Genomic DNA, 111,736 nt, shown 5'->3' with positions numbered 1-111,736 from the left:
AGAGTCTCGAAGCGGGCAAGTAGCGCGGTCGCGCTGGGCGCGGCGTTCGCGCTCGTCGCGTCCGGCTGCTCGAGCAGCGACAGCGACGGTGGCGACGCCGGCGCCAGCAGCGACGGCGCGATCACCATCGACGGCACTCAGCCGGAGGTCGGCCTGGTCCCGTCGAACACCACCGAGACCGGTGGTGGGGCGATCATCGACTGGATCTGGACCGGTCTGGTCGAGTACCCGAACGACGGCAGCGCGCCGCGCAACGCGGTCGCCGAGTCGATCGAGACGTCGGACTCCAAGGTCTACACGATCAAGATCAAGAAGGACACGAAGTTCCACGACGGCACCGTCGTCAAGGCCAAGAACTTCGTGGACGCCTGGAACTGGGGCGCCTACTCGCCCAACGGCGCGCAGAACGGCAGCTTCTTCGCCGACATCCAGGGCTTCGACCAGGTCCACACCGAGGACCCGGACGGCGCCGAGGGCCCGAAGAAGGCCCCCGAGCCCGCCGCCAAGGAGATGTCCGGCCTGAAGGTCGTCGACGACTGGACCTTCGAGGTCACCCTGGCCGCGCCGACCGCGGTGTTCCCGACCAAGCTCGGCTACAGCACCTTCATGCCGCTGCCGGACGCGTTCTTCACCCAGGGCGCCGAGGCGTTCGGCAAGAAGCCGATCGGCAACGGCCCGATCAAGTTCGTGTCGTGGGAAGACGACGTCCAGATCAAGCTGACGCGCTTCGATGACTACTCCTTGAACGACAAGATGAAGATCAAGGACGTCAACATCAAGCTGTACCAGGACGACACGGCGGCGTACAACGACCTGCTCGCCGGCAACCTGGACTTCCAGCAGCAGGTTCCGGTCTCCGCCATCGCGGGCGACAAGTGGAAGAACGACCTGGGCGAGCGCGCCATCTCCTCCACCACTCCGTCGACCGGCATCATCGCCTTCCCGGTCTACGACAAGCGCTTCCAGAACCCGAAGCTGCGTCGCGCGATCTCGATGTCGATCAACCGCCAGGAGATCAGCGACAAGATCTTCTTCGGTTCGCGCAAGCCGGCCGACAGCTGGGCCAACCCGCTGACCCCGGGCGCCAAGGCCGGCAACTGCACCGCCTGCCAGTTCAACGTCGACGAGGCCAAGAAGCTCCTCGCCGAGGCCGGTGGCTTCACCGGTGAGCTGGTCATGTTCTACAACGCCGACGCCAGCCACAAGGAGTGGATGGAGGCCGTCGCGCAGCAGGTCAAGACGAACCTCGGCATCAACGCTCGCGCCGAGGGCGTGCCGACCTTCGCGGTGTTCCGCCAGAACATCAACGCCGGCAAGATGACCGGCATGTACCGCGCCGGCTGGCAGCAGGACTACCCGGACGTGGAGAACTGGGTCGGCCCGCTCTACGTGACCGGCGGTTCCTCGAACGACGGCAAGTACAGCAACCCGCAGGTCGACGCGCTGGCCAAGGAAGCCGCCTCCGCGCCGAGCCTGGAGGCGTCGCACGCCAAGTACGCCGAGGCGGTCGCCCTCATCGACCAGGACGTCCCCTCGATCCCGGTCTACTTCGGTGGTCAGCAGTCCGGCCACTCCGAGAAGATCAAGAAGATCGAGCTCTCCAACGTCGGTGAACTCGACCTCACCTCGGTCGAGCTCTGATCCGAACGGTCTGACCCCGGGTCGGGCTCACCTACCGGTGAGCCCGACCCGGGCCGTTCCGTGAGGTGGTGTCACCACACCGCCTCGCCACGTCTGTCATCCCCGTGTCGGCCGTCCGACGCGCGCCCCCTGTCTGGAGGACCACCCCATGGGCCGTTATCTGTTGAGACGGCTGCTCCAACTCATCCCGGTCTTCATCGGGACGACGTTCCTGATCTATTGGCTCGTGTGGTCGGTGCCCGGTGACCCGTTCGCGGGCAAGTGTGGCGAGCGTCCCTGCCCCGACAGCTTCGTCAACATGATGACCGAGAAGTTCAAGCTCGACGAGCCGCTCATCGTGCAGTACGGCAACTACATGAAGAACCTCTTCCAGGGCGACTTCGGGCAGACGTTCGGTGGCCGGGAGATCGGTGACATCATCGCCACGGCGTACCCGAACACCCTGAAGCTGGCCCTGGTGGCGCTGGCCATCGAGGCGGTCATCGGACTCACCGCGGGCGTGCTGACGGGCCTGCGCCGCAACGGCTTCCTGGACAACCTGGTCCTGGTCTCCAGCCTCTTCCTGATCGCGCTGCCGATCTTCGTCATCGGCTTCGTGGCCCAGTGGCTGCTCGGCGTGCAGTGGGGCATCGTCAAGCCGACGGTCTCCAGCGAGATGCGGCTCTCCGAGCTGATCGTGCCCGGCTTCGTGCTCGGTAGCGCCTCAATGGCGTACATCGCCCGGTTGGCCCGCACGAGCATCGCGGAGAACCGGCGGGCCGACTACGTGCGTACGGCGATCGCCAAGGGTCTGCCGATGCGCCGGGTGGTCGGGATCCACCTGCTGCGCAACTCGCTCATCCCGGTGGTGACGCTGCTCGGGACCGACCTCGGCGCCCTGATGGGCGGCGCGATCGTCACCGAGGGCATCTTCCAGATCAACGGGATCGGCCGACAGGTCTACCGCGCGATCATCACCAAGGAGAGCGCTACCGTTGTCTCCATCGTGGTGGTCCTGGTGCTCGTCTACCTGCTGATGAACCTGCTGGTCGACCTGCTCTACGCCGCCCTGGACCCGAGGATCCGCTATGAGTGAGCGCAGCGAACGAATCATCATTGCAGCGTGCGCGGGCACCAGTGCCCGCGCCGAGCGGAGTGGGGTGCGGGCATGAGTGACCCGAGTGCCGCCTCGATCGTCAGCACGCCGCCCGCGCAGGCTCCCGACGAGATCGGCGCGCCGACCAACGCGGGCCTGCCGGAGAACGCCCGCAAGGAGAAGCCGCGCGGTCTGCTCGGCGACGCCTGGCGTGACCTGCGCCGCAAGCCGCTGTTCTGGATCTCCGCAGGGTTCATCGTCCTCTTCATGCTGATGACCGCCTTCCCCTCGCTGTTCACCTCCGGCGACCCGGAGAACGGCAACCTGCAGAACAGCCTCGTCGGCCCGTCGTCGGACGCCTGGTTCGGCTACGACTTCCAGGGCCGGGACGTCTTCGCCCGGGTGATCTACGGCGCCCGCGCGTCGATCGTGGTCTCGCTGCTCTCCGTGCTCGGCGTGCTGCTCTTCGGCGGCGCGATGGGCATCGTGGCGGGCTACCGGGGCGGCTGGGTGGACGCACTGCTCTCCCGCATCGCCGATGTCTTCTTCGGGCTGCCGTTCGTGCTGGGTGCCATCGTCATCCTGACGACCTTCAACGGGTCGGGCACGAGCAACAGCAAGGCCGAGATCATGGCGCTGGTGAGCATCTCGCTGATCGTGCTGGGCTGGCCGGTCGTGATGCGGCTGATGCGTTCCTCGGTGCTGGCCACCAAGGAGGCGGACTACATCGTCGCCGCCCGCGCGCTGGGCGCCGGCACCGGCCGGATCATCCTCAAGCACCTGCTGCCGAACTGCCTCGCGCCGCTGCTGGTCTACGGGACGATCCTGGTCGGCTCGTACATCGGCGCCGAGGCGACGCTGTCCTTCCTGGGCGTCGGCCTGAAGAGCCCGGTGGTCTCCTGGGGCATCATGATCAACGAGGCGCAGAACCTCCTCCGCGTCGCGCCCTACCTGCTCTTCTTCCCCGCCGCGTTCCTCGTCGCCGCCGTACTGAGCTTCGTGATGCTCGGTGAGGCGGTCCGCGAGGCCCTCGATCCGAAACTCCGCTAGGGGAGATTCAGTTGTCCGACATTCTGGTGTCCGAGCAGTCCGCGGCCGGCGCGTCCGGCCGCCCCTCGGGCAGGTTGCTCGAGGTGGAAGACCTCCGGGTGGAGTTCCGCACCCGGGACGGCGTCGCCAAGGTCATCAACGGGGTCACGTACCACGTCGACGCGGGGGAGACCCTCGCCGTGCTCGGCGAGTCCGGCTCCGGTAAGAGCGTCACCGCGCAGACCATCATGGGCATCCTCGACACGCCGCCCGGTTTCGTCACCGGCGGTCAGGTCCGCTTCCAGGGCAAGGACATGCTCGGCATGTCCTTCGAGGAGCGGCGCCGCATCCGCGGCGAGGGCATCGCGATGATCTTCCAGGACGCGCTCTCCGCGCTGAACCCGGTCTTCACCGTCGGGTTCCAGATCGCCGAGCAGTTCCGGGTACGGCGCGGGATGAGCCGCTCCGACGCCAAGAAGCGCGCGATCGAGATGCTCGACCAGGTCAAGATTCCGAACGCCAAGGGCCGGTTCAGCAGCTACCCGCACCAGTTCTCGGGCGGTATGCGGCAGCGCGCGATGATCGCGATGTCGCTCGCCCTGGACCCGGAGGTGCTGATCGCGGACGAGCCGACCACCGCGCTCGACGTGACGGTGCAGGCGCAGATCATGGACCTGCTCGCCGAACTCCAGCGCGAGCGGCAGATGGGCATGATCCTGATCACCCACGACCTCGGCGTGGTCGCCGACGTCGCGGACCGGATCGCGGTGATGTACGCGGGCCGGATCGTCGAGGAAGCCAACGTCTACGACCTGTACGCCAAGCCGGCGCACCCGTACACGATCGGCCTGATCAACTCGATCCCGCGGCTCGACGAGAAGGGGCAGGAGCTCCGGACGATCAAGGGTCTCCCGCCGAACCTCATGAACATCCCGCCGGGCTGCCCGTTCAACCCGCGCTGCCCCATGGCGCAGCCGGTCTGCCGGGAGAAGGTCCCGCCGCTGCTGCAGGTCGGCGCCGGCCGGGCCAGCGCCTGCCACTTCGCCGAGGAGCTGGTGAACCGTGACTGAGAACATCCTCGAGGTCCGTGACCTGGTCAAGCACTATCCCGTGACCCGGGGCGTGGTGTTCAAGAAGACCATCGGTCACGTCAAGGCGGTCGACGGGGTCTCCTTCGAGCTCAAGGCCGGCGAGACCCTGGGTGTGGTCGGCGAGTCGGGCTGCGGCAAGTCGACGCTGGCCCGGGTCCTGATGAACCTGGAGAAGCCGACGGGTGGCAGCGTCCACTACAAGGGCCAGGACATCTCGAAGTTCTCCGGCCCGGCGCTGCGCCGGCTGCGTCGGCAGATCCAGCTGGTGATGCAGGACCCGTACACCTCGCTGAACCCGCGGATGACGGTCGGCGACCTGATCGGCGAGCCGTTCGAGATCCACCCGGAGGTGGCGCCGAAGGGCAGCCGCCGGGAGAAGGTCAGGGAACTGCTCGACCTGGTGGGCCTCAACCCGGAGCACATCCACCGGTACCCGCACCAGTTCTCCGGCGGTCAGCGGCAGCGCATCGGCATCGCCCGGGCGCTCGCCCTGCGGCCCGAGATCATCGTCTGCGACGAGCCGGTCAGCGCCCTGGACGTGTCGATCCAGGCCCAGGTGATGAACCTGCTGGAGAAGCTCCAGGGCGAGCTCGGCCTGTCGTACATCTTCATCGCGCACGACCTGTCGGTGGTCCGGCACCTGTCGGACCGGGTCGCGGTGATGTACCTCGGCAAGATCGCCGAGATCGGCTCCGAGGACGAGATCTACGAGCGGCCGACCCACCCGTACACCCAGGCGCTGCTCTCGGCCGTGCCGGTGCCGGACCCGACCGTGCGGGACAACAAGGCGATCATCCGCCTGACCGGTGACGTGCCGTCGCCGGTCAGCCCGCCGTCGGGCTGCCGGTTCCGGACCCGGTGCTGGAAGGCGCAGGACGTCTGCGCCGAGCAGGTCCCGCTGCTGGAGATCCGCTCGGGCTCGGACCACCCGAGCGCCTGCCACTTCGCGGAGAAGCGCGAGATCGTGCAGACGCACGAGGCGTGACCCCCACGGAACCGCCTGCCGACGTCATCGCGACGACGGCAGGCGGTTCCGTCGTTTCCGCCCCGGCCCGGCCCCGCCTGTGCAGGGGGCCGGTGCCGGGCGTGGACCGCGCGGGGGTCCGTTGCCGGCGTACGCCTCACAGGGGGCCGCGGCCGGCGCGGAGCAGCAGCAGCGCGAGTTGCGTGCCGTCGGCGCCCAGGGCGGCCCGGAAGCGCTCCAGGATCGCCCGTTCCCGGGACAGCACCAGCCGGGTGCCGCCGGAGGCCATCCGGGTCACGCCGACCTCCTGGGAGAGCCGGGCCCGTTCCTGCCACAGCTCGATCAGCGCCCGGTCGATCTCGTCGATCCGCTCGCGGATCTCGACGATCCGGGCGGCCGCGGCCGGCTCCGGGGTGCCGGTTCCCGCCGCCGGCTTCGCGTCGTCGTCACCGCCCGGCACGTCGGCCGGAGGCCCGGAGGCGCCGGGGTCGGGCCGGCCCGCCTCGGGTCGCGTCACTCTGCCGCTGGACTCCACCACGTCTGTCATCATCGGGTACCCCTTGCCGTCAGGTGCCCGGTGCCCGGATCCCGGGACGGAAGAAAGCCCCGGGCTCCAGGAGCCCGGGGCTTTCTCGTAGGTCTGATCGATCAGGCGCGACCTACGGCTGCCGGACTCCCGGTGCCGTAGTAAAAGTAGAAGCGCTGCCCGAACATGTCGTCGAGTATGCCGACCTCGGGCCGGCCGGCGCAAGGATTCGGCGCGACCCGTGCCCGGCCGGGCGGGCCCGGCGCCGTCGTGACGCCGGGACCGCCCGCGCCTCAGCCGAGGCGGGTGATCCGGTCGGCGGGTCCGGGGGCGACCGGAGCGTCGGCGCCCAGGTAGGCGATCAGCGCGTCGACGTCGAAGCCGGGGGCGGTGGCCCGGTCCGTGCCGGCCCGCAGCTCGGTGAAGCCGTCCCCGCCGTTGGCCAGGAAGTCGTTCGTGGTGACCCGGTAGCTCGCGGCCGGGTCGACCGGCGCGCCGTCGAACGCCAGGGCGCTCACCCGCGAGCCCACCGGGGCGGTGCTGTCGTAGGAGTAGGTCAGCCCGGCGGAGACCTGGAGGATGCGCTGGGTGGTCTGCCCGTTGAAGCCCACGAACTGCTGCTCCAGCACGTTGCGCAGCTGCGCGCCGGTGAGGGTCTGGGTGACCACCAGGTTGTTGAACGGCTGGACGGTGAACGCCTCGCCGTAGGTGATCTCGCCAGGGTCCTCGTCGCCGGGGGAGGCCGCGTACGACAGGGACGCCCGGACGCCGCCCGGGTTCATCAGCGCGATCTGTGCCCCGCTGGAGCGGGTGTACGCGAGCTGCGCGTCGGCGATCACGTCACCGAGCGGGCTCTCCCCGTTCGGCCGGACGTCGCGGACGATGTCGGCCGAGATCCGGCCCACCACCCGGTTGGCGATGGGTGCGACGGCCGCCCGGTACTTGTCGGCCAGTGCCTTCGCGCCCGGGTCCACCAGGTCGGGGTTGCGCACGTACGTGCCCGGCGCGCTCTCCCGCCAGGTGCCGTCCGGGTTGCGTACGCCGTTCTCGACGACGACGTTGCGGGCGGTGATCCCGGTGAACCGGCCGGTGCGCCGGTCCAGCGCGTAGTCCACGTCCGTGATCAGCTGGCCGTTGTTGCCGGCGCTGGTGACCACGCTGCGCGCGCCCGAGGAGTTCGGCAGGGAGCAGGAGTAGAAGCGGTGGGTGTGGCCGGAGACGACCAGCCCGAACTCCGGCCGCAGGCCACGCACGATGTCCACGATCGGGCCGGAGAAGTTGGCGCAGTCCGAGACGCCGGGCGTGGCCGGCGGCGGCGACTGGGCGCCGCCCTCGTGCACGAGCAGCACCATCGCCTTGACGCCGAAGAGCTTGAGCACGCCGGCCCACTTGTTGGCGGTCTGCACCTCGTCGGTGAACCGCACGGAGGCGATGCCGGCCGGGTTGACGATGCCCGGGGTGCCCTCCAGGGTCACGCCGACGAAGCCGACCGGGACGCCGCCGACGAAGCGCACGTCGACCGGAGGCAGGATCGGCAGGCCGGTCTTCCTGCTGACGGTGTTGGCGGCCAGGTAGGTGAACTTCGCGCCGGCGAAGCCGTCCCCGTCCTGGCAGCCGTCGACGGGGTGGCAGCCGCCCTTGTTGATCCGGATCAGCTCGTCGACGCCCTCGTCGAACTCGTGGTTGCCGACGGAGCTGACGTCCAGGCCGATCTCGTCCATCAGCTCGATGGTCGGCTCGTCGTGGAAGGCGGCGCTGACGAGCGGGGTGGCGCCGATCAGGTCGCCGGCCCCGACGGTGGTCGTGGCGCGCCCCTCGGCCCTGGCCTCGGCGCGCAGCTTCTTCAGCCAGGTGGCGAGGTACTCCACGCCGCCGGCGGGCGTGCCGTTGACGGCCGCGCCGCTGCCGCCGGGCGGGTCGATGGCGCCGTGGAAGTCGTTGTAGCTCAGGAAGTTGCCCTTGACCTCCCCGCCGCTGGGCGCGGCGTAGGAGACCGAGACGGGGGTGAGGCCGGCCTGCTGGTCGTCGGCGGGGGCCGGCGCGGGCCGGGAAGCGGTGGACAGCGTGGCGACGACGGCCAGCGCGAGGGTGGGCGCGGCGAGGTGGCGCAGCGCCGCCCGACCGCGCGAACGCGGCTGAGTCATGGTCGTTCTCCCAGTCGTGTACGGGGGAGGAGCCGGATTTTCACCGTCATCGTTCTGTACGGGGGACGGCGGCACCAGACACGACAGGGTGACATCTTCGTCTCGACCGGACGAGTCGGGGCACGATTCCCTCCACCACGCGCTGCGGCGGGCGGCCGGCGGCGGCCCGGACCGGCTGGATCGACCGGCCCGGGGAACGGCTCGGGCGAGCCGGGGCACGCGCGGCGGGGGAAGTGTCCGCCCGGCGGCATAGACTCGCCGTGCGATGCATCCTCTCTTCGACATCCCCGCGTCCCCACCCGCGCCGGCGTCCGCCCCGACCTCGCCGCACCGGCCCAGGCCGGCGGCCGTCCATCTCGATCCGCAGGCCCTGGTCGAGGGCCTGAACGGGCCGCAGCGCGACGCCGTCACCCACGCCGGCTCGCCGCTGCTGATCGTGGCCGGTGCCGGCTCGGGCAAGACCCGGGTGCTCACCCACCGGATCGCCTACCTGCTGGCCGCCCGGGACGTGCACCCCGGCGAGATCATCGCGATCACCTTCACCAACAAGGCCGCCGGCGAGATGAAGGAGCGGGTGGCCCACCTGGTAGGTCCCCGGGCCCGCCTGATGTGGGTGTCGACGTTCCACTCCGCGTGCGTGCGCATCCTGCGCGCCGAGCACGAGCACGCCGGGCTGAAGTCGACCTTCTCGATCTACGACGCGGACGACTCCCGCCGGCTGATGCAGATGGTCGCCAGGGAGCTGGACCTCGACCCGAAGCGCTACCCGGCGCGCGGGCTGGCCGCCCAGGTCTCCAACCTGAAGAACGAGCTGGTCGACCCCGAGGCGTTCGCGGGCCGCGCCAAGGGCCCCAACGAGCGGGCGCTGGCGGAGGCCTACACGCTCTACCAGCGACGGCTGCGCGAGGCGCACGCGCTGGACTTCGACGACCTGATCATGACGACGGTGCACCTGCTCCAGTCCCACCCGCACGTCGCGGAGAGCTACCGCCGGCGGTTCCGGCACGTGCTGGTCGACGAATACCAGGACACCAACCACGCCCAGTACACGCTGATCAAGGAGCTGGTCTCCGGCACGGAGGGGATCGAGCCGGCGGAGCTCTGCGTGGTCGGTGACGCCGACCAGTCGATCTACGCGTTCCGGGGCGCCACGATCCGCAACATCCTGGAGTTCGAGCGCGACTTCAGCGACGCCCGGACGATCCTGCTGGAGCAGAACTACCGCTCCACCCAGACCATCCTCAACGCCGCCAACGCGGTGATCGACCGGAACACGTCGCGCAAGCCGAAGCGGCTGTGGAGCGAGGCGGGCGCCGGTGAGCCGATCGTCGGCTACGTGGCCGACACCGAGCACGCCGAGGCCGACTGGGTGGCCCGCGAGATCGACCGGCTGGTCGACGCCGACGAGACCCGCCCCGGCGACGTGGCCGTCTTCTACCGCACCAACGCCCAGTCCCGGGTCTTCGAGGAGGTGTTCATCCGGGTCGGCCTGCCCTACAAGGTGGTCGGCGGGGTGCGCTTCTACGAGCGCAAGGAGGTCCGCGACGCGCTGGCCTACCTGCGCGCGGTGGTCAACGACGACGACACGGTCAGCCTGCGCCGGATCCTCAACACCCCGCGCCGGGGCATCGGTGACCGGGCCGAGGCGTGCGTGGAGGCGCTGTCCAGCCGGGACCGGATCTCCTTCGGGGCGGCGCTGCGGCGGGCGAAGGACGCCCCGGGCATCTCCAGCCGGGCGGCCAACGGCATCGCCGACTTCGTGGCCCTGCTCGACGGCGCCCGCAAGATTGCCGAGACGGGCACCCCGGAGGAGGTGCTGGAGGCGCTGCTGACCCGCTCGGGCTACCTCACCGAGCTGGAGGAGAGCCTCGACCCGCAGGACGCGGGGCGGGTCGACAACCTCCAGGAACTGGTCAGCGTCGCCCGGGAGTACACCGAGCGGATCGAGGCGGTCGGCGAGGAGGGCGAGCGGGCCACCCTGGCCGGCTTCCTGGAGCAGGTCGCGCTGGTCGCCGACGCCGACCAGGTGCCCACGGACGACCCCGACCACCAGGGCGTGGTCACCCTGATGACGCTGCACACCGCGAAGGGCCTGGAGTTCCCGGTGGTCTTCCTGACCGGCCTGGAGGACGGCGTCTTCCCGCACCTGCGCTCCCTGGGCGACACCCGGGAGCTGGAGGAGGAACGTCGGCTGGCGTACGTCGGCATCACCCGGGCCCGCCAGCGCCTCCACCTCTCCCGGGCGGTCACCCGCTCGGCGTGGGGGCAACCGGCCTACAACCCGCCGTCGCGGTTCCTGGAGGAGCTGCCCCCGGAGCTGGTCCGCTGGGAGCGCACCGAGGGGTCGTACACCTCGTGGGCCGGCGGGGGCGGCGGCGTGGGTGGCCGCGCGGACCGGGTGTCCGGCGGGCGTGGGGGCTTCAACGGCGGCACGCCCAAGGCGGCGCAGTTGGCGAAGCGGCTGGGGGTCGACGCGAGCCGCCTGACCACGGCGAGCGAGCTGCCGCAGGGGCCGAAGGTGTCCGCGGGCGACCGGGTCAACCACCAGCGCTACGGCCTGGGCCGGGTGCTCGCCGTCGAGGGGCACGGCCCGGGAGCGCGGGCGCAGATCGACTTCGGCGACCAGACGATGTGGCTGGTGCTCCGGCACGCCCCGATCGACAAGCTCTGAGCGGCGGCGCGGCCCGGCCCGGCAGCACGCCGGACCGGGCCGCGCCGGTCGCTGCGGGTCAGCAGGCCACGTCGATGCCCCGGGCGCGCAGGAACGGCGCTGGGTCGATCTGGTTCCACATCTGACCCTGGTGCACCTCGAAGTGCAGGTGCGGGCCGGTGGAGTCGCCGGTGGACCCCTCCAGGCCGATGGTCTGCCCGGCGGCGACCTTGTCGCCCACGCCCACCTTGGTGGTGCTCAGGTGGGCGTAGTGGGTCAGGTAGCCGTTGCCGTGGTCGACGAAGACGGAGATGCCGTACCCGTCGCCGACGTCGCCGGCCTTGGTGACGGTGCCGCCGAAGGCCGCGCGGACCGGGGTGCCGGCGGGCAGCGCGAAGTCGATGCCGGCGTGCTGGGTGCCCCAGCGCGGGCCGTAGCAGGAGGTGATGGCCGCGCCCTTCATCGGGATGACCCAACTGGGCTTCGGCTTGCTGGTCTTCTTCGGCTTCGGCTTGGCGGTGGTCGCCTTCGGGCGGGGCTTCGCCGACGGGCTGGCCTTCGTCGGGCTGGGCGTCGGGCTCGCCGAGGGGGTGGCCGGGGCGGTCGTCTCGCGGGCGGAGCGGTCGGCGCGGTCGGCGGCCTCCGTGCGGGCCTGCGTGTCCACGGCGGCGGCCGGGACGGAGGGCTCGTCGTTCCCGGTGGCCGCGAAGGCGACGCCGCCGAGGCCGAGGCCGGTCAGGGCCGCTGCGGCGATGATCACGCGGGTGCGGCCGCCGATCCGCCTCCGGGGCCGGACGGGGGCGTCGGGGGTGTTCTCGTTCCGAATGTCTTCCTGCACGGCGGACCTTCACTGATCGAGGGGGCACTTGACCTCGAAATACTGGTGTCGACACGCGGCGTGACGGGTAGTGGGACGGGGTCCGGGCGGACCGGTGACGGCCGCATCCGCCCGTTGCATCCCCGTTCGGGGTTGTTCGACCGTAAAAGTGATCATGTGTGGCGATGGCGCCGGTCACAGTCGCCGGCGTGACCCGGCTCACTTTCGACTCCGGTGGCACACGAAAAACCGCCCGGATCGGCAGATCCGGGCGGTCGACGGGCGATACGCAGCGTCAGGACGCGGCTACCTCGCTGTAGTACACCTCGACTTGTAGCTTGATGTCCACTCCGCGCTCCTTGAGCCACGGCACCGGGTCGAGCGGCTCGCCCTTGACATGCACCTCCAGGTGCAGGTGGGAGCCGTAGGAGTGGCCGGTGTTGCCCACGAGGCCGAGCTGGTCGCCCGCCTTCACCTGCTGACCCTCCTTGACGCTCAGCGCCGAGGAGTGCCCGTAGATCGCCTCGCTGCCGTCGGCGTGCCGGACGATCACGGTGTGGCCGTAGCCGCCGAACCAGCCGGCCTTGGTGACGGTGCCCTCGTGGATGGCGACGTAGGGGGTGCCCTCGGGGGCGACCAGGTCGACGCCGGTGTGCAGCTTGCCCCAGCGCATGCCGTAGGGCGAGTTGAACTCGTAGCCCTGGAGGGGGAGCAGCCAGACCTCGGGCTCGGCGGACTCGGCGCCGCCGGCGCGGTCGCTGTCGCGGCTGGCGCGGTCGGCGTTGTCGCCACGGGCCGCGGCGTCCTGGTTGACGGCCGAGGCGGCCTTGAGCTCGTCGAGGACCGACGGGCTGACGCTCTTGGCGTCCGGCAGGGCGCCGGCGCCGATCGCGACGATGCCGGCGCCGACGAACGCGGTGGTGACCACCGCTGCGTAGCGGCTACGCGGGGGGGTGGGTACGCGGCGGCGACCGCGATATCGATCGGGCTCAGACGACAGGCGCTGGCGCACGCACACCCTCCGTTGTCGGGGATCCGAAGCGGCTTCCTCGACGCCCGTGAAGCTCGGGTGAACGCCGGCTGGCCGCGTCGTCACCCGTCCGTGGACCTGATGACAACCGTGGACACGTTAGCCAACCACCAGTCCCGTCACAAGCCGAAGCGCCGAATTGCTACCGCGTTCTGTCCCTTCCCGTCCGTGATTGTCATGGGTCGTACCCCTCGAACGGTGCCCCCCTAACTGCCCGTTCGTCGCGCAGGGTGACCGAACGGCGGAGTCGTCCGGCTTGACGCCGGGGGCTGGCGCGGTCCGCCGTACCGGCGCCGACGGGAGTCCGGCCGGGTTCGCGGGGGTGAGGTTCACCGCCCGGATTTCCCGGGCAGGGTCGGGCGGGTTACCGTTCGTTCAGTGAAGCCGCGGAGCCGGTGAAAGGGATGCGCTGATGAGCTCTCGTGTACGGGTCGTCGTCGCCAAGCCGGGCCTGGACGGCCACGACCGTGGCGCAAAGGTCGTCGCGCGTGCCCTGCGGGATGCCGGTATGGAGGTCATCTACACCGGCCTGCACCAGACCCCGGAGCAGATCGTGGAGACCGCGATCCAGGAGGACGCCGACGCGGTCGGGCTCTCCGTGCTGTCCGGGGCGCACATGACGCTGTTCCGGCGGGTGGTGGAGCTGCTCGGTGAGCGCGACGCCCGCGACATCGTCGTGTTCGGCGGCGGCATCATTCCCGACGCCGACATCCCGGAGCTCCAGCGGCTCGGGGTCGCCAAGATCTTCACGCCGGGTGCGACGACCCAGTCGATCGTCGAGTGGGTCCGGCAGAACGTCGCCCAGCCGGTCGCCTGACGGCGGCTGCGGGCTCGGGGCCGCTCGGCGGCCGAATCCGGGCAGGGGGAGGGGCCGGACGCACCCCTCACACGTCCGGCCCCTCTATGCACGATGCCCCGCCGCCACCCCTCGACCGACAGGGCATCGGCCGCTCCCGTCGTCGCGCTGCATCAGCGCTCCGACACCTGACTCAACGACGCCCCCACGGACGGGTTACGCGCCCCCGGCAACATCGCCCGGACGGCTGACATCGGGCCGAAGTCGCGGAAAGGCCGCGCGACGCCGCCGATTGTGCATTACCACACAACGTGCACCCGCTCGGTTGCCGGCGGTGTCCACCTCGCTAGGCTGCGCCCAATGGCCTGTTTCGAGTGATGACAGGCGTCAAACTGTTTTCCATAACGCTGGTGGCGGCGCGACGGCGCGCCGCGGAGACGGGACGGGACGCGCAAACGTGGACCTGTACGAGTACCAGGGGCGGGACCTGTTCGAACGGCACGGCTTGCCCGTGCTCGCCGGCGGCGTCGCCACGACCCCGGAGGAGGCCCGCGCGATCGCCGAACGCCTAGGCGGTCGGGTGGTCGTCAAGGCACAGGTGAAGGTCGGTGGCCGAGGCAAGGCCGGCGGCGTGAAGCTGGCCGAGGGCGCCGAGGAGACGGTGGCCCGCGCCACCGACATCCTGGGCATGGACATCAAGGGCCACACCGTCCACAAGGTCATGATCACGGTGACCGCGGACGTGGCCGAGGAGTACTACTTCTCCTACCTGCTCGACCGGGCGAACCGCACCTTCCTCTGCATCGCCAGCGTCGCCGGCGGCATGGACATCGAGCAGGTCGCCGCCGAGACCCCGGAGAAGGTCGTCAAGGCCCCGATCGACGCCAACACCGGCGTCGACGAGGCGAAGGCGCGCGAGATCGTCACCGCCGCCAACTTCCCGGCCGAGGTCGCCGACCAGGTCGTCGAGGCCGCCGTGGGGCTGTGGAAGGCCTTCGTCGCCGAGGACGCCACGCTGGTCGAGGTGAACCCGCTGGCCAAGACCCGCGAGGGCAAGCTGCTGCTGCTCGACGCCAAGGTCACCCTCGACGAGAACGCCGGGTTCCGGCACCCGGACCACGAGGCGCTGGTCGACCAGGCCGCGGTGGACCCGCTGGAGCAGGCCGCCAAGGAGAAGGACCTCAACTACGTCAAGCTCGACGGCGAGGTCGGGATCATCGGCAACGGCGCCGGCCTGGTCATGTCGACCCTCGACGTGGTCGCGTACGCCGGTGAGCGGCACGGCGGCGTCAAGCCGGCCAACTTCCTCGACATCGGCGGTGGCGCGAGCGCCGCCGTGATGGCGAACGGACTGGAGATCGTCCTGTCCGACCCGTCGGTAAAGAGCGTCTTCGTCAACGTCTTCGGCGGCATCACCGCCTGCGACGAGGTCGCCAACGGCATCGTGCAGGCGCTGGCCCTGCTCGAGCAGCGCGGCGAGCAGGTCACCAAGCCGCTGGTCGTCCGCCTCGACGGCAACAACGCCGAGGCTGGCCGGGCGATCCTCGACGGCGCGAACAACCCGCTGGTCCAGCGGGTCGACACGATGGATGGCGCGGCCGAGCGGGCCGCCGAGCTGGCGGCTGCGGGGGTCTGACAATGGCTATCTGGCTGACCAAGGACTCGAAGGTCATCGTCCAGGGGATGACCGGTTCCGAGGGTTCCAAGCACACCCGGCGGATGCTCGCCGCGGGCACCAACGTCGTCGGCGGCGTCAACCCGCGCAAGGCGGGCCAGACGGTCGACTTCGACGGCACCGAGCTGCCGGTCTTCGCCAGCGTCGCGGACGCGATGGCGCAGACCGGTGCGGACGTGACCGTGATCTTCGTACCGCCGCAGTTCACCAAGGGCGCGGTCGTCGAGGCGATCGACGCCGGGATCGACCTGGCCGTGGTGATCACCGAGGGCGTGCCGGTGCACGACACCGCCGCGTTCTGGGCGTACAACGTCGCCAAGGGGGAGCGGACCCGGATCATCGGTCCGAACTGCCCGGGCATCGCCTCGCCGGGCGCCTCCAACGCCGGCATCATCCCGGCCGACATCACCGGCACCGGCCGCATCGGCCTGGTCAGCAAGAGCGGCACGCTGACCTACCAGATGATGTACGAGCTGCGTGACATCGGCTTCTCGACCTGCGTCGGCATCGGCGGTGACCCGATCATCGGCACCACCCACATCGACGCGCTCGCCGCGTTCGAGGCCGACCCGGAGACCGACGCGATCGTCATGATCGGTGAGATCGGTGGCGACGCCGAGGAGCGGGCCGCCGAGTTCATCAAGGCGAACGTGACCAAGCCGGTGGTCGGCTACATCGCCGGCTTCACCGCGCCGCCCGGCAAGACCATGGGCCACGCCGGTGCGATCATCTCCGGCTCGGCGGGCACCGCCGAGGCCAAGAAGGACGCGCTGGAGGCGGTCGGCGTCAAGGTCGGCAAGACCCCGACCGAGACCGCCAAGCTCATGCGGGAGATCATGTCCGCGGGCTGAGCCCGAGCGACGTACGACCGGAGGGCCGACCGTTCGCGGTCGGCCCTCCGCCGTCGTGTCGCGGCGGCCCCGGTCGTTTTGGCGCGGGCGGCCTCAGTCGTTGTAGAGCGGGTAGTTGCCGCCGGCCCAGAGGACGCCGCTGCCGATGATGTTGAGCACGCCGAACGCGATCGCCAGGTAGCCGAGCACGGGCGACTGGCCGAAGCGCTTGGCGTCCCGGATCGACAGGTAACCGAAGACGATCCCCAGGATGCCGCAGCAGAGCAGGCCGAGGATGATGCCGAGCACGCCCCACAGCGTCGTGCGGTCGCGACCGGCCGCGGACGGTGCCGGCGGGGGCGGCGGATACGGAGTGTTCACGGCTCTCCTCCGGACGTCGGTGCCGCGACCCAGCGGTCGCGTCCCTGCGCCGAGGCTAGACCGGATCGGGGGCCGGAGATGGTGGATCACGTAACTCGTCGCCGCTGCGGGGCGGTATCGGACTGCCACCGCCGGCCCGGCATGCCAGAGTAGACGCGATGTCCTCCGTCACCCCTGATCAGCCCAGCCGTCCCGGCGCCGACGTCGGCCCCGGCGCCCGGCCGGCCGCGCCCGTCGGGCGGAGCCGGCGGGTGCCCGCGCCGCGCGCTGGCGAGCCGCGCCGCAGTCGCGCCCCGCTCGTCGTCGCCGCCGGGGTCGCCGCCGGGTGGGCGGCGCTCACCTCCTGGCTGCCGGTCGTGGTCGTGCTCTGGCTGTTCCAGCTCAGCGAGGGTGCCGCCTCCGTGCCGGGTGCGCTGCGCGCCGGGCTGGCCGGCTGGCTGCTCGGGCACGGCGTGCCGCTGGACACCGCCGCCGGCCCGCTCGGGCTGGCCCCGCTGGCGCTGACCGCCCTGGTCGTCTGGCGGCTGACCCGGGCGGGCGTGCACGCCAGCCGGGCCATCGGCGCGCGGGGCGGCCGGTCACCCCGGCAGGCGCTCCTCGCCGCTGGCGCGGTCGGCGTCGCGTACGCGCTGCTCGGGGTCCTCGGCGCGGTGCTGGCCGGCGCGTCACCGGTGCGCGCCGGGCTGACCCTCCTGGTGCTCGGCACGATCGGGGCCCTGGTGGGCTCGGCCCGGACGACGCGCGTGGCCGGCCTGCTCGCCGCGCGGTCCCCGGACGCGCTGCGCGACGGGATCCGCACCGGGCTCGTCGCCGGGCTGCTGCTGTTCGGCGCGGGGGCCGGCGCGGCGGGGCTCGCCGTGGCCACCGGGGGCGGGGACGCCGCCGACCTGATCGGGGCCTACCGCACCGGGGTCGCCGGCCAGGCCGGGATCACGCTGGTCAGCCTCGCCTACGCGCCCAACGCCACAATCTGGTCGGTCAGCTACCTGCTCGGCCCGGGTTTCGCCGTCGGCACCGACACGGCGGTACGCACCAGCGAGGTCTCCGTGGGGGCGCTGCCGGCCGTACCGCTGCTGGCCGGGCTGCCGCGCGGGCCGGTCGACGGGCTCGGCGCCGGGCTGCTCGCGGTGCCGGTCCTCGCCGGGATGGCCGCGGGCTGGCTGCTGGCCCGCCGGCTGCTCCGGCTCGCCGCCGACGACCGGGCACCGCTGCGCTGGGGGCCGCTGCTCGGGGCGGCGGCGCTCGCCGGCCCGGTGGCCGGCCTGCTGCTGGGCGCCGCCGCGGCCGCCTCCGCCGGATCGCTCGGCGGCGGCCGGCTGGTCCAGGTGGGGCCCGTCGCCTGGCAGGTGGCGGCGGTGGCGACCGCGGTCGTCACGGTCGGGGCGCTGATCGGCGCCGCCGCGACCCGGGTGCTGTCCCGCGCGCCCCGCTGAGGGGCCGGAAGACGCCGAAGGGGCGCCCCGGACGGGCCGGGACGCCCCTGTCGCATGACGGTCAGGGCTGGTTGGGCAGCGTCAGACTGAAGCCCAGGAAGATGATCTGGAGCAGGCCGAGCACGACGCCGATGGCGCCACAGATCAGGCCGGCGAGGGCCTGACCGTTGTTGTCGGCCAGCCCCTGGGCGGCCTTCTGCTTGCCCATCCACCCGGTCACCAGCGCACCGATGCCCAGCGGGATGCCGAGGTAGCAGCAGACCATCGGGATCGAGGCGATGCCGAGGATCATGGACACCAGACCGAGGGTGTTCTGCTGCTGCCCAGGCCCCTTCGCGGCGAATCCCGCGTTGGGGTACATGGGCGGCTGCGAGTACGCCTGCTGGCCGTACGGGTCCTGGTACGGCTGCTGCCCGTACGGCTGACCCGGCGCCGGCTGCCCGTAGGGCTGGCCCGAGGTGGGCGGCTGCCCGTAGGGCTGGCCCGAGGTCGGCGGCTGGCCGTACGGGTCCTGCTGGCCGTAGGGGTCCTGCTGACCGTACGGGTTCTGCTGGCCGTACGGATCCTGCGGCGCGGCGTACGGGTCGTTCGGCTGCCCGGAGGCGGGCTGCTGACCGTACGGCGCCGCCGGCGGCGGGGCGTACGGGTCGTGGTGCGGCGCGTTCGGATCCTGGTGCGGCTGCTGGCCGTACGGATCCTGTCCGGGGTAACCGGGCTGCATGCGACTCCTCGTCCGATCTGTCAGTAGCTGCTGGTGGAGGTGTCGCCGCCCATCACACCGGCGAGCCCACCGAGCAGGCAGCACACCAGCACGATCACGTACCAGCTGATGCCGACGATGAGCGCCCACTTGGACCACTTCTTCGACTCGGCGGCGGCGGCCTGGGCCCCGGCGTAGTCGCCCTGCTGGAGCAGCGGGTTCACCTTGGAGGCGTTGATGATCGCCGGGATGGCCAGCGGCCAGAAGAGAAAGATGGCGACGATCGACATCGTCATGTTGTTGTTGATCTGCGGCTGCTGCGGCTGGTATCCGGGCTGCATCTCGGCGTACTCCTCATTCCACTCGACACCCCCGCGGGGCGTCGGATCACTGACGGGTGCGGGCCGACGCGCGCCGGGCCCGAGCGACCGGCAGCGTACCTGGTCCGGACCATTCGCGTCGTCGGTGAATGTCGCAATGCCCAGCGGATGGAAGCGGCGGCAGGCCCGATAGGGTGGCCCGGTGACCGAGCCCGCGCCCGTCGCCCGCATCGTCGTCCTCGTCTCCGGCTCCGGGAGCAACCTCCAGGCCCTGCTCGATGCGAGCGTCGATCCGGCGTACGGGGCCCGGGTGGTGGCCGTCGGCGCCGACCGCGACGGCATCGCGGGTCTGGACCGGGCCGCCGCGGCAGGTGTGCCGACCTTCGTCGAGCGGGTCGCCGACCACCCTGGCCGCGAGGACTGGGACGCCGCGCTGACCGCCCGCGTCGCCGAGCACCGGCCCGACCTGGTCGTCTCCGCGGGTTTCCTCAAGCTGGTCGGCCCGCGCTTCCTGGCCGCCTTCGGCGACCGCTACCTGAACACGCACAACACGCTGCTGCCGGCGTTCCCCGGCATCCACGGCCCGCGTGACGCCCTCGCCTACGGCGTGAAGGTCACCGGGGCGACGCTCTTCTTCGTCGACGCCGGCATGGACACCGGCCCGATCGTCGCGCAGGTCGCCGTGCCGGTGCACGACGGCGACGACGTCGAGACGCTCACCGAGCGCATCAAGGAAGCCGAGCGGCACCAGCTCGTCGAGCAGGTGGGCCGCCTGGTCCGCGAAGGTTGGACGATCACCGGAAGAAAGGTCACGGTCCCGTGAGTTCCACTCAGGACGAACGCTGCCCGATCAGGCGGGCGCTGGTCAGCGTCTACGACAAGACCGGCCTGGTCGAGCTGGCCCGGGCGCTGCACACGGCCGGGGTGGAGATCGTCTCGACCGGCAGCACCGCCTCGGCCATCGCCGGCGCGGGAGTGCCGGTGACCCCGGTCGAGACGGTGACGGGCTTTCCGGAGATCCTCGACGGGCGGGTCAAGACGCTGCACCCGAAGGTGCACGGCGGACTCCTCGCCGACCTGCGCAAGGACTCCCACGTCGCCCAGCTCGACGAGCACGGCATCGCCGGTATCGACCTGCTGGTGTCCAACCTCTACCCGTTCCAGGCCACTGTCGCCTCCGGCGCGGGCGTCGAGGAGTGCGTCGAGCAGATCGACATCGGCGGTCCGGCGATGGTCCGGGCGGCCGCCAAGAACCACGCCTCGGTCGCCGTGGTGACCGACCCGGCCGCGTACCCGGCCCTGCTCGCCGCGCTCGGCGAGGGCGGCTTCACGCTGGCCCAGCGGCGCGTGCTGGCCGCCCGCGCCTTCGCCGTCATCGCCGAGTACGACGTGGCGGTGGCCGAGTGGTGCGCCGCCACGCTGGCGCCCGAGGAGGACGGCTGGCCGGACTTCGCCGGGCTGTCGCTGCGCCGGCAGGCGGTGCTGCGCTACGGCGAGAACCCGCACCAGCCGGCGGCCCTCTACGTCGACCCGTCCAGCCCGGCCGGGCTCGCCCAGGCCGAGCAGCTGCACGGCAAGGAGATGTCCTACAACAACTACGTCGACGCGGACGCGGCGTGGCGGGCGGCCAACGACTTCGCCGACCAGCCGGCGGTGGCGATCATCAAGCACGCCAACCCGTGCGGGATCGCGGTCGGCGCCGACGTGGCCGAGGCGCACCGCAAGGCGCACGCCTGCGACCCGGTGTCCGCGTACGGCGGGGTGATCGCGGTCAACCGGCCGGTCTCGGTCGAGCTGGCCCGGCAGGTATCGGAGATCTTCACCGAGGTGCTGGTGGCGCCCGGCTTCGACGAGGGCGCGGTGGAGGTCCTCCAGGCGAAGAAGAACATCCGGCTGCTGCACGCGCCGGCCTACGCCCCGCTGCCGGCCGAGTGGCGGCAGGTCACCGGCGGCGTACTGGTGCAGATGGCCGACCGGATCGACGCCGAGGGCGACGACCCGGCCAACTGGCGGCTGGCCACCGGCGAGCCGGCGGACGAGGCGACCCTGCGTGACCTGGCCTTCGCCTGGCGGGCGGTACGCGCGGTGAAGAGCAACGCGATCCTGCTGGCCAGGGACGGTGCGACGGTCGGCGTCGGGATGGGCCAGGTCAACCGGGTCGACTCGGCGCAGCTCGCGGTCGCCCGGGCCGGAGCGGACCGGGCCCGTGGTGCGGTGTGCGCCTCGGACGCCTTCTTCCCCTTCGCCGACGGCCCGCAGATCCTCATCGACGCCGGCGTCCGCGCGATCGTGCAGCCGGGCGGCTCGATCCGCGACGAGGAAGTGATCGCCGCCGCCAAGCAGGCCGGCGTCACCATGTACCTGACCTCCACCCGCCACTTCTTCCACTGACCTCCCGGGGAGGGTCAGGGGGTGGGGCGGAGTTCGGCGAAGTGGCAGGCCGAGGGGTGGGGGTCCGCGGCGCGGAGGACCGTGTGGGGCTCCTGGGTGGCGCAGACCTCCTGGGCCTTCCAACAGCGGGTGCGGAAGTGGCAGCCGCTCGGCGGGTCGGCCGGGCTCGGCACGTCGCCGGTGAGCCGGATCATGGTGCGCCGGTCGCGGGCCTCCGGGTCCGGCACCGGCACGGCCGAGAGCAGCGCCTGGGTGTACGGGTGGGTCGCGCGCTCGTAGATCTCGTCCTCGGTGCCGATCTCCACGATCTTGCCGAGGTACATGACCGCGACCCGGTCCGAGATGTGGCGGACCACCGACAGGTCGTGCGCGATGAAGATGTACGACAGGCCGAACTCGTCCTGGAGCTTCTCCAGCAGGTTGATCACCTGGGCCTGGATCGACACGTCCAGGGCGCTGACCGGCTCGTCGCAGACGATGATCTCGGGCCGCAGGGCGAGCGCGCGGGCGATGCCGATGCGCTGCCGCTGACCGCCGGAGAACTGGTGCGGGTACCGGTTGATGTGCTCGGGGTTCAGGCCGACGACGTCGAGCAGCTCCCGCACCCGGCCCCGCCGGCTGCCCTTCGGCGCGGCGTCCGGGTGGATCTCGAACGGCTCGCCGATGATGTCGCCGACCGTCATGCGCGGGTTCAGCGAGGTGTACGGGTCCTGCATCACCATCTGCATGTTGCGCCGCAGCCGGCGCAACTCGGCGCCGGAGGCGGAGAACAGGTCCCGGCCCTCCAGGGTGGCCCGGCCGGCGGTCGGCGTCTCCAGCCGCATCAGCAGCCGGGCCAGCGTCGACTTGCCGCAGCCCGACTCGCCGACCACCCCGAGGGTCTCGCCCCGGCGCAGCTCGAAGCTGACCCCGTCGACGGCCTTGACGGCGCCGACCTGCCGCTGGAAGAGCACGCCCTGGCGGATCGGGAAGTGCTTGACCACGTTGTCGACGGCGAGGATCGTCTCGCCGCGCACCTTGGTCGGGCTAGCGGGCGCTGTCATCACGGACCTCCTGGGCGAAGTGGCACTCGCTGGTCCGGCCGTCGCCCAGGACCAGGTCGTGCGGCACCACGTCGACGCAGACCTGCTGCACGTACGGGCACCGGGGGTGGAAGGGGCAGCCGGACGGGATCCGCATCAGGTTGGGCGGCAGCCCCCTGATCGTGGAGAGCTCCTGGCCCCGGACGTCCATCCGAGGAATCGACTCCAGCAACCCCTTCGTGTACGGGTGAGCCGGCGCCCGGTACAGCGAGCGGACGTCGGCGTGCTCCACGATGCGGCCGGCATACATGACGGCGATCCGGTCCGCGACGCCGGCGACCACGCCCAGGTCGTGCGTGATCAGGATCATCGCCATGTCGAGGTCGCGGCGCAGGTCGGCCAGCAGGTCCATGATCTGGGCCTGCACGGTGACGTCCAGGGCCGTGGTCGGCTCGTCGGCGATCAGCACCTTCGGGTTCATGGCCAGCGCCATCGCGATCATGACGCGCTGCCGCATGCCGCCGGAGAACTGGTGCGGGTAGTCGCCGAGCCGGCTTGCGGCGGCGGGGATCCGTACCAGGTCCATCAGCTCGACGACGCGGGCACGGGCGTCCGCCTTCGACATGCCCTCGCGCTGGCGCAGCGTCTCGCCGATCTGCCAGCCCACTCCGAAGACGGGGTTCAGCGCGGAGAGGGCGTCCTGGAAGATCATCGCGATCTCCTTGCCGCGTACCTGCCGGCGCTGCTCCTCCGGCAGTTTCAGCAGGTCCCGCCCCTGGTAGAGGATCTCGCCGGAGCGGATCACGGCCGGGGGAGTGTCGAGGATGCCCATGATCGCCTGGGCGGTGACCGACTTGCCGGAGCCCGACTCGCCGAGCACGGCGAGCGTCTCGCCGGGATCGAGGTGGTACGAGACCCCGTTGATCACCCTGGCCACGCCCTCGCTGGTGCGGAACTCGACGTGCAGGTCCCGTAGGTCCAGCAGGTGCCCGCCCTCGGGGGTGGGTGAGGCCGGCGTGGGTCGGACGGCGGACTGGCTCACGGTTCACGCCTTTCGCTCGCGACTGCGGGGCTCGCTGCGCTCACTCCTCGCGCTCGCATGGCACGCCTTTCGCTCGCGACGACGGGGCCGCACGGGGCCCGTCATCTCAACTTCGGGTCGAAGGCGTCGCGGATCGCGTCGCCGAGCATGATGAACGCCAGCACGGTCAGCGCCAGGAACGTCGAGGGGACCAGCAGCGGGGTGACCGACTCCCGCATGTGCACCCGGCCCGCGTCGATGTCGATGCCCCAGGAGATGGTCGGCGCCCTGAGCCCGATGCCGAGGAAGCTCAGCGTGGCCTCGGCGGCGATGAACGAGCCGAGGGCGATCGTCAGCACCACGATCGCCGGGGCGAGCGCGTTGGGCAGGATGTGCCGCAGCATGATCCGGCCGTCGCCGGCGCCGAGCATCCGGGCCGCCGCGACGTAGTCCTGCTCCTTGGCGGTGATCACCGAGGAGCGGACGACGCGGGCGGCGGTGGTCCAGCCGAGGATCGCCAGCACGAAGATGACCGCGCCGATCCGGACCGCCGAGCTGTCGCTGTTGACCCGCTTGAGCAGCACGATCGCGGCGAGCAGGAGCGGGATGCCGAGGACCACGTCGATCACCCGGGAGAGCACCGCGTCGACCCAGCGGCCGAAGTAGCCGGCCAGCATCCCCACGGCGAGCGCGATCAGGCCGGTGAGCAGGGCGGAGAGCGCGCCGACCAGCAGCGACGCGCGGGCGCCGTAGACCGCCCTGGCGTACGTGTCGCAGCCCTGGAAGTCGTACCCGAAGATCGCCCCGCCGGACGGCCCGGCGTGCTGACGGGCCAGCACGCAGTCGCGCGGATCGTTCGCGGTGAACAGCCCCGGCACGGCGGCCATGGCGGCGACCAGCAGCACCAGGGCGAGGCTGATCCAGAAGATCGGCTTGCGGCGCAGGTCGCGCCAGGCGTCGCCGGCCAGGCTGCGGGGCTTCTGCGGTACGCCGACCTGGTTCGGCGCGCCGGGCTCACCCGACGGCCCCCGCCGCGCGGCCTGGTTCTCGCTCGCCGCGACGGTCTCGAAGTCACTCATGCCCGCACCTCACTGCGCTCGGCGCCGGCACGAACACTGCGCTGCCGATTCGTTCGCTGCGCTCACTCATGCCGCACCTCGCTGCGCTCACTCATAGCGGATCCTCGGGTCGAGTACGGCGTACAGGACGTCCACCACCAGGTTGGAGACGAGGTAGACCACGACGAGCACGCTGACGATGCCCACCACCAGCGGGCCGTCCTCGGTGCGGATGCCGCGGAAGAGGTTGAAGCCGACGCCGGGGATGTTGAACACGCCCTCGGTGATGATCGCGCCGCTCATCAGGTTGCCCAGCTCGACGCCGAGGAAGGTGACCACCGGGATGAGGGAGTTGCGCAGCACGTGGACGCTGACGATCCGCCGCCTCACGAGCCCCTTCGACCGGGCGGTGCGGACGTAGTCGGCGCGCAGGTTCTCGGCCACGGACGTCCGGGTCAGCCGCAGTGCGGTGGCCAGCGAGAGCGAGCCGAGCACGATGCCCGGCAGCAGGAGCGCGTACAGGTCCGGGTCGGCGCCTGCGGTGGCCGGGAAGAGCTGCCACCTGACGCCGAGGAGGTACTGCGCCAGCGGCGCGAGCACGATCGTCGGGATGCCGAGCACCAGCAGGGTCAGCAGCAGGGTCGAGTTGTCGAAGATGCTGGCCCGCCGGATTCCGGCGAGCACGCCCGCGGTGACGCCGAAGAGGATGGTGACCGCCATGGCGATCAGCGCCAGCTTGACCGTGACCGGCCAGGCGGCGGCCAGGATGTCGCCGATCGAGCGTCCGGTGAGGGACTGCCCGAGGTCACCCTGGAGCAGGTTCTTGAGGTAGTCGAAGTAGCGGTAGAAGAAGCCGCCGACCCCGGTCCGGTCGAGGTGGAACTTCTCCGTCAGGTATGCCCGCTGAGCCGCCGTGACCGGGCGCTCACCGGCGAGCGCCTGGATGGGATCGCCCTGGCCGGCGAACATCAGCGCGTAGACGATCAGCGTGGTCCCGAAGAACGCGAGGACCATCTGGAGCAGACGCCGCAGGATGAAGCGGAACATACTTGGCAGTCTGGCGGAAAAAGTGCGAAGAGGAAGGCGGGTCGGGCCACCGTCCGCCGATGGCCCGACCCGTCCTGCCGTGGTGTTACTTGACGGCCTCGATCTTCACGAGGTCGATCCGGTCGAAGAGATCCATCTCCACGTTCGTCACCTTGGTGGAGTGGCCGAAGTTGTTCTGGCCGTACCGCAGCGGGATCACCGGCAGGTCCTCCGCCAGCAGGTCCTCGGCCGCCTGGTACTTCTTGATCGCCTCGTCCTCGTTCGCGGCGCTGGCGCCCTCGGCGAGCAGCTTGTCGAACTCGGGGTTGCTGTAGCCGTAGTAGTTCGACGAGCCGTTGCTGCTGTACAGCGGGCCCAGGTAGTTCTCCATGGACGGGTAGTCCATGACCCAGCCCATCCGGAACAGGCCGACCGGCTGCTTGGCCTTCACCTTGGTCAGCAGGTCCGCGAACTTCGGCTCGGCGGTGCCCACGCAGTCCACGCCCAGGTTGGTCTTGAGCTGGTTGCAGGTCGCGTCGATCCAGTCCTTGTGGCCGCCGTCGCCGTTGTAGGACAGCTCGATCCTCGCCGGGCCGCCCGCGGCCTGGTACAGGCTCTTGGCCTTGGCCGGGTCGAACTCGCCGGCCTCGCCGATGGTGCTGTCGCGGTAGCCCGCGACGACCGGCGAGACGAACGAGCGGGCCGGCTGCTGCGAGTCCTTGAAGATCGACTTGGTGATCTCGTCCCGGTCGATCGCCATCGAGATGGCCTTGCGCACGTCCGGGTTGCTGAACTCCTCCTGGAACGTCGGGAAGGCCAGCACCTGGAGCGACGAGGCGGAGCTCTGCTTGAACCGGTCACCGAGGTCGGTGCCGGCCGTCGAGAGGTTCTCGGTCGGGATGGTCTTGATGACGTCCAGGTTGTCCGAGAGCACGTCCGCGTACGCGGCGGTCGGCTGCTGGTAGATCCGGAACTCGACGCCGGCCACCTTCGGCTTCTCGCCGGGGAAGGCGTCGTACTTCTCGACCTCGACCTTGGCGTCGTGCTGCCAGGCGCCCTTCATCTTGAACGGGCCCTGACCGACCGGTGCCTGCTCGTAGCCCTCGGCCAGTACGCCGGGCGCGGAGAACGCGGCCTTCGGCATCGGGTAGAAGGCGGTGTAGCCGAGCACGGACTTGAACTCGCTGTACGGCTCCGACAGCGTCACGGTGAAGGTCAGGTCGTCGACCTTCTTCAGCCCGCTGAGCGTCTTGGCCTTCGGGGTCTCGCCCTGCATGTCCTCGTAGCCGGCGATCTTCTCGAAGAAGTAGCTGGAGTTCTGGCCGTTCGGGGCGTAGGCGCCGTAGTTCCAGGCGTCGACGTAGTTGTCGGCGGTGACCTTCTCGCCGTTGTGGAACGTGTAGCCGTCCTTCAGCTTGACCGTCCAGGTCGTGTTGTCCTCGGACGTCACCGACTCGGCCGCCACCTCGTGGGGCTTGTTGGCCTCGTCGTAGTCGACCAGCGGGCTGAACAGGGCGGCGAGCACCTGCGAGCCGCTCGTCTCGTTGGTGTTGGTCGGCACCAGGTGCTGCGGCTCGGCGATCTCGATCCGCACGGCCGCGTCGGGGTTGCTCTCGCCGGATCCACCGTCGCCGCCCGAGCCGCAGGCCACCAGGCCCAGGGTCACCGCGAGCGGGAGGGCGGTCCAGGCAGCGAGCCTACGAACACGCATGTAGCCTCCTCATCTCCTCACGCTGCGCAGTCAGGCCCGGCGCTGGGTTTACGCTGCGCAACGTTGGGCAACGGTAGGTCGTCGGCTGGCGATCGACAACGGGCGGGTTGCGAACCGATAACGGAGTCACCGTCGGGGCCTTGCCGTGGCGGGCCGGGTCTGCTAATGCCGTGGCGCCGCGAATGCGGCGCTGGGCAGCGCGGACTCTCGACGCGGTCGGTGCTCGTCGCGCCCGCTCCGCCCGTTCGCGCCATCCCGGTCCGGGCGTGCCCGTCCGTCGCCCCGATGGCCCGGGAGTCCGGTTCCAGCCGGGGCGTCGCCGGCCCGTGCGTCACTCAGAGTGATTAACCGCACGTCACTCTTAGTGGTCACATTGCGGGCTTGGCGCGGGTCGTCGGATCGCCGGCCGCCGACCGTGAGACGATCTGGGCGTGACGGCGACGCTTCTGGACGGCAAGGCGACCGCGGCCGAGATCAAGGACGAGCTGCGGACACGGGTCAAGGCACTGGCGGAACGCGGCATCACCCCGGGGCTCGGCACCGTCCTGGTGGGTGCGGACCCCGGTTCCCAGGCGTACGTCAACGGCAAGCACCGCGACTGCGCCGAGGTGGGGGTCGCCTCGATCCGCCGCGAGCTGCCGGCCGACGCGACCCAGGCGCAGGTCGACGCCGTGCTCGCCGAGCTGAACGCCGACCCGGCCTGCCACGGCTACATCGTCCAGCTGCCGCTGCCGGGCCACCTCGACACCCAGCGGGTGCTGGAGCTGATCGACCCGGACAAGGACGCCGACGGCCTGCACCCGGTCAACCTCGGTCGGCTCGTCCTGGGCTACGACGCCCCGCTGCCCTGCACCCCGCGCGGCATCGTCGAGCTGCTCCGCCGGCACGACGTGCCGCTGCGCGGCGCCAATGTCGCCGTGGTCGGCCGCGGCAACACCGTCGGCCGCCCGCTCGGCCTGCTGCTCACCCGCCGCAGTGAGAACGCCACCGTGACCCTCTGCCACACCGGCACCCTCGACCTGGCCTCGCACACCCGGGCCGCCGACATCGTCATCGTGGCCGCCGGCGTACCGGGCCTGCTCACCGCCGACATGCTCACGCCGGGCGCGGTCGTGGTCGACGTCGGCATCACCCGGGTCATCGGCCCGGACGGCAAGGGCCGCTACACCGGCGACGTCGCCGGTGACGCGGCGGAGGTGGCCGGCAAGCTGGTGCCCATGCCGGGCGGCGTCGGCCCGATGACCCGCGCGATGCTGCTGACCAACGTCGTGGAGCGCGCCGAGCGCGACTGAGCGCCCGCCGGGCCCCGCCCGGAGCCGGACGGCCGTGACGTTCGCCCCATCCCGGCGATGGTCGCCTCCCCTGACCTGATCGGTGCCAGGATGACTGATACGGTCCGGAAAACCGACTGGTAGCAGGGAGTGGGACGACCATGGGTAAGAAGGTCACTGTCGTCGGGGCCGGCTTCTACGGCTCCACCACCGCACAGCGCCTGGCCGAGTACGACGTCTTCGACACCGTCGTGATCACCGACATCGTGGAGGGCAAGCCCGCAGGTCTCGCCCTGGACCTCAACCAGTCGCGCGCCGTCGAGGGCTTCGAGACCAAGGTGGTCGGCGCGACCACCGGTCCGAACGGCGAGGGCTACGAGGCGATCGAGGGCTCGGACGTCGTCGTGATCACCGCCGGCCTGCCGCGCAAGCCGGGCATGAGCCGCATGGACCTGCTCGAGACGAACGCGAAGATCGTCCGCCAGGTCTCCGAGAACGTCGCCAAGTACGCCCCGAACGCCGTCGTCATCGTCGTGTCCAACCCGCTCGACGAGATGACCGCGCTGGCCCAGCTCGCCACCCAGTTCCCGAAGAACCGGGTCCTCGGCCAGGCCGGCATGCTGGACACCGCCCGGTTCACCAACTTCGTGGCCGAGGCGCTGGGCGTACCGGTGAAGTCGGTGAAGACGCTGACCCTCGGCTCGCACGGCGACACGATGGTGCCGGTGCCGTCGCAGAGCACCGTTGACGGCAAGCCGCTGCGTGAGGCCATGCCGGCCGAGCAGATCGAGGAGCTGGTCGTCAAGACCCGCAACGGCGGCGCCGAGGTGGTCGCGCTGCTCAAGACCGGTTCGGCGTACTACGCGCCGTCGGCCGCCGCCGCGCGGATGGCCAAGGCCGTCGCGGAGGACTCGGGCGAGGTCATGCCGGTCTGCGCCTGGGTCGACGGCGAGTACGGCATCTCCGGCGTCTACCTGGGTGTCGAGGCCGCGATCGGCGCCGAGGGCGTCAAGCGGGTCGTCGAGACGGACCTGGACGCCGACGAGCTGGCCAGCCTGAAGGAGGCCGCCGAGGCCGTCCGCGCCAAGCAGGGCGACGTCGCCTCCATGTGACCCACCACCCGTCGAGGGGGCACGCCGGTCCGCCGGCGTGCCCCCTCGTCGTACCGCCCTACAGCGTCATGAACGCCTCGCCCAGGTGCGGGGTAGCGAGCACCGTGGGCCCGCGCGCGGCCAGGTCGCGCAGGAGCCCCACCCGCGAGGCACGCGCCGCGGGGGCGTCCTCCTCGTGGGCGTACGCCAGCTCGGGGTCGACCAGTTGCACGGCGTGCACCAGCAGGTCGCCGGTGAGCAGCAGCCGCTCGTCGCCCACCTCCAGCAGCACCGACTGGTGCCCGGGCGTGTGCCCCGGGGTCGGCAGCAGCCGTACCGTCGGATCCAGTCTCTCCTCGCCGTCGACCACCCGGAGCTGGCCGGCGGCGCGCAACGGCGCGACCAGGCCGGCCGACAGCCCCGGGGCGAGCTGCCCCACGGCGGCCAGCTCGGCCCGCTGGAGCACGTAGTCGGCGTTCGGGAAGTACGGCGTCCCCGGCGAGCCGGTGACCGCCCAGCCGACGTGGTCGCTGTGCAGGTGGGTGAGCACCACCGTGCGTACGTCGGCCGGGTCGATGCCGGCGGCGGCGAGTTCGGCCGGCAGCCGGCCGGGCACCGGCGCCCAGCTCGCGGCGGGCGAGCCGGCCGGGCCGATCCCCGCGTCGACCAGGGTCACCGGCCCGTCGCCGGCGCGGATGGCGAAGCTGCGGAACGGCAGCCACCACCGTCCGTCGGCGGTCACCGTGGCCGGGTCACGCAGGTCGGCCGCGCGCCAGTGCTCCGGCGTGGCGTCCGGGAACGCCTCCGCGCGGGGCTGGAAGAACGGTCCCTTGCCGTCGGTGAGCGCGGTGACCGTGATAGACCCGAGGATGCGGCTCGGTGGCATCCGGCGATCATGCCAGCGGTCCCGTGCGCCGTGCACGTCGTTTGTTCCGGCCCGACCGAGGCCGGCTGGGGACTGCCGATCAGTTTCCAGTACGCTCGTACTGCTTGAGCACGAGTCCCCCGAGAGGAGCGCCGGCCGATGGCGAAGATCAAGGTAAACAACCCGGTCGTTGAGCTCGACGGCGACGAGATGACCCGGATCATCTGGAAGCAGATCCGGGAGCAGCTGATCCTGCCCTACCTCGACGTCGACCTGCACTACTACGACCTGTCGATCCAGCACCGCGACGAGACCGACGACCAGGTCACCGTCGACGCCGCCAACGCCATCAAGGAGCACGGCGTCGGCGTCAAGTGCGCGACCATCACCCCGGACGAGGCCCGGGTGGAGGAGTTCGGCCTGAAGAAGATGTGGCGGTCGCCGAACGGCACGATCCGCAACATCCTCGGCGGCGTCGTCTTCCGCGAGCCGATCATCATGTCCAACGTGCCGCGGCTGGTCCCCGGCTGGACCAAGCCGATCATCATCGGCCGGCACGCCCACGGTGACCAGTACAAGGCCACCGACTTCGTCGTCCCGGGCCCGGGCAAGGTGACCGTCACCTACACCCCGGCCGACGGCGGCGCCCCGATGGAGATGGAGGTCGCCAACTTCCCCGGCGGCGGCATCGCCATGGGCATGTACAACTACGACGAGTCGATCCGGGACTTCGCCCGCGCCTCGTTCCGGTACGGCCTGGACCGCAACTACCCGGTCTACCTGTCCACCAAGAACACCATCCTCAAGGCGTACGACGGCCGGTTCAAGGACATCTTCGCCGAGGTGTTCGAGAACGAGTTCAAGGCCGAGTTCGACGCCGCCGGCATCACCTACGAGCACCGGCTCATCGACGACATGGTCGCCGCCGCGCTCAAGTGGGAGGGCGGCTACGTCTGGGCCTGCAAGAACTACGACGGTGACGTGCAGTCCGACACCGTCGCGCAGGGCTTCGGCTCGCTGGGCCTGATGACCTCGGTGCTGCTCTCCCCGGACGGCCGTACGGTCGAGGCCGAGGCTGCGCACGGCACGGTCACCCGGCACTACCGGCAGTGGCAGAAGGGCGAGAAGACCTCGACCAACCCGATCGCGTCGATCTACGCCTGGACCCGGGGCCTGGCCCACCGGGGCAAGCTGGACGGCACCCCGGCGGTCACCGAGTTCGCCAACACCCTGGAGCAGGTCATCGTCGACACCGTCGAGGGCGGCCAGATGACCAAGGACCTCTCGCTGCTCATCTCGCGGGACGCCCCGTGGCTGACCACCGACGAGTTCATGAACGCGCTCGACGAGAACCTGGCGCGCAAGCTCTCCGCCTGATCCTCTCCGCGCCATCCGGCGGCACCTGACGGTGCTGCCGCCGCATCACCAGGAGCCCGCCGGCACCCGCCGGCGGGCTCCGTGGTCTCGGGCGGTGGTCGCCAGGCGAGCGCCTGAGATCTTGGTGAGAAACGGCCCCTCCAGGGGCCCATTCCTGCCAAGATCTACTCGGCTCGCCCGGATCCGGCGACGCCTGCGGATCGGCTTGCGGCGTGTCGGCGGGTGACGCGCCGTTCGGCGTCACCTACGTCGGCGCGCCTCGTTGACCTGGGTGGACGAGATGCCAGTCGCGTCCAGGAAGGTTGACCGCGGTCGCCTCGCGGCAAGCGTGCCGATCAGCCAGCCTTCCCGGCTGTCGCGCACAGCCAGCCGTCCCTTCCCTGCGGGGGGCCCTGTCCCGGGCCCCCCGCGCCCTGTCTCCACCCCGCCACCGCCACCGCCACCGCCACCGCCACCGCCACCGCCACCGGCCGTCCGCGCCCACCGGTACCGCTCCACCTGGCAGCGACGGTCGAACCGGCGGGGGCACGCCGGTCGCCGTCTCGCCCCATCGGGCGCGGTGTCGGGCTCAGGCGGCGCGGAGGAGTTCGGCGGCGCGCTCCGGGGCGATGTCGTTGATGAAGACGCCCATGGCGGACTCCGAGCCCGCCAGGTACTTCAGCTTGTCCTTCGCGCGCCGGATGCTGAACAGCTGCAGGTGCAGGTGGCCCAGCTCGCGGTCGACGCGTACCGGCGCCTGGTGCCAGGCGGCGATGTAGGGCATCGGCAGGTCGAACAGCCCGTCGAAGCGGCGCAGCAGGTCCAGGTAGAGCGGCCCGAAGGCGTCCCGCTCGGCGTCGTCGAGCGCGGGGATGTCCGGCACCGGCCGGTGCGGGGCCACGTGCACCTCGAACGGCCAGCGGGCCGCCGCCGGGACGTACGCCGTCCAGTGCTCGTTGGCGGCGACCACCCGGTCGCCGCCGGCCCGCTCGGCGGCGAGCACGTCGGCGTAGAGGTTGCGCCCGCCGGTGCGTTCCGCGTGCCGGCGGGCGGCGGCCAGCAGCGCCCGGGTCCGCGGGGTCACGAAGGGGTACGCGTAGATCTGGCCGTGCGGGTGGTGCAGGGTCACGCCGATCTCCACGCCCCGGTTCTCGAAGCAGAACACCTGCTCCACCCCGGGCAGCTCCGCGAGCGCCGACGTGCGGTCGGCGAGCGCGTCGAGGACGGTACGCACGCGGCGTGGCGGGAGGGACGCGAAGGACGCGTTGTGGTCGTCGGTGAAGCAGACCACCTCGCAGCGGCCCCGACCCGGGCGGACCGGGGTGAACGGGGTGATCTCGGCGGGCTCCTCGGCCACCCGGCCGCTGAGGGAGGGGAACCGGTTCTCGAAGACGGCGACGTCGTAGTCGGGCGCCGGGATCTCGCTCTGCCGGCTGTCGGTGCTGGGGCAGAGCGGGCACTGGTCGGCTGGCGGGAGGAAGGTGCGCGTCTGCCGGTGCACGGCGACGGCCACCCACTCGTCGGTGAGCGGGTCCAGGCGCAGCTGCGACGCGGGCGGTGGCGGGGGCAGCTCGCGCCGGTCCGGCTGGTCGCGGACGGCGTCGTCCCGTTCGTCGAAGTAGATCAGCTCCCGGCCGTCGGCCAGCGCGATCGCGGTGCGCTTCACCTCGCCATCCCCTCATCTGTCGTCGTGGCCGTCCGTCCCGCGCCCGTGGCGGGGGGCACGACCACCAGTTCGCCCACCCGGTCGTCGAGCGCCCGCCGCGCGTCGGGGGACAGCCGGTCGTCGGTGACCAGCACGTGGGCGGCGGAAAGCTCAACGATCGAGGAGATGCCGACGGTGCCCCACTTGGTGTGGTCGGCGAGCACGACCAGCCGGTCGGCGGCGGCCACCAGGGCGCGGTCGGTCTCCGCCTCCATCAGGTTCGGAGTGGTGAACCCCGCCCGCTCGGTGATCCCGTGCACGCCGAGGAAGAGCAGGTCCAGGTGCAGCGACCGGATGGCGGCGACGGCCAGCGGCCCGACCAGCGCGTCCGACGGCGTACGCACCCCGCCGGTGAGCACCACGGTCTGGTCGGACCGGCCGCCGGCATGCAGGATCTCGGCCACCGGCAGCGAGTTGGTGACGACGGTCAGGCCCGGCACGTCGACCAGCCGACGGGCCAGCTCGGCGGTGGTGGTGCCGGCGGAGAGGGCGACCGCCGCCCCGGGGCGGACCAGCTCGGCGGCGCGGCCGGCGATGGCCGCCTTCTCCGCCAGTTGCCGCACCGACTTGGCCCGGAAGCCCGGTTCGTCGGTCGAGCCGGGGCCGGCCACCGTGGCGCCGCCGTGCACCTTGGCCAGCAGGCCGCGCTCGTGCAGCGCCTCCAGGTCGCGACGGATGGTCATGTCCGACACGCCGTACTCGGCGGCCAGCTCGGTGACCCGTACGCCGCCGGTGGTGCGGACCCGGTCCAGGATGGCCGCCTGCCGTTGCTGAGCGAGCATCCGTCGCACCTCCGTGCCAGCCGCGCGCCCTCACGCGGTCGAACGTGTTCGAACAAAGGTGAACACTAGCGCGAAGGGGGGAGCACCGGTAGGCGGAGGGCCGATCAGATGGACTGGAGCCGGGGTTCGACCCAACCTGTCTCGTTCAGGTGGTGCAGGACGGCCTCGACCGCCTCGTCGATCGTCATGTCGCTGGTGTCGACCACCAGGTCCGCGTCGGTCGGCTCCTCGTAGGGGTCGTCGATGCCCGTCATCCCGGTGAGCAGGCCGGCCCGGGCCCGGGCGTAGAGGCCCTTGCGGTCGCGCTGCTCGCAGACCTCCAGCGGGGTCGCCACGTGCACCAGCACGAAGCCCGCACCGGCGGCCAGCGCCATCTCCCGGGCGGTCGCGCGGGCCTGGGCGTACGGGGCGATGGGGCAGCAGATGCCGACGCCGTGGTGCCGGGCGATCTCCGCCGCCACCCAGCCGATCCGGCGCACGTTGAGGTCCCGGTCGGCCTTGCTGAAGCCCAGCCCGGCGGAGAGCTCGCGGCGCACCACGTCGCCGTCGAGCAGCGTGATGCTCCGGTCGCCCTGCTCGCGCAGCACGTCGGCCAGGCCCCGGGCGATCGTCGACTTGCCGGAGCCCGAGAGCCCGGTCAGGAAGACCACCAGGCCCCGGTGCCGCCGCGGCGGCCGGGCCCGGGCCAGCTCCTTCGCCACCGCGGGCGGGGTGTGCCACTCGGGGAGCGGGAAACCCCGGTCCAGCAGGTCGTCGATCTCCGGCTGGGTCAGCGCCAGGCGTCGGTTGCGGGGCGGGATGTCCTCCCGCCAGCGCCACTGCCCGTCGCGGTTGTCGTAGGCCAGCTCGCGCGGCACCAGCACCCGCAGGCCGGCGCCGGAGAGCATCTCGCCGGTGGAGAGCAGGTGCGTGACGCCGTACGCCGCCGACACCCGGGCCCGCAGCAGCGCGTCGCTGATCTCGTCGCGCCGGCGGGACAACGGGACGGCGACGAGCGTGGCCGGCGGCATCCGGTCGCGGGCGGCGAAGACGCTGCGTACGAGCGACTCCGGCGGCAACCCGCCGAGGCCGTCCTCGCCGACCGGGATCATCACCAGCAGGTGGGCGCCGAGCGTGCGGACCGCGTGGGCGATCTGGGCGAGCTGCGGCCGGTGCAGCGGGCGGTCGGCGATCACTCCGAGCACCCGACCGGACGGCAGCAGCGGGCGTACCTCCTCCGGGGTGCGGCGCAGCCGCTGGAAGGGGCCGTGACCGCCGTCGCCGAGCCGGCGGACCGTGCCCCCGACGCCGGCCACCCCGTCGCGGACCTGCCACGCGTCGGCGACGTCCAGCGCCGCGACCGGCGCGCCCTCCCCGTCGGTGAGCACCAGGGTGCGGCGTGCCTCGTCGCGCGGGTCGAGACCCTGGGCGAGCGCCGTCGGCACCTGGAGGGTCACCGGCACCGGCCACGGTGAGCCGTCGGCGAGCCGGCCCCGCCGACTCACCGAGACCAGGTCGGCGCGGGTCATGAAGCCGGCCAGCGGGGCGTACGCCCCGATCAGCAGCAGCTCCAGGTCAGCCAGCTCGCCGGGGCGTGGCGTGTACGCCGGCGCGTCCCGGAGCACCTCGTCGGGCAGCACCCAGCTGTTGCTCATCCATCCCCCAAACGACACTGACCGGCACACAGTTTCTCAGCCGCCCGGCGATCGGTCGAGAGCGCCACTCCACCCCGCACGCGAAGGTAGGGGGTGGCGGCCGGCGGGTCAGCGGGGCGGGGCCAGGGGCGCGGCCCCGAAGGAGACGGCGAACCGCTTGCACCAGATGGAGACGCTGGTCAGGCCCGTCAGGTCGACGTCGGCCGGGATGTCGTAACCCTGGTCGCCCCGGTTGCCCTTGAGTCGGCCCAGCTCGACCCACCGGCCGTCGTCGAAGACCCGCCACCCGGCGGTGCCGCTGCGCACCGGCTGGTCGCTGAGCCAGACCCGCAGGTCCGGGCCGTTGGAGGTGGCCAGGCCCACGAGTTCCAGCCGGTGCCGCCCGTCGGGGGCGCGGACGATCCGCGCGCTGCCCGACGTGTCGTGCTCGTGGGTCACGAAGTCGCCCTGCCCGACGAGGACCGGCCCGGCGGGGGAGGGCGCCGCGCCCGTGGCGGAGACCGTCGGCGCCGGCGTGGCCGCCACGCTCGAGAGTGCCTCGTCGACCTCGGCGTCGGTGACCAGCTTCCAGGGCTGGAACCAGTAGAGCCCGAACGCCGAGCCGGCGGCGAGGACGGCGACCACCACCCACGTCAGCGGCGCGCGGAACAGTCGGGTCATGCCCACAGTGTGTCGGCCCGGGCCGCGTCCTGTCTGCCCCGTACGGACGTGGCGGAGGCCGACACGTGCCGGCGGTGCCGACACGCCCGCCACCGCCGGGGACCGCGCCGGACCCTAGGGGACGCGGGCCGCCAGGATCAGGGGAGCGCCCGGGGGCGAGCCGCTGCCCACAGGGGTCCTCGCCTCCTACGCTGTACGACGTGACACTCATCGCGACCGACTCGCTGACCAAGACGTACGGGGGTGGGGTCACCGCGCTGGCCGACCTGACCGTCGCGGTCGAGCCGGGGATCATCGGGTTGGTCGGCGCGAACGGCGCCGGCAAGTCCACCCTGATCAAGATCCTGCTCGGCCTCCTCGCCCCGACCAGCGGCCGGGTCCGGGTCCTCGGCCTCGACCCGACCACCGACTCCGCCCAGGTCCGCGCCCGGGTCGGCTACATGCCCGAGCACGACGCCCTGCCGCCGGACCTCTCCGCCGCCGAGCTGGTCACCCACCTCGGCCGGGTCAGCGGCCTGCCGCGTACGGTCGCCCGGGAGCGGGCCTCCGAGGCGCTGCGGCACGTCGGGCTCTACGAGGAGCGCTACCGCCCGGTCGGCGGCTACTCGACGGGCATGAAGCAGCGGGTCAAGCTCGCCCAGGCCCTGGTGCACGACCCCGACCTGCTGCTGCTCGACGAGCCGACCAACGGGCTCGACCCGGCCGGCCGCGACGCCATGCTGGCGCTGGTGCACCGCATCGGCACCGAGTTCGGCATCTCCGTGCTGGTCTGCTCGCACCTGCTGGGCGAGGTGGAGCGGATCTGTGACACCCTCGTCGCCATCGACGGCGGGCGGCTGCTGCGCGCCGACCACATCTCCGCCATGACCTCGGCCACCGACGTGCTCGCCGTCGAGGTGAGCGAGGGCACCGACGAGCTGGCCGCCCGGCTGGCCGCGCTCGACCTGCCGGTACGCCGGGACGGCCGGCTGCTGCTCGTCGAGCTCGCCGACGACGCCACCTACGACCTGATCCTCGGCGCGGTCGCCGAGCTGGACCTGCCGCTGCACCGGCTGGACCAGCGCCGGCACCGGGTGGCCGAACTCTTCGCCACGAGGGAGCCCAGCCATGCCTGAGCCGACCGGCGTCATCCACGACATCGGCTACCAGCGCTACACCGGTCCCCGGCTGGGCCGCCGGGCCGTCTTCTGCGCGCTCTACCTGCACGGCCTGCGGACGGCGTTCGGGCTGGGCCGCAGCGCGAAGGCCAAGATCTTCCCCTGGCTGGTGGTCGCCATCGTCACCGTGGTGGCCGCCGGGCTCGCCGCGGTACGCAGCCAGGTCGGCGAGTCGGTGATGACGTACGCCCAGTTCGCCGACAACATGAGCTGGCTGGTCATCTTCTTCGTCGCGGCGGTCGCCCCCGAGCTGGTCTCGCGGGACCTGCGCAGCGGGGTGCTGCCGCTCTACTTCTCCCGGCCGCTGCCGAGGTCGGACTACCCGCTGGCCAAGCTGCTGGCGCTGGCCACCGCGCTCTGGCTGCTGCTCGGCGGGCCGCAGCTGGTGATGTTCCTGGGCGCCGCGTTCACCACCGGCGACGGCATGCGCGGGGTCTGGAACGAGCTGCTCGACCTGCTGCCCAGCCTGCTCTACGCCGGGCTCTGGGCGGCGGTCTTCGCCTCGGTCGGGCTGCTGGTCGCCTCGTCCACCGGCAAGCGGGCGTTCGCGGCCGGCGGGATCGTGGCCGTGTTCCTGATGACCACCCCGATCGTCGGCACCCTGTCGATCATGCCCTCCCAGGCGGTCAACGAACTGGCCTTCCTCGCCTCGCCCTCGACGCTGGTGGGCGGAGTGGGCACCTGGGCGCTCGGCGACCTGCTGCTGTTCGAGGGGGAGGGCGGAGTGCCGATCGGCGACTTCGGCCCGGTCTACGCGGTCGCCGCCGTGCTGCTCGTGGCCGGCTGCGTCGCCCTGCTCATGCTGCGATACCGGAAGGTGGCCGCCCGATGACCACGATCAGCGTCGACCAGGCGGCGGGGACGCCGACCGCCGCCGCCAGCACCCTCGACCTCGCCGGCGTCTCCCGCTGGTACGGCAACGTGGTGGCCGTCAACGACGTCAGCATGAGCCTCGGCCCCGGCGTCACCGGGCTGCTCGGCCCGAACGGCGCAGGCAAGACCACCCTGCTGCACATGATGGCGGGCTTCCTGGCCCCGTCGCGCGGGGCGGTGAGCCTGGACGGCCGGCCCACCTGGCGCAACCCCGAGGTCTACCGCCGGCTCGGCCTGGTCAGCGAGCGCGAGGCGGTGCACACCTTCCTCACCGCGTACGAGTTCGTGCTGGCCAGCGCGAAGCTGCACCGGCTGCCGGACCCGGCGGAGGCGGCCCGCCGGGCGATCGCCCTGGTGGAGATGGAGGGCGCGCAGGACCGCCGGATCGGCACGTACTCGAAGGGCATGCGGCAGCGTGCCCGGGTGGCCGCGGCGCTGGTGCACGAGCCGCAGGTGCTGCTGCTCGACGAGCCGTTCAACGGGATGGACCCGCGCCAGCGGCTGCACATGATGGAGCTGCTGCACCGCCTCGGCGACGCCGGCCGCACCATCCTGTTCAGCTCGCACATCCTGGAGGAGGTCGAGCAGGTCTCCGGCACCGTCCAGGTGATGGTCGCCGGCCGGCTGGCCGCCTCCGGCGACTTCCGTACCATCCGCCGGCTGATGACCAACCGGCCGCACGTCTTCGCCGTGCACTCCACCGACGATCGGGCGCTCGCCGTCGCGCTGATGGCCGAGGCGTCGGTGACGGGGGTCGAGCTGGGCCGCGCCGGGCTGACCGTGCGGGCCGGCGACTACGGCGCGTTCACCCGCGTCCTGCCGAAGATCGCCCTGGCGGAGGGCATCCGGGTGCGGCAGTTGGTGCCCGAGGACGAATCCCTGGAGAGCGTCTTCTCCTACCTCGTGGAGGCCTGAACCCATGTCTACCGTTTCCTGGATCACCGTGCGGGGGCTGTTCGGGCGTCGCCGGTTCCTCCTGCTGCTGCCGCTGCCCGTGGTGCTGGTGCTGCTCGCCGTGCTCTCCCGTTCGCTCGGGGTGGACCCGGGCGAGTGGGGCCCGCCGGTGCTGGTCGGCCTCGGCCTGGCCGTGGTGCTCCCGGTGGTCGCCCTGATCGTCGGCACCGGCGTGCTGGGGGCCGAGATCGACGACGGCACTGTCGTGCACATCCTGACCAAGCCGTTGCCGCGCTGGCAGATCGTGCTGCCCAAGCTGGCGGTGGCCGCCGGCGTCACCGCGGTCACCGTCGCCGTGCCGATCTACGTGGCGGGCGTGCTGGCCCACTCCGTACGACTCGGCCTGGCGCTCGCCGCCGCGTCGGCGGTCGGCGCGCTGGCGTACTCGGCGCTGTTCGTGGCGCTCAGCCTGCTCACCCGGCGTCCGGTGCTGCTCGGCCTGGTCTACGTGCTGATCTGGGAGGGGCTGCTCGGCAACGTCGTCAGCGGCACCAAGGTGCTCTCCATCCAGCAGTACGTGATCGCCCTCGCCGACCGGATGGCCCCCACCGGGCTGCTGGAGGCCGGCGTCTCGGTGCCGGTGGCGGCGGTGATGGCCGCGTTGATCAGCGCGGGCTTCACGCTGCTCGCCATCGACCGGCTCCGCTCCTTCAGCGTGGCCGGCGAGACGAGCTGATCCCCGACAGGCCGGGCCGTCCCGCCGGGAACCGGGACGCGACCTGACGGCCTCCGGGCAGCCCGACCCGGCGATGGTAGGGCTGCCCGGATGGACCGGGCCGGGCGGCTGGGCGAGGCTGACGGCGTGAGCGCGGAGACGGGGCTGGTGATGTCGCGGGGGTCCTATCCGGGTGCCGGCCGGCACTGGATGGTGAGCCTGGCGGTGGCCGGGCTGGCGGCGGCGGCGACCACCACGGCAGCGCAGGCCACCGGGCACTTCCACTGGTGGGCGGGGTTCGTGCTGATCCCCGGCGCGCTGATCGCCGCCACCGGCGGGCCGCTGCTGGCCAGGGGCGGCGGGCGGGCCTTCGCCGGCTACGTGGTCGCCTGCCTGGGCGCGCTGGTGTTCGCGGTCGGGGCGCTGCTGATGTTCGGCGTGTTCGGGCGGGGCTGGCCCCTGATGGTCATCCTGCCGTGCCTGGCGGTCGCCGGCACCTACCGCTGGCGGCTGGTCCATCCGTTGGCCCGGGGGCTGCACCGGGCGGTCTCCCTGCTGGCGCTGGCCGGCGCCGTGCTGCTCGGTGGGACGCTGCAACTGACCCGCGTCGACCTGGTCGGCGTCCATGCCGCGCCGATGTGGGGCGCGTTCCTGATGCTGGCGGGGGTGATCGTGCTGGGCAACGCGGTGGAGCTGACCCGGCACCGGATGCCGTACCGCCTTCAGGCCATCACCCTGCTGGTCGGCCCCGCCGTCGTCGCCTTCCTGCTCGGCCTGCGCCTCCTGCGCGGCTGGTGAGCCCCGCCCACGCCGGCTGAGCCAACCGGCCCCCGCCGCGCCGCTGGGCCCACCGGCCCCGCCGCGCCCGGTGAGAGCGCGGCGGGGCCGACCGGTCAGAACGCGCAGGCGATGACGAGTTCCGGGGTGCGGTCGGGGAGCAGGTCCAGCTTGGCGATGCGGCCGGCGGCCCGGACGTCGTCGGCGATCAGGGTCAGCTGTTCCAGCAGGGCCGCCGGGCCGAGCGCCTCGGCCAGCGGCACCTCCGCCTTCATCGACAGTTTCCGCTCCGACTTGGCCCGGCGCACCTGGCCGAGCGCGTCGGCGGCCAGCCGCAGCAGCTCCGGCTGGCCGGTGCCCTCGATCGCCCGGTCCACCTCGTACGTGGTGGGCCAGGTCGCGCGGTGCACCGAGCCGTAGCGCCACCACGACCACACCTCCTCGGTCACGTACGGCAGCACCGGGGCGAAGAGCCGCAGCTGCACCGAGAGCGCGGTGGCCAGCGCCGCCCGGGCCGAGTCCGCCCCCGGCCCGGAGCCGTAGGCGCGCTCCTTCACCAGCTCGATGTAGTCGTCGCAGAACCGCCAGAAGAAGCCCTCCGCGACCTGCAACGCGGCCGTGTGGTCGTACGCCTCCAGCGCCGACGTCGCGGCGGCGACCACGCCGGAGAGTTCGGCGAGCATGGCGCGGTCCAGCGGCTCGGTGGCCGGCGCCCGCAGCGCGTCGGCGGCGCCCAGCCCGAGGGCGAACTTCGACGCGTTCAGCAGCTTGGTCGCCAGCCGCCGGCCGACCTTGATCTGGGCCGGGTCGAAGGCGAGATCCATGCCCGGCTTGCCGTTCGCCGCCCAGTACCGCACCGCGTCGGAGCCGTGCTGCTCCAGCAGCGCCATCGGGGTGACCACGTTCCCCTTGGACTTGGACATCTTCTTCCGGTCGGGGTCGAGGATCCAGCCGGAGAGCACCGTGTCCCGCCAGGGCAGCACCCCGTGCTCCAGGTGGGAGCGGACCACCGTGGAGAAGAGCCAGGTGCGGATGATCTCCTGACCCTGCGGGCGCAGGTCCATCGGGAAGACCCGGGCGAACAGGTCCGGGTCGGTCTCCCACCCGCCGGCGATCTGCGGGGTCAGCGACGAGGTGGCCCACGTGTCGAGCACGTCCGGGTCGCCGACGAAGCCGCCCGGGCGGCCCCGCTGCGACTCCTCGAACCCCGGCGGGGCGTCGATGGACGGGTCGATCGGCAGCGCGGACTCCGCCGGCGTGAGAGGCTGGGACCAGTCCGGCTCGCCAGCGTCGTCGAGCCGGTACCACACCGGCACCGGCACGCCGAAGAAGCGTTGCCGGCTGACCAGCCAGTCGCCGGTCAGGCCGCCCACCCAGTGCGCGTAGCGGTGCCGCATGTGCTCCGGCACCCAGCGCAGCTCCCCGCCCCGGGCCAGCAGTTCGTCGCGCAGGCCCGCGTCGCGTCCGCCGTTGCGCAGGTACCACTGCCGGGTCGAGACGATCTCCAGCGGCCGGTCGCCGCGCTCGTAGAACTTCACCGGGTGGGTGACGGGTCGCGGCTCGCCGACCAGGTCGCCGGCGTCGGCCAGCAGCTCCACCAGCGTCCGCCGGGCGCCGTTGACGGTCTGCCCGGCCAGCGCCGCGTACGGCTGCCCCGGCACGCCGGCCGGCGGCTCGGGCAGCAGCCGGCCGTCCCGGCCGATCACCACGCGGGTGTCCAGCCGCAGCTCCCGCCACCAGGTCACGTCGGTCAGGTCGCCGAAGGTGCAGACCATCGCGATGCCCGTGCCCTTGGCCGGGTCCGCCAGCGGGTGCGCCCGCACCGGCACATCCACTCCGAAGACCGGCGTACGCGCGGTGCCGCCGACCAGGTCGGCGTACCGCTCGTCGTCGGGGTGGCAGACCAGTGCCACGCAGGCCGGCAGCAGCTCCGGTCGGGTGGTGTCGATGAGCACCTCCCGTCCGCCCGGCCCGGCGAATCGCAGCCGGTGGTACGCCCCGGGCCGCTCCCGGTCCTCCAGCTCCGCCTGGGCGACGGCGGTGGCGAAGCCGACGTCCCAGAGCGTCGGCGCCTCCGCCTGGTACGCCTCGCCCCGGGCCAGGTTGCGCAGGAACGCCCGCTGCGAGGCCGCCCGGGCCGCCGAGCCGATCGTCGTGTACGTCAACGACCAGTCCACGGAGAGCCCGAGCCGCCGCCAGAGCGCCTCGAAGACCTGCTCGTCGGCGACGGTCAGCCGCTCGCACAGCTCGATGAAGTTGCGCCGGGAGACCGGGGTCGGGTCCTTGCGGGCGGCCTCGCTCACCGGGGTGTCGGGGGCCTGCCGGTCCGGGTCGTACGGCAGCGCCGGATCGCAGCGCACGCCGTACACGTTCTGCACCCGGCGCTCGGTGGGCAGGCCGTTGTCGTCCCAGCCCATCGGGTAGAAGACCGTGCGCCCGCGCATCCGCTGGAACCGGGCCACCACGTCGGTGTGCGTGTACGAGAAGACGTGCCCCATGTGCAGCTCGCCCGATACGGTCGGCGGCGGGGTGTCGATCGCGTACACGTCGGCGCTGCGACCGTTCGGGCTCGGCGCGTCTGACGCCGCGCTGCGCCCCCGAACGGTCGCCTTCGCGCGATCGAACGCGTACGTGCCGTCCTCCTGCCAGCGGCGCGCCCAGGTCTCCTCGATGCCGTCCAGGCTCGGACGTTCGGGGACGCCGGCGCGGGCCGTCCGCTCCGTGTCGGTCATCCGTCGATGGTAGGCAGTGGCCCGGGGCCGGACCACGTGGTTTCGCCCCGTGCCCGGACGCGTCCCGCCGGCGCGCTCAGAGCAGGGAGTCGCGCCACTGCCGGTGCAGGGCGGCGTACCGGCCACCGGCGACGGCGAGCCGGCCGGGCGGGCCGTCCTCGACGATCCGCCCGGCGTCGAGCACCAGCACCCGGTCGGCCGTCTCCACGGTGGAGAGCCGGTGCGCGATCACCAGCGCGGTGCGGTCGGCCAGGATGGTGCCGAGGGCGTGCTGCACCATCCGCTCGGTGGGCACGTCCAGCGACGAGGTGGCCTCGTCCAGGATCAGCACCGTCGGGTCGGCCAGGAACGCCCGGGCGAACGCGACAAGTTGCCGCTGCCCGGCGGAGAGCCGGCCGCCGCGCCGCTGCACGTCGGTGGCGTACCCGTCGGGGAGGGCGGCGATGAAGTCGTGCGCGCCGATCTCCCGCGCGGCGGCCTCCACGGCGGCGTCGTCGGCGCCGGGACGGCCGAACCGGATGTTCTCCGCGACCGTGCCGCCGAACAGGTGGGTCTCCTGGGTGACCAGGACCACGGCCCGCCGCAGCTCCGCGTCGGCGACCTCGCGCAGGTCGACCCCGTCGAGGGTGACCGCGCCCGAGAACGGGTCGTGGAACCGGGCGAGCAGCTTGGCGACGGTCGACTTGCCGGCGCCGGTAGCCCCGACCAGCGCCACGGTCTGGCCGGCCGGGACGGCGAGGTCCAGCCCGGCGACGATCGGCGCGTCCGGCCGGTAGCCGAAGGTGACCGCCCGGAAGGCGACCGCCCCGCGCCCCGGCCCTGCGGGCAGCGGCACGGGCCGCGCCGGCTCCGCCACCGACGGCCGTTCGTCGAGCACCCCGGCGAGCTTCTCCAGCGCCGCCGTGGCCGACTGGAGCGAGTTGTAGAACTGGCTCAGTTCCTGCATCGGCTCGAAGAACCGCCGCAGGTAGAGCAGGAACGCCGCCAGCACGCCGATCCCGGTCGCCCCGCCCAGCACCCGCCAGCCGCCGTAGCAGAGCACCACCGCCACGGTGACGTTGCCGATCACCTTGATCCCCGGCGAGTACGTCGCGATCAGCCGGAACGCGTCCCGGCTGGCCCGCCGGTAGTCGTCGCTGACCGCCCCGAAGATCTGCTGGTTGCGCGGCTCCCGCCGGAACGCCTGCACCGCCCGGATGCCGCGCATCGACTCGACGAAGTGGACGATGACCAGCGCCACCGTCTCCCGGGTGCGCCGCCACGCGTCCGCCGACGCCCGCGCGAACCAGCGGCTCAGCAGGATCAGGAACGGGAACGCGAGCAGCGTCACCGCGGCCAGCGGCACGTCCAGCCAGAGCAGGATGCCGGCGACCGACAGGATCGACAGCACGGCCAGCACCAGGCCGTCGATGCCGCCGCCGACCAGTTCGCCGATCGAGTCCAGGTCGCTGGTGAGCCGGGACACCATCCGGCCGGAGGTGTACCGCTCGTGGAACGCCACCGACAGGCGCAGGAAGTGCGCGTACACCCGCTGGCGGAGGTCGAGCAGGACGGCCTGGCCGATCCGCGCGGAGAGGGTGAGGAAGCCCCGGCGGGCGGTGTACTCGACGGCGGTGGCGGCGGCGAACCCGGCGGCGACGACCAGCAGCGGGCCGGCATCGCCGGCCCGCAGCGGCGCGATCGCCCGGTCGATGCCGAGCATCACCAGGTACGGCCCGGCCATCGCGGCGGCGTTCTGGCCGAGCAGCAGCGCGACGGCCAGCGCGAGGCGGCGCCGGTGCGGGCGCAGCAGGTCGCGCAGCAGCACCCGGCTGCGGGCCCGGAGCCGGGCCACCGCCTCGGGGTCGGTGTCCTCGGCGCGGCTGCGGTCCGCGTCCGGGTCCGTGGCGACGCCGCGCCACCGGGCGAGGTCCGCCCCGCTCGTGGGGCCGGCGGTGTCGCCGGTCACGAACGCACCAGGCCACGGTCGCCGGGCGGCGCGGGGGTGGGCTCGGCGGAGAGCACCGCGCGGTACGCCGGCACGGCGGCGAGCAGCTCCGAGTGCCGCCCGACGGCGGTGATCCGGCCGTGCTCCAGCAGCGCCACCCGGTCGGCGAGGGCGATCGTGGAGGGCCGGTGCACGACCAGCAGGGCGGTGGTGCTGCGCAGCACCCGCTTCAGCGCGGTCTCGACCAGCGCCTCGGTGTGCACGTCCAGGGCCGACAGCGGGTCGTCCAGCACGAGCAGCGCGGGGCGGCCGAGCACCGCCCGGGCCAGCGCCAGCCGTTGCCGCTGCCCGCCGGAGAGCGACAGCCCCTGCTCGCCCAACCGGGTGGCCAACCCCCACGGCAGTTCGTACGCGAAGTCGGCCTGGGCGAGGGCGAGCGCGGCGCGGACCTCGTCCTCGCCGGCCTCCGGCCGGCCGAGCGTGAGGTTCTCCCACACCGACATGGAGAACAGCGTCGGCTCCTCGAAGGCGACCCCGACCAGCCGGCGCAGGGCGGACAGCCGCAGGTCGCGCAGGTCGTGCCCGTCCAGCGTGATCCGCCCGCCGGTCGCTTCGTGCAGCCGGGGCACCAGGGAGAGCAGGGTGCTCTTGCCGCAGCCGGTCGCCCCGACCAGGGCCACGGTCTCGCCCGGCTCGACGGTCAGGTCGATCTCCCGCAGCACCGGCGCGGCGGTGCCCGGGTAACGGAACGAGACCCGCTCGAAGCGGAGCCGCCCGCGTACGTCGGCGCGGCGCAGGGCGAGCGCGTGCGGGGCGTCCACGATGGCCGGCGGGGTGTCCAGCACCTCGCGCACCCGGTCGGCGGCGGTGGCGGCCTCCTGCCCGTTGGCGATGATCCAGCCCAGCGACTGCACGGGCCAGATCAGCATGAGCTGGAGGCTGACGAAGGCGACCAGTTCGCCGATGGTCAGCACCCCGCTGGCGGCGGCCGCCGCGCCGGCGACCAGCACCACGCCGAGGGTCAGGTTGGGCACCAGGTCGAGCAGGGCGGAGGTGCGGGCCAGCAGCCGGCCCTTGCCGACCCCCGTGTCGTGCAGCGCCCGCGCGCCGGTCGCGAAGCGGGCGGCGAGTTCCGGCCCCCGCCCGTACGCCTTCATCGTGCGCAGCCCCTGCGCGGTCTCCTCGACCAGCGTGGCCAGGTCGCCCTGCTGGTCCTGCATCCGCCGCGAGGCCGCGTGGTAGTGCCGCGCGAAGCGGCGGCTGATCAGGAACAGCGGCACCGCGCTCGCCGCCACCAGCAGCCCCAGCGCGGGGTGCAGCCGGATCAGCAGCGTCACCACGGCCAGGTAGGTCACCAGGTTGAGGATCAGGAAGAAGAGGCCGAAGGAGAGGAACCGGCGCAGCACCGACAGGTCGCTGGTGACCCGGGAGAGCAGTTGGCCGGACTGCCAACGGTCGTGGAAGCTGGTCGGCAGCCGTTGCAGGTGGGCGTAGACGTCCTCGCGGATGGCCGCCTCGATCCGCATCGAGGACGACGACTGCACCCAGCGCCGGATGAAGATCAGCAGCGCCTCGACCAGGCCGAGCAGCAGCGCCAGCCCGGCCAGCCGGAACAGCCCGGCCGGGTCCTGCCGGGCCACCGGGCCGTCCACCACCCGCTGCGCGACCAGCGGTACGGCGATGCCGGCCCCGGTGGCGGCGAGGCCGGCGAGCAGCAGCCAGCCGAACTCGGCCGCGTGCGGGCGCAGGTAGTGGCGCAGTCGCCAGAGGCTGTGCAGCGGGTGCCGGCCGGCATCGACCGGGCAGGCCGGGTCGCCGTCACCTTCCGCAGGCACTACCCGACGGTAGCCTCAAACGGGGCCGGCGCAGGTGTCGGCTTCCCGTCATGGCCGCTCGTGCCCGAGAAGCCACTTCTTCACGTCCAGCCCCCAGCGGTAGCCCCCGAGCGTCCCGTCGGTGCGCAGCACCCGGTGGCAGGGGACGAACAGGGCGGCGGCGTTACGGGCGCAGGCTGCGGCGGCGGCCCGTACGGCGGCGGGGCGGCCGGCCAGCCCGGCGAAACCGGTGTAGGTCACCGGGTCGCCCGGCTTCACCTCGCGCAGCACCTGCCAGGCGTGTGCCATGAACGCGCCCCCCGTGTGCTGCTGGACCGGCACGGCGTCGATCGCGGCCAGCTCGCCGTCCAGGTAGGACGCCACGGCGACGCTGACCGGGCCGAGGTCGGCCCGGTGCCGCAGCGGCGCCCGCAGGGCCGGGTGCACCAGGGGGAGCAGGCTCTCCGGGTCGCCGGTGAAGCCCGCCGCCCGGACCGCGCCGTCCGGGCCGGCCACGATGCTGAGCGGCCCGGCGGGGGTGTCGATGACGGTGCTGTCGTTCATGCTCATGCTGCTCTCCAGAGTCGGATCACCGCGTACGAGCGCCAGGGGCGCCAGCGGTCGGCGTACGGGTCGAGGGTCGTGGGGGCGTCGGGGAGGCCGAGGGCGGCGGCGCCCCGGCGTACGGCGAGGTCGGTGGGGAGCAGGACGTCCGGGTCGCCGAGGGCGCGCATGGCCACGTAGCCCGCCGTCCAGGGCCCGACCCCGGGCAGCGCCAGCAGCCGCCGGACGGTCTCCTCGCGGTCCCCGCCCGGCGCCAGGTCCAGCGACCCGTCGGCGACGGCGCGGGCCAGCCCGCGAATCGTCTCCCGCCTCCCGGCCGGCATCCCGAACACCTCGTTCGGCACCCCGAGCACCTCCTCGGCGGTGGGGAAACCGGACAGCCACGCCCTCCCCGCCCCCTCGGCTAGTTGATCAAGAGGTTTCGGCTCCCGAGAGCGCGCCCCGGCTGTCGAAACCTCTTGATCAACGCCGGCGGGGCCGGGGGTGTGGGTGTGGCGGGCGGGCGGGCGGAGGTGTGCCAGGAGGCGGGTGAGGGTGGTGCGGGCCGAGCGGACGGAGACCTGCTGGCCGACGACCGCGCGCACGGCCATCTCGAAGCCGTCGACCGAGCGGGGGAGCCGGATGCCCGGCTCGGCGGCGACCACCCCGGCCAGCGCCGGGTCAGTGGCGAGCGTGCCGTCGACGGCGGTCGGGTCGGCGTCGAGGTCGAGCAGGCGACGGCAGCGGGCCACGGCGGGGGCGAGGTCGCGCATGTCGGTCAGCCGCAGCGTCGCCGTCACGTGCCCGTCCGCCGGGGTCAGGGCCGCCTCACCCGCGCCGTGCGGCAGCCGCAGGCCCCGCCGGTACGTCCCGTCGCGCACCTCCTCGACGCCGGGCAGCGCGCGCAGCGCGAGGAAGTCCAGCAGCGCCTCCGCGTGCAGCGGCGGGCGGTACGCGAGCCGCAGCGTGATCGTGCCCGCCCCGCCCGGCGCGGGGCACCGGCGGCCGGCGGTGCGCAGCTCGGACGGGGCCGCCCCGAACACCTCCCGGACCGTGTCGTTGAACTGCCGCACGCTGCCGAACCCGGCGGCGAACGCGACCTCCGCCATGCCCAGCCCCGTGGTCTCGATCAGCGTGCGGGCGGTCTGCGCGCGTTGCGCCCGGGCCAGGGCCAGGGGACCGGCGCCCATCTCGGCCCGCAGCATCCGGTGCAGGTGCCGTTCCGTGTAGCCGAGCCGGGCGGCCAGCCCCGGGATGCCGTCGCGGTCCACCACCCCGTCGGCGATCAGCCGCATGGCCCGACCGACGACGTCGGCCCGTACGTCCCACTGCGGGGAGCCCGGGGCGGCGTCCGGCCGGCAGCGCCGGCAGGCGCGCAGCCCCGCCGTCTGGGCGGCGGCGGCCGAGGGGAAGAACCGGACGTTCTGCCGCTTCGGCGTCGTCGCCGGGCAGGACGGCCGGCAGTAGATCCCGGTCGACGTGACGCCGGTGTAGAACCAGCCGTCGAACCGCTGGTCGCGGCTGTCGACCGCCCGGTAGCACCGCTCGAAGTCCAACTCCACGTCACCGATGATGCCCCTGCCAGGCGCCCCTGGCTCGCGGGAATCGGACGTGGCCGTGCGGGCCTGAACCGGACGCCCGGCGCCGAAAGTGTCGGTTGTGGTCGGTACCGTCCGGCCACCAACTCAAGAAGGGGTGCGGCGATGGCGAGCGTGGCGGGTCGGCGGGCGGCGTCGACACGGGACGGGCACCCTCCGCTGGACGGCGCGGTGGTGCAGCGCTTCTACGAGCGGATGCGCGCGGTCGCCCCGGCCGCCGTCGGCGCGATCGAACGGGACCGGGCCGGCGACCCGGGGCGGGCGTTCGGTGACACCGCCTGCGGCCGGCTGGTGCGCTCGCTCGACGCCGACGGCCTCCGCGCGCTGGGCATGTGGGTGCACCACTGGTGCATGCGGTTCTACGACGACGACACCCGGGTGGCGCTGCGCCTGGTCCGGGAGATCGCCGGCCGCGCCGGGCTGGGCTGGACGGCCGACGAGGTGCGCTGGATGCTCCGCGAGTCGTACGCGGCCGGTCCCGCCGCCGAGGCCCGCTTCACCCTGCCGCTGGCCGCCGCCGGGGAGTTGGCTCCCGGCGCACTGCCGATCGAGGCCGTGGTTCCCCGCCAGGCCGGTCCCCGCGACTGACCCATCGGGCCGGGCGACTGACCCGCCGGTCCCCGCGACCGACGCCAGGCCGGCCCGCCGGGCGCGGTGCCCGCCGGGCCGGGTCGGCGGGTCGGGAGTTGCCCGGCCACGGTGGCGCCGACCGCCACGGCGAAGCCGGCGAGCTGCCAGCCGGTCATCGCCTGCCCGAGCACGGCCCAGCCGAGCACGGCGGCCGTCAGCGGGCTGAGCGCCCCGAGCAGCGACACCTGGGTGACCGGCAGCCGGGCCGCGCCCCGGAACCACAGCGCGTACGCCAGCGCCGTTCCGACGAGCGTCAGCCACGCGTAGCCGGCCAGTGCCGGCGGGTCGGGCACGGGCGGCGTCCCCTCGACCAGCAGGGCCGCCGGCACCACCATCAGCCCGCCGGCGGTGAGCTGCCAGCCGGTGGCGGTGAGCGTGCCGACGCCCGGCGGGCGGCCCCAGCGACGGGTCAGCACCAGGCCCGCGCCCATCGCGGCGGTGGCGGTCAGCCCGGCGGCGACGCCCGTCGGGTCGAGGCCCGCGTCGGGGCGCAGCACGACCAGGGTGACCCCGGCGAGCGCCGCGAGCGCGGCGGCCAGCGCCCGGGGGTGGGGCCGTTCGTGCAGCACGAGCACCGTCAGCCCCGCCACCAGCAGCGGCTGGGTGGCGCCGAGCACCGCGGCGGCGCCGCCGGGCAGGTGGTACGCGGCGAAGAAGAGCAGCGGGAAGAACGCCCCGATGTTCAGCGCGCCGAGCACGGCCGCGCGCCACCACCAGGCGCCGTGCGGGCGGTGCCGGGTCAGCGCGAGCAGCAGCAGGCCGGCGGGGAGGGCCCGGATCACGCCGGACCAGAGCGGCCGGTCGGGCGGCAGCAGTTCGCTGGTGACCAGGTACGTCGTGCCCCACGCGGTCGGCGCGGCGGCGGTGAGCAGGATGTCGAGCCGGCGTCGGTCCACGGTTCCTCGCTAACTCTTGTTGCTAAGTATCTTGCTACTAAGCTACTTCGTGGCGAGTGAAAGCGGGAGTGCGAGGTGCGGCACAATCCGGGGGTGACCGAGCGGGACGACGTCGACGGCATCGTCGAGCAGTGGCAGCGCGAGCGGCCCGGAATGCGCCCCGAGCCGATGGCGGTCTTCGGCCGGATCTACCGGCTGGCCCGGCTCGTCGGCGACGAGCAGGAGCGCACCTACGCCCGCTGGTCGATCAGCCGGGGCGAGTTCGACGTGCTCGCCGCCCTGCGCCGCGCCGGCACCCCCTACACGCTGGCACCGAAGGCGCTCACCGCCTCGCTGATGCTTACCTCCGGCGGGATGACCGGCCGACTCGACCGGCTGGAACGCGCCGGACTGCTCCGCCGCGCACCCGACCCGGCGGACCGGCGCGGGCTCCAGGTCACGCTCACCCCGGCCGGCCTCGAACTGGTGGAGGAGGCCGCCGAGGCGGGGCTGGCCGTCCAGCGCCGGCTGCTCGACGCGCTGCCCGCCGAGGACCAGCGGCGCCTCGCCGACCTGCTGCGTACGCTGCTGGGCGCGGTCACCGACGGCGGACGCTGACCGGCGGCGCGGACCCTGGCGGCGGCGGGCGGCCCGTGCCGGCGACCGTCCTTGGTGGGCCCGCGTGGCGGGCGCTGGGCGGCAGGGGAGCGGCCTCGGGCAGGATGGGCACAGTCGACCCCGACGGAAGGACGACCGTGCCCGCCAGTGAACCGACCATCCTCGCCACCAGCATGGGCATCTACGCGCCGCGCCACGAGGGCGGGCCCCGGCGGGTCAACCCCGTCTTCGACCTCGCCGCCGAGTTGGCCGAGGCCGGGCCGGAGCCCAGGATCTGCTTCCTCAACCAGGCCGAGGGGGACCAGCCGACCACGCTCGCCCGGGTCTACGAGGCGTTCGCCGGCAGCCGGTTCCGGATGACGCACCTGGCGCTCTTCCCGATGCCGAACGTCGACGACGTCCGCGCCCACCTGCTCGCCCAGGACGTGATCTGGGTCGGCGGCGGCAGCGTCGCCAACCTCTGCGCGGTCTGGCGGGTGCACGGCCTCGGCGAGATCCTGCGCGAGTGCTGGGAGGCCGGCGTGGTGCTCGGCGGCGTCTCCGCCGGCTCGATCTGCTGGCACGCCGGCGGGGCCACCGACAGCTTCGGCACCACCCTGCGCGGCTTCACCGACGGGCTGGGCTGGCTGCCCTACGGCAACGGCGTGCACTACGACAGCGAGGAGCAGCGCCGGCCGCTGATGCACAAGCTGGTCGCCGACGGCGTGCTGCCGACCGCGCACTGCACCGACGACGGCACCGGCCTGCTCTACCGGGGCATCCGCCTGGTCGAGGCGGTCGCGGACCGCGAGGGCCCCTCGGCGTACGAGGTCAGCCGCGCCGACGACGGCACCGCCCGGGAGACCCCGATCACCCCCCGCCTGCTCGCCTGACCCGCCTCACCCGACCCCGGCCCGACCCTCCGGGCCGGCCCGGTCCTCCATGTCGATCTTGGTACGGGAGCGCCCCTGGAGGGGCCGTTCCGTACCAAGATCAGTCGGGCGTGGCGGCCTGCCTCGTCAAGGGTGTGGGGCATCGGCGTAAGCTGGCCCGTCGTGAGTCTCACCATCGGCATCGTCGGCCTGCCCAACGTCGGCAAGAGCACCCTGTTCAACGCGCTGACCAAGAACGACGTGCTCGCGGCGAACTACCCGTTCGCCACCATCGAGCCCAACGTCGGCGTCGTCGGGCTGCCGGACGAGCGGCTGCACACGCTCGCCGAGATCTTCAGCTCGCAGAAGGTGCTGCCCGCCCCCGTGTCGTTCGTCGACATCGCCGGCCTGGTGCGCGGCGCCTCCAAGGGGCAGGGCCGGGGCAACGCGTTCCTGGCGAACATCCGCGACGCCTCGGCGATCTGCCAGGTCGTCCGGGCCTTCTCCGACCCGAACGTGGTGCACGTCGACGGCAAGGTCTCCCCGGCCGACGACATCGAGACGATCAACACCGAGCTGATCCTCGCCGACCTCCAGACCCTGGAGAAGGCCCTGCCCCGGCTGGAGAAGGAGGCCAAGCTCCGCAAGGACCGGGCCGCCGCCGTCACCGCCGCCAAGCAGGCCGTCGAGCTGCTCGACACCGGCGTCACCCTCTACTCGGGCGCCAAGGACGCGGGCATCGAGCTGGAGCACCTGCGCGAGCTGCACCTGCTCACCACCAAGCCCTTCCTGTACGTCTTCAACGTCGACGAGGCCGAGCTGGGCAACGCCGAGTTCCTCGACGAGCTGCGCGCCCTGGTCGCCCCGGCCGAGGCCGTCTTCATGGACGCCAAGATCGAGTCCGAGCTGGTGGACCTGCCCGACGAGGAGGCCCGCGAGCTGCTGGAGTCGATCGGGCAGAACGAGCCGGGCCTGAACCAACTCGTCCGCGTCGGGTTCCGCACGCTCGGGCTCCAGACGTACCTCACCGCCGGCCCCAAGGAGGCGCGCGCCTGGACCATCCCGGTCGGCGCGACCGCGCCGGAGGCCGCGGGCGTCATCCACTCCGACTTCCAGCGCGGCTTCATCAAGGCCGAGGTGGTCTCCTTCGGCGACCTGGTCGCGGCCGGTTCGATGGCGGCGGCCAAGGCCGCCGGCAAGGTCCGGATCGAGGGCAAGGAGTACGTCATGCAGGACGGCGACGTCGTGGAGTTCCGCTTCAACGTGTAGTGACGATCCGACCCAAGCTCTGACGGAGTCGGTGCCCGGCTCAGCTCTTGCGGCCGGGCACCAGCCCATTCAGATCGAGCTCGATCGTGAACGGCGTCGTGGTGCGCAGCTCGTGTCGATGAATTGCGGTCGGCACATAGGACCGAGTGGGACCGTCGAGTTCGTAGGCGTGGACCACCGGTGATCCATCCTCCTCCTCGATGCGCCAGTAGTTGGCGATGCCGGCTTCCGCGTACTTGCGCAGCTTGACCGTCCGATCGCGGTGGGCCGACTCCGGAGAGACCACCTCCACGACCAGAAGAGTCTCCTCAGGCGTGTAGAAGGTGCGGGACGGATCGTAAGGCGCCCTCGTGGCCAGGAGATTGGGCTCGGGACGATTCCATCTGTCGAGTCGAATCGTGATCTCCCTGTCGCCCTCGATGCCAGGCGGTGCCTGATCCGTCAGTCGGTTCACCAGCGCGGTGACCATCCGGGCGTGCCAGACCCGCCGGGGAGACCTCATGAAGACGAGTGCTCCATTGCTCGCATCCTCTACCGTCATGAGCCATGACCCACCCGTACCAGGTGCCCCAACCGCCGAAGCGGCGCACGCTGCGCACCGTGTTGATCGTCGTCGGCGTGGTCGTCGTGCTGTGCTGCGGCGGCGCCGGCATCGGCGGCTTCTTCCTGTTCAAAGGTGTCAAGGGCGCGACGGATCCGGCGCGGCAGGCCGCCGAGTCGTTCGTGAGCCGCCTGGAGGCCGGCGATCCGGACGCGGCGTACGAGCTGTTGTGCGGCGACACGCGCGGCGGGTACACGAGGGAGGCGTTCGCCCAGGGTGTCGCCCAGCAGCCGAGGATCCACAGTCACAAGGTCAACGGCGTCAACGTGTCGAGCGTCAACGGCCGCACGTCGGCGACGGTGAGCATGGCCCTGACGCTGGGCAGCGGCTTCACCAACCAGCACACGTTCAGGCTGGTGAAGGAGGACGGGGCCTGGAAGGTGTGCGGCCAGCCGTACTGAGGGCGCGCACGCCGTTGCCGCCGGGCCGGATGCCGACCGTGGGGTCGCGCATGGCGGGACGCTGCTTCTTCTGAGTACCCGGACGGATGCCTGACGACGGGATCGCTGATCTCCTTACGTCATGTCACGGCACAGCGGTGGTCGACAGGCGTCCGGCTCGGCCCTGCGGCGGGCGACAGGCGCCGTCGGGCGCGGTGGTCTGCTGGCCTGCCTCGTCGTGCTGTCCTGCGTCGGCTGCGCCCGCTCGGGCCACGACGCGGCCCGGGACCGCGTCCTGGAGAGGGCCGGGCAGATCGCCCACGAGACCGAGGCGTGGGCGACCGACTCGCACAGCCTGAGCGGCTGGGCGAGCAACGAGTCGGTGCTCGACCGGCTCGTCGCCCTGACCGGGGGCGAGCAGCTCGCCTCGTCGGTCCACGATCCTGACGATCACGGCGTGGGCCTGCTGGCCAGGGTGGAGGTGGCGATGGTGGGCGCCGCCGCGGACACCTGGCTCGGCGAGGAGACGCACTACAACATCTGCGTCCGTTTCGACGTCACACGACAGAGCAGCGGGCCCCGCGAGATCGCCCCGGTGTCCGTCGACTGCCCTCCCCGGGTTCCGGAGACGCGGTCACCGCACTGAGGGTGAGCGACCGTCGTCATGCAGGTGGCTGGCGCGTCGACCATGGGTGCCGAAGTGGCAGTCACCGTCATCTCAGCCGCTGCGTGGGGCGTACATGATGATGGCGACCCCGACCAGGCAGATGGCCGCGCCGACGACGTCGTAGCGGTCGGGGCGGAACTTGTCGACGACCATGCCCCAGGCGAGGGAGCCGGCGACGAAGACGCCGCCGTAGGCGGCCAGGATCCGGCCGAAGTTCGGGTCGGGCTGGAAGGTGGCGACGAAGCCGTAGAGGCCGAGGGCGACGACCCCCGCCGCCACCCACAGCAGCCCCCGGTGCTCGCGCCAGCCCTGCCACACGAGCCAGGCCCCGCCGATCTCGGCGAGCGCGGCGAGCAGGAACAGCAGGATCGAGCGCACCACCGTCATGGTGGGAACGGTAGCGGGAGCACGACCCGGTCAGCGATCGGCCGGATCAGGGCGTCACGGTGAGCGGGTTGCCGGCGGCCCGCGCGGCGTCGAAGCGTCGGGTGACGTCGGCCCAGTCGACCAGGTCCCAGAGGCGGTCGACGTAGTCCGGGCGCACGTTCCTGTACTGGAGGTAGTAGGCGTGTTCCCAGGCGTCGAAGACCAGGATCGGCGTGGAGCCGTGCCCGACGTTGCCGTGGTGGTCGTAGACCTGTTCGACGATGAGGCGCTGCGCCAGCGGCTCCCACGCCAGGACGCCCCACCCGGAGCCCTGCACGCTCTTCGTGGCGGCGGAGAGCTGCCCGGCGAAGCCGTCGAACGAGCCGAAGTGTTCGCCGATGGCGGCGGCCAGCTCGCCGTCGGGGCGGTCGCCGCCATCGGGGGAGAGGTTGTTCCAGAAGATCGAGTGCAGGACGTGCCCGGAGAGGTTGAAGGCCAGGGTCTTCTCCAGGCCGACCAGCGCCGAGTAGTCGCCCTTGTCGCGGGCCTCGGCGAGCTGGTCAAGGGCGTCGTTGCTGCCCTTGACGTACGCCGCGTGGTGCTTGCTGTGGTGCAGCTCCAGGATCTGACCGCTCATGGCGGGTTCCAGCGCTCCATAGTCGTAGGGCATGTCGGGGAGCTTGTAGACGGCCATGGGGACCCTTTCGCGAGTGGACGATCTTCCGATCAGTATGCCTTATTGCAAACTCTTGGCAACTGCGGAATATTGGCAACTGGAGCGGGTCGCACGGGATCCGCTCCACGGCCGACGCTGTCGGTAGGGCGCGCCTCCACGCCGCGATGATCACCGGTGGGGGCGCGCCCGCACGTGCCACCGGCCAGCCCCTGCACGTCACCGCCGCCCCTGCCACCACCGCCGCCGCTGCCGCGCGGCCGTCCGCGCTCCCTCCCACGGGGGAGGGCGTCCCCTCGCGCTCGGGAGTCGGCGCGGGGTCCGTCGGGCCTAGCGTCGGGAGCATGGATGCTTCTTCCGGTGCGCGGCGATGGCCGGCCTACGCGGTGGCGGTGCTCTTCCTCGCGTACGCCGTGGGCAAGGCCGCCTTCGCCCTCGAATCCCGGCTCGGTTTCCCGGGCGGCCCGGTCGTCCCGGCCGCCGAGCACGAACGCTACGCCCGCGACGTGATGGGCGTGGCGACCGCGCAGTGGTCGGCGACCGCGTCGGGGGTGGCGGGCGCCTGCCTCGCCCTCGCCACGGTCACGGCGTCGGGGCGCCGGGTGCCGAGGCCCCTGATGCTGCTGGCGCTGGCGGGCATGCTGCTGGCTGTCGGGGCCGGCGCGACGATCATGATCGTGGACGGGTTCGTGGGCCTCGGCGTGGGCTGGCAGTGGTACCACGGGGTCCTCGGGCTCGTCATGATCGGGCTGCTCGTGGCGATGATCCGGTCCTACGTGGTGGTGACGAGACGTGCCGCGCACTGACCGGGCGCGGGTGGGCGCGTACGGCGCGGCGGCATGCGCGTCGGCCTACGGGGCGATGAAGCTCGCGCAGGCGCTGGGGGCAAACGCGCTGGCCGACAAGGATCCGCTCCCGCCGGAGCTGCGCGAACGGCTCCTCGCCCGTGATCCGCTGTTCGTGGCGAGCCACTGGGTGCTGGCCGCCGCCGCGGTCGTCGGCGTCGTGGTCGCGCTGGCCACCCTGCGTCCGTGGCGGGCCACCCTGCCGCGCCGGCTGCTGCTGGCGGTCACCTGGACGCTCGGCATCCTCATGATCGCCCGTGCGGTCGGGGCGCTGGGGCACGGCCTGGTCGGTGACGCGCTGCTGCTGACCGGCGTCCGGCCGCCGCCGGTCGGGCACGCCGCCCTGGCACGCGACCTGGCGTGGTGGGACCTGCTGCTGTGGTCGCCGTTCTTCCTGCTCTGGGGGGCGTGCTGGACGGCGGCGGGCTGGCGGCTGGGCAGGCGGCACCGCTGACGCCGCCGGTGCGGGTTGCGCGCGTCGCGGGCCGGGCGGTGCCGGGCGGGACCTACGATCGGGCGGTGCAGAAGGTACGCCTCCGCCGGCTTCCGGTGACGTCACCGCCGATCCCGGAAGGTGGCGGTCGGATCCAGTCGCCGGCCGGCGAGCTGGCCCAGATCGTCAACGGCGGCACCTACCGCTTCCTGGCGTACCTGGAGTTCCGGCCGGATGCCGCCCGGCCGCGCGGCAACCACTACCACGCCCACAAGACGGAGACGCTGTACGTCATCAGCGGGCGGCTCCGGGCGGTGTTCCGCGACCTGGACTCCGGCGAGCGGACCGAGCTGACGATCGAGGCGGGCGACGCGGTCACGGTGGAGCCGCGCTGCGCCCACGTCTACTTCGCCCTGGAGCACTCCCAGGCCGTCGAGTTGGCGGACACGCCGTACGACCCGGGCGACACCCACCCCTGCGACGTGGTCGGCGGCGGCTGATCGGTCGACCGTCGACCGCCTACGATCTCGCCATGATCACCCCGCCCCTCCCGCCCGACGTGCTCGCCCGCTACCCCGGCCTTGAGAAGTGGGGCCGCACGGCGACCCGCCTGCACCCGCGCCCCGGGGCGGTCACGGCCGCCGGGAGCCACGTCGGCGGGCCGCTGCTCTGGCCGGCCGACGAGCCCTGGCCCACCTGCGAGGCGCCGCACATGGTGCACGAGGAGGTGCCGGTCCCGGCCGACCTGGTGGAGCGGATGCGGGCGGCGGAACGCGGGCGCACGCAGTCGCACGTCCTGGCCGAGGGCGAGGTCGAGCTGCACCGGGAGATCGCCACCCTGGTCGGCCCGGGCTTCACCGGCTGGGGCTCGCGCGATGGCGGCCCGGTCGTCGGCTACCGGTACGTGCCACGACCGCACCCCGCGCCGAACCCGATGGTCCCACTGGCGCAACTGCGCGCGCAGGACGTCCCCGACCTGCCGCGCCCCGGCGGGGCGGACCTGTTGCAGGTGTTGTGGTGCCCGTTCGAGCACGCCGAGGGCCCGTGGGGGCCGACGGTGGAGCTGCGCTGGCGGCGGGAGGCGGACCTGACCGATCTCCTCGGCCAGCCGCCGCGCGGCGAGATCGGGAACGACGGGTACGTGCCCCGGCCGTGCCGGCTGCACCCGGAGCAGATCGTCGAGTACCCGTACCCGCAGGAACTGCCGGAGGCCCTGCGGATACTGGTCGACGAGCAGGACGAGGAGGGCGAGTACGACGACAACAACTACGTCGACACCCTCATGGCGCCCGGCTGGAAGGTCGGCGGCTACGCCGACTGGAGCCTCACCGACCTGCGCCCGACGCCGTGCCCCCGCTGCGCCGGCCCCACCACGCTGGCCCTCGTCGTCGCCTCCTCGGAGCGGGGCACCGGCCGGTGGCAGCCGACGCGGACGGACGGCCAGCCCGACCACGACCCGCACGAGCCGACCGGAGTCGTCGTCGGCCGGCACGGCGCGCTGCGCATCTTCGTGTGCCTGATCTGCCCGGACACACCGTTCCTGCTAGACCAGCAGTGACCGCTGCCGCCACCGACCCGCTCCGCGGCGCCAGGTGCCGGTCGGGGTTCGGCCGGTGCCCGAGCCAACGCCCACGACGTTGCCGACTGCCCCGATAGCCCAACGCCGCCGGGACGAGTGGAACCCATGGGTGTCAAACAGGCGCTTTGACGCACGTGGTGTTCCACTCGCTGCTCGGCGTCGCGGCGCTGCGGGACGTCCCGGCCGGCGTGGCAGGACGCGCGGCCGCGCGTCGGGGGGTGGTGGGTCAGCCGGTGGGGCGGGTCAGTTTGACCTGGTCGCCGGCCAGCACCTCCGTGGTGCCCTCCGGGTGGCGAACCTCCAGCACCGGCACGCCCTCGTCGAGTTGCATGCTCCGTCGCTCCTCGCCCGTGGGCATCCGTGCGACCACCGTTGCGCCGGGAGGCACTTCGACCGGCCGGCGCGCTGGCGTCTCCCGCACGTGGGTGCCGTGGCCCCGCACCGTGCTGACCACTCCCTCGGACCGGAGCAACGAGGTCACGAGGGACCTGCTCTCCGCCGTACGCCTGGCGCGGGTCGTGGCGCGGTGGGCGAGCGTGCTCGCGCAGACCGACCCCGGTGAGACCACGGTCTCCGCCGAGGACGCGCAGCACCTGCGGCACCGGGTCTTCTGTGACACGCTGCTGCCCGAGGGCCGGCGCTGCCTGCTGCGGGCCGACCACGACGGTCCGTGCACCCGCCGCCCCGCGAGATTCTGAGACCGCCGGTCGCACGTCGTCCGGAACCGGGTCGCCCGTTCGTCACCCTGGTGAGTACCCGACATCGAGGAGCGACATGAAATACCTGATGTTCGTCTGCACCGACAGCGAGCCGGACACCGATCGGGCCGACTGGCCGGACATCGAGGCGTGGGTGGCGGAGAACGACGCCCGGGGCCGGCGGCTGACGGGCGACGCCCTGGCGGAGACGACGGCGGCCACCACGGTCCGCGTCCGCAACGGGGAGTTGCTGGTCTCCGACGGCCCGTTCGCCGAGACCAAGGAGGTCATCGTGGGCTTCGACCTGCTGGAGTGCGCCGACCTGGACGAGGCGATCGAGGTGGCGCGCGCCCACCCGATGGCGCGCGAGGGCCGGCTCGAACTACGTCCGATCGTCAGCCTGGGTGGCTGACGGCCCCACCGACCGGCTCGCGGTGGCCGACGCCGTCGCCACCGCGAGCACCGGGTCGTACGCCCGGATCGTCGCGACGCTGATCCGGGTCACCGGCGACTGGACCCTGGCCGAGGACTGCGCCCAGGAGGCGTCGGCGCTCGCGCTGGCCCGATGGCCGGTGGAGGGCGTGCCCGCCAACCCGGGCGGCTGGCTGATGACGGTGGCCCGCAACCGCGCGATCGACGTGCTCCGGCGCTCCTCGGTCGAGCGGCGCAAGCTGCGTGAGCTGGCAGTCCTCACGCTGACCGGACCGGAGCCCGAGCCGGGAACGGCGGGGGAGGGGGAGATCGTGGACGATCGGCTGCGGCTCGTCTTCACCTGCTGCCACCCGGCCCTGGCGCTGGAGGCGCGGGTCGCCCTGACGCTGCGTACGGTCTGCGGGGTGTCGACCGCCGACATCGCGCGGGCCTTCCTGGTCACCGAGTCGACCATGACCCGGCGGCTCACCCGGGCCAAGGCGAAGATCGCCGCCGCCGGCATCCCGTACCGGGTGCCGACCGGCCCGATGCTCGCGGAGCGGCTCCCCGGCGTCCTCGCCGTGCTGTACCTGCTCTTCACCCGGGGCTACGACGCCGACGGCGAGCCCGCCTTCGCCGACGAGGCGATCCGCCTGGCCCGGCTGCTCGACCGGCTGATGCCGGGCCAGCCCGAGGTGGCCGCCCTGCTGGCCCTCTTCCTCCTCCAGCACTCCCGGCGCGCCGCCCGCCGCGACCGCGACGGCAACCTGCTCACCCTCGACCGGCAGGACCGCGCCCGCTGGGACCACGCCGCGATCGCCGAGGGCGTCGGCATCCTCGCGCGGGTCCCGGCGGACGGCCCGTACGCCCTCCAGGCCCGGATCGCCGCCTGCCACGCCACCGCCGCGTCCGCCGAGGCCACCGACTGGGTCGCGATCGCCGAGGCGTACGACCGGCTCGCCGGGTGGCAGCCGTCGCCGGTGGTCGAGCTGAACCGCGCCGTCGCGCACGGTTACGCGTACGGGCCGGCGGCGGGGCTGGCGCTGCTGGCCGCCGCCCGGGCCGGCGGGGCGCTGGACGGCTACCCGCTCGCCGTCGCCGCGGAGGCGGAGCTGACCGCCCGGCAGGGCGACCGCGAGCGGGCCGCCGCGCTGTTCCGGCGGGCCGCCGACGCCCACCGCGGGGCGGAGCGCCGCGCCCTGCTGGAGCGCGCCGACCAGCTCAGCTGATGTGGTGCAGGATCACGTTGTGCACGTGGTGGCTCTTGTCGGCGCCCCGGAACTCCACCTCGTAGGTGTGCGTGCCGACGTGGATCGCGATGGCCCCGGTGGAGAAGAACGAGCCGCCCCACGACTTGTTGCTGACCACGCTGACGCTGGTGATCTTCGAGTACGGGATGCTGGTGATGGCGTACCGCTTACCGACGAAGGAGCGGTCCTGGATGATGACGCGCCGGTCGGTCAGGCCGATGAAGCCGGTGCCGGTGCCGACGGCGTCGTAGACGGCGATGATCTGTTCTCCGTGGAGCAGGCCGCTCTGGATCTGCTGGAACTGCTCCTTGCGGTCGTACGTCGCGTTCGCCATGCCCCCACGGTAGGCCGCGCGCGCCAACCGAAGATCACTGCCGGCGGGCGAGGACGAGGAACTCGCCGTCACCCCGGCCCACCGGCTCCCCGCCCCAGCCGCCGTGGATCCGGTCCACGGCGAAGCCGGCGGTCCGCAGCGAACCGCGCAGCTCCTCCTCCGTGCGGAAACGCAGGGTGGCCGAGCTGAGCAACTCCTCGTCGTCGCCGAAGAGGTAGTGGTGGGTGAAGTCGACCTGCCCGCCGGCCACCGTGTGGACCTCCGTCCACGCCCGGACCACCTCGCCGCCGGGCAGCGTGATCCGTCGCCGCGAGTCGACCGGGTTCCAGCGTTCCCACCGCCGGTCCGCCGGGTCGCGCGAGTCGAACGCCAGCCGGCCGCCGGGCACCAGCGCCCGGGCCAGGTCGGCGAGCGTACGCGCCCACTCGTCGTCGTCCACGAGGAACTGCGCGACGTGGCTGGTCAGCACCGCCACGTCGGACGACCGGTCCGGCAGTACGGCCGAGGTGCCCTCGACCCAGGTCACCCGCTCGGCGCCCGGCTTGGCGCGGGCGGCGTCCAGCGACGCGCCGGCCGGGTCGACGCCGGTGACGGTGTGGCCGGCCTCGGCCAGGGCGAGGGTGAGCCGCCCGGTGCCGCAGCCCAGGTCGATGACCCGTACGCCGGGCGTCTCGCCGACGACGGCGAGGAACCAGTCGTCGTCGCGCGACCAGGGGCACTCGGCGTCGTAGACCTCGACCAGCCGTGGATGGCGGAACTCTCCGTGCCTCATCGGCGTCGATCATGCCAGTCCGGGCGGGCCCCGTCAGGTCGTGTTCGCGTCGGTCGCGGCCCGCACGAACTCGTGGACCCGGGCCGTGCCGTTGCTCTCCCGCCAGACCAGGCCCCGCCGGATCGGTGGCGCGTCCCGGATCGGTACGTACGCCACGTCGGGGCGTGGGTAGTAGCGGCGCGTGTGCTCGCCCACCGGCAGCACCCCCCGCCCCATCGCGACCAGCGTCAGCATCTCCGAGAACGTGTTGCCCGCCGGCCCCTTCGGCACCGGCCGCCCCGACGGGGTCTGCTCGGGGGTGCGGTCGCGCTTGAACTCCGCCGAGGTCACGGCCGGGTACTGCACCACCGGGTGGTCGCCGAGCGTCTCCAGGGAGACCGACGCCTCCTGGGTCAACGGGTGCCCGGCGGTCACCGCGAGCAACCGTCGCTCCTCCAGCAGCGCCGGGCCGCAGGCCATCCCGTCGAAGGGGTACGCGGCCATCAGGACGTCGACGGAGCCGTCGAGCAGGCTCTGCCGGGAGTTGAAGAGCTGCACCTCCCGCACCTCGACCTGGCAGTCGGGGTGGCGCTGCGAGAACAGGGCGACGGCCTTGAGCAGCGCCGGGGCGGTCCACTCGCCGAGGAAGGCGACCCGCAGCCGCCCGGTCACGCCTCGTCCCGCGTCGACGGCCCGGCGTACGGCGTCGTCGATGCCGGCGACCAGCGGCGCCAGGTCCTCGGCGAGTTGCCGCCCGATCGGGGTGAGCTGGACGACCCGGCTGGTACGGGTGAAGAGCGGGGCGCCGACGCGGCGTTCCAACTTCCTGACCACCTGGCTGATCCGCCCGGTGGTCACCCGCAGGCGCTCCGCCGTCCGGCCGAAGTGCAACTCCTCGGCGAGGGTCAGGAAGGTCTCCAGCTCGTGTCGTTCCAGCACGTCCCGCCCCATCGTTGACTCCGGCTCAACGATGGTAGTGCGATCGCGTCTTGGTCGACGTCGCCGGCCGGCGGATCGTGAGGGGCATGGAAACGACGACAGTCACCGACTACCTGGCCGATCTCGACGCCCCGCTGCGGGAGATCGGCGAGAAGCTGCGCCCCGTCATCGAGTCGGCCCTGCCGGGCGCGACCGGGGCGGTGTGGCACGGACACCCGGTCTGGGGCCTCGGCGACCGGCCGGGTCGGCGCCCCGTCTGCCTCGTGAAGGCGTACGGCACGTACGTCACCTTCGGGCTGTGGCGTGGTGGCGAGGTCACCGACCCGTCGGGGCGGCTGGTCGCCGGCGCCCGGCAGATGGCCTCCGTCAAGCTGCGCACCCTCGCCGACGTCGACCCCGCCCTGTTCACCGACTGGCTGCGCCAGGCCCACGCTCTGGAGGTCAGGTGAGCGCGGTACGGGTCACGGGCTTCGACCACCTGGTGCTCAACGTGACCGACGTGGAGCGCGCGCTGGACTTCTACTGCGGGCTGCTCGGCCTGGCCCCGGTGCGGGTCGACCAGTGGCGGGCCGGCGCGGTCCCGTTCCCCTCGGTACGGGTCGACGCGGGGACCATCATCGACCTCGTGCGCCGGGACCGGGGCGAATCCAACGTCGACCACTTCTGTCTGGTGGTGGAGCCGCTGGACTGGGCGGAGGTCGTCGCGTCGGGTGCCTTCGCGGTGATCGAGGGGCCGGTGGGCCGGTTCGGCGCGCGGGGCAGCGCCACCTCGCTCTACGTGCGGGATCCGGACGGCAACTCCGTCGAGCTGCGCTGGTATCCCCAGGACGCCGCCTGAGCGGCCGACGCCCCGGGCCGGGGCTCCGGGCGGAACGGGGTCAGGGCTGGGTGACCGCGCGGTAGGCGTCCTCGATGCGGGCGGCCAGCAGGACCTCCCCCTCGGTCAGCGGCGCGTTGCCGTGTCCCACCCGGATGCGGGTCTGGTCGGCCAGGCGGCTGATCTCCGGACGCAGGTGCAGCGCGTCGGCGACCACCTTCACCCGCTCGGTGAGGGCGGCGTGCTGCGAGTCGTCGATGACGAGGGTGCGTCGGATCTGCTCACCCTCGCGGATCCAGCCGGGGAGCAGGGTGAGAGCGTCGTCGAGGTAGTCGTGCTTGGATCGACTGCTGAACAGCGCGCGCATCACCGCACCTCCCAGGCGCCGTTGCCGGCTTGTGGCCAAATCGTCGCCGTCCCGTGTCTTGTCGGTGCCTTCTAGTCTGTCCTCGCATGCTGGGTGTGTCCACGCCCACACTTCCGGGTTCTCCTGCCCTGACGGTCGGCCACGCTACCCAAACCGCCGATTGATCTGGCACGCTGGACGCCCGTGCGGACCGAACGGGCGAATGGCGGCGGGCAGGCCGAGCGACGGGACCTCAGGGTGATCGTCGGGGCAGCGATCATCAGGGACGGCCGGGTGCTCGCCTGCGCCCGCTCAGCCCCGCCCGAGGTGGCGGGCATGTGGGAGTTTCCCGGCGGCAAGGTGGAGCCGGGCGAGAGCGAGACCGCCGCGCTCGCCCGCGAGTGCGCCGAGGAGTTGGCCGTACGCGTGGAGATCGGCGACCGGGTGGGCCGCAACGTCCGGATGGCCCACGGCCGCTCGGTGCTCAAGGTGTACGCGGCCCGCCTGCTGCACGACGACCAGCCGCAGGCCCTCGAACACTCGGCGCTGCGCTGGCTCTCCGCCGACGAGTTGGACACCGTCACCTGGCTCCCGGCCGACGCACCCATCGTCGCGGCCCTCCGGCCCATCCTGGCCGCCGCCTGAGCGGAAGCGGACATCCGAGCCGAAAGAGGACGGGGGCCGGCGGCATCAGCCGCGGCCCCCGTCGTCGTTAGCGCACGTCAGTGCTTGTCCTGCTCCGGGTGGGCGAAGTTCAGGTGCTCCGGCGGCAGCGGGAAGGTCACGTCGTCGCCGAACGGCGACGGCGCCGCCGCCCGGTCGAAGGTGAGCTCCGTCAGCGGCAGCCTGCCGTGGTCGTCGACGGCGGGCGCGGTCGGCCTCGGCACCTCGCGGTCCCAGTTGACGCCGCGCTGCGCCTGCACCTCGGCCCGCGGGTCGTGGGAGCCGCCCGCGTGCGAGTGCACGCCCCCGTGGGCGGCGCTGCCGCGGACCGCGCCGCTGGCGTGTTCGCTGGTCACGATGGTCTGAGGCACCTGACCCCTCCGGAAGATCTTGCTACCAAGCCACACGAGGGGATCGTACCTGCGGTCGACGACCCGTTCCTTCATGGGGATGATCCCGTTGTCGGTGATCTTGATGTGCTCGGGGCAGACCTCGGTGCAGCACTTGGTGATGTTGCAGAATCCGAGACCCTGCTCGGCCTGCGCGTACTCCTTGCGGTCGCTCTTCGCGTCCAGCGGGTGCATGTCCAGCTCGGCCGCCCGGATGAAGTACCGCGGCCCCGAGAACGCCTGCTTGTTCTCCTCGTGGTCCCGGATCACGTGGCAGACGTTCTGGCACAGGAAGCACTCGATGCACTTGCGGAACTCCTGCGAGCGCTCCACGTCGACCTGCTGCATCCGGTACTCGCCGGGCGCCAGGTCGGCCGGCGGCGCGAACGCCGGCGTCTCCCGCGCCTTCTCGTAGTTGAACGAGACGTCGGTGACCAGGTCCCGGATCACCGGGAAGGTGCGCAGCGGGGTGACCGTGACCGTCTCGTCCTCCGTGAAGGTGGACATCCGGGTCATGCAGCTCAGCCGCGGCTTGCCGTTGATCTCCATCGAGCAGGAGCCGCACTTGCCGGCCTTGCAGTTCCAGCGGCAGGCCAGGTCGGGGGCGTCGGTCGCCTGGAGCCGGTGGATGACGTCGAGGACCACCTCGCCCTCGTTGACCTCCACCATGTAGTCCTGGAGGTCGCCGCCGTTCTCGTCGCCGCGCCAGATGCGGAACTGGCGCTTCGCGCCCGGCTTCCCGGGCCCCTGGGGGTTCTGGTTACCCATGCGTCAGCGCTCCTTCTCGGTCTCGACGTCGGCGACCTGGGCGTCGAACTCGGCGAGTTCCTCGTCCGTGAGGTACTTGGCCAGCTCCGCGCGGTCGAAGAGGCCGATCAGCTCCGGGCGCATCCTCGGCAGCGGCTTGCGCTCCAGGCGCACCGCGTCGCCGTCGAGGGAGCAGACCAGGTTGACCCGACGCCACGCCGGATCCATCGCCGGGTGGTCCTCCCGGGTGTGCCCGCCGCGCGACTCGCGCCGCTCCAGCGCCGCCTTCGCGGTGCACTCCGAGACCACCAGCATGTTGCGCAGGTCGAGCGCCAGGTGCCAGCCCGGGTTGTAGCGCCGGCCGCCGCTCGCGCTGACCTTCGCCACCCGCTCCCGCAGCTCCGCCAGCCTGCCCAGCGCGTCGACCAGCTCGCCCTCGCGCCGGATGATGCCGACCAGGTCGCCCATCACCGCCTGGAGGTCCTGCTGGAGGGTGTACGGGCTCTCGCCGGTGTCCCGCTGCAACGGGGCCAGGGCCGTCTCCACCGCGGCCTCCACGGCGGCGACGCCCACCTTCGGGCGCGCGGGGAGGCTGTCGGCGTACGTGGCGGCGTGGCCGCCCGCGCGCTTGCCGAACACCAGCAGGTCGGACAGGGAGTTGCCGCCGAGCCGGTTGGAGCCGTGCATGCCGCCGGACACCTCGCCCGCGGCGAAGAGCCCCCGCACGTGGCCGAACGCGGCCCCGCTGTCCGGGTCGACCTCGACACCGCCCATCACGTAGTGACAGGTCGGCCCGACCTCCATCGGCTCCTTGGTGATGTCGACGTCGGCCAGCTCCTTGAACTGGTGGTACATCGACGGCAGGCGGCGGCGGATCTCCTCCGCCGGCTTGCGGGAGGCGATGTCCAGGTAGACGCCGCCCGCCGGCGTGCCCCGCCCGGCCTTGACCTCGCTGTTGATCGCCCGGGCCACCTCGTCGCGCGGCAGCAGCTCCGGCGGGCGCCGGTTGTTGTCCGGGTCGGTGTACCAGCGGTCCGCCTCCTCCTCGGTCTCCGCGTACTGCTTGCGGAAGACGTCGGGGACGTAGTCGAACATGAACCGCTTGCCGTCGGAGTTCTTCAGCACGCCGCCGTCGCCGCGCACCGACTCGGTGACCAGGATGCCCTTCACCGAGGGCGGCCAGACCATGCCGGTCGGGTGGAACTGGAGGAACTCCATGTTGATCAGCGTCGCGCCGGCCCGCAGCGCGAGCGCGTGCCCGTCACCCGTGTACTCCCAGGAGTTCGAGGTGACCTTGTAGGAGCGGCCGACGCCGCCGGTCGCCAGCACCACCGCGGGCGCCTCGAAGAGGACGAACTCGCCGGACTCCCGGTAGTAGCCGAACGCGCCGGCGACCCGGTCGCCGTCGAGCAGCAGCTCGGTGATCGTGGTCTCGGAGAAGACCTTGATCCGGGCGTCATACGAGCCGTGGTCGCGCTTGTCCTCCTGCTGGAGCGACACGATCTTCTGCTGGAGGGTGCGGATCAGCTCCAGGCCGGTCCGGTCGCCGACGTGCGCCAGGCGGGGGTACTCGTGGCCACCGAAGTTGCGCTGCGAGATCTTCCCGTCCTTGGTGCGGTCGAAGAGCGCACCGTACGTCTCCAGCTCCCAGATCCGCTGCGGCGACTCCTTCGCGTGCAGCTCGGCCATCCGGAAGTTGTTGAGGAACTTGCCGCCGCGCATCGTGTCGCGGAAGTGCACCTGCCAGTTGTCCCGGCTGTTCACGTTCCCCATCGCGGCGGCGGCGCCGCCCTCGGCCATCACCGTGTGTGCCTTGCCGAAGAGCGACTTGGAGATGATCGCGGTCTTCTTGCCGGCGAGGCGGGCCTCGATCGCGGCGCGCAGGCCGGCGCCGCCGGCCCCGATCACGACGACGTCGTAGTGGTGTCGTTCGATTCGCGTTGTGTTGGTCATGTCAGGGGCCCTCTAGTTGATGAACCGCAGGTCGTTGAACCAGCCGGCCGCGACCGCCATGACGTAGAAGTCCGTCAGGGCCAGCGTGCCGAGGGTGATCCAGGCGAGCTGCATGTGCCGGACGTTCAGGGCGGAGACGAAGCTCCAGGCCCGGTAGCGCACCGGGTGCTTGGAGAAGTGCTTGAGCCGCCCGCCGATGATGTGCCGGCACGAGTGGCAGGAGATCGTGTACGCCCACAGCATGACCACGTTCAGGAGCAGGACGATGTTGCCCAGCCCGAACCCGAACCCCTTGGGGGAGTGGAAGGCCAGGACCGCGTCCCAGGTGTTGATCAGCGAGATGATCGCGGCGGCGTAGAAGAAGTAGCGGTGCAGGTTCTGGCCCAGCAGCGGGAACCGGGTCTCGCCGCCGTAGGACTTGTGCCCGTCGGGGACCGCGCAGGCGGGCGGCGACAGCCAGAACGACCGGTAGTAGGCCTTGCGGTAGTAGTAGCAGGTGAGCCGGAACAGCAGCAGGAACGGCAGCGTCAGCGCCGCGTCCGGGATGATCCACCAGCCGGGCAGGAATCGTCCGAAGTGGGAGGCGCCCTCCACGCACCGCTCGGTCACGCAGGGCGAGTAGAACGGGGTCAGGTAGTGGAAGTCCTCGACCCAGTACCACTTGTGCATGAAGACCCGGACCGTCGCGTACGCCACCCACGCGCTGAGCCCGATCACGGTGATCAGCGGGGCGAGCCACCAGCGGTCGGTTCGCAACGTCTTCGCCGCGATGGCGGCGCGCGCCCGCGCTCCCCGCGGCCTCGTTGCCGTTGATGTCATTAGAGTCGTCTCCCTGACAGGACCCTCACGGGCGGATCAAGTTCCGGTCGGCAACGCGGACCGGCAGACCCGCACCCGCTTGCCACGTCATGCGCACACCAACGACCGCGCCGGTGATACGGCGCAGCTAAGTGACACACGTTACGCCGATCTTCGCGAGCCGTCCGCGCAAGGCAGTGTCCCGTGTGTCCCGGCCGGTGGAAAGCCCCGCACGATGATCGATGTCCGGATGTTAAGAACCTCACCCGGCGCCTGTCCGGCGTACCGGAGCGGCTCACCCGAAAAGCGTCCCGCGGCGGTGGCCCGTCAGGCGAGCAGGTCCGCCGGCCGGATCGTGGCCCGGACCGGCTCGGTCAGCTCCAGCGTCTCGCCGGCCTTGGTCACCGACCGCTCGACGTAGTGGGCGCCCTGCCGCTGGTAGACGTGCACGCTCAGCGTCTCCTGCTCCACCAGGAGGTACCACTCGATGCCGGCCGCCGCGTAGTAGTGCATCTTGAGCACCTTGTCGGTGGCCGCGTTGCCCGGCGAGATGATCTCGCAGACCAGCTTCACGTCGGCCGCCTCGATCCAGGGGTCGTCGAGGTCGATTGGGGCCGTGACGACGAGGTCCGGGATGGGGATGCGCCCCGGCCGGAGCCGGACGTTCACCGCTTCCAGGACCCGGAGGCCGGCTTCCCGCGTTGGTCCTCGCAAGGCGGCCCGCAGCTCACCGGAGATGTTCTGGTGGCGGGGCGTGGGGGCTGGGGTCACGTGAAGGCTCCCGTCGAAGAGTTCGACGCGCTGCTGCGTCTCGCCGAGGGCGAGGTACTCCTCTTCACTCCACGGGCCGTCGTGGCCGAACACCGCCGCGGTCATCGTCACCTCCACCTCGTGCCGGGGGACATCCTTGCGGGACTGCCGCGCCCATCGTCGCACCCGCTGTCCGGGGGCGTGAGGTCAACGCCGGTGAATGCCGAGGTGAGGGCTGTTCACGCCCGTTGCAGAGTCGTTACGCTGTGGCCCGCTGACAGCTCCGGTTATGTAGCTTATTTTCACCCTCAGTGCTTTCCTGTAAGTTCTCTTCGTCGCTGAGGGAGGCGGTCGTGGACAGGCCGGAGTCGGCGCCGTCCGGGAAACCGGACCGCCCCAACGTGCCGGAGCAGCGCTCCGGCCAGGACCCCTACCTGCGGGTGAGCGACCTGCGGGTCCGGTTCGACACCGAGGACGGCGTGGTGCGCGCCGTCGACGGGGTGTCGTTCGAGGTGGCCCGGGGACGCACCCTCGGCATCGTCGGTGAGTCCGGCTCGGGCAAGAGCGTCACCTCGCTGGCCATCCTCGGGCTGCACAGCGCCAAGCGGACCAGCATCACCGGGGAGATCTCCGTCGGCGGCCGCCAGCTCGTCGGCCTGCCGGACGAGGAGGTACGCCGGCTGCGCGGCCGGGACATTGCAATGATCTTCCAGGATCCGCTGTCCGCGCTGCACCCGTACTACACGGTGGGCCGGCAGATCGCCGAGGCGTACCGGGTGCACCACCCGAAGGCCGGCAGGCGCGAGGCCCGCCAGCGCACGGTGGACATGCTGGGCCGGGTCGGCATCCCGCAGCCGGCCCGCCGCTTCGACCAGTACCCGCACGAGTTCTCCGGGGGCATGCGGCAGCGGGCGATGATCGCCATGGCGCTGGTCAACGACCCGGACCTGCTGATCGCCGACGAGCCGACCACCGCCCTGGACGTGACGGTGCAGGCGCAGATCCTCGACCTGCTGGCCGACCTCCAGGCCGAGTTCCACTCCGCGATCATCCTGATCACCCACGACCTGGGCGTGGTCAGCCAGGTCGCGGACGAGGTGCTGGTCATGTACGGCGGGCGGGCCGTCGAGCACGGCAGCGTCGAGCAGGTGCTCCGCCGGCCGCAGCACCCGTACACCTGGGGTCTGCTCTCCAGCGTGCCCTCGCTGCACGGCGACGCGGACGCGGACCTGGTGCCGATCAAGGGCAACCCGCCGAGCCTGATCAACCTGCCGTCCGGCTGCGCCTTCCACCCGCGCTGCCGCTACGCCGACCGCAACGGCGACCGGTCCCGCACCGAGGTTCCGGAGCTGCGCCCGGCGGGCGCGCCCGGCCACCTGGTGGCCTGCCACCTCTCCGCCGACGACCGGACCCGGCTGTACGCGGAGGACATCGCCCAGGTGGGAGTGGCCCGGTGAGCGCGAGGAACGCAGCGCAGCGGAGTCCCGCAGTCGCGAACGGAAGGTGGGCCCCGGTGAGCGCGAGGAACGCAGCGCAGCGGAGTCCCGCAGTCGCGAACGGAGGTTGGCTCCGATGAACGTGGAGATCAAGGAGCCGGTGGAGCCGCTGCTGCGGGTGCGCGGGCTGGCCAAGCACTTCCCGGTGCGCAACGGGTTCCGCAGCAACGGCCTGGTGCGGGCCGTCGACGGGCTGGACTTCGACGTGCGCCCGGGCGAGACGCTCGGCCTGGTGGGGGAGTCCGGCTGCGGCAAGACGACCACCGGGCGGATGCTGGTGCGCCTGCTGGAGCCCACCACGGGAAGCATCGAGTTCGAGGGCCGGGACATCACCAACGCCGGGCGCCGGGAGCTGCGCCCGCTGCGGCAGGACCTCCAGATCATCTTCCAGGACCCGTACGCGTCGCTGAACCCCCGGCACACGGTGGGCCGGATCGTGGCGATGCCGTTGCAGGTCAACGGGGTCAACCCGCCGGGCGGCCTGAAGAAGCGGGTCCAGGAGCTGCTGGAGCTGGTCGGGCTCAACCCGGAGCACTACAACCGCTACCCGCACGAGTTCTCCGGCGGTCAGCGGCAGCGCGTCGGCATCGCCCGCGCGCTCGCGCTGCGCCCCAAGCTGATCGTCGCCGACGAGCCGGTCTCCGCCCTGGACGTGTCGATCCAGGCGCAGGTGGTCAACCTGCTGCGCGACCTGCAACGCGACCTGGGCCTGGCGTTCGTCTTCATCGCCCACGACCTGGCCGTGGTGCGGCACTTCTGCCAGCGGGTCGCCGTCATGTACCTCGGCAAGATCGTCGAGATCGGTGACCGGGACGACATCTACGAGCGCCCGCAGCATCCGTACACCCGGGCCCTGCTCTCGGCCATCCCCGACGTCACCCAGCTCGGCGCGGCGGGCCGGATCCGGCTCTCCGGGGACGTCCCGACGCCGCTGGACCCGCCGTCGGGTTGCCGCTTCCGCACCCGGTGCTGGAAGGCGCAGGAGCGGTGCGCCACCGAGGAGCCGGCGCTGGTGCCGCGCGACGGCGGCGCCCAGTCCACCGCCTGCCACTTCCCGGAGACGGGGCCGGTCGGCGCCACCACGGGACCGGCCGGTGACGACGCGCGGCCGGCAGGTCCCGGGGCGACCGGGGCCGGCGCGACCGCCGAGGAGGTGTCGAAATGAGCCTGTCCCCGGTCGAGGGTGTGGCGCTCGCCGAGATCGAGTCCGGCGGTGCCGACGGCGAGCAGAAGGCGCTGGCCGGCCGCTCGCCCGGCCAGCTCGTCTGGAGCCGGCTGCGCCGCGACCGCACCGCCCTGGTGAGCGGCGTGCTGCTGGTCGTCTTCGTGCTGCTGGCCCTGGCCGCGCCCCTGGTGCAGCGGCTCTACGGGGCGTCGCCGAGCGAGGTGTTCGGCGACCTGCTGGACAGCACCGGGATGCCGCTGGGATACGCCGGCGGGGTCAGCGGCGACCACTGGTTCGGCCTGGAGCCGGGCGTGGGCCGGGACATCTTCATCCGGATGGTCTACGGCATCCGCACCTCGCTGCTGATCGCGCTCGGCGCCGCCCTGATCACGACGACGATCGGCGTGGTCCTCGGCATCCTCGCCGGCTACCTCGGCGGGAAGGCGGACGCGGTGATCAGCTGGGTCACCGACGTCGCCCTGGCGATGCCGTTCCTGATCTTCGCCCTGGCCGTGGTGCCGACGTTCTCGCTGCGCTTCTACGGCCCGCGCGACGCCGTGCCGACCTGGTTCGCGGTGGCCACCCTGATCGGGGTCTTCTCCGCCTTCGGCTGGACCAGCACCGCCCGGCTGGTCCGCGGGCAGGTGGTGTCGCTGCGCGAACGCGAGTTCGTGGAGGCGGCCCGGGCCAGCGGCGCGGGGCTGGGGCACATGCTCTTCCGGCAGCTGCTGCCGAACATCTGGGCCCCGATCCTGGTGTCGTTCTCGCTGCTGGTGCCGTCGTACGTGACCAGCGAGGCGGCGCTGTCCTTCCTCAACGTCGGACTGCCCGAGTCGGTGCCCAGCTTCGGCCGGATGATCTACCGGAGCATCGGCTACCTGGAGACCGACCCGGCCTACGTCTTCTTCCCGGGCATCACGATCTTCCTGATCGTGCTGGCGTTCAACCTCTTCGGCGACGCGTTGCGGGACGCGCTCGACCCGAAGTCGTCACGGTAAGGGGTTCTGCGCATGGTGCGCTTCCTGGTGAAGCGGATGCTGCTGGCGGTTTCGGTGCTGTTCGCGGTGAGCGTGGTCAGCTTCCTGATGTTCTTCGCGCTGCCCGCCGATCCGGTGACTGGCATGTGCCCGAAGAACTGCAACGCCGAGCGGCTGGAGCGGGTACGGACCGAGCTGGGGCTCAACGACCCGAAGGTGGAGCAGTACGCCAACTACATGAAGGGCATCTTCGTCGGCCGTGACCTGGGCAGCGCGCAGGGCGGCGAGTGCGCGGTGCCCTGCCTGGGCTACTCGTACGTCAACAGCGAGGCCGTCAGCGACACCTTCGCCCGGGTGCTGCCGGTGACGCTGAGCATCGTCCTGCCGGCGGCGGTGCTGTGGCTCGCCATCGGGGTCGGGCTCGGTATGGTCTCGGCGCTGCGCCGCGGCTCGCTGCTGGACCGGATCTCGATCGGCCTCACCCTGACCTTCGCCTCGCTCCAGCTCTACTTCGTCGGCGCGGTGCTGTTGCTGGTCTTCGTGTACACCCTGAAGATCCTGCCCACGCCGCGCTACACGTCGCCGTTCGAGAATCCGATCGAGTGGGCGCGAGGGCTGGTGCTGGCCTGGATGGCACTGGCGCTGCTCTTCTCCGCGATCTACGCCCGGTTGTCCCGGGCACAGATGCTGGAGACGCTCTCGGAGGACTTCGTGCGCACCGCCCGGGCCAAGGGCATGCCGAAGCGGCAGGTGTACGGCAAGCACGCGCTCCGCGCGGCGATCACCCCGATCGTCACCATCGCCGGTCTGGACGTGGGCGCGGCGCTGGGCGGCACGGTGATCACCGAGACCACCTTCGGCATCCAGGGGCTGGGCCGTACCGCGGTGGAGGCGGTGCGGCAGGGGGACCTGCCGACCATCATGGCCACCGTGCTGATCTCCGCGCTGTTCGTGGTCGTCGCCAACATGGTCGTCGATCTGCTCTACGCGTTCATCGACCCCCGGGTGCGCCTCGGCTGACCCGCGGCCCGTCGGGTGCCGATCGTTGTGGCCCCGTTATCTGATCGAAATTTACCGAAGTCGAAAGCTGCGCGAAGCTTTCCTTCATTGAGGCGATCCGGAGGAGTGAGGATGCGAGCAAGACTCGTCACCGCCGTGGGCGGTGCGATCGCACTGGTGGTTTCCCTCGGTGCGTGCAGCGAAAACACCGGTGACAACACCGGCGGTGTGGACACCAGCAAGCCGCGCACCGGCGCCATCGCGACGGACCCCAAGGACTCCCTCGGCCCCGCGCCCGAGGTGTCCGGCGCGGCCAAGGGCGGCACGTTCTACATCCTGCGGGAGAACAAGATCTCCCACATGGACCCGCAGCGGATCTACTCGTTCGCCGGCCTGATGGGAAGCCAGCTCTACGCCCGCTTCCTCACCACGTTCAAGGACGACGGCAAGGGCAACGTGACCCTGGTCGGCGACCTGGCCGAGACCCCCGGCACCAACGTCAACAACGACTGCAAGGTCTGGGAGTTCAAGGTCAAGCAGGGGGTGAAGTTCGAGGACGGCCGGCCGATCACCAGCAAGGAGATCGCGTACGGCATCGCCCGGTCCTTCGACCCGGACCTCACCGGCGGCCCGACCTACCTCCAGGAGTGGCTGGTCGACAGCCCGCAGTACGACACCAAGTGGGACTTCAAGGCCAACAAGACGTCGCTGCCGCCGGGGCTCACCACGCCGGACGAGAAGACGCTGCGCTTCGAGTTCAACAAGCCCCGCTGTGACCTGCCCTTCGCCGTCTCCCTGCCGGCCACCGCGCCGCTGCCGGCGGACAAGGACACCGGGGTCAACCTGGACAACCAACCGTTCTCGTCGGGCCCGTACAAGATGACCAAGCACACGCCGGGTGTCGAGATCGTGCTCGAGCGCAACGAGCACTGGGACCCGGCCACCGACGCGGTGCGCCACCAGTACCCGGACAAGTTCATCTGGTCCCTGGGCGCGGACCAGGCCACCCAGACCAACCGGGTGCTCGCCGGCACCGGCAACGACGCCGCGGCGGTGGCCACCGGCGGCGTTCCGTCGGAGCTGATCGCCAAGGTCACCGGCGACGCCGCGCTCAAGCAGCGGATGATCGTCGCGGCCACGCCGAACGCTTACCGGCTGAGCATCAACACCACCCGGGTCACCGACCTGTCGGTGCGGCAGGCGATCAACCACGCGATCGACCGCGCCAGCATCACCAAGAGCCTCGGTGGCCCCTACGGCGCCGTGCCGCTGACCACGCTGCTGCCGCCCACCACACTCGGCTACAAGCAGTTCGACGCGTACCCGGCCGGCGACAGCGGCAACCCGGAGAAGGCCAAGGAGCTGCTCGCGGGCAAGACGCAGAACCTGGTGCTGCTCACCGCCGACGTGACCAGCTACCAGGAGCGGGCGACCCAGATCAAGACCGCGCTGGAGAAGGCCGGCTTCACCGTCACGATCAAGACGATCCCCGAGGACGGCTACCTCGACACGATCAAGAAGAAGGACAACCCGTACGACCTCTGGGTCGACTCGTGGGCGGCCGACTGGCCCAGCGGCGCCTCAATCCTGCCGGTGCTCTTCGACGGCCGGAGCATCAAGGCCGAGGGCAACGGCAACACCTCCCAGCTCAACAACGACGCGATCAATGCGGAGTTCGACCGGGTGCTCGCGCTCGACCCGGCCAAGCAGGCCGACGAGTGGAGCAAGATCGACGAGCGGCTGATGAAGGAGTCGGCGCCCGCCGTGCCGCTCTACACCGAGGTGGTCTCCATCGCCCACGGCGAGAAGGCCGGCGGTGTCTTCATCGGCAGCATCTTCGGCTGGCCGAGCTTCGTGGACGCGTACGTCAAGCAGTGACAACACCCGTGACGCGATGACACCCCAGCGGTGACACGCACGGACCGACCCCCGGTCGACAACGACGTCGGCCGGGGGTCGCCGTGTCCGCACGTCCCACCCGCGACCTGCCCCGCGGCGCCACCGCCCAGCGGGAGCCCACGCGGGTGCGCTCCCGGCCCGAGTTGGCCGTCCACGCCTGCGCCAACTCCAGGAACTTCTCCGCCGGCCCGCGGTGGCGACGGCCACGTCGGAGCGGCTAGAGGTGCCGGCGGACGAAGTCGAGTTCCAGCCTGAGCAGGCGCTCGGCGATGCCGCCGGCGGCCATGTGGGTGGCCCCGGTCAGCGGGAGCACGGAGTGCGGCCGGCCGGTCGCCAGCAGCGCCGCCGACAGCCGCAGCGTGTGCGCGGCCACCACGTTGTCGTCGACCAGGCCGTGCACCAGCAGCAGCGGCCGGGCCGCCTCCCCGGCCGGCACGGGCTCGCCGGCCAGCTCCACCAGCGAGTGGTGCGCGTAGATGTCCGTGCCGTCGTCCGGCAGGCCCAGGTAGCGCTCCGTGTAGGCCGTGTCGTACAGCGCCCAGTCGGTGACCGGCGCCCCCACGATGCCGCACCGGAACAGCTCCGGGTGCCGCAGCACCGCCAGCCCGGCCAGCCAGCCGCCGAACGACCAGCCGCGCACCGCCACCCGCTCCAGGTCCAGGTCGGGGTGCTTGCCGGCCAACGCGGTGAGCGCGTCCACCTGGTCGAGCAGGACGACGTCGGCCACCCGCCGGTGGATCGCCTTCTCGAAGGAGGGGGCCACCCCCGGCGTACCCCGGTTGTCGATGGTGACGACCGCGAAGCCGGCGTCGGCCCACCACTGCCGCTCCAGCCACGCCGCGCGGGCCGCGAGCACCTCCTGGTGCCCCGGCCCGCCGTAGACGTCCAGCAGCACCGGCAGCCGCCGGCCGGTGACGTAGTTGTCCGGGTAGAGCACGGCCGTCGGCAGCCGCCGGTCGGTGACCCGCTCCAGCAGCGGCAGCGGCGCGTACGGCGGGGTGGCGGCGAGCGAGCGCAGCACGGCCACCTCCTGCTCGCCCCGGCGCACCGTCCAGCGGACGCCCGCGTGGTCGAGCGAGGCGGTGCCCACCACCAGCACGTCCCCGCCCACGGCGGCGGTGTGCCAGCCCGGGTCGGTGGTGATCCGGCGGGCGTCCACGCCGCCGCCGATGGTGGTGCGCACCCGGAACAGGTGCCGTTCGCTCGGCTCGCCGTCGCTCGCCTCCACCAGCAGGTCGGCCGGGCCGCTGCCGCCGGGCAGCCGCCCCACCACCCGCCGCACGTAGAGCGAGGGCGGGGTGAGCAGGGTGCCGTCGGCGAAGAGGCAGCGGGCGTCGTACCCGTCGTGGGCGAGCTCGCCGCCGACGAGCACCCGGCCGTCCGGCAGGTGCGCCGGGGTGCCCGGGATCGGCTCCACCCAGCGCGGGTCGGCCAGCTCGGCGTGCACCTGGGTCTCGCCGGTGCGCGGGTCCACGGCGAGCACCAGGCCGTGCTGCTGGGACCGGCGCAGCACGGTGATCAGCGGGCCCCCGTCGGCCCAGTGCACGGCCGTCAGGTACGGGTAGGTCTCCCGGTCCCAGTGCACGTCGACCCAGCCGTCGTCGAGATCCAACAGGTGCAGGCTGACCTCGGCGTTCGCGGTGCCCGCCCGGGGGTACGCGACGGTGGTCGGCGGGCTCGCCGGGTCGGCCGGGTCGTGCAGGTGCCAGCGCTCCACGCGGGACTCGTCCACCCGGGCGGCCAGCACCGCACGACCGTCCGGCGCCCACCAGTAGCCGCGGTAGCGGTCGAACTCCTCGGCCGCGATGTGCTCGGCCAGCCCCCAGGTCACCCCGGAGTCCTCGCCGGCCAGCAGTGTGTCCGTGCCGTCGTGCTCGACCACCCGCAGCTGCCCCCGTCGGACCCCCTCAGCGGCGTCGGTGACGTACGCCAGGCGCTGCCCCGTGGGATCGGGCCGGGGGTCGAGCACCGGGCCGACGGTGGCCACCTCGACCACGTCGCCGTGCACCAGGTCGGCCCGGAACAGCCGCCCGGCCAGCGCGAAGACCGCCACCCGGCCGGCGCCGTCGAGCGTGTAGGAGCCGATGCCGGAGGCGCTCAGCCGCAGCCGCTCGCGCAGCGCGCGCTCGCCCGGGCTCAGCGCGCCGGCGTCGGCGTCGGCCCCGAGCAGCGCCGCCGGGTCGGCGACGAGCCGCTCCTCGCCGGTCGCCACGTCGAGCTGCCAGAGCGCGTCGGCCGGGTCCTCCGGGCCGGCCGAGCGCAGGAAGACCACCCGGGAGCCGTCGTCGGCCACGGTGACCGCCCGCGGCGCTCCGCGGCTGAACCGGCGGGTGCGGGCGGCCAGCTCCGGAAAGTCCACAGTCCAGATCGTAGAGCGGGGACCGGGGGTGATGTGGCCGACCTGCGCGGACGCGTCGGGGTCGGCGGAGGAGAACCGCCGGATAGAGTGACCGGCGTGACGACGCTGCCTGACCGCCGCCTCCTGCTGGTCCACGCGCACCCCGACGACGAGTCCATCGGCACCGGCTCGACGATGGCGCACTACGCCGCCGCCGGCGCTCACGTCACCCTGGTGACCTGCACCCTCGGCGAGGAGGGCGAGATCCACGTGCCGGCGCTCGCCCAGCTCGCCGCGGCCGAGGCCGACCAGCTCGGCGGTTGGCGGATCGCCGAGCTGACCGCCGCCTGCGCCGCGCTCGGCGTCACCGACCACCGCTTCCTCGGCGGCGCCGGCCGTTACCGCGACTCCGGCATGATGGGCCTCGCCACCAACGAGCACCCCCGCGCCTTCTGGCAGGCCGACCTCGACGAGGCCGCCGGGCACCTGGTGGAGATCATGCGGGAGGTACGCCCGCAGGTCATGGTCACGTACGACGACAACGGCTTCTACGGGCACCCGGACCACATCCAGGCGCACCGGGTGGCGATGCGCGCGTACGAGCTGGCCGACGCGGAGGGCTTCGCCCCGGCGAAGGTCTACTGGACGGCGATGCCGCTCAGCGTGCTGGAGGCCGGCCTGACCCACTTCGCCGAGTCGGCGGACAACCCGTTCGCCGGCATCCAGGACATCTCGGAGCTGCCCTTCGGCACCCCCGACGCGCAGATCGCCGCCCGGATCGACGCCACGGACCAGCACGCCGCCAAGGAGGCGGCGATGCGCGCGCACGCCACCCAGATCCCCGACGCCTCCTGGCTCTACTCGATCGCCGGCAACTTCGGCAGCGAGTTCATGGGCGTGGAGTACTACACCCTCGCGGTGGGCGGGAGGGGACCCGGCAGCGGCCCGTACGGCTGGGAGGACGACCTCTTCGCCGGGCTGGACGCCGCCGACGGTCCGGACCGGTCCCCGGTCTCGGCGGCCGGTAACCGGTGACCCTGCCCGTCGCGTCGATGTCGACCGCCCCGCAGGAGACCGTCCCGCCGCCGTCCGGGCCGTCCCGGCGGCTGCTCGACCTCGCCCTGCGGGTGGCCGGCGGACTGGTCGCCGTCCTCGCCGGGACGCTCACCGCGGTGCTGGAGCTGCTGCTGGCCACGCTCCGGGTCGGCGGGCACCTGATCGGCGTCTCGGTGCTCGTCGCGATCGCCGCGAACATCGCGCTGAGCTGGTTCGCGCACGAGGCCGTCGGTCGCCGGTGGGCCGTGGTGCTGCCCGCGACGCCCTGGTTCGTCCTGATGTCGGTGGCGGCGGTCCGCACCGCGGAGGGGGACCTGCTCGTCACCGGCGACAACTGGGTCGGCCTGGCGATGATCGTGGCCGGCGCGATGACCTTCGCGGTGATGGGTTTCCGGCAGATCCTGGCACCGCCACCGGTCCGGTCGGGGGACTGACGGAGCACAGGTTCCGGTGGTAGACATTCCTGCCAGGAGGCCCGCCGCTTCGGCGGGCGGTACGGCGGGAGGCGTGCGATGAGTGAGCGGTGGCGCGCGATCGGGGTTCTCGCGGTCGCGCTGTTCGCGGTCAACGTGGTCGCCCGGCTGGTCACCCGGTTCGGTTTCGACGGCGACGACACGGCCGCCGCCGACCGGGTGTCGCTGGGGATGTTCGTGGTGATCGGGCTGGTCCTGGCGGCGGTCGCCTTCGTGTGGGGCAGGCGTCGCCCCGTCTCGGCCTGGAGCGCGGACCTGGCCGCCGCGGTCGGCATCGCGCTGCTGCTGACGGTGCTGGTCGGGCCGCTGCTGGTCGGCAACGACCCGTTCGGCGGGGGTGCGGGCACCTTCTTCGCCCAGATCTGGCTCTACCTCGCGGCAGCCGGCGTGGGTGTGCTGCTCGGCTACCTGCTCCTCACGGCGCTGGGCCTGGACCACCGCTCGCAGTCCCTCAAGCGCTACGCCGAACTGAGGGCCACCAAGCCCCGCCGAGTAGTCCGCCGCTAACCCACCCACCCCCCCACCTCACCCACCCCCACCCCACCCCCTGACCTCGTTGATCATGAAGTTATTGCCGCTGTAAGCGCTTTCCGCTGGCAACAACTTCATGATCAACGCTGCGGCGGACGACGGCGCCGTGCGGAGGGGACGGCGGAGGGGGCGGACGGCGCGGTCAGGGGGGTGGGGTACGGGTCAGGTAGGTGTGGTGGGTGGTGAAGCCCAGGGTGCGGTAGAGGGTCACCGCCGGGGTGTTGCGCTGCTCGACCTGGAGGAAGGCGCGCGAGGCGCCGGTCGCGGCGCCCCAGTCGGCCAGCGCGCGGATGATCCGGCCGGCCAGGCCCTGTCGCCTGGCCTCGGGCAGCACCTCGACGAGGCTGAGCCCGAGCCAGCGGCCCTGCCCGGTGACCGTGCCCCGGCCGATGGCGAGCAGCGTGCCGTCGGCGTACACGTGGGCGAAGCGGACCTGGTCCACGGCGGTGAGCACGTGCCGGGCGGCGTCCGGCAGGCCGCCCTTGCGGCCGGCGGCGACGGCGAGCCAGTCGTCCGACGGCTCGGCGGTCAGCTCGACCGGCGGCGCTCCGGCGGGCTCCGGCGCGGCCGGCGGCAGCCCCGCCAGCGGCACGGTCTGTACCAGCACGGGCGGCCTGCCGACCCAGCCCCGGGCGTCCAGCTCCGCGCCCACCGGGGCGGCGAGCGGCAGCGGGGTGTTGACCATCGGCGGTTGACCGAGGTCGGCGTACCAGCGCTCCACCGCGTCGAGCGCGGCGGGCAGGGGCCGGTCCGGGTCGCCCACGGGCAGCGCCGAGTTGGCCCGACCGGTCCAGCCGTCGGCCGCGCGCAGCCGCCAGTCGCCGAGCCGTCCCCGCACGGCGGCGGGCCACGCCTCGTCGGCGGCCAGTTCCAGCTCGACCACGGCCGCCGCGGTGGGGCGACGGGCCGGCGGCACCCGCTTGGCCCGGTGCACCTCGGCCACGGGGATCCGGAGCCGGCCCTGCGCGGTGGCGAGTGTGAGATGGGTTTCGCTCAGCTCGACCAGCTCGCCGAGGGCGTCCGAGAAGAGCGGCCGACCCTCGCGAATCCCCACGATTCGGCGAACCACGATCCGGTGTCCCACATCCTGCTGTCGGAGCACGATCGACCCCCTCCCCGGCGAGATACTAGGCTCTAACCGTCGCGGGTGATCGCGGCGTGTCTTGCGGAGGAGAAGACCGGTGACCTACATCATCGCCGAGCCGTGCGTGGATGTGCTCGACAAGGCTTGCATCGAGGAATGCCCGGTCGACTGCATTTACGAGGGCAACCGGATGCTCTACATCCACCCCGACGAGTGCGTCGACTGTGGGGCCTGTGAGCCGGTCTGCCCGGTCGAGGCGATCTTCTACGAGGACGACGTTCCGGAGCAGTGGAAGGACTACACCGGCGCCAACTACGAGTTCTTCGAGGAGCTGGGTTCGCCCGGCGGCGCCTCGAAGATCGGCAAGGTGGAGAAGGACGCGACCTTCGTCGCCGCGCAGCCGCCGCGCGGCGAGGGCCACTGAACCGGCCCGCGCCGGTCTCGTCACGGCTGCCGGAGTTCACCTGGGACACCCTGGACGCCGCGGCCGCACTGGCCGCGGCGCACCCTGAGGGCCTGATCAACCTCTCCATGGGTACGCCGGTCGACCCGGTGCCCGAGGTGATCCGGCGGGCGCTGGCCGACGCGTCCAACGCGCCGGGCTACCCGCTGACCGCTGGCACGCCTGTGCTGCGCGAGACGATCGCGGCCTGGGTGGCACGGGCCTGCGGCGCCGGCGTCGACGGCCTCGGCGTGCTGCCGACGATCGGCTCCAAGGAACTCGTCGCCTGGCTGCCGACCCTGCTCGGGATCGGTCCCGGCGACGTCGTCGTGGTGCCCTCGATCGCCTACCCGACGTACGAGGACGGGGTCCGGCTCGCCGGCGCCACCGTCGTGCGCGCCGACTCGCTGACCGCCGTCGGCCCCACCTCCCGGGTGCGTCTGGTCTGGGTCAACTCGCCGGGCAACCCGACCGGCCGGGTGCTGCCGGCGGCCCACCTGCGCAAGGTGGTCGACTGGGCCCGGGAGCGCGGCGCGGTGGTCGCCAGCGACGAGTGCTACCTGCCGCTGGGCTGGGCCGCCGAGCCCGTCTCGGTGCTCTCGCCCGAGGTCTGCGGCGGGTCGTACGACGGGGTGCTGGCCGTGCACTCGCTCTCCAAGCGGTCCAACCTGGCCGGCTACCGGGCGGGATTCGTGGCGGGCGACCCGGCACTGGTGGCGGAGCTGCTCAAGGTCCGCAAGCACGCCGGGATGATCGTGCCGGCGCCGGTGCAGGCGGCGATGGTGGCCGCGCTGCGCGACGAGCGGCACGCCGACGAGCAGCGGGAGCGCTACCGGGCCCGGCGGGACACCCTGCACGCCGCGTTCACCGAAGCCGGCTTCACCGTCGAGCACTCCGAGGCCGGGCTCTACCTCTGGCTGACCCGGGGCGAGGACTGCTGGGAGACGGTCGACTGGCTGGCCCGGCGGGGCATCCTCGCGGCTGCGGGCGTCTTCTACGGCCCGGGCGGCCGGCAGCACGTCCGGGTGGCGCTGACCGAGTCCGACGAGCACGTGGCGGCGGTTGCCGGCCGGCTGCGCGCCTGAGTGACCGCCGAGGCGCGTGATGGTGGACAGTTCGCGAGGGCGACCCCGGGTCGCCGTGGTGGGCACCGGCCTCATCGGCGGTTCGGTCCTGCTGCGGCTGCACGAGGCGGGGCTGGAGGTCGCCGGCTGGGACCCGGACCGGGCCACCCGGGCGGACGGGCGCGCACGCGGGATGACCTTCCCCGACGACCTGGGCGGGGCCGTCCGCGACCGTGACGTCGTGTTCCTCTGCGGCCCGCTGCCGAGGCTGCCGGAGACCCTGCTCACCGTCGCCAAGCACGCCGGGGACGGCTGCGTCCTCACCGACGTGGGCAGCACGAAGGGCGCGGTGGCCGCCTTCGCCACGGCCAACGGGTTGACCGACCGGTTCGTACCGGGCCATCCGATGGCGGGCACCGAACGCTCCGGGCTCGCCGCCGCCGTGCCGGCGCTGTTCGAGGGGGCCGCGTGGGTGCTCTGCCCGGCGGCCGAGGGGATCCGGCCGTTCCGGATGCTGTCCAACCTCATCGTGGACGTCTTCGCCGCCCGGGTGGTGCCGATGTCGCCGGCGGTGCACGACTCGGTGGTGGCGCTCTCGTCGCACATCCCCCACCTGCTCGCCGGCAGCCTCGCCGGCGCGGTGGCGAAGTCGGACCTCCGGGACGCCGTGCTGGGCCTCGCCGCGGGCAGCTTCCGGGACGGCACCCGGGTCGCCGGCACCCCGGCCCGGCGTACGGCCGACATGCTCTTCGACAACCGCGAGCAGGTGGTGCGACAGCTCGGCCAGGTCGCCGCGTTCCTCGACGGGCTCGCCACCGCGTTGCGCGAGCAGGACATCGACGCCCTGGTCGGTCACTTCGAGGGGGCGCGGGACCTGCGTACCGTCCTGTTCGACCGTGACCTGCTCGCCCACCGGCAGGAGTTCCCCGCCGACGGCGACCACCGCGCCGAGGTGGAGTTCCTGCTGGAGCTGGGGGCCGCCGGCGGTTACCTCACCGAGTGCCGGGTCGACGGCGACCGGGTCGCCTACACGGGCCACCTCCCGGCGACGGCCCACTCGGCCTGATCCGGACCGGCCGGGGCGTGCGCACCGGGCCGCCGACCGCACCCCGGTCGACGTGCGGTCGGACGGCGGGCGGGCCGGCGGGCGCGCGGTTAGGGTGAGGGCATGGTGGACGGGCCGGTGGTGGCGGTGCGCGGCGAGGCGTACCGGGAGGTGGCTCCGGAGATCGCCCGGTTCGCGGTGACGGCCAGGGCGCGCGACCGGGACCGCGAGGCCACCCTGACACGGCTGGCCGAACGGGCCGCCGCCGTCCGGGTGCTGCTCGACGGCGAGGGCCCCGGCATCGACCGGCGGGAGACCGGCGAGCTCCAGGTCAGGCCGGAGACCCGGCGCTCCGGCGAGCGGGTGGTGGCGTACAGCGGCAGCGTGACCACCACCGTGACGGTCAGCGACTTCACCGCGCTCGGCGAGCTGATGCTGCGCCTCGCCGACCAGGACCAGATCGAGGTGGCCGGGCCGTGGTGGTCGCTGCGGCCGGACAGCCCGGCCCACCGTGAGGCCCGGCACGCCGCGCTCGCCGACGCCCTGCTGCGTGCCCGCGAGTACGCGGAGGCCCTCGGCGCCCGCGTGACCGCCCTGATCGAGCTGGCCGACGCGGGCGCGGCGGAGCAGCCGATGATGAGCCGGATGGCGTACGCGATGGGCGACGGCGCGGAGAGCGGCCCGCCGGAGCTGGAACTCGACCCGCAGCCGCAGACCGTGCACGCCGCGGTGCAGGCGCGGTTCGCGATCAGCGAGCCGGTACTCGGCTGATGGCCGGCGCCCGGGTCGTCGGCACCGACGAGCTGGTGGCGCGGGCGCGGGCCCTCGCCGGGGCCGGCCCGCGGCAGCTGCTCGGCATCGCCGGGGCGCCCGGCGCGGGCAAGTCGACGCTGGCGGAGCAGATCGTCGAGGCGGTCGGCCCCACCGCCCGGCTGGTGCCGATGGACGGCTTCCACCTCGCGCAGGCCGAGCTGTGCCGGTTGGGCCGCGCGGAGCGCAAGGGCGCCGTCGACACCTTCGACGCCAACGGCTACGTCTCGCTGCTGCGTCGCCTGCACCGGCTGGAACCGACGGCGGTCTACGCGCCGGCGTTCCGCCGGGACCTGGAGGAGCCGGTGGCCGGCTCGATCGAGGTGCCGCCGTCGGTGCGGCTGGTGGTCACCGAGGGCAACTACCTGCTGCTGACCGGGACGCCCTGGGACGAGGTGCGGCCGCTGCTGCACGAGGCGTGGTTCCTCGACCTGGACGCCGAGCTGCGGCTGCGCCGGCTGACCGCCCGGCACGAGTCGTACGGGCGGTCGGCGGAGCAGGCCCGGGCGTGGGCGACGGGCAGCGACGAGGCCAACGCCGCCCTGGTGGCCGGCACCGCGCACCGCGCCGACCTGGTCGTCCGGCTCGCCGAGCCGCCGCCGCTCTGACGGGTCGGCCCTCGGGAGGCTGTCCGGCGGACTGACGCTGTCAGTCGAGCTGGCGTACGACGCGGGCCGGGTTGCCCACGGAGACCACGTTCGCCGGCAGGTCCTTCGTCACCACGGCGCCTGCGCCGACGACCGTGTTCTCCCCGACGGTGACGCCGGCGAGCACGATGGCCCCACCGCCGAGCCAGACGTTGTCGCCGATGGTGATCGGCTTGGCCGCCTCCCACTTGTCGCGGCGGGGCCCGGGTTCGACGGGGTGGGTGGGGGTGAGCAGCTGCACGTTCGGTCCGATCTGGACGTCGGCGCCGATGGTGATCGGGGCGACGTCGAGGAGGACCGCGTTGAAGTTGACGAAGCTGCGCGGCCCGATCCGGACCTGCCAGCCGTAGTCGACGTAGAGCGGCGGTCGGACGTAGGTCCCCTCGCCGACCTCGCCGAGCAGGGCGCGCAGGGCCGCGAGCCGGGCCTCGGGGTCGGCGGCCGGACTGGTGTTGAAGGCTTCCATCAGCCGCGTGGCCCGGTCCAGGTCGGCGCCGATCTCCGGATCGTCGGCGATGTACGGCTCGCCGGCCAGCATGCGTTCCTTCATGGATGTCACCGGTCGATCATCTCCGAGGATCGGTCCTGTTCGTTGGCTGCTCCGTCATCTTTGTGTCTTCACTTTGCATACTCGGTATGCAACTCTGATGACTGTCAATGCGTCTCTCCCTACAGGTAGTAACGCCCGACGAGGAGGATCCGTTGCAGCGAAGAAGAAAACTGGTCGGTCTCGGTCTGGTGCTCGGCATGGTGCTCGGCACCCCCGGCATGGCCGTCGCCCAGAAGCCCGCCCAACCGACCGTCCGTCCCGACGCGACCCCGCCGTCCCGGGTGGGTGACGCCAGCCGCCCGGTCACCGTCACCCTGCTCACCGGCGACCGGGTCACCGTCAGCGGGACCAAGGCCAGTGTGCGACCCGCACCCGGGCGCGAGGACGTCCGCTTCCTGACCCGACGGGAGCGGGGGCACGTCTCCGTCGTACCCGAGGACGCCGTGGCGCCCATCCGGGACGGGCGGATCGACCGGCGGCTGTTCGACGTCACCGAACTGGTCGCCGCCGGCTACGACGACGCCCGGCGCGACGACCTGCCCCTGCTGATCACCGGCAGTGCCGGCGCGGCCCGGCGCTCCGCCGTGCCCGCCGGGGTGACGGTCACCCGTGAGCTGCCCGCCGCCGGCGGGCTCGCCGCCACGGCGAGCAAGCGGCGGGCCGCCGAGGTCTGGGCGGCGGTCACCGCCGCCGGTGCGAGGGTCGGCGCGGCAGGGGGTGCCGACCGGATCTGGCTCGACGGCCGGCGGCAGCTCACGCTCGACCGCAGCGTGCCGCAGATCGGCGCACCGGAGGCGCACCGGAACGGCTGGACCGGCCGGGGCATCCGGGTCGCCGTGCTGGACACCGGGATCGACGCCACGCACCCGGACCTGGCCGGCCGGGTGGCGCAGACGCGCAACTTCACCGAGGAGTCCGCGCCGGGCGACGTCGTCGGGCACGGCACCCACGTCGCCTCGACCATCGCCGGCAGCGGCGCCGCCTCCGGCGGCCGGATGCAGGGCGTGGCCCCGGACGCGACACTTCTCGACGGCAAGGTCTGCGAGACGTACGGCTGCCCGGAATCGGCGATCCTCGCCGGCATGCAGTGGGCGGCGGTCGAGCAGCGGGCCCACGTGATCAACCTCAGTCTCGGCGGCTTCGACACCCCGGAGGTCGACCCGCTGGAGGCGGCCGTCAACACGCTCACCGCGCAGACCGGCGCCCTGTTCGTGATCAGCGCCGGCAACTCCGGCCGGTTCGCGCCGGTCAGTTCCCCCAGCACGGCCGACGCCGCCCTCTCGGTGGGCGCCGTCGACCGGGACGACAGCCTCGCCGACTTCTCCAGCCGTGGTCCCCGCACCGGTGACGACGCGCTGAAGCCGGACATCACCGCTCCGGGGGTGGGGATCGTGGCGGCGCGCAGCCGGGACGGAGTGATCGGCGACCCGGCCGGGACCGGGTACGTGGCGATGTCGGGCACCTCGATGGCGGCCCCGCACGTCAGCGGCGCGGCGGCGCTGATGGCCCAGATGCGGCCCGGCTCGAAGGCCGGCGAGATCAAGGCACTCCTGATGTCCTCGGCGAAGCCGAATCCCGAGCTGACCGCATACGAGCAGGGAGCCGGGCGGGTCGACCTGGCCAAGGCGACCTGGCAGTCGCTGACCAACGACCCGCCGAGCGTGTCGTTCGGGCGGACGCTCTGGCCGCACGGCGACGACGCCCCGGTCACCCGCACGGTGACCTGGCGCAACGACAGCGGGACCGCGACCGACCTGGAGTTGGCCGTCGAGGCGACCGGCCCGGACGGCAGGCCGGCCCCGGCCGGCATGTTCACTCTCGGCGCGACCCGGCTCAGCGTGCCGGCCGGCGGCACGGCGAGCACCACCGTCACCGCCAACACCCGTGTCGACGGCCCGGACGGCCACTACACCGGCCGGATCGTGGTCCGCGGCGACAACTTCCCGGCGGGCATCCCGCTGGCGGTGCACCGGGAGGTGGAGAGCTACACGGTGACCGCCCGGCACCTGAACCGCGCCGGCGCGCTCTCCGGCGAGCACAGCACCACGCTGGTCTCCCTGGACGAGCTGCACCCGTACGACCTGTACGACCCGGACGGCACCGTCGAGCTGCGGGTCCCCAAGGGCCGGTACGGGCTGGTCAGTTACGTGTTCGAGGTGGACGGCGACGAGCTCACCGGGGCCACCCAGCTCGTCCAGCCGGAGCTGGTGGTTGGCCGGGACACGCGGATCACCCTCGACGCCCGACGGGGCAAGCCGGTCAGGATGAGCGTCCCGCAGCGCTCGGCCACCCCGGCGCTCGCCGTCACCGAGGCCGGCTTCCTCGCCGAGACCGGCAGCTACACCTTCGGCCTGCTGGACTCCGACTTCGACGGTCTCTTCACCGCAGGGCTCGGGAAGCCGGTGCCCGCAGAGCGGTTCGTCGCCACGGTCAGCGGCCAGTGGGCCGACCTGAAGGCAGCGAGCAGCCCCTACCTCTACGCCCTCAACGAGGCCGTGCCGGGCCGGATGCCGACCGGCTTCGTCCGGCACTACCGGGCGAGCGACCTGGCCACCGTCACGCACCGGTTCAACGGCGGCAGCCCGGGGCTGGCCGCGATGCGCCTGGTCTTCCCGCACCGGGATCCCGACCTCGGCGGCTGGGCGGTCGGCCTGCGCACCGCCACTCCCGGGCAACGGGTCGAGCACTACAACACCCGGGGCGTGCGCTGGTTCTCCGAGCTGGACTTCGGGGTGCCGACCGACGACGGCTGGCTCGACACCAAGGCGATCCTGTTCTCCGAGGAGCGGAGCCTGCGCGCCGGGCGGCACTACCGGGAGAGCTGGAACAGCGCGCCGTACGGGCCGTCGTTCCCGGAGGCGGGGATCGTCCGCCGGGGCGACCGCATCGAGGTGGGCCTGCCGCTGCACAGTGACGCCGAGGGGCACGCCGGCGGCTCGGTCGCCGACACCGCCCGCACCGCCCTCTACCGCAACGGGACGCTGGTAGGGGAGAACGAGGAGCCGGCGTACGGCGGGTTCGACGTGCCGCCGGGCGCGGCCGACTACCGGCTGGAGACGTCGTCGAAGCGGAGCTTCACCGACCTCTCGACCGAGGTGTCGGCCACCTGGACGTTCCGGTCCCGGCACGTCGCCGGGGACGACCCGGCCGTGCTGCCGGCGTCGGCGATCCGGTTCACGCCCCGACTGGACCGGGACAACGCCGCCCCGGCGGGCCGGAGCTTCGTGATCCCGGTGACGGTGCAGCGGCAGCCGGGCGCGCCCTCGGCCCGGGTCGCCGCGTTGACCGTCGACGTTTCCTACGACGGCGGGAAGACCTGGCAGCGGGCCCGGATCCGTGGCGGCGGGGACGGCTGGACGGCCACCGTGCGGCACCCGGCCGGCACCGGACACGTCTCGCTGCGGGCCACCGCCCGGGACACCGCCGGCAACACGGTCACCCAGCGCGTCATCCAGGCGTACCGCCTGCGCTGAGGCGTACCCCCGCCGGGTCCGCGGCCGACCGCGGGCCCGGCGGGGCGACCGTCAGTCGTTGGCGTGCAGCGCGGCGTTCAGCTCGATGCCCCTGCCGCTGCGCTGCTTCGCCTCCAGCGCACCGGTCACTGAGTTGCGCCAGAACAGCAGGTTGTCCACCCCGGACAGCTCGCGGGCCTTGACCACCCGGCCGTCCGGCAGGGTGATCTTGGAGGCGGCGGTGATGTAGCAGCCGGCCTCCACCACGCAGTCGTCGCCGAGCGAGATGCCCACGCCGGCGTTCGCGCCGACCAGGCTGCGCTCGCCGATGCGGACCCGGTCGGTGCCGCCGCCGGAGAGGGTGCCCATGATCGAGGCGCCGCCGCCGATGTCGGAGCCGTCGCCGACCACCACGCCCTGCACGATCCGGCCCTCGACCATCGAGGTGCCCAGGGTGCCGGCGTTGAAGTTGACGAAGCCCTCGTGCATGACGGTGGTGCCGGCCGCCAGGTGCGCGCCGAGGCGCACCCGGTCGGCGTCGGCGATCCGCACGCCCGACGGCACCACGTAGTCGGTCATCCGGGGGAACTTGTCCACCCCGTGGACGGCCAGGTGGCGGCCGGCGGCCCGCTCGATGACCCGCAGCTCGTCGACCCGCTCCGGGGGGCACGGCCCGGCGGAGGTCCAGGCCACGTTCGCCAGCTTGCCGAAGATGCCGTCGAGGTTGAGCTCGTTGGGTCGCACCAGGCGGTGGGAGAGCAGGTGCAGCCGAAGGTACGCGTCGGCGGCGTCCTTGATCGGCTCGTCCAGCGAGCCGATCACGGTGACCACCTGGACGGTACGCAGCCCGGGCAGCGCCCGGTCGCCGACCGCCCCCGGGGGCAGGTCCAGCACGTCCGCCTCGTCCTCGCCGGCGACCAGCGGCAGCTCGCCGAGGCCCAGCTTGCCCGTCGGATACCAGGTGTCGAGCACCTGGTCGTCAGCGGTAACGGTGGCCAGGCCGATGCCCCAGGCGGATTCGGACGTCACGATTCACCTCTCGTTCGTGCTGCGGGCCGGCGAGCCCTCCGCGCCCCGCCTCCCGCGCGGGCCGCCCCGGAACGCTCGCTCCACGCGCTCGCCGGATCTGACGGTACCGTGCGAACCATGGAGAACCCGCTGACCCCCGAGGTCCTGGCCGATCCGGTGGCGCTGACCCGCGCGCTGGTCGACATGGAGTCCGTGTCCCTCAACGAGAAGGCGATCGCCGACTGCGTGGAGGAGGTGCTGAGGGGCGTACCGCACCTGACCACGTACCGGCACGGCAACACGGTGATGGCGCGGACGGACCTGGGCCGTGACCAGCGGGTGGTGCTCGCCGGTCACCTGGACACGGTGCCGCTGAACAACAACTTCCCGTCGACCACGCGCGGCGACCTGATGTACGGCTGCGGCACCTCGGACATGAAGTCCGGGGTGGCGTTCGCGCTGAACCTGGCGGTGAGCCTGCCGGACCCGCGCTACGACGTGACGTACTTCTTCTACGAGGCCGAGGAGATCGAGTCGAAGTACAACGGCCTCTTCCTGGTCGCCGACGCGTACCCGGAGTGGCTGGAGGCCGACTTCGCGCTGCTGCTGGAGCCGACGCACGGCATCGTCGAGGCGGGGTGCCAGGGCACCATGCGCGGGGTCGTCACCACCACCGGCGTACGCGCCCACTCGGCCCGTTCCTGGCACGGGGTGAACGCGATCCACGCGGCCGGCGAGGTGCTCGACCGGCTGACCAACTACGAGGCGCGGCGGGTGACCATCGACGGCTGCGACTACCGGGAGGGCATGAACGCGGTCCGCATCCACGGCGGCGTGGCCGGCAACGTGGTGCCCGACCGGTGCGAGGTCGAGGTCAACTACCGGTTCGCGCCGGACCGGACCCCGGCCGAGGCCGAGGCGCACCTGCGCGAGGTCTTCGCCGGCTTCGACGTGCGGGTCACGGATTCGGCCGCCGGCGCCCCGCCCGGGCTGGAGGCGGCACCCGCCAAGGAGTTCCTCGCCGCGGTCGGTGCCGCGCCGATCGGCAAGCTGGGCTGGACGGACGTGGCCCGGTTCGCCGCGATGGGCATCCCGGCGCTGAACTTCGGCCCCGGCGACCCCAACCTGGCCCACCACCCCGACGAGCACGTGGAGATCAGCAAGATCCGGGAGGGCGCCGTCACCCTGCGCCGCTGGCTCGCGTCTTCCTGAAGCTCCCCGCGCGGGGCGTGCCCCGGATGGACGGAAGGTCCGCGTCGAAGGACGCGGACCTTCCGTGCACGGTGTCGTCGGTGCGGTCAGACGGTGGTGGACGCGTCGGCGGCGGGCCGGGCGTCGGTCTGGCCGCCCTGGTCGGTGGACGGTTCCATCAGGCGGGCGCGGCGGCGCTCGGCCACCACGTCGCGGATGCGGCGCTGCATCTGCCGCCGGATCCGGATCATCTCGCTGTTGCTGATCACGCTGACTCCTCCCCCGAAGGCGCGCGCCGGGGCATACCCGGTATGTGAATAGTAAGACGCCCGTGCGACCGAATTAGTTGCCCAAGATCCGGAAAAATATTTCCGATCGTCGCCCGGCCCGTCTCCGCCCGTCGCCCGAGGCCGCCGCCGAGGTCGCGTCGTCCGTCGCCGGGGGCCGTGCCGTCGACGTCCGAGGCCGCGTTGCCCGTCGCCCGGGGGCGGGGTCGTTTGTCGCCTCGCCCGTCACCTGCGGCGGCCCGGCTCACGGTGCGCGCACCTGGCGGGTGCGGCTCCACTACGGTTGCTCCCATGGGTCAGAGCAACGGGCGGGAGGCCGGCCGCGAGCCGGGACAGGAACGGCACCGGGGGGCCGTGACGCTGCGGCGGCAGGCGATGACGGGCAGCACCGCCGACCAGCGCCTGCTCGATTCGCGGGGGCGTGAGGACTGGAAGACCAAGGACGCCTGGCGGGCGCTGCGCATCCTCTCCGAGTTCGTCGAGGGCTTCGACACCCTCGCCGACCTGCCCTCGGCGGTCAGCGTGTTCGGTTCCGCCCGCAGCCACCCGGATAGCCCCGAGTGCCAGCTGGCCGAGGCGCTGGGCGCTGCCCTGGCCCGGGCCGGCTACGCGGTGATCACCGGCGGCGGGCCGGGCGTGATGGAGGCGGCCAACCGGGGCGCCAGCGAGGCCGGTGGGCTGTCGGTCGGCCTCGGCATCGAGCTCCCCTTCGAACAGGGGCTCAACGACTGGGTCGACCTGGCCATCGACTTCCGCTACTTCTTCGCCCGCAAGACCATGTTCGTCAAGTACGCCCAGGCGTTCGTCGTGCTGCCCGGCGGGTTCGGCACCATGGACGAGCTCTTCGAGGCGCTCACCCTGGTGCAGACCGGCAAGGTGACCCGGTTCCCCGTGGTGCTGATGGGCGCCGACTACTGGAGCGGCCTGCTCGACTGGCTGCGCGACACGATGGCCGCCGACGGCAAGATCGGCCCCGTCGACCTGGAGCTGATCTGCGTGACCGACGACGTCGACGCGGCGGTCCGGCACATCGTGGAGGCCGAGGCCGCCCTCAACGTCGAGCAGGAGGCGGTCCGCGAGGAGGCCGTCGCCGTCACCGCCGCCGAACAGCAGGCCGCCGCCGAGGCGGGCGACGAGAACCGGAAGCGCTGACATGGCGGCGATCTGCGTGTTCTGCGCCTCCTCCCGTACCCTCGACCAGCGCTGGCTGGACCTCGCGGCCGAGACGGGCGCGGAGATTGCCCGGCGCGGGCACACCCTCGTCAGCGGCGGCGGGTGCGTCGGCATGATGGGCGCGCTGGCCGACGGGGCGCGGGCCGCCGGCGGCCGGACGGTCGGGGTGATCCCGCAGTCGCTGGTCGACCTGGAGGTCGCCGACCTGGCGTCGGACGAGTTGCTCGTCACCGACTCGATGGCCAGCCGCAAGACCCTCATGATCGACAAGTCGGACGCGTTCCTCACCCTGCCGGGCGGGCTCGGCACCCTCGACGAGCTGTTCGAGGTGTGGACGACCGCCACCCTGGCCCTGCACGCCAAGCCGATGGTGCTGGTCGACACCGACGGCTTCTACCGCCCGGTGCTCGACTGGCTGGGCGCGCTGGCCGACCAGACCTTCCTCAAGCCCGCCGGCCTGGGCCTGCTCACCGTGACCGACACGGTCCCCGCCGCCCTGGACACCCTGGAACTCCAACTCCTCTGACGGGGGAGTGCGGGTTGGTCCCCGGCGGGGTGGCGGGGTGGGGGTGTCGTACCGGCGTGGTGGGATGGACGGATGCAGGCGTACCGGCTGGTGCGCCGGCCTGCGGAGGCGGTCCGGGGGGACCACCGGCCCGGCGGGCCGGCCCGGGGGGACGGTCGGTCCGGGGGGCCGACCGGGGGTGAGCGGCGGTCCGGAGGGCCGACGGAGGGTGAGCGGCGGTCCGGAGGGCCGGCCGACGGGGACGCGCACCGTGGGGCGGCGCGGCTGGCCGATCCGCGCCAGGTCGAGATCGTGGCGCACACCGACGGGCCGATGCTGGTGCTCGGCGGTCCCGGCACGGGCAAGACCGCCACGCTGGTCGAGGCCGTCGCCGCGCGGGTGGCCGAGGGCGTCGACCCGGAGCGGATCCTGGTGCTCACCTTCGGCCGCCGGGGCGCCACCGCGCTGCGCCAGCGGATCGAGGCCCGCGTCGCCGAGGGCGGGCACCGCGTGCTGCGCGAGCCGCTGGTGCGCACCCTCCCGGCGTACGCCTTCGGGCTGCTGCGGCGGGCGGCGGCCGAGCGCGGCGAGCCGTCCCCCCGGCTGCTCACCGGGCCGGAGCAGGATCTGATCATCCGCGAGCTGCTCGACGTGGTCGGCGAGGCGCCCGACGACGACCCGGTCGGCTGGCCGGAGGACCTGCGCCCCGCGTTGCGCACCCGGGCCTTCGCGGCGCAGCTGCGCGACCTGCTGATGCGCGCCGCCGAGCGGGGCGTCGGTCCCGTCGAGCTGGCCCGGCTGGGCGAGAAGCTCGGCCGCGCCGACTGGCCCGCCGCCGCGCGGTTCCTGCGGGAGTACGTGGCCGTGCTCGCCCTGCGCGACGTCAGCAACCGCGGCTCCGTCGCGTACGACCCGGCCGAGCTGGTCCGGGCCGCCACCGGAATGCTGCTCGACGACCCCGAGCTGCTCGCGGCCGAGCGCCGGCGGCTGGCGTACGTCTACGTCGACGAGCTGGCCGACACCGACCCGGCCCAGCAGGACCTGCTCGCGACGGTGGCCGGGGGCGGCAAGCCCCTGGTCGCGTTCGCCGACCCGGATTCCTCCACGTACGCGTTCCGGGGCGCCGACCCGGCGGGGGTGGCCACGTTTCCGCACCGTTTCCGCACCGCCTCGGGAGCGCCCGCGGCACAGGTGGTGCTCACCACCTCCTACCGGGCCGGTGCCCGCCTGCTCGCCGCGTCCGGCCGGCTGGCGCGACGGCTGCGCGGTCCGGCTGCGCACCGCCGGCTGCACCCGCTGCCCGACGCGCCCCCCGGCGCGGTCGAGGTACGCACCTTCCGCTCGGCCACCAGCGAGGCGGCCTGGCTGGCGCACGCGCTGCGCGAGGCACACCTGCTCGGCGGCGTGCCCTGGTCGGAGATGGCCGTGCTGGTGCGCTCCACCGGGCGGCAGTTGCCCTCGCTGCAACGTGCCCTGCACGCCGCCGGGGTGCCCACCGTCGTGCACGGCGAGGACCTGCCGCTGCACCTGCAACCGGCGGTCGCGCCGCTGCTGCTCCTGCTGCGCTGCGCCCTGGAGCCCGAGCGGCTCGACGAGGAGGCCGCCGTGGCGCTGCTGCACTCGTCGCTCGGCGGCGCCGATCCGCTGGCCGAGCGGCGGCTGCGGCAGGGGCTGCGCGCCCTGGCGCTGGCCGGCGGCGATCGCCGGCCCTCGGGCGAGCTGATCGTGGAGGCGCTGCGCGACCCGGCCGGGTTGGCCGGGATCGAGCGGCACTGGGCGGAGCCGGCGCAGACCGTGGCCGGTCTGCTGGCCGTGGCCCGGGAGTCCGCCGCGCGGCCCGGCGCCACGGCGGAGGACGTGCTCTGGGCGGTGTGGCGGGCCACCGGGCTCGCCGAGCTGTGGTCCGCGGCGACCGGCCGCGGCCAGACGGTGACCGGCGAGGGCGACGTCGCGCGGCGCCGCCGCGCCGAGGCGGCCGACCGCGACCTCGACGCCGTGATGGTCCTCTTCGACGCGGCGGCCCGGTTCACCGACCGGCTGCCCGGCGCGCGTACGGAGGTCTTCCTCGACCACGTCCTCGGCCAGGACCTGCCGGCCGACACCCTCGCCCCGACCGCCGACCGGGGGGAGACGGTGCGGCTGCTCACCGCCCACGCCGCGAAGGGGCTGGAGTGGGATCTCGTGGCGGTCGCCGGTGTGCAGGAGGGCGTCTGGCCCGACCTGCGCCTGCGCGGCAGCCTGCTCGGCTCGGAGCGCCTGGTCGACGTGCTCGCCGGCCGGACGGCCGGCGCGGGCGTGGTGGCGGCCCTGGTCGGGCAGACCTCGGCGCTGCTCGACGAGGAGCGCCGGCTGTTCCACGTCGCGGTCACCCGGGCCCGGCGACGGCTGCTGGTCAGCGCGGTCGCCTCCGCCGCGGTGGGCGGCGACGACCACGAGGAGCAGCCGAGCCGCTTCCTCTACGAGCTGGGCCCCACCGACCCCACCGACCCCACCGACCCGACCGACCCGACCGACCCGACCGACCCGTCCGCCCCGACGGCTCCCACCGATCCGCCGGATCCGACCGGCCCGACGGATCCCACCGACCAGGAGGAGCCGGACCGGCCGGGGGCGTTGCCGGTGAGCCGGCCGCCCCGGGCGCTGACCCTGCCGGCGCTGGTGGCGGAGCTGCGTACCGCCGTCAGCGACCCGGCCGTGACCTACGCCCGGCGGCAGGCGGCGGCTGCCGAGCTGGCCCGGCTCGCCGCCGCCGGGGTGGCCGGCGCGCACCCGGACGACTGGTGGGGGCTGCGGCAGCTCTCCGACGACCGCCCGCTGGTCGACGAGGGGGAGCCGGTCCGGGTCACCCCGTCGGCGATGGAGAGCGCGCTGCGGTGCAGCCTGCGCTGGCTGCTGGAGCGGCACGGCGGCAGCCCGCCGGCCAGCGCCGCCCAGGGCGTCGGCAACCTGGTGCACGCCGCCGCGATGCTCGCCGAGGACGCCAGCGCCGACCGGGGAGCGCTGCTGGACTACGTCGCCGCCCGGTTCGACGTCATCGAGCTGGCCGCCCGCTGGATGGTCGGTCCGGAGCACAGCCGCGCCGAGGCGATGGTGGACAAGCTGCTCCGCTGGCTGGCCGCGAATCCGCGCCGGCTGCTCGCCATCGAGCACGAGTTCGCGGTGCGCCTCGACGACCCGCACCGGCCGGTCGAGCTGGTCGGCCGGGTCGACCGGCTGGAGGTCGACGAGGACGGCCGGCTGGTCGTCATCGACCTGAAGACCGGCAAGTCCACCGCCGTCACGGCCAACGACCTCGCCGAGCACCCACAGCTCGGCGCCTACCAGGCGGCGGTGGAGGCGGGGGCCTTCGCCGACTTCGGCGAGGAGTCCGGCGGCGCGGCCCTGGTGCAGCTCGGCACCGGCGCGAAGGACGCGAAGGAGCAGAGCCAGGCGCCGGCGGGGGAGGGCCCGGAGGCCGGCTGGGCGACCGCGCTGGTGCGGCGTACCGCGGATACGATGGCCGCCGCCACCTTCGCCGCGGTCGCCAACTCCAAGTGCCGGGTCTGCCCGGTGCGTACGAGCTGCCCGGTGTCCGGGCAGGGCCGCCAGGTGGTCGAGCCGCCGACCACCCGTCGTCCGGAGACGCCTTGACGCAGCCCGCCCTCTTCAGCAGCGCGACCCCTGCGCCCCGGGTCGCCGACGCCGGCCCCCGCTACACGCCGGTGGAGCTGGCGAAGCTGCTGCGGCTGCCCGCGCCGACCCGGGAACAGGCCGCGATCATCGCCGCCCCCGTCGAGCCGCTACTGGTGGTGGCGGGCGCCGGGTCGGGCAAGACGGAGACGATGGCCGCCCGGGTGGTCTGGCTGGTCGCCAACTCGTACGTGCGGCCGGAGCAGGTGCTCGGGCTCACCTTCACCCGCAAGGCCGCCGGGGAGCTGGCGCACCGGGTGCGTACGCGGCTCGACCAGTTGGTGCGGCGGCTCGGGCGGCGGGGGCGCGACCCGCTCGACGACCCGCTGGCCGGGGAGCCGACCGTCTCCACCTACCACTCGTACGCGGGCCGGATCGTCACCGAGCACGGGCTGCGGGCGGGCTACGAGCCGTCCACCCGGCTGCTCACCGAGGCGTCCCGCTGGCAGCTGGTCGACCTGCTCGTGCGCAACTACGACGGCGACATGTCCGGGGTGGACCGGATGCCGAGCACGATCACCGACGCGGTGCTGGCGCTGGCCGGCGAGCTCGACGAGCACCTGGTCGACCCGGACGCGCTGGCCGCGTGGACGGGCCGGTTCTTCGCCGAGGTGCAGGTGCGCCCCGGCCGGGTCTACGCCGACGTGCGCAAGGCGCTGCAACTCCAGCAGATCCGGCTGAAGCTGCTCCCGCTGGTGCGCGCGTACGCCCGGCGCAAGGAGGACTTCGAGGCGATGGACTTCGCCGACCAGCTCGCGCGGGCGGCCCGGGTCGCCCGCGACCACCCGGGCGTCGGCGAGATCGAGCGGGACCGGTTCCGGGTGGTGCTGCTCGACGAGTACCAGGACACCAGCCATGCCCAGGTGGTGCTGCTCAACGCGCTCTTCGGCGGTGGGCACCCGGTGACGGCGGTCGGCGACCCCTGCCAGTCGATCTACGGCTGGCGCGGGGCGAGCGCCGGCACCCTGGACCGCTTCCCCACGGAGTTCGCCCGCGCAGGCGGTGCGCCGGCCGAGGTGCTCAGCCTCACCACGAGCTGGCGCAACCGGCCCGAGATCCTCGGTGTCGCCAACGCGTTGGCCACCCCGCTGCGGGCCGCCGGCGCCCGGGTGCCGGAGCTGCGCGCGGCGATGAGCGTCAAGGAGCCGGTCCCGCACCGCAGCGCCCGCGGCGCCGCCGGCGGCACCGTCCACTGCGCGCTGCTGCGGACGTACGCCGACGAGGCCGACTGGATCGCCGACAGCGTGCTGCACGCCTGGCGCGGCGCGGCCGGGATGCCCGGCGTGCTGCCCGAGCACATCCCGGTGCCGCTGCGGCCCACGACCGCCGTGCTCGTACGGCTGCGCAGCCAGATTCCGGCGATCGAGTCGGCGCTGCGCGAGCGCGGCCTGCCGGTCGAGGTGGTGGGCCTGGGTGGCCTGCTGGACACCCCCGAGGTGCGGGACGTGGTGTGCACGCTGCGGGTGCTGGCCGACCCGACGGACGGCGCCGCGCTGCTGCGGCTGCTGACCGGCGCGCGCTGGCGGATCGGGCCCCGTGACCTGGTGGCCCTGCACCGCCGGGCGAAGTCCATCGCGGCGGCCCGGCGCAGGCTCGCCGACGACGGCACCCCGGAGATCAGCCCGGACCTGCTCGACGAGGCGACCCTGGTGGAGGCGCTGGCCGACCTGGGCCCGGCGCAGGCGTACTCGGCGGAGGGCTACGCGCGGCTGCGGGCGTACGCCCGGGAGCTGGGCCTGCTGCGCTACCGGCTGGACCAGTCCCTGCCGGAGCTGATCGCGGACATCGAGCGGACGATCGGCCTGGACGTGGAGGTGGCGGTGCGGGCCGGCCGGGACGGGGCCGGGGACGCCGGCCTGGCGCGGGGCCACCTGGACGCGCTCGGCGACGTCGCCGCCCGCTTCAGCGGGGAGACGCCGGGCGCCACCCTGTCGGGGTTCCTGGCCTACCTGGCCGCCGCCGAGGACGAGGAACGCGGCCTCACGCCGGGCGAGGTGGAGGTGGTCGAGGGCGCGGTGCAGATCCTCACCGCGCACGCCGCGAAGGGCCTGGAGTGGGACGTGGTCGCGGTGGCCGGCCTGAGCCGGGGCGTCTGGCCGGGGCCGGTGCGCAACTCCGACCACTGGCTCGGCGGGCTGGGCGTGCTGCCGTTCCCGTTGCGCGGCGACGCCGACGGGCTGCCGGAGCTGGGCCTGGCCGAGGCCGAGGACCAGCGGGGGGTGGCCCGGGCGCTGGAGGACTTCACCGACGCCTGGCGGGCGCACGACGAGCGGGAGGAGCGCCGGCTGGCGTACGTGGCGGTGACCCGGCCCCGGCGGCTGCTGCTCTGCTCCGGCTACTGGTGGGGGGAGGGCACCAAACGGCCGCGCGGCCCGTCGGTGCTGCTGCGGGAGGTGCACGACGCCTGCCTGGACGCCCGCGCCGGGCACCTGGTGGACGAGTGGGCGCCGGAGCCGCCGGGCGACGCGGTCAACCCGACGACCGAGGTGGTGCTGCGCGCCGAGTGGCCGGCCGACCCGCTGGGCGCCCGCCGGCCGGCGCTGGCCGAGGCGGCGGCCCTGGTCCGCCGCTTCCTCGCCGACGGCGACCCGGCCGCCCGCCCACTGTCCGACGGGGACGCGGCCGCCCGCCCGCTGGCCGGCGGCGAGACGGCCGAACGGACGCCGTCCGGCGGCGACGACACCGCCGGGGTGGGCGCGGACCCGTCGGCTGACGACGCGGACGTGGCGCGGTGGCGGCGGGAGGCGGACCTGCTGCTCGCCGAGCGGGCCGAGCTGACCCGGCAGTCCGGTGCCGTCGAGGTTGCCCTGCCCGGCCAGCTGTCGGTGACCCAGCTGGTGGCGCTGCGCCGGGATCCGGCGGCGCTGGCCCGCGCGCTGCGCCGCCCGGTGCCCACCGAACCCAATCCGTACGCCCGCCGGGGCACCGCCTTCCACACCTGGCTGGAGCAGCGGTTCGGCGCCGACCGGCTGCTCGACCTGGACGAGCTGCCGGGTGCGGCGGACGCGGACGCGGCGCCGGACGAGGCGTTGGCCGAGCTCCAGGAGCGCTTCCTGGCCAGCGAGTGGGCCGACCGGGTGCCGGTCGAGGTGGAGGTGCCCTTCGCCACAGTGATCGCCGCAGTGGTGGTCCGGGGGCGGATGGACGCCGTCTTCGCCCGGCCGGGCGGGCGGTTCGACGTGGTCGACTGGAAGACCGGCCGGCAGCCCGCCGGCGCAGCCGCCGAGGTGGCCGCCGTGCAGCTCGCGGTCTACCGGCTGGCCTGGGCGGAGCTGGCCGGCGTGCCGGTGGAGCGGGTCGGCGCGGCGTTCCACTACGTGCGGGACGGGGTCACGGTCCGGCCGGCGGACCTGCTCGACGCGGACGGGCTGACCGCGCTGATCGCCTCCGTACCGGAAATTCCGGCAGACGGTGGTGCCGGGACGAATCCATGATAGGTTGGTCGCGTTGCAGTTATGGTTCCCAGAGACTCTGTGTGCGCCTGGAGGATTGTGGCCCAGGCGCTCTTTGTTGTGTCCGGAGTTCTCCGGGCGGGGCGACCAGAAGCGACAAGCGAGCCAGGCAGTTCCGCGTGGCGCGCTCCTCTTCGAGCCCGCAACAAGTGCGGGTTCGACGTTCCGTCAAGGAGACGAAACAAAAATGGCTATTGGCACCGTCAAGTGGTTCAACGCTGACAAGGGCTTCGGCTTCATCACCCCGGACGGCGGCGGCGCCGACGTCTTCGCCCACTTCTCGGCGATCCAGTCCTCCGGCTACCGGAGCCTGGACGAGAACCAGCGGGTCGAGTTCGAGGTGACCCAGGGCCAGAAGGGCCCGCAGGCGGAGAACATCCGCCCGCTCTGATCTTCGGATCTTCCAGTAACACCCACCGCGCCCTCCGGGTGCGGTGACGGGACCGGCCCGCCGCACCGTCGACCTGCGTGAGCAGGCGGCGAACGGCGGCGGGCCGGGGCCCGTACCCCTTTCGGTTCGTGCTTGTGAGTCACCCGCGGCCTGGTCCGCCGGTGACAGCGCCGCCTCCGGCGCCCTCCCTCGACACGTGCCGCGTCGAGGAAGGCTTCCGCATGACCACTGTCGTACCCTCTTTCGCCCTCACCGGGCTGGCCCCGGCGCTGCTCGCCGAGCTGACCGCCCAGGGCATCACCGAGCCGTTCCCGATCCAGTCGGCGACCCTGCCGGACTCGCTCGCCGGCCGGGACGTGCTCGGTCGGGGCCGCACCGGCTCCGGCAAGACGCTCGCCTTCGGGCTTCCCCTGCTGTCCCGCACCGCCGGCCGCCGGGCCCGCCCGGGCCGACCGCTGGCCCTGGTGCTGGTGCCCACCCGCGAGCTGGCCCAGCAGGTCACCACCGCGCTCGACCCGTACGCCCGCGCCGTCGGGCTGCGCTGCGCCACCGTCGTCGGCGGGCTCTCGCTGCAACGCCAGGCGGACGCCCTGCGCGCCGGCGCCGAACTGGTCGTGGCCACCCCCGGCCGGCTGCACGACCTGATCAACCGCGGCGACGCCCGGCTGGACCAGGTCGGCATCACCGTGCTCGACGAGGCCGACCAGATGGCCGACATGGGCTTCCTGCCGCAGGTCACCAAGCTGCTGGAGCAGGTCGCCCCGAACGGGCAGCGGATGCTCTTCTCGGCCACCCTGGACGGCGGCGTGGACAAGCTGGTGCGCCGCTTCCTCAGCAACCCGGTCTCGCACTCGGTCGACCCGGGCACCGCCACGGTGACCGCGATGACCCACCACGTGCTGCACGTCGACGCGGTGGACAAGCCCACCGCGCTGACCTGGATCGCCGCCCGCGAGGGCCGCACCATCCTGTTCATGGGCACCAAGCACCGCGCCGACCGGCTCGCCCGCCAGTTGCTGGCCAAGGGGGTACGCGCGGCCGCGCTGCACGGCGGTAAGTCGCAGCCGCAGCGCACCCGGATCCTGGAGCAGTTCCGCACCGGGCAGGTGACGGCGCTGGTCGCCACCGACGTGGCGGCCCGGGGCATCCACGTCGACGGGCTCGACATGGTGGTCAACGTGGACCCGCCCACCGAGGCGAAGGACTACCTGCACCGTGGTGGGCGTACCGCCCGGGCGGGGGAGTCCGGCACGGTCGTCACCCTGGTCCTGCCGGAGCAGCGCCGGGACGTGTCCCGGCTGATGTCGACCGCCGGTATCCGTCCCGAGTCCGTCCAGGTGCGCCCCGGCGACGAGGCCCTGGCCCGGGTGACCGGCGCCCGGGAGCCGTCCGGCGTGCCGGTGACGATCGCGCCGCCCGCGCCGCAGGCCGCCTCCGCCGGGTCTGCCGGCGGCCGGTCGGCCGGCCGCGCCGGTGAGGGCACCCGGGCTCCGCACCGCGCCTCGGGGCGGCCTCGCCGCTCGCGCCGCCCGCGCACCCCGCACGCCTCCTGACCAACCCCTCCGCGTTCCGCTCTCCGTCGGCTCCGGGCACCCGTGCCCGGAGCCGACGGCTGAGTCTGGAATCAGCGAACGTTACGTCCGATCGGCGACTGTTTCCGCCGCCGGGGGTGGTGAAAGCTGGGGGCGGGGGAAGATCCGGGCGGGACCGCCCGGCATGGGAGGGGTGACCATGGCGGGCGACGCCGGCTCGGGCGCGGCGCGGGAACTGTTGCTGGTGCTCGCGGTGGCGCTGGCCGGGCTGCTGCTCGCCGTGGTCGCGGTGTTCACGCCGTGGCACGCCACCCCGGACGGGGCCGCGCCAGCCGCTCCGGTCGAGCTTCGCAGCCCGACGGAGCGGCCGGTGCCCACCGTCGGCTGACCGTCGCTGGCCCGCCGGCCCGTCGCCGGAGGAGCCGGTGCGTGGTCAGCGGGCGCGGGTCTCCCCGGCGCCGGCCGCAGAGTGTTCCGCCCCCAGCAGGTCGGCGAGGGTGGTCCGGTCGACCACCAGGGCGATCGCGCCGTGCACGGCCAGCCAGACGTCCCGCAGGCCGGTCGCCACACCCGCGTAGCCGGCCCGCTCGGCCGGCAGGCCGCGGACGGTCGTCAGGGAGCCGCCGATCGCGCGGAGCACGTCGCCGACGCTGATCTCCACCGCGGGACGGGCCAGGGCGTACCCGCCCTCGGTGCCCCGGTGGCTCACCAGCAGGCCGGCCCGGCGCAGGTCGACCAGGATGCCCTGGAGAAAGCTCAGCGGGATGCCCTGGCTGTCGGCCAGCGTCCCCGCCTTGACCAGCCCGCCGCCGCCGACCGGAGCCGCGGCGGCGACGGCGAGCATGGCCCGGAGCGCGTAGTCACTGCGCGCGGAGACGTACACGTCACTGACCCGCCTGGTCCAACACGCCCCACCGACGCCGGATCGCCTTGTCCGCCGCCCCGAACGCGGCGTCCACCGCCAGGCCCAGCACCAGGATCACGATCATCGTGGAGATCAGCCAGGGCGAGTCGGAGAGTTCCCGCGAGTAGGTCAGCTGCGCGCCCAGCGACGTCTGCGAGATGCCGACCACGATCAGCTCGCCGGCCATCAGGCTGCGCCAGGAGAACGCCCAGCCCTGCTTGAGGCCGGCCACGATGGCCGGCAGCGCGGCGGGCGCGATGACGTACCGGTACAGGTTGAGCCCTCGGGCGCCGAGGTTGCGGCCGGCGCGCAGCAGCAGCGGCGGCACGTAGTCCACACCGGCGATCACGCCGTTGGCGATGGACGGCGCGGCGCCGAGCACCACCACGAAGAAGATGGCCTTCTCGCTCAGCTCGAACAGCAGGATCGCCAGCGGGAACCAGGCGATCGACGGCATCGTCTGCAACGCGGTGATCATCGAGCCGATCGCGGCCCGCAGGATCCGCGACCGGGCCACCGCGAGGCCGAGCAGCAGGCCGACGGCGACCGAGAAGACGTAGCCGAGGGCCGCCCGGCGCAGGGTGGTGACCAGCCCCTCCCAGAGCTGGACGCCGCTGACCTGCCGGAGCAGCTCCTGACCCACGGCCACCGGGCCCGGCAACGAGTACTCGGGCTTCCAGCCGGTCCAGACCACGACCTGCCAGGCGCCGACGGCGAGGACGAGCGCGGCCAGCTTCGGCCAGGTCGCCGCCCAGAACCGGCTGGCCCGCGTGCGGCTCTTCTCCCGACCGGCCAGCTCCAGGGCGTCCAGCCCGGAGATCTCCGCGTCGGTACGCGGGACGGCGGCGAGGGTGTCACCGGCCATGGCGGCCCACCTCCGTACGCAGGCGGCCGGTGACCTCGGCGGCGATCGCGGCGACCTCGGGGGAGTCGATGCGGCGCGGCCGGGGCACGTCGACCGGGGTGGACCAGATGATCCGGCCGGGCCGGCTGGAGAGCAGGATGATCCGGTCGGCGAGCCGGGCCGCCTCGCGGACGTTGTGCGTCACGAAGATCACGGTGAGCCGCCGCTCGGTCCAGATCCGTTCCAGCTCGTCGTGCAGGATGTCCCGGGTCATCGCGTCGAGCGCGCCGAACGGCTCGTCCATCAGCAGCACCGGCGTGTCCAGGGCGAGGGTGCGGGCCAGCGCCACCCGCTGGCGCATGCCGCCGGACAGTTCGTGCGGGCGCTTGCGGCCGAAGTCGGCCAGGTGGACCGTGCCGAGCAGCTCGGCGACCCGGTCCCGCCGCGCCGCCCGGGGCAGCCCGCGCAGCTTCAGCGGCACCTCGACGTTGCCCTCGACGGTGAGCCAGGGGAAGAGGGCGGGCTCCTGGAACATCAGTCCCGGGTCGACGCCCTCGTCGAGGGTGATCCGCCCGCCGCTGGGCCGGTCGAGGCCGGCGACCAGGTTGAGCAGGGTGCTCTTGCCGCAGCCGGAGGCCCCGACCAGGCAGACGAACTCGCCGGGCGCGACGTCGAGGGAGACCCCGTCCAGGGCGACGACGGCGTTCGCCCCGCGCCCGTACACCTTGGTGACGCCGTGCAGCGCGACCGAGCCGGTCGCGCTGCGTGGCGTCGTCGTGGTCGACGTCATGGTTGGACGACCTCGGGCTTGCCCTGGCCCTTGAGCACCTCGTTCAGGTGGGTGAGGTCGTAGAGGCCGTCGAGGCTGACCGGCTGGGTCAGCCCGACCGCGACGGCGTGGTCGAGCCCGGTCTTCAGCGACGTGGCGATCGGGTCGTTGGTGAACTCCAGCGTCGGCCAGGCCTGCTTGATCAGCTTGAGGTCGAGCGGCTTGCCGCTGATCTTTCCGATGTGGTCGGAGATGGCCTGGTGCGTCTCGTCGGGCTTGGTGTTGACGAACTCGTTGGCCGCCACCTGACCCTCGACCAGCTTCTTGACCACGTCCGGGTGTTCCTTGAGGAACTTGGTGCTGACGATCAGGTTGGTGATCACGAACTTCCGGTCCGGCCAGAGGTCGCGCTCGTCGACGAGCACCTTGCCGCCCGCGTTGACCAGCCGGGACACGAACGGCTCGGGCACCCAGGCGCCGTCGATGGCCCCGCTGTTGAAGGTCTCCACCGTCTGGGCGTTCTCCTGCGGGACGATCTTGACGTCGCCGCCGCCCTCCTTGGTCGTCGTGAGGCCCTTCTCCTTGAGCCAGTAGCGGATGGCCACGTCCTGGGTGTTGCCCAGCTGCGGGGTGGAGATCTTCTTGCCCCGGAGCTGCTCCACCGAGGTGATCTCGGGCTTGACCACGAGCGCGACGCCGCCGGAGGCCGCGCCGGAGATGACCCGGACGGCCTCGCCCTTCGACTTCGAGAAGGCGTTCACGGTGGGGTTCGGGCCGATGTACGTCGCGTCGAGCGCGCCGGAGAAGATCGCCTCGATGGCGGCGGGGCCGGCGTTGAAGGTCTTCGTCTCCAGCTTGACGTCGCCGCCGAGCTTCTCGGCGAAGATGCCCTTCTCCACGCCGACCACGGCCGGCGCGTGGGTGATGTTGGGGAAGTAGCCGAGCCGCAGCGTCGTCGGGCCGGAGCCGCCGCCTGCGCCCTCGCTGTCGTCGCCGCAGGCGGCCGCGGTGCCCAGGGTCGCCACGCCGACGACGGCGAGGGTGGCCAGGGAGACCCATCGACGCATGGGGAGCCGTCTCATCGTCCATCCAATCCGCAGTATTCCTACTTAGTTGGTAGGAAGACTGGGGCAGGCGGTGAACTGGCGTCAAGGGCCAACCACATGCCGGGATCTGCGTCCCAGAAAAAGCGGCAATCTCTACTGATTGGATGTGCTTTGCCGCCAGTGTTCCCGGCGCCGCCGCCGGCCGCCGGGGCGGCTGCGTGCGACGCCCCGGGCGCCGGTCGGGGCGGCAGGCGAGAGGTCGCCGGTGGCGGGGGTGCCGACGCGCTAGGGTCGATCCCGTGGCGGCGCGGAGATCGAGAATTCCAGCGACGAAGTACCCGGTAGAGCGGTTCACGCTCGACAACGGCCTGCGGGTGGTCCTGACCCCCGACCGCAGCGCCCCGGTGATCGGGGTGGCGGTCGTCTACGACGTCGGCATCCGCTCCGAACCCGAGGGGCGTACCGGCTTCGCCCACCTCTTCGAGCACCTCATGTTCCAGGGCTCCGAGAACCTGGAGAAGCTGGCGCACTTCCGGCACGTGCAGGGGGCGGGCGGCACCTTCAACGGCTCCACCCACCTGGACTACACCGACTACTTCGAGACCCTGCCGAGCAACGCCCTGGAGCGGGCGCTGTTCCTGGAGGCCGACCGGATGCGCGGCCCCCGGCTGACCGAGGAGAACCTGCGCAACCAGGTCGACGTGGTCAAGGAGGAGATCCGGGTCAACGTCCTCAACCGCCCGTACGGCGGCTTTCCCTGGCTGACCCTGCCGCCGGTCATGTTCGACACCTTCCCGAACGCGCACGACGGCTACGGCTCCTTCGTCGACCTGGAGTCGGCCACCGTCCCCGACGCCGCCGACTTCTTCCGCCGCTACTACGCGAGCGGCAACGCGGTGCTGGCGGTCAGCGGCGACATCGACGTAGCCGAGGCGACCACGCTGATCGAGCGGCACTTCGGCGACGTGCCGGCGCGTCCCGCCCCGAAGCGGCCCGACTTCACCGAGCCCGACCTGACCGAGGAGCGGCGCACCTCGTACACCGACGAGTTGGCCCCGCTGCCGGCGGTGGCCGGCGCCTGGCGGGTGCCCGACCCGATCACCGACTTCGCCGCCTACCTGCCGTACGTCGTGCTGGCCGAGGTGCTCACCGACGGCGACGCGTCCCGGCTGGTCGAGCGGCTGGTCCAGCGGGACCGGGCGGTGACCAGCCTCGGCGGCTACGTCGGCTTCATGGGCGACCCGTTCGACGTGCGGGACCCGACGGCGCTGCTGCTCCAGGCGCACCTGCCGCCCGGCGGGGACGTGGACAAGGTGCTGCGCACCATCGACGAGGAGCTGGACCGGCTGGCCACCGACGGCGTGGCCGAGGGGGAACTGGCCCGCACCCAGGCCCGGATGGCGACCCACCTGCTGCGCGACACCGACGCGGTGCTCGGCCGGGCGTTGCAGATGGCCGTGCTGGAGCAGCAGCGCGGCGAGCCGGGGCTGCTCAACGACCTGCCCCGGCTCGTCGGCGAGGTCACCGACGAGCAGGTCCGCGCCGCCGCGGCCACCCTGCGGCCCGAGCGCCGCGCGTCCATCGAGGTCATCCCAGGAGGGGCCAAATGAGCGTGACCGCACCGGCCGCGCCCCGGGCGCTGCCGCCGCTCGGCCCGAACCGCAGGCTCAAGCTGCCGAAGCAGGCCGAGCGCACGCTGGGCAACGGGCTGACCGTGATCGCCGTACGCCGGCCGGCGGTGCCGCTGGTGGAGGTGCGGCTGTGGATGCCGTTCGGCCGCACCCACCTCGCCCGGGGCGCCGTGCTCGCGCAGACCCTGCTCTCCGGCACGGGGACCATGTCCAGCGTGCAGATCGCGGCCGAGTTGCAGAAGGTCGGCGGCGGGCTCTCCGCCGGGATCGACCCGGACCGGCTGATGCTCTCCGGCGCCGGGCTGGTCACCGGGCTGGACCGGATGCTGGAGATCCTCGCCGAGGTGCTGACCGACGCGGCCTACCCGAACGACGACGTCGCCACGGAGCGGGACCGGCTGGTGGACCGGATCCACGTGGCGCGGAGCCAGCCGGCGCACCTGGCCCGCACCGCCCTGCTCCGGCGGGTCTACGGCAGCCACCCGTACGCGGTGCAGACCCCCGAACCGGAGGCGGTCCGGGCGGTCCGGCCGGGAGTGCTGCGAACCCTGCACGCCCAGCGGGTGCACCCCGCCGACGCCGTGCTGGTGCTGGTCGGTGACGTGCAGCCGGACCGGGCGCTGGACGCCGCCGAGAAGGCACTGTCCGGGTGGACCGGCGCCGGGCACACCGCCGACCTGCCGCCCGCTCCGCCGCTGGAGCCCGGGCCGCTGCTGCTGGTCGACCGCCCGGGGGCGGTGCAGTCCTCGCTGCGGATGGCGTTGCCGGCGGTGCCCCGCACCCACCCGGACCACGCCGCGCTGCAACTGGCCAACCTGATCTTCGGTGGCTACTTCTCCTCCCGCTGGGTGGAGAACATCCGCGAGGACAAGGGCTACACGTACGGGGGGCACTCCCTCGTCGAGCACTCGGTGGCCGGGTCGGTGCTGGTCGCCGCCGTCGACGTGGCCACCGAGGTCACCGGGCCGGCGCTGCTGGAGACGACGTACGAACTCGGCCGGCTGGCCTCCCTCCCGCCCCGCGAGGACGAGCTGGAGCAGGCCCGCCAGTACGCCCTCGGCACCCTCCAGCTCGGGATGTCCACCCAGGCCGGGCTCGCCTCGCTGACCAGCGCGTACGCCGGCAGCGGGCTGCGCCTGGAGTTCCTGGCCGAGCACGCCGCCCGGCTGGCGAAGGCGACCGTGGCCGACGTGGCCGAGGCGGCGGCCCGCTACCTCGCCCCGGCGCAGGCGGTCACCGTGGTGCTGGGCGACGCCGAACGGATCGGGCCGCAGGTGGCGGCGCTGGCCCCGGTCACCACCGAGCCGGCACGACCGTGAGCGGTGAGCCCGCGCCGCCGCTGGCCCGTTCCACCCTGGACCGGGCAGCCCACCGGCGCACCGACCCCGGGTGGCTGGCGCAGGCGTGGAGCCGGGCCCGGGTGCTGGTGCTCGACTCCGCCGACGGTGGCCGGGCGCTGGTGCGTACCGACACGTCGCCACCGAAGCTGGTGCTTGTCGACCCGGCCGGGCTGCCCGAGCCGACGTCGCCGATGTTCCTCGGCGTCGAGCCGGACGGGGTGCCGGTCTTCGCCGTGGACGCCCCGCTGCCGGCGGTGTCCGGGGCCCGGGCGGCGCACCTGCGCGAGGTCGGGCACCTGCTCGGCGACCGCGACGCCGGGCTGTTCACCACCGCGCTGGCGCTGGTCAACTGGCACCTGCGGCACCGCTACTCGTCGGCCACCGGGCACCCGACGGAGGTGGACGAGGCCGGCTGGTCCCGGGTCGACCCGGCCGGGGAGCGGATCTGGCCGCGTACCGATCCCGCGATGATCGTGCTGGTGCACGACGGCGTTCCGGGCCTGGACGGGCGGTGCCTGCTCGGCAACAACGCCACCTGGCCGCACACCGCCGGCGAGCGCCGGTTCTCCTGCCTCGCCGGCTACGTCGAGCCGGGGGAGTCGGCCGAGGCCGCGGTGCTGCGCGAGGTCCGCGAGGAGGTCGGCGTCCCGGTCGACGACATCGCGTACGCGGGCAGTCAGGCGTGGCCGTTTCCCGGCTCCCTGATGCTCGGCTTCCTCGCCACGGCGGATCCGGAGCATCCGGTGCAGGTGGATCCGACGGAGATCGCGTTCGCCCGGTGGTTCTCCCGCCGGGAGATCGGCGCGGCCCTGGCGGGACGGCCGGTGGAGGTCGGCGGGGCCCGCCTGGTGCTGCCGCCGCCGTCGTCGATCGCGCTCTTCCTGATCCACCGCTGGCTCGACGGGCACTGCTGAGCCGGTCCCGCCGCGCGCGGGCGCGCCGGTGGCCGGGGGTCGTGCGGTCCCGGCCCGTGGCCGCCGTTGCCGCGGCGGTCACGGACCGGGAACACGGGCCGCCGTGGTCGGCTGGGGCAAAGGAGCACGGCGGGGGAGCCGGTCCGACCACGACGGACGTCTGGGTGCGGGTCAGCTGCCTCGGTCGTCGGGTGCGGCCCGCCGTCCGCGGCCCGGCTCGTCGAGCGGGAGCACCTTGACCCGCTGCTTCCCGGAGCGGACCGCGCCGACCGTGGCGAGGGCCCGGGCCAGCAGCAGCGCGGCGTCGCGCTCCTCGGCATGCACGATCTGGCGGCGCGGCTCGGGCGTGGTGGTCTCGTCGCGGAGTCGGTCACCGCACGCCCAGGCGGCGGCGATGTCCACGTCGGCGGCTGCGCGGATGTCGGTGCGAACGATCAGGAACCGCATGCGGGTCTCCGGATGAATCGCGAGGGTGGGGAACGGGTGGAAGTTCCACGTCACTCTGTCGTCATGTTACGCCGCGCGGTCGTCTCATCAAGTGAAACGCGACGATTGGTCCGGAGGCTCATCCGATCAGCGGATGCCTGGTCGGCGGGGTGGCAGGGCGCAGACGCGGCGGGGGCGGGGGCGCCAAGACCGCGGCCCCGCCCCCGGCGGACGATAACATAAAAAAGAAAAGGACGGTATTAGCGCC

Annotated in this window: 104 protein-coding genes and 1 pseudogene (1 of these 105 running past the window's edge); 61 read left to right on the top strand and 44 right to left on the bottom strand. The window is 73.0% G+C overall.

Features of this window, described 5'->3' with window-relative positions; all coding sequences use genetic code 11:
• The 5 genes from ACLQ20_RS05315 to ACLQ20_RS05295 form a co-directional block, all read left to right on the top strand.
• Positions 1-1,641, top strand: the 3' portion of a protein-coding gene (locus tag ACLQ20_RS05315; RefSeq protein ID WP_425854397.1) for a peptide ABC transporter substrate-binding protein. It extends 3 nt beyond the left edge of the window; only the last 1,641 of its 1,644 coding nucleotides appear in the window; its start codon lies off the left edge, out of view; the stop codon is at positions 1,639-1,641.
• A gap of 148 nt (positions 1,642-1,789) precedes the next feature.
• Positions 1,790-2,716 (top strand): ABC transporter permease, encoded by a 927-nt coding sequence (locus ACLQ20_RS05310; protein WP_132230980.1) that lies wholly within the window; start codon positions 1,790-1,792, stop codon positions 2,714-2,716.
• A gap of 72 nt (positions 2,717-2,788) precedes the next feature.
• A complete protein-coding gene (locus ACLQ20_RS05305) occupies positions 2,789-3,766 on the top strand; it encodes an ABC transporter permease (RefSeq protein ID WP_151455194.1) in 978 nt (325 codons plus the stop codon).
• Positions 3,767-3,792: 26 nt separating this feature from the next.
• Positions 3,793-4,815 carry an ABC transporter ATP-binding protein gene (locus ACLQ20_RS05300; protein WP_132231341.1) on the top strand — a complete coding sequence of 341 codons (1,023 nt, stop codon included), beginning with the start codon at positions 3,793-3,795 and terminating at the stop codon, positions 4,813-4,815.
• On the top strand, positions 4,808-5,821 hold the full coding sequence (locus tag ACLQ20_RS05295) for an ABC transporter ATP-binding protein (RefSeq protein ID WP_151455195.1): 1,014 nt from the start codon (positions 4,808-4,810) through the stop codon (positions 5,819-5,821). Before ACLQ20_RS05300 ends, ACLQ20_RS05295 begins: the two co-directional genes overlap by 8 nt.
• A gap of 136 nt (positions 5,822-5,957) precedes the next feature.
• On the opposite strand, the gene ACLQ20_RS05290 is transcribed toward ACLQ20_RS05295, so the two are convergent.
• The gene (locus ACLQ20_RS05290; RefSeq protein ID WP_425854395.1) at positions 5,958-6,350 is read right to left on the bottom strand and encodes a chorismate mutase; all 393 of its coding nucleotides are present in this window, start codon (positions 6,348-6,350) and stop codon (positions 5,958-5,960) included.
• A gap of 269 nt (positions 6,351-6,619) precedes the next feature.
• The gene (locus ACLQ20_RS05285; protein ID WP_425854393.1) at positions 6,620-8,470 is read right to left on the bottom strand and encodes a bifunctional metallophosphatase/5'-nucleotidase; all 1,851 of its coding nucleotides are present in this window, start codon (positions 8,468-8,470) and stop codon (positions 6,620-6,622) included.
• 265 nt (positions 8,471-8,735) lie between these two features.
• Between ACLQ20_RS05285 and pcrA the strand changes: the two genes are divergently transcribed.
• Positions 8,736-11,141 carry a DNA helicase PcrA gene (gene pcrA / locus ACLQ20_RS05280; protein WP_425854392.1) on the top strand — a complete coding sequence of 802 codons (2,406 nt, stop codon included), beginning with the start codon at positions 8,736-8,738 and terminating at the stop codon, positions 11,139-11,141.
• A 58-nt stretch (positions 11,142-11,199) separates the two neighbouring features.
• Here pcrA and ACLQ20_RS05275 read toward each other — a convergent pair whose 3' ends face one another.
• Positions 11,200-11,958 (bottom strand): M23 family metallopeptidase, encoded by a 759-nt coding sequence (locus ACLQ20_RS05275; protein WP_425854391.1) that lies wholly within the window; start codon positions 11,956-11,958, stop codon positions 11,200-11,202.
• Positions 11,959-12,232: 274 nt separating this feature from the next.
• Positions 12,233-12,949: a M23 family metallopeptidase gene (locus tag ACLQ20_RS05270; RefSeq protein ID WP_327029550.1), complete on the bottom strand. Its 717-nt coding sequence runs from the start codon at positions 12,947-12,949 to the stop codon at positions 12,233-12,235.
• A gap of 430 nt (positions 12,950-13,379) precedes the next feature.
• Between ACLQ20_RS05270 and ACLQ20_RS05265 the strand changes: the two genes are divergently transcribed.
• The 3 genes from ACLQ20_RS05265 (at position 13,380) to sucD (ending at position 16,289) form a co-directional block, all read left to right on the top strand.
• Positions 13,380-13,784: a cobalamin B12-binding domain-containing protein gene (locus ACLQ20_RS05265; protein WP_132230988.1), complete on the top strand. Its 405-nt coding sequence runs from the start codon at positions 13,380-13,382 to the stop codon at positions 13,782-13,784.
• Between the two features lie 436 nt (positions 13,785-14,220).
• The gene (gene sucC / locus ACLQ20_RS05260; protein WP_151455201.1) at positions 14,221-15,399 is read left to right on the top strand and encodes an ADP-forming succinate--CoA ligase subunit beta; all 1,179 of its coding nucleotides are present in this window, start codon (positions 14,221-14,223) and stop codon (positions 15,397-15,399) included.
• A gap of 2 nt (positions 15,400-15,401) precedes the next feature.
• Positions 15,402-16,289, top strand: a complete 888-nt coding sequence (gene sucD / locus ACLQ20_RS05255; protein ID WP_132230990.1) for a succinate--CoA ligase subunit alpha — start codon at positions 15,402-15,404, stop codon at positions 16,287-16,289.
• A gap of 93 nt (positions 16,290-16,382) precedes the next feature.
• Here sucD and ACLQ20_RS05250 read toward each other — a convergent pair whose 3' ends face one another.
• A complete protein-coding gene (locus ACLQ20_RS05250) occupies positions 16,383-16,649 on the bottom strand; it encodes a DUF4190 domain-containing protein (RefSeq protein ID WP_132230991.1) in 267 nt (88 codons plus the stop codon).
• A gap of 158 nt (positions 16,650-16,807) precedes the next feature.
• Between ACLQ20_RS05250 and ACLQ20_RS05245 the strand changes: the two genes are divergently transcribed.
• Positions 16,808-18,082: a cell division protein PerM gene (locus tag ACLQ20_RS05245; protein WP_358117595.1), complete on the top strand. Its 1,275-nt coding sequence runs from the start codon at positions 16,808-16,810 to the stop codon at positions 18,080-18,082.
• Between the two features lie 61 nt (positions 18,083-18,143).
• Here the strand turns inward: ACLQ20_RS05245 and ACLQ20_RS05240 are convergent, their stop codons facing one another.
• Together ACLQ20_RS05240 and ACLQ20_RS05235 are read right to left on the bottom strand one after the other, a co-directional pair.
• Positions 18,144-18,803 (bottom strand): DUF4190 domain-containing protein, encoded by a 660-nt coding sequence (locus tag ACLQ20_RS05240; protein WP_151457629.1) that lies wholly within the window; start codon positions 18,801-18,803, stop codon positions 18,144-18,146.
• 20 nt (positions 18,804-18,823) lie between these two features.
• The gene (locus ACLQ20_RS05235; RefSeq protein ID WP_151457630.1) at positions 18,824-19,123 is read right to left on the bottom strand and encodes a CD225/dispanin family protein; all 300 of its coding nucleotides are present in this window, start codon (positions 19,121-19,123) and stop codon (positions 18,824-18,826) included.
• Positions 19,124-19,304: 181 nt separating this feature from the next.
• Here ACLQ20_RS05235 and purN point away from each other — a divergent pair, with 181 nt between their 5' ends.
• Both purN and purH read left to right on the top strand, forming a co-directional pair.
• Positions 19,305-19,925 carry a phosphoribosylglycinamide formyltransferase gene (purN, locus tag ACLQ20_RS05230; protein WP_151457631.1) on the top strand — a complete coding sequence of 207 codons (621 nt, stop codon included), beginning with the start codon at positions 19,305-19,307 and terminating at the stop codon, positions 19,923-19,925.
• Complete coding sequence (gene purH / locus ACLQ20_RS05225; protein ID WP_425854388.1) at positions 19,922-21,493, top strand: bifunctional phosphoribosylaminoimidazolecarboxamide formyltransferase/IMP cyclohydrolase; 1,572 nt, start codon at positions 19,922-19,924, stop codon at positions 21,491-21,493. Before purN ends, purH begins: the two co-directional genes overlap by 4 nt.
• A gap of 14 nt (positions 21,494-21,507) precedes the next feature.
• On the opposite strand, the gene ACLQ20_RS05220 is transcribed toward purH, so the two are convergent.
• The 5 genes from ACLQ20_RS05220 to ACLQ20_RS05200 form a co-directional block, all read right to left on the bottom strand.
• Positions 21,508-22,536: an ABC transporter ATP-binding protein gene (locus ACLQ20_RS05220; RefSeq protein WP_311410741.1), complete on the bottom strand. Its 1,029-nt coding sequence runs from the start codon at positions 22,534-22,536 to the stop codon at positions 21,508-21,510.
• A complete protein-coding gene (locus tag ACLQ20_RS05215; protein ID WP_151456059.1) occupies positions 22,520-23,557 on the bottom strand; it encodes an ABC transporter ATP-binding protein in 1,038 nt (345 codons plus the stop codon). Before ACLQ20_RS05215 ends, ACLQ20_RS05220 begins: the two co-directional genes overlap by 17 nt.
• A 101-nt stretch (positions 23,558-23,658) precedes the next feature.
• Complete coding sequence (locus tag ACLQ20_RS05210) at positions 23,659-24,615, bottom strand: ABC transporter permease (protein WP_151456058.1); 957 nt, start codon at positions 24,613-24,615, stop codon at positions 23,659-23,661.
• Between the two features lie 87 nt (positions 24,616-24,702).
• Positions 24,703-25,641 (bottom strand): ABC transporter permease, encoded by a 939-nt coding sequence (locus ACLQ20_RS05205; protein WP_151456057.1) that lies wholly within the window; start codon positions 25,639-25,641, stop codon positions 24,703-24,705.
• An 85-nt stretch (positions 25,642-25,726) separates the two neighbouring features.
• Positions 25,727-27,331 (bottom strand): peptide ABC transporter substrate-binding protein, encoded by a 1,605-nt coding sequence (locus tag ACLQ20_RS05200; RefSeq protein ID WP_151456056.1) that lies wholly within the window; start codon positions 27,329-27,331, stop codon positions 25,727-25,729.
• Between the two features lie 431 nt (positions 27,332-27,762).
• Between ACLQ20_RS05200 and ACLQ20_RS05195 the strand changes: the two genes are divergently transcribed.
• Together ACLQ20_RS05195 and mdh are read left to right on the top strand one after the other, a co-directional pair.
• Positions 27,763-28,623: a bifunctional methylenetetrahydrofolate dehydrogenase/methenyltetrahydrofolate cyclohydrolase gene (locus tag ACLQ20_RS05195; protein WP_151456055.1), complete on the top strand. Its 861-nt coding sequence runs from the start codon at positions 27,763-27,765 to the stop codon at positions 28,621-28,623.
• 140 nt (positions 28,624-28,763) lie between these two features.
• A complete protein-coding gene (mdh, locus tag ACLQ20_RS05190) occupies positions 28,764-29,714 on the top strand; it encodes a malate dehydrogenase (RefSeq protein ID WP_151456054.1) in 951 nt (316 codons plus the stop codon).
• A 58-nt stretch (positions 29,715-29,772) separates the two neighbouring features.
• On the opposite strand, the gene ACLQ20_RS05185 is transcribed toward mdh, so the two are convergent.
• A complete protein-coding gene (locus ACLQ20_RS05185) occupies positions 29,773-30,579 on the bottom strand; it encodes an MBL fold metallo-hydrolase (protein ID WP_358117607.1) in 807 nt (268 codons plus the stop codon).
• Between the two features lie 138 nt (positions 30,580-30,717).
• On the opposite strand from ACLQ20_RS05185, the gene ACLQ20_RS05180 reads away from it, so the two are divergent.
• On the top strand, positions 30,718-31,935 hold the full coding sequence (locus ACLQ20_RS05180) for an NADP-dependent isocitrate dehydrogenase (RefSeq protein ID WP_101412708.1): 1,218 nt from the start codon (positions 30,718-30,720) through the stop codon (positions 31,933-31,935).
• A 568-nt stretch (positions 31,936-32,503) separates the two neighbouring features.
• Here the strand turns inward: ACLQ20_RS05180 and galT are convergent.
• The 4 genes from galT to ACLQ20_RS05160 all read right to left on the bottom strand — a co-directional run bounded on the left by galT (position 32,504) and on the right by ACLQ20_RS05160 (position 36,695).
• Positions 32,504-33,580, bottom strand: coding sequence for a galactose-1-phosphate uridylyltransferase (gene galT / locus ACLQ20_RS05175; RefSeq protein WP_425854382.1), 1,077 nt, complete (start codon positions 33,578-33,580; stop codon positions 32,504-32,506).
• Entirely contained in the window at positions 33,577-34,401 is an 825-nt protein-coding gene (locus ACLQ20_RS05170; RefSeq protein ID WP_358117611.1) for a DeoR/GlpR family DNA-binding transcription regulator, read from the bottom strand. Before ACLQ20_RS05170 ends, galT begins: the two co-directional genes overlap by 4 nt.
• Before the next feature lie 104 nt (positions 34,402-34,505).
• Positions 34,506-36,035 carry an adenylyl-sulfate kinase gene (cysC, locus tag ACLQ20_RS05165; RefSeq protein WP_151456050.1) on the bottom strand — a complete coding sequence of 510 codons (1,530 nt, stop codon included), beginning with the start codon at positions 36,033-36,035 and terminating at the stop codon, positions 34,506-34,508.
• A gap of 108 nt (positions 36,036-36,143) precedes the next feature.
• The gene (locus tag ACLQ20_RS05160; RefSeq protein ID WP_327029544.1) at positions 36,144-36,695 is read right to left on the bottom strand and encodes a DM13 domain-containing protein; all 552 of its coding nucleotides are present in this window, start codon (positions 36,693-36,695) and stop codon (positions 36,144-36,146) included.
• Between the two features lie 200 nt (positions 36,696-36,895).
• Between ACLQ20_RS05160 and ACLQ20_RS05155 the strand changes: the two genes are divergently transcribed.
• The 5 genes from ACLQ20_RS05155 to ACLQ20_RS05135 all read left to right on the top strand — a co-directional run bounded on the left by ACLQ20_RS05155 (position 36,896) and on the right by ACLQ20_RS05135 (position 41,132).
• On the top strand, positions 36,896-37,810 hold the full coding sequence (locus ACLQ20_RS05155; protein WP_132231009.1) for an ABC transporter ATP-binding protein: 915 nt from the start codon (positions 36,896-36,898) through the stop codon (positions 37,808-37,810).
• Positions 37,803-38,684, top strand: a complete 882-nt coding sequence (locus ACLQ20_RS05150) for an ABC transporter permease (RefSeq protein ID WP_425854380.1) — start codon at positions 37,803-37,805, stop codon at positions 38,682-38,684. Before ACLQ20_RS05155 ends, ACLQ20_RS05150 begins: the two co-directional genes overlap by 8 nt.
• Entirely contained in the window at positions 38,681-39,640 is a 960-nt protein-coding gene (locus ACLQ20_RS05145) for an ABC transporter ATP-binding protein (RefSeq protein WP_121399775.1), read from the top strand. Before ACLQ20_RS05150 ends, ACLQ20_RS05145 begins: the two co-directional genes overlap by 4 nt.
• Positions 39,641-39,644: 4 nt before the next feature.
• Positions 39,645-40,355, top strand: a complete 711-nt coding sequence (locus ACLQ20_RS05140; RefSeq protein WP_151456321.1) for an ABC transporter permease — start codon at positions 39,645-39,647, stop codon at positions 40,353-40,355.
• Positions 40,356-40,481: 126 nt separating this feature from the next.
• On the top strand, positions 40,482-41,132 hold the full coding sequence (locus tag ACLQ20_RS05135; protein ID WP_225852385.1) for a hypothetical protein: 651 nt from the start codon (positions 40,482-40,484) through the stop codon (positions 41,130-41,132).
• Between the two features lie 95 nt (positions 41,133-41,227).
• On the opposite strand, the gene valS is transcribed toward ACLQ20_RS05135, so the two are convergent.
• The 5 genes from valS to ACLQ20_RS05110 form a co-directional block, all read right to left on the bottom strand.
• Positions 41,228-43,843: a valine--tRNA ligase gene (gene valS / locus ACLQ20_RS05130; RefSeq protein ID WP_425854378.1), complete on the bottom strand. Its 2,616-nt coding sequence runs from the start codon at positions 43,841-43,843 to the stop codon at positions 41,228-41,230.
• A gap of 76 nt (positions 43,844-43,919) precedes the next feature.
• Positions 43,920-45,791 (bottom strand): ABC transporter ATP-binding protein, encoded by a 1,872-nt coding sequence (locus ACLQ20_RS05125; RefSeq protein WP_151456323.1) that lies wholly within the window; start codon positions 45,789-45,791, stop codon positions 43,920-43,922.
• Positions 45,788-47,605 (bottom strand): ABC transporter ATP-binding protein, encoded by a 1,818-nt coding sequence (locus tag ACLQ20_RS05120; protein ID WP_425854376.1) that lies wholly within the window; start codon positions 47,603-47,605, stop codon positions 45,788-45,790. Before ACLQ20_RS05120 ends, ACLQ20_RS05125 begins: the two co-directional genes overlap by 4 nt.
• Before the next feature lie 48 nt (positions 47,606-47,653).
• A complete protein-coding gene (locus tag ACLQ20_RS05115; protein ID WP_151456325.1) occupies positions 47,654-48,154 on the bottom strand; it encodes a methylated-DNA--[protein]-cysteine S-methyltransferase in 501 nt (166 codons plus the stop codon).
• Positions 48,151-49,689, bottom strand: coding sequence for a DNA-3-methyladenine glycosylase 2 family protein (locus tag ACLQ20_RS05110; RefSeq protein WP_425854373.1), 1,539 nt, complete (start codon positions 49,687-49,689; stop codon positions 48,151-48,153). Before ACLQ20_RS05110 ends, ACLQ20_RS05115 begins: the two co-directional genes overlap by 4 nt.
• Positions 49,690-49,830: 141 nt before the next feature.
• On the opposite strand from ACLQ20_RS05110, the gene ACLQ20_RS05105 reads away from it, so the two are divergent.
• Complete coding sequence (locus ACLQ20_RS05105) at positions 49,831-50,313, top strand: hypothetical protein (RefSeq protein WP_225852416.1); 483 nt, start codon at positions 49,831-49,833, stop codon at positions 50,311-50,313.
• A 170-nt stretch (positions 50,314-50,483) separates the two neighbouring features.
• On the opposite strand, the pseudogene ACLQ20_RS05100 reads toward ACLQ20_RS05105, so the two are convergent.
• A pseudogene (locus ACLQ20_RS05100) lies at positions 50,484-51,251 on the bottom strand (EamA family transporter); the annotation flags it as partial.
• A 93-nt stretch (positions 51,252-51,344) separates the two neighbouring features.
• On the opposite strand from ACLQ20_RS05100, the gene ACLQ20_RS05095 reads away from it, so the two are divergent.
• The 3 genes from ACLQ20_RS05095 (at position 51,345) to ychF (ending at position 53,968) form a co-directional block, all read left to right on the top strand.
• Entirely contained in the window at positions 51,345-51,848 is a 504-nt protein-coding gene (locus ACLQ20_RS05095; protein ID WP_311410725.1) for a MarR family winged helix-turn-helix transcriptional regulator, read from the top strand.
• A 137-nt stretch (positions 51,849-51,985) separates the two neighbouring features.
• A complete protein-coding gene (locus ACLQ20_RS05090; protein ID WP_358117633.1) occupies positions 51,986-52,720 on the top strand; it encodes a peptidase E in 735 nt (244 codons plus the stop codon).
• A 162-nt stretch (positions 52,721-52,882) separates the two neighbouring features.
• Positions 52,883-53,968, top strand: coding sequence for a redox-regulated ATPase YchF (gene ychF, locus ACLQ20_RS05085; RefSeq protein WP_327029539.1), 1,086 nt, complete (start codon positions 52,883-52,885; stop codon positions 53,966-53,968).
• A 40-nt stretch (positions 53,969-54,008) separates the two neighbouring features.
• Here the strand turns inward: ychF and ACLQ20_RS05080 are convergent, their stop codons facing one another.
• Positions 54,009-54,509, bottom strand: a complete 501-nt coding sequence (locus tag ACLQ20_RS05080; protein ID WP_425854372.1) for a Uma2 family endonuclease — start codon at positions 54,507-54,509, stop codon at positions 54,009-54,011.
• 5 nt (positions 54,510-54,514) lie between these two features.
• Here ACLQ20_RS05080 and ACLQ20_RS05075 point away from each other — a divergent pair, with 5 nt between their 5' ends.
• Both ACLQ20_RS05075 and ACLQ20_RS05070 read left to right on the top strand, forming a co-directional pair.
• Positions 54,515-54,970 carry a hypothetical protein gene (locus ACLQ20_RS05075; protein WP_425854370.1) on the top strand — a complete coding sequence of 152 codons (456 nt, stop codon included), beginning with the start codon at positions 54,515-54,517 and terminating at the stop codon, positions 54,968-54,970.
• A gap of 121 nt (positions 54,971-55,091) precedes the next feature.
• Positions 55,092-55,595, top strand: coding sequence for a hypothetical protein (locus ACLQ20_RS05070; RefSeq protein WP_425854369.1), 504 nt, complete (start codon positions 55,092-55,094; stop codon positions 55,593-55,595).
• A 72-nt stretch (positions 55,596-55,667) separates the two neighbouring features.
• On the opposite strand, the gene ACLQ20_RS05065 is transcribed toward ACLQ20_RS05070, so the two are convergent.
• Positions 55,668-56,003, bottom strand: coding sequence for a YnfA family protein (locus ACLQ20_RS05065; RefSeq protein WP_151456642.1), 336 nt, complete (start codon positions 56,001-56,003; stop codon positions 55,668-55,670).
• A 46-nt stretch (positions 56,004-56,049) separates the two neighbouring features.
• Positions 56,050-56,676 carry a superoxide dismutase gene (locus ACLQ20_RS05060; RefSeq protein ID WP_151456643.1) on the bottom strand — a complete coding sequence of 209 codons (627 nt, stop codon included), beginning with the start codon at positions 56,674-56,676 and terminating at the stop codon, positions 56,050-56,052.
• 323 nt (positions 56,677-56,999) lie between these two features.
• On the opposite strand from ACLQ20_RS05060, the gene ACLQ20_RS05055 reads away from it, so the two are divergent.
• From ACLQ20_RS05055 to ACLQ20_RS05025, 7 genes are all read left to right on the top strand, one after another.
• Positions 57,000-57,461, top strand: a complete 462-nt coding sequence (locus ACLQ20_RS05055) for a hypothetical protein (RefSeq protein ID WP_425854367.1) — start codon at positions 57,000-57,002, stop codon at positions 57,459-57,461.
• Positions 57,448-57,954 carry a DUF3995 domain-containing protein gene (locus tag ACLQ20_RS05050; RefSeq protein ID WP_425854365.1) on the top strand — a complete coding sequence of 169 codons (507 nt, stop codon included), beginning with the start codon at positions 57,448-57,450 and terminating at the stop codon, positions 57,952-57,954. The genes ACLQ20_RS05055 and ACLQ20_RS05050 overlap by 14 nt, the downstream gene beginning before the upstream one ends.
• Positions 57,955-58,019: 65 nt before the next feature.
• Complete coding sequence (locus ACLQ20_RS05045; protein ID WP_192581540.1) at positions 58,020-58,433, top strand: cupin domain-containing protein; 414 nt, start codon at positions 58,020-58,022, stop codon at positions 58,431-58,433.
• 32 nt (positions 58,434-58,465) lie between these two features.
• Positions 58,466-59,491: a hypothetical protein gene (locus tag ACLQ20_RS05040; protein ID WP_425854364.1), complete on the top strand. Its 1,026-nt coding sequence runs from the start codon at positions 58,466-58,468 to the stop codon at positions 59,489-59,491.
• Between the two features lie 464 nt (positions 59,492-59,955).
• Positions 59,956-60,210 (top strand): hypothetical protein, encoded by a 255-nt coding sequence (locus ACLQ20_RS05035; RefSeq protein ID WP_151455034.1) that lies wholly within the window; start codon positions 59,956-59,958, stop codon positions 60,208-60,210.
• Between the two features lie 76 nt (positions 60,211-60,286).
• Positions 60,287-60,622 (top strand): YciI family protein, encoded by a 336-nt coding sequence (locus ACLQ20_RS05030; RefSeq protein ID WP_132231031.1) that lies wholly within the window; start codon positions 60,287-60,289, stop codon positions 60,620-60,622.
• Entirely contained in the window at positions 60,615-61,850 is a 1,236-nt protein-coding gene (locus ACLQ20_RS05025; protein ID WP_425854363.1) for an RNA polymerase sigma factor, read from the top strand. Before ACLQ20_RS05030 ends, ACLQ20_RS05025 begins: the two co-directional genes overlap by 8 nt.
• On the opposite strand, the gene ACLQ20_RS05020 is transcribed toward ACLQ20_RS05025, so the two are convergent.
• Genes ACLQ20_RS05020 through ACLQ20_RS05010 form a run of 3 tightly spaced genes read right to left on the bottom strand, consistent with a single transcriptional unit; the run spans position 61,843 to position 63,895 of the window.
• The gene (locus ACLQ20_RS05020) at positions 61,843-62,205 is read right to left on the bottom strand and encodes a PH domain-containing protein (RefSeq protein WP_088998502.1); all 363 of its coding nucleotides are present in this window, start codon (positions 62,203-62,205) and stop codon (positions 61,843-61,845) included. The two genes, ACLQ20_RS05025 and ACLQ20_RS05020, sit on opposite strands and share 8 nt — an antisense overlap.
• Positions 62,206-62,239: 34 nt before the next feature.
• On the bottom strand, positions 62,240-62,977 hold the full coding sequence (locus tag ACLQ20_RS05015; RefSeq protein WP_425854361.1) for a class I SAM-dependent methyltransferase: 738 nt from the start codon (positions 62,975-62,977) through the stop codon (positions 62,240-62,242).
• A gap of 33 nt (positions 62,978-63,010) precedes the next feature.
• Positions 63,011-63,895 (bottom strand): LysR family transcriptional regulator, encoded by an 885-nt coding sequence (locus tag ACLQ20_RS05010; protein ID WP_425854824.1) that lies wholly within the window; start codon positions 63,893-63,895, stop codon positions 63,011-63,013.
• Between the two features lie 86 nt (positions 63,896-63,981).
• On the opposite strand from ACLQ20_RS05010, the gene ACLQ20_RS05005 reads away from it, so the two are divergent.
• Positions 63,982-64,344, top strand: a complete 363-nt coding sequence (locus ACLQ20_RS05005) for a DUF1801 domain-containing protein (RefSeq protein WP_425854360.1) — start codon at positions 63,982-63,984, stop codon at positions 64,342-64,344.
• Positions 64,341-64,733, top strand: a complete 393-nt coding sequence (locus ACLQ20_RS05000) for a VOC family protein (RefSeq protein ID WP_327029527.1) — start codon at positions 64,341-64,343, stop codon at positions 64,731-64,733. Before ACLQ20_RS05005 ends, ACLQ20_RS05000 begins: the two co-directional genes overlap by 4 nt.
• Positions 64,734-64,773: 40 nt before the next feature.
• On the opposite strand, the gene ACLQ20_RS04995 is transcribed toward ACLQ20_RS05000, so the two are convergent.
• A complete protein-coding gene (locus tag ACLQ20_RS04995) occupies positions 64,774-65,079 on the bottom strand; it encodes a 4a-hydroxytetrahydrobiopterin dehydratase (RefSeq protein ID WP_151455029.1) in 306 nt (101 codons plus the stop codon).
• Between the two features lie 183 nt (positions 65,080-65,262).
• Between ACLQ20_RS04995 and ACLQ20_RS04990 the strand changes: the two genes are divergently transcribed.
• Entirely contained in the window at positions 65,263-65,703 is a 441-nt protein-coding gene (locus ACLQ20_RS04990; protein WP_327029526.1) for a (deoxy)nucleoside triphosphate pyrophosphohydrolase, read from the top strand.
• A gap of 77 nt (positions 65,704-65,780) precedes the next feature.
• Here the strand turns inward: ACLQ20_RS04990 and ACLQ20_RS04985 are convergent, their stop codons facing one another.
• The 4 genes from ACLQ20_RS04985 to ACLQ20_RS04970 form a co-directional block, all read right to left on the bottom strand.
• The gene (locus tag ACLQ20_RS04985; protein ID WP_151455027.1) at positions 65,781-66,878 is read right to left on the bottom strand and encodes a succinate dehydrogenase/fumarate reductase iron-sulfur subunit; all 1,098 of its coding nucleotides are present in this window, start codon (positions 66,876-66,878) and stop codon (positions 65,781-65,783) included.
• 3 nt (positions 66,879-66,881) lie between these two features.
• Positions 66,882-68,810 (bottom strand): fumarate reductase/succinate dehydrogenase flavoprotein subunit, encoded by a 1,929-nt coding sequence (locus tag ACLQ20_RS04980; RefSeq protein WP_151455026.1) that lies wholly within the window; start codon positions 68,808-68,810, stop codon positions 66,882-66,884.
• Positions 68,811-68,822: 12 nt separating this feature from the next.
• Entirely contained in the window at positions 68,823-69,629 is an 807-nt protein-coding gene (locus ACLQ20_RS04975) for a hypothetical protein (RefSeq protein ID WP_151455025.1), read from the bottom strand.
• 306 nt (positions 69,630-69,935) lie between these two features.
• A complete protein-coding gene (locus ACLQ20_RS04970; protein WP_327029525.1) occupies positions 69,936-70,484 on the bottom strand; it encodes a Uma2 family endonuclease in 549 nt (182 codons plus the stop codon).
• A 275-nt stretch (positions 70,485-70,759) separates the two neighbouring features.
• On the opposite strand from ACLQ20_RS04970, the gene ACLQ20_RS04965 reads away from it, so the two are divergent.
• From ACLQ20_RS04965 to ACLQ20_RS04945, 5 genes are all read left to right on the top strand, one after another.
• Positions 70,760-71,815, top strand: coding sequence for an ABC transporter ATP-binding protein (locus ACLQ20_RS04965; protein ID WP_425854822.1), 1,056 nt, complete (start codon positions 70,760-70,762; stop codon positions 71,813-71,815).
• Positions 71,816-71,930: 115 nt separating this feature from the next.
• Positions 71,931-73,019 (top strand): ABC transporter ATP-binding protein, encoded by a 1,089-nt coding sequence (locus tag ACLQ20_RS04960; protein ID WP_425854358.1) that lies wholly within the window; start codon positions 71,931-71,933, stop codon positions 73,017-73,019.
• Positions 73,016-74,017, top strand: coding sequence for an ABC transporter permease (locus ACLQ20_RS04955; RefSeq protein WP_425854356.1), 1,002 nt, complete (start codon positions 73,016-73,018; stop codon positions 74,015-74,017). Before ACLQ20_RS04960 ends, ACLQ20_RS04955 begins: the two co-directional genes overlap by 4 nt.
• A gap of 12 nt (positions 74,018-74,029) precedes the next feature.
• Positions 74,030-75,016: an ABC transporter permease gene (locus ACLQ20_RS04950; RefSeq protein WP_425854355.1), complete on the top strand. Its 987-nt coding sequence runs from the start codon at positions 74,030-74,032 to the stop codon at positions 75,014-75,016.
• A gap of 111 nt (positions 75,017-75,127) precedes the next feature.
• On the top strand, positions 75,128-76,873 hold the full coding sequence (locus ACLQ20_RS04945; protein WP_425854353.1) for an ABC transporter substrate-binding protein: 1,746 nt from the start codon (positions 75,128-75,130) through the stop codon (positions 76,871-76,873).
• Between the two features lie 238 nt (positions 76,874-77,111).
• Here the strand turns inward: ACLQ20_RS04945 and ACLQ20_RS04940 are convergent, their stop codons facing one another.
• Positions 77,112-79,253, bottom strand: coding sequence for a S9 family peptidase (locus tag ACLQ20_RS04940; protein WP_151455018.1), 2,142 nt, complete (start codon positions 79,251-79,253; stop codon positions 77,112-77,114).
• An 87-nt stretch (positions 79,254-79,340) separates the two neighbouring features.
• On the opposite strand from ACLQ20_RS04940, the gene mshB reads away from it, so the two are divergent.
• From mshB to ACLQ20_RS04925, 3 genes are all read left to right on the top strand, one after another.
• Positions 79,341-80,267: an N-acetyl-1-D-myo-inositol-2-amino-2-deoxy-alpha-D-glucopyranoside deacetylase gene (mshB, locus tag ACLQ20_RS04935; RefSeq protein WP_358117674.1), complete on the top strand. Its 927-nt coding sequence runs from the start codon at positions 79,341-79,343 to the stop codon at positions 80,265-80,267.
• Positions 80,268-80,284: 17 nt separating this feature from the next.
• The gene (locus tag ACLQ20_RS04930) at positions 80,285-80,722 is read left to right on the top strand and encodes a hypothetical protein (RefSeq protein ID WP_151455035.1); all 438 of its coding nucleotides are present in this window, start codon (positions 80,285-80,287) and stop codon (positions 80,720-80,722) included.
• A 78-nt stretch (positions 80,723-80,800) separates the two neighbouring features.
• Positions 80,801-81,268, top strand: coding sequence for a hypothetical protein (locus ACLQ20_RS04925; protein WP_151455016.1), 468 nt, complete (start codon positions 80,801-80,803; stop codon positions 81,266-81,268).
• 166 nt (positions 81,269-81,434) lie between these two features.
• Here the strand turns inward: ACLQ20_RS04925 and ACLQ20_RS04920 are convergent, their stop codons facing one another.
• Positions 81,435-82,394 carry a GNAT family N-acetyltransferase gene (locus ACLQ20_RS04920; protein ID WP_327029522.1) on the bottom strand — a complete coding sequence of 320 codons (960 nt, stop codon included), beginning with the start codon at positions 82,392-82,394 and terminating at the stop codon, positions 81,435-81,437.
• A 79-nt stretch (positions 82,395-82,473) separates the two neighbouring features.
• Here ACLQ20_RS04920 and fdxA point away from each other — a divergent pair, with 79 nt between their 5' ends.
• The 5 genes from fdxA to ACLQ20_RS04895 all read left to right on the top strand — a co-directional run bounded on the left by fdxA (position 82,474) and on the right by ACLQ20_RS04895 (position 86,345).
• Positions 82,474-82,800: a ferredoxin gene (gene fdxA, locus ACLQ20_RS04915; protein WP_091422126.1), complete on the top strand. Its 327-nt coding sequence runs from the start codon at positions 82,474-82,476 to the stop codon at positions 82,798-82,800.
• Positions 82,797-83,903, top strand: a complete 1,107-nt coding sequence (gene dapC / locus ACLQ20_RS04910) for a succinyldiaminopimelate transaminase (protein ID WP_425854820.1) — start codon at positions 82,797-82,799, stop codon at positions 83,901-83,903. The genes fdxA and dapC overlap by 4 nt, the downstream gene beginning before the upstream one ends.
• A 19-nt stretch (positions 83,904-83,922) precedes the next feature.
• Complete coding sequence (locus ACLQ20_RS04905; protein ID WP_425854351.1) at positions 83,923-84,948, top strand: prephenate dehydrogenase; 1,026 nt, start codon at positions 83,923-83,925, stop codon at positions 84,946-84,948.
• Between the two features lie 102 nt (positions 84,949-85,050).
• Positions 85,051-85,698, top strand: a complete 648-nt coding sequence (locus tag ACLQ20_RS04900) for an SIMPL domain-containing protein (protein WP_121399738.1) — start codon at positions 85,051-85,053, stop codon at positions 85,696-85,698.
• Positions 85,698-86,345 (top strand): nucleoside/nucleotide kinase family protein, encoded by a 648-nt coding sequence (locus ACLQ20_RS04895; protein ID WP_151456223.1) that lies wholly within the window; start codon positions 85,698-85,700, stop codon positions 86,343-86,345. The genes ACLQ20_RS04900 and ACLQ20_RS04895 overlap by 1 nt, the downstream gene beginning before the upstream one ends.
• 40 nt (positions 86,346-86,385) lie before the next feature.
• Here the strand turns inward: ACLQ20_RS04895 and ACLQ20_RS04890 are convergent, their stop codons facing one another.
• Positions 86,386-86,943, bottom strand: a complete 558-nt coding sequence (locus ACLQ20_RS04890) for a sugar O-acetyltransferase (protein ID WP_425854350.1) — start codon at positions 86,941-86,943, stop codon at positions 86,386-86,388.
• 98 nt (positions 86,944-87,041) lie between these two features.
• On the opposite strand from ACLQ20_RS04890, the gene ACLQ20_RS04885 reads away from it, so the two are divergent.
• The gene (locus tag ACLQ20_RS04885) at positions 87,042-90,407 is read left to right on the top strand and encodes a S8 family serine peptidase (RefSeq protein WP_425854348.1); all 3,366 of its coding nucleotides are present in this window, start codon (positions 87,042-87,044) and stop codon (positions 90,405-90,407) included.
• A gap of 51 nt (positions 90,408-90,458) precedes the next feature.
• Here the strand turns inward: ACLQ20_RS04885 and dapD are convergent, their stop codons facing one another.
• On the bottom strand, positions 90,459-91,418 hold the full coding sequence (dapD, locus tag ACLQ20_RS04880; RefSeq protein ID WP_425854819.1) for a 2,3,4,5-tetrahydropyridine-2,6-dicarboxylate N-succinyltransferase: 960 nt from the start codon (positions 91,416-91,418) through the stop codon (positions 90,459-90,461).
• 114 nt (positions 91,419-91,532) lie between these two features.
• Between dapD and dapE the strand changes: the two genes are divergently transcribed.
• Entirely contained in the window at positions 91,533-92,606 is a 1,074-nt protein-coding gene (gene dapE / locus ACLQ20_RS04875; protein ID WP_151456226.1) for a succinyl-diaminopimelate desuccinylase, read from the top strand.
• Between the two features lie 86 nt (positions 92,607-92,692).
• On the opposite strand, the gene ACLQ20_RS04870 is transcribed toward dapE, so the two are convergent.
• Positions 92,693-92,854, bottom strand: coding sequence for a hypothetical protein (locus ACLQ20_RS04870; protein WP_165947700.1), 162 nt, complete (start codon positions 92,852-92,854; stop codon positions 92,693-92,695).
• A gap of 309 nt (positions 92,855-93,163) precedes the next feature.
• Here ACLQ20_RS04870 and ACLQ20_RS04865 point away from each other — a divergent pair, with 309 nt between their 5' ends.
• The 7 genes from ACLQ20_RS04865 (at position 93,164) to ACLQ20_RS04835 (ending at position 103,982) form a co-directional block, all read left to right on the top strand.
• On the top strand, positions 93,164-94,024 hold the full coding sequence (locus tag ACLQ20_RS04865; protein WP_425854347.1) for a TIGR00730 family Rossman fold protein: 861 nt from the start codon (positions 93,164-93,166) through the stop codon (positions 94,022-94,024).
• 1 nt (position 94,025) lies between these two features.
• A complete protein-coding gene (locus tag ACLQ20_RS04860; protein ID WP_132231057.1) occupies positions 94,026-94,571 on the top strand; it encodes a TIGR00730 family Rossman fold protein in 546 nt (181 codons plus the stop codon).
• Between the two features lie 72 nt (positions 94,572-94,643).
• On the top strand, positions 94,644-98,180 hold the full coding sequence (locus ACLQ20_RS04855) for a PD-(D/E)XK nuclease family protein (protein WP_425854346.1): 3,537 nt from the start codon (positions 94,644-94,646) through the stop codon (positions 98,178-98,180).
• Positions 98,177-101,653: an ATP-dependent helicase gene (locus ACLQ20_RS04850; protein WP_425854344.1), complete on the top strand. Its 3,477-nt coding sequence runs from the start codon at positions 98,177-98,179 to the stop codon at positions 101,651-101,653. The genes ACLQ20_RS04855 and ACLQ20_RS04850 overlap by 4 nt, the downstream gene beginning before the upstream one ends.
• A 205-nt stretch (positions 101,654-101,858) precedes the next feature.
• Entirely contained in the window at positions 101,859-102,062 is a 204-nt protein-coding gene (gene cspE, locus ACLQ20_RS04845) for a transcription antiterminator/RNA stability regulator CspE (RefSeq protein ID WP_007464836.1), read from the top strand.
• 221 nt (positions 102,063-102,283) lie between these two features.
• Entirely contained in the window at positions 102,284-103,615 is a 1,332-nt protein-coding gene (locus ACLQ20_RS04840) for a DEAD/DEAH box helicase (protein WP_425854343.1), read from the top strand.
• Positions 103,616-103,793: 178 nt separating this feature from the next.
• Positions 103,794-103,982, top strand: coding sequence for a hypothetical protein (locus ACLQ20_RS04835; protein ID WP_132231061.1), 189 nt, complete (start codon positions 103,794-103,796; stop codon positions 103,980-103,982).
• Positions 103,983-104,027: 45 nt separating this feature from the next.
• Here the strand turns inward: ACLQ20_RS04835 and ACLQ20_RS04830 are convergent, their stop codons facing one another.
• From ACLQ20_RS04830 to ACLQ20_RS04815, 4 genes are read right to left on the bottom strand one after another with little or no spacing between them, the layout of a single operon-like run.
• Positions 104,028-104,477 carry an RrF2 family transcriptional regulator gene (locus tag ACLQ20_RS04830; RefSeq protein ID WP_425691457.1) on the bottom strand — a complete coding sequence of 150 codons (450 nt, stop codon included), beginning with the start codon at positions 104,475-104,477 and terminating at the stop codon, positions 104,028-104,030.
• Position 104,478: 1 nt separating this feature from the next.
• The gene (locus tag ACLQ20_RS04825; RefSeq protein WP_151456617.1) at positions 104,479-105,363 is read right to left on the bottom strand and encodes an ABC transporter permease; all 885 of its coding nucleotides are present in this window, start codon (positions 105,361-105,363) and stop codon (positions 104,479-104,481) included.
• Positions 105,353-106,132 (bottom strand): ABC transporter ATP-binding protein, encoded by a 780-nt coding sequence (locus ACLQ20_RS04820; RefSeq protein WP_425854342.1) that lies wholly within the window; start codon positions 106,130-106,132, stop codon positions 105,353-105,355. Before ACLQ20_RS04820 ends, ACLQ20_RS04825 begins: the two co-directional genes overlap by 11 nt.
• Positions 106,129-107,193 (bottom strand): ABC transporter substrate-binding protein, encoded by a 1,065-nt coding sequence (locus ACLQ20_RS04815; RefSeq protein ID WP_151456616.1) that lies wholly within the window; start codon positions 107,191-107,193, stop codon positions 106,129-106,131. The genes ACLQ20_RS04820 and ACLQ20_RS04815 overlap by 4 nt, the downstream gene beginning before the upstream one ends.
• A 263-nt stretch (positions 107,194-107,456) precedes the next feature.
• Here ACLQ20_RS04815 and ACLQ20_RS04810 point away from each other — a divergent pair, with 263 nt between their 5' ends.
• The 3 genes from ACLQ20_RS04810 to nudC are packed head-to-tail and all read left to right on the top strand — an operon-like array spanning position 107,457 to position 111,042.
• On the top strand, positions 107,457-108,767 hold the full coding sequence (locus ACLQ20_RS04810) for a M16 family metallopeptidase (protein ID WP_151456615.1): 1,311 nt from the start codon (positions 107,457-107,459) through the stop codon (positions 108,765-108,767).
• Entirely contained in the window at positions 108,764-110,107 is a 1,344-nt protein-coding gene (locus ACLQ20_RS04805; RefSeq protein ID WP_425854340.1) for a M16 family metallopeptidase, read from the top strand. The genes ACLQ20_RS04810 and ACLQ20_RS04805 overlap by 4 nt, the downstream gene beginning before the upstream one ends.
• Positions 110,104-111,042 carry an NAD(+) diphosphatase gene (gene nudC, locus ACLQ20_RS04800; protein WP_151456613.1) on the top strand — a complete coding sequence of 313 codons (939 nt, stop codon included), beginning with the start codon at positions 110,104-110,106 and terminating at the stop codon, positions 111,040-111,042. Before ACLQ20_RS04805 ends, nudC begins: the two co-directional genes overlap by 4 nt.
• Positions 111,043-111,213: 171 nt before the next feature.
• Here the strand turns inward: nudC and ACLQ20_RS04795 are convergent, their stop codons facing one another.
• Positions 111,214-111,489 (bottom strand): hypothetical protein, encoded by a 276-nt coding sequence (locus ACLQ20_RS04795; RefSeq protein WP_132231358.1) that lies wholly within the window; start codon positions 111,487-111,489, stop codon positions 111,214-111,216.
• Positions 111,490-111,736 lie beyond the last annotated feature (247 nt).

It is taken from the genome of Micromonospora sp. DT46, assembly GCF_049841735.1.
GTDB classification, from domain to species: Bacteria; Actinomycetota; Actinomycetes; order Mycobacteriales; family Micromonosporaceae; genus Micromonospora; species Micromonospora reichwaldensis.
The sequence above is the reverse complement of the archived record's forward strand: the minus strand, read 5'-3'. Positions and strand labels throughout refer to the sequence as shown.

What these genes read in the sequence shown, in the direction of transcription:
- ACLQ20_RS05310 (WP_132230980.1), top strand. Translation starts at nt 1,790, where the DNA reads ATGGGCCGTTATCTGTTGAGACGGCTGCTCCAACTCATCCCGGTCTTC.
- ACLQ20_RS05305 (WP_151455194.1), top strand. Translation starts at nt 2,789, where the DNA reads ATGAGTGACCCGAGTGCCGCCTCGATCGTCAGCACGCCGCCCGCGCAG.
- ACLQ20_RS05290 (WP_425854395.1), bottom strand. Translation starts at nt 6,350, where the DNA reads ATGATGACAGACGTGGTGGAGTCCAGCGGCAGAGTGACGCGACCCGAG.
- ACLQ20_RS05285 (WP_425854393.1), bottom strand. Translation starts at nt 8,470, where the DNA reads ATGACTCAGCCGCGTTCGCGCGGTCGGGCGGCGCTGCGCCACCTCGCC.
- pcrA (WP_425854392.1), top strand. Translation starts at nt 8,736, where the DNA reads ATGCATCCTCTCTTCGACATCCCCGCGTCCCCACCCGCGCCGGCGTCC.
- ACLQ20_RS05265 (WP_132230988.1), top strand. Translation starts at nt 13,380, where the DNA reads ATGAGCTCTCGTGTACGGGTCGTCGTCGCCAAGCCGGGCCTGGACGGC.
- sucD (WP_132230990.1), top strand. Translation starts at nt 15,402, where the DNA reads ATGGCTATCTGGCTGACCAAGGACTCGAAGGTCATCGTCCAGGGGATG.
- ACLQ20_RS05245 (WP_358117595.1), top strand. Translation starts at nt 16,808, where the DNA reads ATGTCCTCCGTCACCCCTGATCAGCCCAGCCGTCCCGGCGCCGACGTC.
- ACLQ20_RS05240 (WP_151457629.1), bottom strand. Translation starts at nt 18,803, where the DNA reads ATGCAGCCCGGTTACCCCGGACAGGATCCGTACGGCCAGCAGCCGCAC.
- ACLQ20_RS05235 (WP_151457630.1), bottom strand. Translation starts at nt 19,123, where the DNA reads ATGCAGCCCGGATACCAGCCGCAGCAGCCGCAGATCAACAACAACATG.
- ACLQ20_RS05220 (WP_311410741.1), bottom strand. Translation starts at nt 22,536, where the DNA reads ATGACAGCGCCCGCTAGCCCGACCAAGGTGCGCGGCGAGACGATCCTC.
- ACLQ20_RS05210 (WP_151456058.1), bottom strand. Translation starts at nt 24,615, where the DNA reads ATGAGTGACTTCGAGACCGTCGCGGCGAGCGAGAACCAGGCCGCGCGG.
- ACLQ20_RS05205 (WP_151456057.1), bottom strand. Translation starts at nt 25,641, where the DNA reads ATGTTCCGCTTCATCCTGCGGCGTCTGCTCCAGATGGTCCTCGCGTTC.
- ACLQ20_RS05200 (WP_151456056.1), bottom strand. Translation starts at nt 27,331, where the DNA reads ATGCGTGTTCGTAGGCTCGCTGCCTGGACCGCCCTCCCGCTCGCGGTG.
- mdh (WP_151456054.1), top strand. Translation starts at nt 28,764, where the DNA reads ATGGGTAAGAAGGTCACTGTCGTCGGGGCCGGCTTCTACGGCTCCACC.
- ACLQ20_RS05185 (WP_358117607.1), bottom strand. Translation starts at nt 30,579, where the DNA reads ATGCCACCGAGCCGCATCCTCGGGTCTATCACGGTCACCGCGCTCACC.
- ACLQ20_RS05180 (WP_101412708.1), top strand. Translation starts at nt 30,718, where the DNA reads ATGGCGAAGATCAAGGTAAACAACCCGGTCGTTGAGCTCGACGGCGAC.
- ACLQ20_RS05170 (WP_358117611.1), bottom strand. Translation starts at nt 34,401, where the DNA reads ATGCTCGCTCAGCAACGGCAGGCGGCCATCCTGGACCGGGTCCGCACC.
- cysC (WP_151456050.1), bottom strand. Translation starts at nt 36,035, where the DNA reads ATGAGCAACAGCTGGGTGCTGCCCGACGAGGTGCTCCGGGACGCGCCG.
- ACLQ20_RS05160 (WP_327029544.1), bottom strand. Translation starts at nt 36,695, where the DNA reads ATGACCCGACTGTTCCGCGCGCCGCTGACGTGGGTGGTGGTCGCCGTC.
- ACLQ20_RS05150 (WP_425854380.1), top strand. Translation starts at nt 37,803, where the DNA reads ATGCCTGAGCCGACCGGCGTCATCCACGACATCGGCTACCAGCGCTAC.
- ACLQ20_RS05145 (WP_121399775.1), top strand. Translation starts at nt 38,681, where the DNA reads ATGACCACGATCAGCGTCGACCAGGCGGCGGGGACGCCGACCGCCGCC.
- ACLQ20_RS05140 (WP_151456321.1), top strand. Translation starts at nt 39,645, where the DNA reads ATGTCTACCGTTTCCTGGATCACCGTGCGGGGGCTGTTCGGGCGTCGC.
- valS (WP_425854378.1), bottom strand. Translation starts at nt 43,843, where the DNA reads ATGACCGACACGGAGCGGACGGCCCGCGCCGGCGTCCCCGAACGTCCG.
- ACLQ20_RS05115 (WP_151456325.1), bottom strand. Translation starts at nt 48,154, where the DNA reads ATGAGCATGAACGACAGCACCGTCATCGACACCCCCGCCGGGCCGCTC.
- ACLQ20_RS05105 (WP_225852416.1), top strand. Translation starts at nt 49,831, where the DNA reads ATGGCGAGCGTGGCGGGTCGGCGGGCGGCGTCGACACGGGACGGGCAC.
- ACLQ20_RS05080 (WP_425854372.1), bottom strand. Translation starts at nt 54,509, where the DNA reads ATGACGGTAGAGGATGCGAGCAATGGAGCACTCGTCTTCATGAGGTCT.
- ACLQ20_RS05075 (WP_425854370.1), top strand. Translation starts at nt 54,515, where the DNA reads ATGACCCACCCGTACCAGGTGCCCCAACCGCCGAAGCGGCGCACGCTG.
- ACLQ20_RS05070 (WP_425854369.1), top strand. Translation starts at nt 55,092, where the DNA reads ATGTCACGGCACAGCGGTGGTCGACAGGCGTCCGGCTCGGCCCTGCGG.
- ACLQ20_RS05065 (WP_151456642.1), bottom strand. Translation starts at nt 56,003, where the DNA reads ATGACGGTGGTGCGCTCGATCCTGCTGTTCCTGCTCGCCGCGCTCGCC.
- ACLQ20_RS05060 (WP_151456643.1), bottom strand. Translation starts at nt 56,676, where the DNA reads ATGGCCGTCTACAAGCTCCCCGACATGCCCTACGACTATGGAGCGCTG.
- ACLQ20_RS05055 (WP_425854367.1), top strand. Translation starts at nt 57,000, where the DNA reads ATGGATGCTTCTTCCGGTGCGCGGCGATGGCCGGCCTACGCGGTGGCG.
- ACLQ20_RS05040 (WP_425854364.1), top strand. Translation starts at nt 58,466, where the DNA reads ATGATCACCCCGCCCCTCCCGCCCGACGTGCTCGCCCGCTACCCCGGC.
- ACLQ20_RS05030 (WP_132231031.1), top strand. Translation starts at nt 60,287, where the DNA reads ATGAAATACCTGATGTTCGTCTGCACCGACAGCGAGCCGGACACCGAT.
- ACLQ20_RS05020 (WP_088998502.1), bottom strand. Translation starts at nt 62,205, where the DNA reads ATGGCGAACGCGACGTACGACCGCAAGGAGCAGTTCCAGCAGATCCAG.
- ACLQ20_RS05015 (WP_425854361.1), bottom strand. Translation starts at nt 62,977, where the DNA reads ATGAGGCACGGAGAGTTCCGCCATCCACGGCTGGTCGAGGTCTACGAC.
- ACLQ20_RS05005 (WP_425854360.1), top strand. Translation starts at nt 63,982, where the DNA reads ATGGAAACGACGACAGTCACCGACTACCTGGCCGATCTCGACGCCCCG.
- ACLQ20_RS04995 (WP_151455029.1), bottom strand. Translation starts at nt 65,079, where the DNA reads ATGCGCGCGCTGTTCAGCAGTCGATCCAAGCACGACTACCTCGACGAC.
- ACLQ20_RS04985 (WP_151455027.1), bottom strand. Translation starts at nt 66,878, where the DNA reads ATGGGTAACCAGAACCCCCAGGGGCCCGGGAAGCCGGGCGCGAAGCGC.
- ACLQ20_RS04980 (WP_151455026.1), bottom strand. Translation starts at nt 68,810, where the DNA reads ATGACCAACACAACGCGAATCGAACGACACCACTACGACGTCGTCGTG.
- ACLQ20_RS04975 (WP_151455025.1), bottom strand. Translation starts at nt 69,629, where the DNA reads ATGACATCAACGGCAACGAGGCCGCGGGGAGCGCGGGCGCGCGCCGCC.
- ACLQ20_RS04970 (WP_327029525.1), bottom strand. Translation starts at nt 70,484, where the DNA reads ATGACCGCGGCGGTGTTCGGCCACGACGGCCCGTGGAGTGAAGAGGAG.
- ACLQ20_RS04960 (WP_425854358.1), top strand. Translation starts at nt 71,931, where the DNA reads ATGAACGTGGAGATCAAGGAGCCGGTGGAGCCGCTGCTGCGGGTGCGC.
- ACLQ20_RS04955 (WP_425854356.1), top strand. Translation starts at nt 73,016, where the DNA reads ATGAGCCTGTCCCCGGTCGAGGGTGTGGCGCTCGCCGAGATCGAGTCC.
- ACLQ20_RS04950 (WP_425854355.1), top strand. Translation starts at nt 74,030, where the DNA reads ATGGTGCGCTTCCTGGTGAAGCGGATGCTGCTGGCGGTTTCGGTGCTG.
- ACLQ20_RS04945 (WP_425854353.1), top strand. Translation starts at nt 75,128, where the DNA reads ATGCGAGCAAGACTCGTCACCGCCGTGGGCGGTGCGATCGCACTGGTG.
- ACLQ20_RS04930 (WP_151455035.1), top strand. Translation starts at nt 80,285, where the DNA reads ATGTCGACCGCCCCGCAGGAGACCGTCCCGCCGCCGTCCGGGCCGTCC.
- ACLQ20_RS04925 (WP_151455016.1), top strand. Translation starts at nt 80,801, where the DNA reads ATGAGTGAGCGGTGGCGCGCGATCGGGGTTCTCGCGGTCGCGCTGTTC.
- ACLQ20_RS04905 (WP_425854351.1), top strand. Translation starts at nt 83,923, where the DNA reads ATGGTGGACAGTTCGCGAGGGCGACCCCGGGTCGCCGTGGTGGGCACC.
- ACLQ20_RS04900 (WP_121399738.1), top strand. Translation starts at nt 85,051, where the DNA reads ATGGTGGACGGGCCGGTGGTGGCGGTGCGCGGCGAGGCGTACCGGGAG.
- ACLQ20_RS04895 (WP_151456223.1), top strand. Translation starts at nt 85,698, where the DNA reads ATGGCCGGCGCCCGGGTCGTCGGCACCGACGAGCTGGTGGCGCGGGCG.
- ACLQ20_RS04885 (WP_425854348.1), top strand. Translation starts at nt 87,042, where the DNA reads ATGCGTCTCTCCCTACAGGTAGTAACGCCCGACGAGGAGGATCCGTTG.
- dapE (WP_151456226.1), top strand. Translation starts at nt 91,533, where the DNA reads ATGGAGAACCCGCTGACCCCCGAGGTCCTGGCCGATCCGGTGGCGCTG.
- ACLQ20_RS04865 (WP_425854347.1), top strand. Translation starts at nt 93,164, where the DNA reads ATGGGTCAGAGCAACGGGCGGGAGGCCGGCCGCGAGCCGGGACAGGAA.
- ACLQ20_RS04860 (WP_132231057.1), top strand. Translation starts at nt 94,026, where the DNA reads ATGGCGGCGATCTGCGTGTTCTGCGCCTCCTCCCGTACCCTCGACCAG.
- ACLQ20_RS04855 (WP_425854346.1), top strand. Translation starts at nt 94,644, where the DNA reads ATGCAGGCGTACCGGCTGGTGCGCCGGCCTGCGGAGGCGGTCCGGGGG.
- cspE (WP_007464836.1), top strand. Translation starts at nt 101,859, where the DNA reads ATGGCTATTGGCACCGTCAAGTGGTTCAACGCTGACAAGGGCTTCGGC.
- ACLQ20_RS04840 (WP_425854343.1), top strand. Translation starts at nt 102,284, where the DNA reads ATGACCACTGTCGTACCCTCTTTCGCCCTCACCGGGCTGGCCCCGGCG.
- ACLQ20_RS04835 (WP_132231061.1), top strand. Translation starts at nt 103,794, where the DNA reads ATGGCGGGCGACGCCGGCTCGGGCGCGGCGCGGGAACTGTTGCTGGTG.
- ACLQ20_RS04825 (WP_151456617.1), bottom strand. Translation starts at nt 105,363, where the DNA reads ATGGCCGGTGACACCCTCGCCGCCGTCCCGCGTACCGACGCGGAGATC.
- ACLQ20_RS04820 (WP_425854342.1), bottom strand. Translation starts at nt 106,132, where the DNA reads ATGACGTCGACCACGACGACGCCACGCAGCGCGACCGGCTCGGTCGCG.
- ACLQ20_RS04815 (WP_151456616.1), bottom strand. Translation starts at nt 107,193, where the DNA reads ATGAGACGGCTCCCCATGCGTCGATGGGTCTCCCTGGCCACCCTCGCC.
- ACLQ20_RS04805 (WP_425854340.1), top strand. Translation starts at nt 108,764, where the DNA reads ATGAGCGTGACCGCACCGGCCGCGCCCCGGGCGCTGCCGCCGCTCGGC.
- ACLQ20_RS04795 (WP_132231358.1), bottom strand. Translation starts at nt 111,489, where the DNA reads ATGCGGTTCCTGATCGTTCGCACCGACATCCGCGCAGCCGCCGACGTG.